At 37.4% G+C, this 115343-nt stretch carries 122 protein-coding genes and 2 riboswitches (1 of these 124 only partly in view); of the genes, 37 read left to right on the top strand and 85 right to left on the bottom strand.

Annotated features, from left to right (window positions below):
• Window positions 1-70: 70 nt before the first annotated feature.
• The 11 genes from M3175_RS12880 to M3175_RS24915 form a co-directional block, all read right to left on the bottom strand.
• On the bottom strand, window positions 71-1837 hold the full coding sequence (locus M3175_RS12880; protein ID WP_251519550.1) for a thiamine pyrophosphate-binding protein: 1767 nt from the start codon (window positions 1835-1837) through the stop codon (window positions 71-73).
• Window positions 1834-2814: a zinc-dependent alcohol dehydrogenase gene (locus tag M3175_RS12875; protein WP_251519549.1), complete on the bottom strand. Its 981-nt coding sequence runs from the start codon at window positions 2812-2814 to the stop codon at window positions 1834-1836. Before M3175_RS12875 ends, M3175_RS12880 begins: the two co-directional genes overlap by 4 nt.
• Before the next feature lie 148 nt (window positions 2815-2962).
• Entirely contained in the window at window positions 2963-3814 is an 852-nt protein-coding gene (locus M3175_RS12870; RefSeq protein ID WP_251519548.1) for a sugar phosphate isomerase/epimerase family protein, read from the bottom strand.
• A 41-nt stretch (window positions 3815-3855) separates the two neighbouring features.
• On the bottom strand, window positions 3856-4818 hold the full coding sequence (locus M3175_RS12865; RefSeq protein ID WP_251519546.1) for a hydroxymethylglutaryl-CoA lyase: 963 nt from the start codon (window positions 4816-4818) through the stop codon (window positions 3856-3858).
• Window positions 4819-5180: 362 nt separating this feature from the next.
• Window positions 5181-6188 (bottom strand): LacI family DNA-binding transcriptional regulator, encoded by a 1008-nt coding sequence (locus tag M3175_RS12860; protein WP_251519544.1) that lies wholly within the window; start codon window positions 6186-6188, stop codon window positions 5181-5183.
• Window positions 6189-6303: 115 nt separating this feature from the next.
• Window positions 6304-7581: a TRAP transporter large permease gene (locus tag M3175_RS12855; RefSeq protein WP_251519543.1), complete on the bottom strand. Its 1278-nt coding sequence runs from the start codon at window positions 7579-7581 to the stop codon at window positions 6304-6306.
• Window positions 7582-7631: 50 nt separating this feature from the next.
• A complete protein-coding gene (locus M3175_RS12850) occupies window positions 7632-8126 on the bottom strand; it encodes a TRAP transporter small permease (RefSeq protein ID WP_251519542.1) in 495 nt (164 codons plus the stop codon).
• Window positions 8127-8240: 114 nt separating this feature from the next.
• Entirely contained in the window at window positions 8241-9284 is a 1044-nt protein-coding gene (locus M3175_RS12845; RefSeq protein ID WP_251519541.1) for a TRAP transporter substrate-binding protein, read from the bottom strand.
• A gap of 499 nt (window positions 9285-9783) precedes the next feature.
• Window positions 9784-11127 (bottom strand): sensor domain-containing diguanylate cyclase, encoded by a 1344-nt coding sequence (locus M3175_RS12840; protein WP_251519536.1) that lies wholly within the window; start codon window positions 11125-11127, stop codon window positions 9784-9786.
• 166 nt (window positions 11128-11293) lie between these two features.
• Entirely contained in the window at window positions 11294-12130 is an 837-nt protein-coding gene (rhaD, locus tag M3175_RS12835) for a rhamnulose-1-phosphate aldolase (protein ID WP_251519529.1), read from the bottom strand.
• A 198-nt stretch (window positions 12131-12328) separates the two neighbouring features.
• Complete coding sequence (locus M3175_RS24915) at window positions 12329-12457, bottom strand: hypothetical protein (protein WP_276131112.1); 129 nt, start codon at window positions 12455-12457, stop codon at window positions 12329-12331.
• Window positions 12458-12654: 197 nt separating this feature from the next.
• Between M3175_RS24915 and M3175_RS12830 the strand changes: the two genes are divergently transcribed.
• The gene (locus M3175_RS12830; protein WP_251519528.1) at window positions 12655-12900 is read left to right on the top strand and encodes a YkuS family protein; all 246 of its coding nucleotides are present in this window, start codon (window positions 12655-12657) and stop codon (window positions 12898-12900) included.
• Between the two features lie 41 nt (window positions 12901-12941).
• Here M3175_RS12830 and M3175_RS12825 read toward each other — a convergent pair whose 3' ends face one another.
• On the bottom strand, window positions 12942-14201 hold the full coding sequence (locus tag M3175_RS12825) for an erythromycin esterase family protein (RefSeq protein ID WP_251519527.1): 1260 nt from the start codon (window positions 14199-14201) through the stop codon (window positions 12942-12944).
• A gap of 53 nt (window positions 14202-14254) precedes the next feature.
• On the opposite strand from M3175_RS12825, the gene M3175_RS12820 reads away from it, so the two are divergent.
• Window positions 14255-14515 carry a hypothetical protein gene (locus M3175_RS12820; RefSeq protein WP_371321687.1) on the top strand — a complete coding sequence of 87 codons (261 nt, stop codon included), beginning with the start codon at window positions 14255-14257 and terminating at the stop codon, window positions 14513-14515.
• A 31-nt stretch (window positions 14516-14546) separates the two neighbouring features.
• Here the strand turns inward: M3175_RS12820 and M3175_RS12815 are convergent, their stop codons facing one another.
• The gene (locus M3175_RS12815; protein WP_251519526.1) at window positions 14547-14732 is read right to left on the bottom strand and encodes a hypothetical protein; all 186 of its coding nucleotides are present in this window, start codon (window positions 14730-14732) and stop codon (window positions 14547-14549) included.
• Window positions 14733-14820: 88 nt separating this feature from the next.
• Between M3175_RS12815 and M3175_RS12810 the strand changes: the two genes are divergently transcribed.
• A complete protein-coding gene (locus M3175_RS12810) occupies window positions 14821-14991 on the top strand; it encodes an SE1832 family protein (protein ID WP_251519525.1) in 171 nt (56 codons plus the stop codon).
• Window positions 14992-15097: 106 nt separating this feature from the next.
• Here the strand turns inward: M3175_RS12810 and M3175_RS12805 are convergent, their stop codons facing one another.
• On the bottom strand, window positions 15098-15271 hold the full coding sequence (locus tag M3175_RS12805; RefSeq protein WP_251519524.1) for an asparagine synthase: 174 nt from the start codon (window positions 15269-15271) through the stop codon (window positions 15098-15100).
• Between the two features lie 85 nt (window positions 15272-15356).
• Window positions 15357-16355 carry a glycosyltransferase gene (locus tag M3175_RS12800; protein ID WP_251519523.1) on the bottom strand — a complete coding sequence of 333 codons (999 nt, stop codon included), beginning with the start codon at window positions 16353-16355 and terminating at the stop codon, window positions 15357-15359.
• 132 nt (window positions 16356-16487) lie between these two features.
• On the opposite strand from M3175_RS12800, the gene M3175_RS12795 reads away from it, so the two are divergent.
• Window positions 16488-17486, top strand: coding sequence for an LLM class flavin-dependent oxidoreductase (locus M3175_RS12795; protein ID WP_251519522.1), 999 nt, complete (start codon window positions 16488-16490; stop codon window positions 17484-17486).
• Between the two features lie 51 nt (window positions 17487-17537).
• On the opposite strand, the gene hutG is transcribed toward M3175_RS12795, so the two are convergent.
• The 4 genes from hutG to hutH form a co-directional block, all read right to left on the bottom strand.
• Window positions 17538-18485, bottom strand: a complete 948-nt coding sequence (hutG, locus tag M3175_RS12790; RefSeq protein ID WP_251519520.1) for a formimidoylglutamase — start codon at window positions 18483-18485, stop codon at window positions 17538-17540.
• A complete protein-coding gene (hutI, locus tag M3175_RS12785; protein ID WP_251519519.1) occupies window positions 18475-19728 on the bottom strand; it encodes an imidazolonepropionase in 1254 nt (417 codons plus the stop codon). The genes hutG and hutI overlap by 11 nt, the downstream gene beginning before the upstream one ends.
• 24 nt (window positions 19729-19752) lie before the next feature.
• Window positions 19753-21423: a urocanate hydratase gene (hutU, locus tag M3175_RS12780; RefSeq protein WP_251519518.1), complete on the bottom strand. Its 1671-nt coding sequence runs from the start codon at window positions 21421-21423 to the stop codon at window positions 19753-19755.
• An 84-nt stretch (window positions 21424-21507) separates the two neighbouring features.
• Window positions 21508-23001: a histidine ammonia-lyase gene (gene hutH, locus M3175_RS12775; RefSeq protein ID WP_251519517.1), complete on the bottom strand. Its 1494-nt coding sequence runs from the start codon at window positions 22999-23001 to the stop codon at window positions 21508-21510.
• A 337-nt stretch (window positions 23002-23338) separates the two neighbouring features.
• Here hutH and shc point away from each other — a divergent pair, with 337 nt between their 5' ends.
• Both shc and M3175_RS12765 read left to right on the top strand, forming a co-directional pair.
• Window positions 23339-25219: a squalene--hopene cyclase gene (gene shc / locus M3175_RS12770; RefSeq protein WP_251519516.1), complete on the top strand. Its 1881-nt coding sequence runs from the start codon at window positions 23339-23341 to the stop codon at window positions 25217-25219.
• Between the two features lie 86 nt (window positions 25220-25305).
• Window positions 25306-26865: a LysM peptidoglycan-binding domain-containing protein gene (locus M3175_RS12765; protein WP_251519515.1), complete on the top strand. Its 1560-nt coding sequence runs from the start codon at window positions 25306-25308 to the stop codon at window positions 26863-26865.
• Window positions 26866-26912: 47 nt separating this feature from the next.
• Here the strand turns inward: M3175_RS12765 and M3175_RS12760 are convergent, their stop codons facing one another.
• The 12 genes from M3175_RS12760 to M3175_RS12705 all read right to left on the bottom strand — a co-directional run bounded on the left by M3175_RS12760 (window position 26913) and on the right by M3175_RS12705 (window position 35530).
• Window positions 26913-27410, bottom strand: a complete 498-nt coding sequence (locus M3175_RS12760; RefSeq protein WP_251519514.1) for a spore coat protein — start codon at window positions 27408-27410, stop codon at window positions 26913-26915.
• 169 nt (window positions 27411-27579) lie between these two features.
• Complete coding sequence (locus tag M3175_RS12755; RefSeq protein WP_251519512.1) at window positions 27580-27774, bottom strand: hypothetical protein; 195 nt, start codon at window positions 27772-27774, stop codon at window positions 27580-27582.
• A gap of 142 nt (window positions 27775-27916) precedes the next feature.
• Entirely contained in the window at window positions 27917-28516 is a 600-nt protein-coding gene (locus M3175_RS12750) for a response regulator transcription factor (RefSeq protein WP_251519511.1), read from the bottom strand.
• Window positions 28513-29643, bottom strand: a complete 1131-nt coding sequence (locus tag M3175_RS12745) for a sensor histidine kinase (protein ID WP_251519510.1) — start codon at window positions 29641-29643, stop codon at window positions 28513-28515. Before M3175_RS12745 ends, M3175_RS12750 begins: the two co-directional genes overlap by 4 nt.
• A 105-nt stretch (window positions 29644-29748) precedes the next feature.
• On the bottom strand, window positions 29749-30258 hold the full coding sequence (locus M3175_RS12740; protein ID WP_251519509.1) for an LURP-one-related family protein: 510 nt from the start codon (window positions 30256-30258) through the stop codon (window positions 29749-29751).
• A gap of 95 nt (window positions 30259-30353) precedes the next feature.
• Window positions 30354-30878, bottom strand: a complete 525-nt coding sequence (locus M3175_RS12735; protein WP_251519508.1) for a type 1 glutamine amidotransferase domain-containing protein — start codon at window positions 30876-30878, stop codon at window positions 30354-30356.
• Between the two features lie 24 nt (window positions 30879-30902).
• Window positions 30903-31622: a DsbA family oxidoreductase gene (locus M3175_RS12730; protein ID WP_251519507.1), complete on the bottom strand. Its 720-nt coding sequence runs from the start codon at window positions 31620-31622 to the stop codon at window positions 30903-30905.
• Window positions 31623-31788: 166 nt separating this feature from the next.
• Window positions 31789-32703 carry a DUF1002 domain-containing protein gene (locus tag M3175_RS12725; protein ID WP_251519506.1) on the bottom strand — a complete coding sequence of 305 codons (915 nt, stop codon included), beginning with the start codon at window positions 32701-32703 and terminating at the stop codon, window positions 31789-31791.
• Window positions 32704-32774: 71 nt separating this feature from the next.
• On the bottom strand, window positions 32775-33347 hold the full coding sequence (locus M3175_RS12720; protein WP_251519505.1) for a branched-chain amino acid aminotransferase: 573 nt from the start codon (window positions 33345-33347) through the stop codon (window positions 32775-32777).
• A gap of 36 nt (window positions 33348-33383) precedes the next feature.
• Window positions 33384-34139: an exodeoxyribonuclease III gene (locus M3175_RS12715; protein ID WP_251519504.1), complete on the bottom strand. Its 756-nt coding sequence runs from the start codon at window positions 34137-34139 to the stop codon at window positions 33384-33386.
• 97 nt (window positions 34140-34236) lie between these two features.
• Window positions 34237-35151, bottom strand: a complete 915-nt coding sequence (locus M3175_RS12710; RefSeq protein WP_251519503.1) for a CBASS cGAMP-activated phospholipase — start codon at window positions 35149-35151, stop codon at window positions 34237-34239.
• 85 nt (window positions 35152-35236) lie between these two features.
• Complete coding sequence (locus tag M3175_RS12705; protein ID WP_251519502.1) at window positions 35237-35530, bottom strand: putative quinol monooxygenase; 294 nt, start codon at window positions 35528-35530, stop codon at window positions 35237-35239.
• Between the two features lie 78 nt (window positions 35531-35608).
• On the opposite strand from M3175_RS12705, the gene M3175_RS12700 reads away from it, so the two are divergent.
• Window positions 35609-36043 (top strand): hypothetical protein, encoded by a 435-nt coding sequence (locus M3175_RS12700; RefSeq protein WP_251519501.1) that lies wholly within the window; start codon window positions 35609-35611, stop codon window positions 36041-36043.
• Window positions 36044-36069: 26 nt separating this feature from the next.
• On the opposite strand, the gene dacB is transcribed toward M3175_RS12700, so the two are convergent.
• Both dacB and M3175_RS12690 read right to left on the bottom strand, forming a co-directional pair.
• On the bottom strand, window positions 36070-37611 hold the full coding sequence (gene dacB / locus M3175_RS12695; RefSeq protein ID WP_251519500.1) for a D-alanyl-D-alanine carboxypeptidase/D-alanyl-D-alanine endopeptidase: 1542 nt from the start codon (window positions 37609-37611) through the stop codon (window positions 36070-36072).
• Between the two features lie 10 nt (window positions 37612-37621).
• Entirely contained in the window at window positions 37622-38461 is an 840-nt protein-coding gene (locus tag M3175_RS12690; protein ID WP_251519499.1) for an oxidoreductase, read from the bottom strand.
• A gap of 252 nt (window positions 38462-38713) precedes the next feature.
• On the opposite strand from M3175_RS12690, the gene M3175_RS12685 reads away from it, so the two are divergent.
• On the top strand, window positions 38714-39196 hold the full coding sequence (locus tag M3175_RS12685; RefSeq protein WP_251519669.1) for a ribonuclease H-like YkuK family protein: 483 nt from the start codon (window positions 38714-38716) through the stop codon (window positions 39194-39196).
• 3 nt (window positions 39197-39199) lie between these two features.
• Here the strand turns inward: M3175_RS12685 and M3175_RS12680 are convergent, their stop codons facing one another.
• On the bottom strand, window positions 39200-41755 hold the full coding sequence (locus tag M3175_RS12680) for a DEAD/DEAH box helicase (protein ID WP_251519498.1): 2556 nt from the start codon (window positions 41753-41755) through the stop codon (window positions 39200-39202).
• Window positions 41756-41991: 236 nt separating this feature from the next.
• Here M3175_RS12680 and M3175_RS12675 point away from each other — a divergent pair, with 236 nt between their 5' ends.
• The 4 genes from M3175_RS12675 to M3175_RS12660 all read left to right on the top strand — a co-directional run bounded on the left by M3175_RS12675 (window position 41992) and on the right by M3175_RS12660 (window position 44773).
• Entirely contained in the window at window positions 41992-42252 is a 261-nt protein-coding gene (locus M3175_RS12675) for a DUF2533 family protein (protein WP_251519496.1), read from the top strand.
• A gap of 136 nt (window positions 42253-42388) precedes the next feature.
• The gene (locus M3175_RS12670; RefSeq protein ID WP_251519495.1) at window positions 42389-42919 is read left to right on the top strand and encodes a MerR family transcriptional regulator; all 531 of its coding nucleotides are present in this window, start codon (window positions 42389-42391) and stop codon (window positions 42917-42919) included.
• 223 nt (window positions 42920-43142) lie between these two features.
• Window positions 43143-43760 (top strand): DUF47 domain-containing protein, encoded by a 618-nt coding sequence (locus M3175_RS12665; protein WP_251519494.1) that lies wholly within the window; start codon window positions 43143-43145, stop codon window positions 43758-43760.
• Between the two features lie 14 nt (window positions 43761-43774).
• The gene (locus M3175_RS12660) at window positions 43775-44773 is read left to right on the top strand and encodes an inorganic phosphate transporter (RefSeq protein ID WP_251519493.1); all 999 of its coding nucleotides are present in this window, start codon (window positions 43775-43777) and stop codon (window positions 44771-44773) included.
• 39 nt (window positions 44774-44812) lie between these two features.
• On the opposite strand, the gene M3175_RS12655 is transcribed toward M3175_RS12660, so the two are convergent.
• From M3175_RS12655 to M3175_RS12620, 8 genes are all read right to left on the bottom strand, one after another.
• Window positions 44813-45007: a hypothetical protein gene (locus tag M3175_RS12655; RefSeq protein ID WP_251519668.1), complete on the bottom strand. Its 195-nt coding sequence runs from the start codon at window positions 45005-45007 to the stop codon at window positions 44813-44815.
• Between the two features lie 127 nt (window positions 45008-45134).
• Complete coding sequence (locus tag M3175_RS12650) at window positions 45135-46106, bottom strand: ring-cleaving dioxygenase (protein ID WP_251519492.1); 972 nt, start codon at window positions 46104-46106, stop codon at window positions 45135-45137.
• A gap of 253 nt (window positions 46107-46359) precedes the next feature.
• Entirely contained in the window at window positions 46360-48540 is a 2181-nt protein-coding gene (locus M3175_RS12645; RefSeq protein ID WP_251519491.1) for an AAA domain-containing protein, read from the bottom strand.
• A gap of 100 nt (window positions 48541-48640) precedes the next feature.
• On the bottom strand, window positions 48641-49684 hold the full coding sequence (locus M3175_RS12640; RefSeq protein WP_251519490.1) for a glycosyltransferase family 2 protein: 1044 nt from the start codon (window positions 49682-49684) through the stop codon (window positions 48641-48643).
• Window positions 49685-49705: 21 nt separating this feature from the next.
• Window positions 49706-51346, bottom strand: a complete 1641-nt coding sequence (locus M3175_RS12635) for a DUF6044 family protein (protein ID WP_251519667.1) — start codon at window positions 51344-51346, stop codon at window positions 49706-49708.
• Window positions 51347-51495: 149 nt separating this feature from the next.
• Window positions 51496-52188, bottom strand: a complete 693-nt coding sequence (locus M3175_RS12630; protein ID WP_306663955.1) for a CAP domain-containing protein — start codon at window positions 52186-52188, stop codon at window positions 51496-51498.
• 504 nt (window positions 52189-52692) lie between these two features.
• Window positions 52693-53727 carry a low-specificity L-threonine aldolase gene (gene ltaE, locus M3175_RS12625; protein ID WP_251519489.1) on the bottom strand — a complete coding sequence of 345 codons (1035 nt, stop codon included), beginning with the start codon at window positions 53725-53727 and terminating at the stop codon, window positions 52693-52695.
• 105 nt (window positions 53728-53832) lie between these two features.
• Entirely contained in the window at window positions 53833-54252 is a 420-nt protein-coding gene (locus M3175_RS12620) for a hypothetical protein (protein ID WP_251519488.1), read from the bottom strand.
• 136 nt (window positions 54253-54388) lie between these two features.
• On the opposite strand from M3175_RS12620, the gene M3175_RS12615 reads away from it, so the two are divergent.
• Complete coding sequence (locus tag M3175_RS12615; RefSeq protein ID WP_251519487.1) at window positions 54389-55111, top strand: hypothetical protein; 723 nt, start codon at window positions 54389-54391, stop codon at window positions 55109-55111.
• A gap of 38 nt (window positions 55112-55149) precedes the next feature.
• Here the strand turns inward: M3175_RS12615 and M3175_RS12610 are convergent, their stop codons facing one another.
• Window positions 55150-57312, bottom strand: a complete 2163-nt coding sequence (locus tag M3175_RS12610) for a PAS domain-containing protein (protein ID WP_251519485.1) — start codon at window positions 57310-57312, stop codon at window positions 55150-55152.
• Window positions 57313-57581: 269 nt separating this feature from the next.
• Between M3175_RS12610 and yhfH the strand changes: the two genes are divergently transcribed.
• From yhfH to M3175_RS12595, 3 genes are all read left to right on the top strand, one after another.
• On the top strand, window positions 57582-57719 hold the full coding sequence (yhfH, locus tag M3175_RS12605) for a protein YhfH (protein ID WP_251519483.1): 138 nt from the start codon (window positions 57582-57584) through the stop codon (window positions 57717-57719).
• A 146-nt stretch (window positions 57720-57865) separates the two neighbouring features.
• Window positions 57866-59680, top strand: a complete 1815-nt coding sequence (pepF, locus tag M3175_RS12600) for an oligoendopeptidase F (protein ID WP_251519481.1) — start codon at window positions 57866-57868, stop codon at window positions 59678-59680.
• Between the two features lie 837 nt (window positions 59681-60517).
• Window positions 60518-60769 (top strand): transcriptional regulator SplA domain-containing protein, encoded by a 252-nt coding sequence (locus M3175_RS12595; protein ID WP_251519479.1) that lies wholly within the window; start codon window positions 60518-60520, stop codon window positions 60767-60769.
• 30 nt (window positions 60770-60799) lie between these two features.
• Here the strand turns inward: M3175_RS12595 and M3175_RS12590 are convergent, their stop codons facing one another.
• From M3175_RS12590 to M3175_RS12575, 4 genes are all read right to left on the bottom strand, one after another.
• A complete protein-coding gene (locus tag M3175_RS12590) occupies window positions 60800-61081 on the bottom strand; it encodes a cold-inducible protein YdjO-related protein (protein WP_251519478.1) in 282 nt (93 codons plus the stop codon).
• A gap of 43 nt (window positions 61082-61124) precedes the next feature.
• Window positions 61125-61238 (bottom strand): YjcZ family sporulation protein, encoded by a 114-nt coding sequence (locus tag M3175_RS12585; protein ID WP_119708663.1) that lies wholly within the window; start codon window positions 61236-61238, stop codon window positions 61125-61127.
• 32 nt (window positions 61239-61270) lie between these two features.
• Complete coding sequence (locus M3175_RS12580; RefSeq protein WP_084361915.1) at window positions 61271-61378, bottom strand: YjcZ family sporulation protein; 108 nt, start codon at window positions 61376-61378, stop codon at window positions 61271-61273.
• A 142-nt stretch (window positions 61379-61520) separates the two neighbouring features.
• The gene (locus M3175_RS12575) at window positions 61521-62369 is read right to left on the bottom strand and encodes a formate/nitrite transporter family protein (RefSeq protein WP_251519476.1); all 849 of its coding nucleotides are present in this window, start codon (window positions 62367-62369) and stop codon (window positions 61521-61523) included.
• A gap of 355 nt (window positions 62370-62724) precedes the next feature.
• Here M3175_RS12575 and M3175_RS12570 point away from each other — a divergent pair, with 355 nt between their 5' ends.
• The gene (locus M3175_RS12570; protein WP_251519475.1) at window positions 62725-63426 is read left to right on the top strand and encodes a Crp/Fnr family transcriptional regulator; all 702 of its coding nucleotides are present in this window, start codon (window positions 62725-62727) and stop codon (window positions 63424-63426) included.
• Between the two features lie 175 nt (window positions 63427-63601).
• The gene (locus tag M3175_RS12565; protein ID WP_251519474.1) at window positions 63602-65020 is read left to right on the top strand and encodes an aldehyde dehydrogenase family protein; all 1419 of its coding nucleotides are present in this window, start codon (window positions 63602-63604) and stop codon (window positions 65018-65020) included.
• Between the two features lie 49 nt (window positions 65021-65069).
• Here M3175_RS12565 and M3175_RS12560 read toward each other — a convergent pair whose 3' ends face one another.
• Window positions 65070-65171, bottom strand: coding sequence for a YjcZ family sporulation protein (locus M3175_RS12560; RefSeq protein WP_251519473.1), 102 nt, complete (start codon window positions 65169-65171; stop codon window positions 65070-65072).
• A gap of 161 nt (window positions 65172-65332) precedes the next feature.
• Here M3175_RS12560 and M3175_RS12555 point away from each other — a divergent pair, with 161 nt between their 5' ends.
• Window positions 65333-65935, top strand: coding sequence for an SCO family protein (locus tag M3175_RS12555; RefSeq protein WP_251519472.1), 603 nt, complete (start codon window positions 65333-65335; stop codon window positions 65933-65935).
• Window positions 65936-65965: 30 nt separating this feature from the next.
• Here M3175_RS12555 and M3175_RS12550 read toward each other — a convergent pair whose 3' ends face one another.
• On the bottom strand, window positions 65966-66142 hold the full coding sequence (locus M3175_RS12550) for a hypothetical protein (protein WP_251519471.1): 177 nt from the start codon (window positions 66140-66142) through the stop codon (window positions 65966-65968).
• Between the two features lie 167 nt (window positions 66143-66309).
• Between M3175_RS12550 and M3175_RS12545 the strand changes: the two genes are divergently transcribed.
• On the top strand, window positions 66310-67929 hold the full coding sequence (locus M3175_RS12545) for an ABC-F family ATP-binding cassette domain-containing protein (protein WP_251519470.1): 1620 nt from the start codon (window positions 66310-66312) through the stop codon (window positions 67927-67929).
• Window positions 67930-67957: 28 nt separating this feature from the next.
• Here the strand turns inward: M3175_RS12545 and M3175_RS12540 are convergent, their stop codons facing one another.
• Together M3175_RS12540 and M3175_RS12535 are read right to left on the bottom strand one after the other, a co-directional pair.
• Window positions 67958-68089: a YuzL family protein gene (locus M3175_RS12540; protein ID WP_251519468.1), complete on the bottom strand. Its 132-nt coding sequence runs from the start codon at window positions 68087-68089 to the stop codon at window positions 67958-67960.
• A gap of 129 nt (window positions 68090-68218) precedes the next feature.
• On the bottom strand, window positions 68219-69382 hold the full coding sequence (locus M3175_RS12535) for a D-alanyl-D-alanine carboxypeptidase family protein (RefSeq protein ID WP_251519466.1): 1164 nt from the start codon (window positions 69380-69382) through the stop codon (window positions 68219-68221).
• 234 nt (window positions 69383-69616) lie between these two features.
• Between M3175_RS12535 and M3175_RS12530 the strand changes: the two genes are divergently transcribed.
• The 3 genes from M3175_RS12530 (at window position 69617) to pflA (ending at window position 73449) form a co-directional block, all read left to right on the top strand.
• Complete coding sequence (locus tag M3175_RS12530) at window positions 69617-70069, top strand: cupredoxin domain-containing protein (protein ID WP_251519464.1); 453 nt, start codon at window positions 69617-69619, stop codon at window positions 70067-70069.
• A gap of 349 nt (window positions 70070-70418) precedes the next feature.
• Window positions 70419-72644, top strand: coding sequence for a formate C-acetyltransferase (gene pflB / locus M3175_RS12525; RefSeq protein ID WP_251519462.1), 2226 nt, complete (start codon window positions 70419-70421; stop codon window positions 72642-72644).
• Window positions 72645-72708: 64 nt separating this feature from the next.
• Window positions 72709-73449: a pyruvate formate-lyase-activating protein gene (pflA, locus tag M3175_RS12520; RefSeq protein ID WP_251519460.1), complete on the top strand. Its 741-nt coding sequence runs from the start codon at window positions 72709-72711 to the stop codon at window positions 73447-73449.
• A gap of 34 nt (window positions 73450-73483) precedes the next feature.
• Here the strand turns inward: pflA and nadE are convergent, their stop codons facing one another.
• Both nadE and M3175_RS12510 read right to left on the bottom strand, forming a co-directional pair.
• On the bottom strand, window positions 73484-74308 hold the full coding sequence (nadE, locus tag M3175_RS12515; RefSeq protein WP_251519458.1) for an NAD(+) synthase: 825 nt from the start codon (window positions 74306-74308) through the stop codon (window positions 73484-73486).
• A 12-nt stretch (window positions 74309-74320) separates the two neighbouring features.
• A complete protein-coding gene (locus M3175_RS12510) occupies window positions 74321-75790 on the bottom strand; it encodes a nicotinate phosphoribosyltransferase (protein WP_251519456.1) in 1470 nt (489 codons plus the stop codon).
• Window positions 75791-75968: 178 nt separating this feature from the next.
• Here M3175_RS12510 and M3175_RS12505 point away from each other — a divergent pair, with 178 nt between their 5' ends.
• Window positions 75969-76259 carry a hypothetical protein gene (locus M3175_RS12505; RefSeq protein ID WP_251519454.1) on the top strand — a complete coding sequence of 97 codons (291 nt, stop codon included), beginning with the start codon at window positions 75969-75971 and terminating at the stop codon, window positions 76257-76259.
• A gap of 28 nt (window positions 76260-76287) precedes the next feature.
• On the top strand, window positions 76288-76986 hold the full coding sequence (yidC, locus tag M3175_RS12500) for a membrane protein insertase YidC (protein ID WP_251519452.1): 699 nt from the start codon (window positions 76288-76290) through the stop codon (window positions 76984-76986).
• 36 nt (window positions 76987-77022) lie between these two features.
• On the opposite strand, the gene crcB (M3175_RS12495) is transcribed toward yidC, so the two are convergent.
• From crcB (M3175_RS12495) to M3175_RS12475, 5 genes are all read right to left on the bottom strand, one after another.
• The gene (crcB, locus tag M3175_RS12495) at window positions 77023-77370 is read right to left on the bottom strand and encodes a fluoride efflux transporter CrcB (protein WP_251519450.1); all 348 of its coding nucleotides are present in this window, start codon (window positions 77368-77370) and stop codon (window positions 77023-77025) included.
• Entirely contained in the window at window positions 77367-77753 is a 387-nt protein-coding gene (gene crcB / locus M3175_RS12490; protein ID WP_251519448.1) for a fluoride efflux transporter CrcB, read from the bottom strand. The genes crcB (M3175_RS12495) and crcB (M3175_RS12490) overlap by 4 nt, the downstream gene beginning before the upstream one ends.
• An 81-nt stretch (window positions 77754-77834) precedes the next feature.
• Window positions 77835-78038, bottom strand: coding sequence for a DUF6501 family protein (locus tag M3175_RS12485; RefSeq protein WP_119708680.1), 204 nt, complete (start codon window positions 78036-78038; stop codon window positions 77835-77837).
• Between the two features lie 48 nt (window positions 78039-78086).
• Window positions 78087-78320 (bottom strand): hypothetical protein, encoded by a 234-nt coding sequence (locus M3175_RS12480; protein WP_251519446.1) that lies wholly within the window; start codon window positions 78318-78320, stop codon window positions 78087-78089.
• An 82-nt stretch (window positions 78321-78402) separates the two neighbouring features.
• The gene (locus M3175_RS12475) at window positions 78403-79266 is read right to left on the bottom strand and encodes a gamma-glutamylcyclotransferase family protein (RefSeq protein WP_251519444.1); all 864 of its coding nucleotides are present in this window, start codon (window positions 79264-79266) and stop codon (window positions 78403-78405) included.
• A 188-nt stretch (window positions 79267-79454) separates the two neighbouring features.
• Between M3175_RS12475 and sda the strand changes: the two genes are divergently transcribed.
• Entirely contained in the window at window positions 79455-79589 is a 135-nt protein-coding gene (gene sda, locus M3175_RS12470; RefSeq protein WP_251519434.1) for a sporulation histidine kinase inhibitor Sda, read from the top strand.
• Window positions 79590-79663: 74 nt separating this feature from the next.
• Here sda and M3175_RS12465 read toward each other — a convergent pair whose 3' ends face one another.
• Entirely contained in the window at window positions 79664-79900 is a 237-nt protein-coding gene (locus M3175_RS12465; RefSeq protein ID WP_251519432.1) for a hypothetical protein, read from the bottom strand.
• Window positions 79901-80066: 166 nt separating this feature from the next.
• Window positions 80067-80171, top strand: a riboswitch (SAM riboswitch).
• An 80-nt stretch (window positions 80172-80251) separates the two neighbouring features.
• Here M3175_RS12465 and M3175_RS12460 point away from each other — a divergent pair.
• The 7 genes from M3175_RS12460 to M3175_RS12430 all read left to right on the top strand — a co-directional run bounded on the left by M3175_RS12460 (window position 80252) and on the right by M3175_RS12430 (window position 90352).
• Window positions 80252-81358 (top strand): methionine biosynthesis PLP-dependent protein, encoded by a 1107-nt coding sequence (locus M3175_RS12460; protein WP_251519430.1) that lies wholly within the window; start codon window positions 80252-80254, stop codon window positions 81356-81358.
• Between the two features lie 2 nt (window positions 81359-81360).
• Window positions 81361-82548 carry a cystathionine beta-lyase gene (gene metC, locus M3175_RS12455; protein ID WP_251519428.1) on the top strand — a complete coding sequence of 396 codons (1188 nt, stop codon included), beginning with the start codon at window positions 81361-81363 and terminating at the stop codon, window positions 82546-82548.
• Window positions 82545-84410: a bifunctional homocysteine S-methyltransferase/methylenetetrahydrofolate reductase gene (locus M3175_RS12450; RefSeq protein ID WP_251519426.1), complete on the top strand. Its 1866-nt coding sequence runs from the start codon at window positions 82545-82547 to the stop codon at window positions 84408-84410. Before metC ends, M3175_RS12450 begins: the two co-directional genes overlap by 4 nt.
• A complete protein-coding gene (gene metH / locus M3175_RS12445) occupies window positions 84388-87840 on the top strand; it encodes a methionine synthase (protein ID WP_251519425.1) in 3453 nt (1150 codons plus the stop codon). The genes M3175_RS12450 and metH overlap by 23 nt, the downstream gene beginning before the upstream one ends.
• A 101-nt stretch (window positions 87841-87941) precedes the next feature.
• Window positions 87942-88655 carry a 5-oxoprolinase subunit PxpB gene (gene pxpB / locus M3175_RS12440; RefSeq protein ID WP_251519423.1) on the top strand — a complete coding sequence of 238 codons (714 nt, stop codon included), beginning with the start codon at window positions 87942-87944 and terminating at the stop codon, window positions 88653-88655.
• On the top strand, window positions 88636-89610 hold the full coding sequence (locus M3175_RS12435; protein ID WP_251519421.1) for a 5-oxoprolinase subunit C family protein: 975 nt from the start codon (window positions 88636-88638) through the stop codon (window positions 89608-89610). The genes pxpB and M3175_RS12435 overlap by 20 nt, the downstream gene beginning before the upstream one ends.
• The gene (locus M3175_RS12430; protein WP_251519419.1) at window positions 89600-90352 is read left to right on the top strand and encodes a LamB/YcsF family protein; all 753 of its coding nucleotides are present in this window, start codon (window positions 89600-89602) and stop codon (window positions 90350-90352) included. Before M3175_RS12435 ends, M3175_RS12430 begins: the two co-directional genes overlap by 11 nt.
• Window positions 90353-90390: 38 nt before the next feature.
• Here M3175_RS12430 and M3175_RS12425 read toward each other — a convergent pair whose 3' ends face one another.
• Window positions 90391-90741 (bottom strand): hypothetical protein, encoded by a 351-nt coding sequence (locus tag M3175_RS12425; protein WP_251519417.1) that lies wholly within the window; start codon window positions 90739-90741, stop codon window positions 90391-90393.
• Window positions 90742-90870: 129 nt separating this feature from the next.
• Window positions 90871-91122 carry a late competence development ComFB family protein gene (locus M3175_RS12420; protein WP_251519415.1) on the bottom strand — a complete coding sequence of 84 codons (252 nt, stop codon included), beginning with the start codon at window positions 91120-91122 and terminating at the stop codon, window positions 90871-90873.
• Window positions 91123-91229: 107 nt separating this feature from the next.
• Between M3175_RS12420 and corA the strand changes: the two genes are divergently transcribed.
• Window positions 91230-92177, top strand: a complete 948-nt coding sequence (corA, locus tag M3175_RS12415) for a magnesium/cobalt transporter CorA (protein WP_251519413.1) — start codon at window positions 91230-91232, stop codon at window positions 92175-92177.
• A gap of 38 nt (window positions 92178-92215) precedes the next feature.
• Here corA and M3175_RS12410 read toward each other — a convergent pair whose 3' ends face one another.
• The 18 genes from M3175_RS12410 to M3175_RS12325 form a co-directional block, all read right to left on the bottom strand.
• Window positions 92216-92506, bottom strand: a complete 291-nt coding sequence (locus tag M3175_RS12410; RefSeq protein ID WP_251519411.1) for a YkvA family protein — start codon at window positions 92504-92506, stop codon at window positions 92216-92218.
• Between the two features lie 24 nt (window positions 92507-92530).
• Window positions 92531-92917, bottom strand: coding sequence for a sporulation protein (locus M3175_RS12405; RefSeq protein WP_251519409.1), 387 nt, complete (start codon window positions 92915-92917; stop codon window positions 92531-92533).
• Between the two features lie 274 nt (window positions 92918-93191).
• Window positions 93192-94259 (bottom strand): PAS domain-containing sensor histidine kinase, encoded by a 1068-nt coding sequence (locus tag M3175_RS12400; protein WP_251519407.1) that lies wholly within the window; start codon window positions 94257-94259, stop codon window positions 93192-93194.
• Between the two features lie 27 nt (window positions 94260-94286).
• Window positions 94287-94709: a GAF domain-containing protein gene (locus tag M3175_RS12395; RefSeq protein WP_251519405.1), complete on the bottom strand. Its 423-nt coding sequence runs from the start codon at window positions 94707-94709 to the stop codon at window positions 94287-94289.
• 45 nt (window positions 94710-94754) lie between these two features.
• Complete coding sequence (locus tag M3175_RS12390) at window positions 94755-95408, bottom strand: response regulator (RefSeq protein WP_285852269.1); 654 nt, start codon at window positions 95406-95408, stop codon at window positions 94755-94757.
• Window positions 95409-95461: 53 nt separating this feature from the next.
• Window positions 95462-96109, bottom strand: a complete 648-nt coding sequence (locus M3175_RS12385; RefSeq protein WP_251519403.1) for a sensor histidine kinase — start codon at window positions 96107-96109, stop codon at window positions 95462-95464.
• A gap of 87 nt (window positions 96110-96196) precedes the next feature.
• Window positions 96197-97501 carry a NarK family nitrate/nitrite MFS transporter gene (locus M3175_RS12380; RefSeq protein WP_251519401.1) on the bottom strand — a complete coding sequence of 435 codons (1305 nt, stop codon included), beginning with the start codon at window positions 97499-97501 and terminating at the stop codon, window positions 96197-96199.
• Window positions 97502-97506: 5 nt separating this feature from the next.
• Window positions 97507-97782 carry a hypothetical protein gene (locus M3175_RS12375; protein ID WP_251519391.1) on the bottom strand — a complete coding sequence of 92 codons (276 nt, stop codon included), beginning with the start codon at window positions 97780-97782 and terminating at the stop codon, window positions 97507-97509.
• The gene (locus tag M3175_RS12370; RefSeq protein WP_251519389.1) at window positions 97769-98083 is read right to left on the bottom strand and encodes a hypothetical protein; all 315 of its coding nucleotides are present in this window, start codon (window positions 98081-98083) and stop codon (window positions 97769-97771) included. Before M3175_RS12370 ends, M3175_RS12375 begins: the two co-directional genes overlap by 14 nt.
• 6 nt (window positions 98084-98089) lie before the next feature.
• Complete coding sequence (locus tag M3175_RS12365) at window positions 98090-98275, bottom strand: hypothetical protein (protein WP_251519382.1); 186 nt, start codon at window positions 98273-98275, stop codon at window positions 98090-98092.
• Window positions 98265-98789 (bottom strand): QcrA and Rieske domain-containing protein, encoded by a 525-nt coding sequence (locus tag M3175_RS12360; RefSeq protein WP_251519380.1) that lies wholly within the window; start codon window positions 98787-98789, stop codon window positions 98265-98267. Before M3175_RS12360 ends, M3175_RS12365 begins: the two co-directional genes overlap by 11 nt.
• Before the next feature lie 11 nt (window positions 98790-98800).
• Window positions 98801-99361 carry a 4Fe-4S dicluster domain-containing protein gene (locus M3175_RS12355; protein ID WP_066048124.1) on the bottom strand — a complete coding sequence of 187 codons (561 nt, stop codon included), beginning with the start codon at window positions 99359-99361 and terminating at the stop codon, window positions 98801-98803.
• Window positions 99362-101530 carry a molybdopterin oxidoreductase family protein gene (locus tag M3175_RS12350; protein ID WP_251519378.1) on the bottom strand — a complete coding sequence of 723 codons (2169 nt, stop codon included), beginning with the start codon at window positions 101528-101530 and terminating at the stop codon, window positions 99362-99364.
• The gene (locus tag M3175_RS12345) at window positions 101517-102596 is read right to left on the bottom strand and encodes a hypothetical protein (protein WP_251519376.1); all 1080 of its coding nucleotides are present in this window, start codon (window positions 102594-102596) and stop codon (window positions 101517-101519) included. Before M3175_RS12345 ends, M3175_RS12350 begins: the two co-directional genes overlap by 14 nt.
• A gap of 257 nt (window positions 102597-102853) precedes the next feature.
• Complete coding sequence (locus M3175_RS12340; RefSeq protein WP_251519371.1) at window positions 102854-103372, bottom strand: HD domain-containing protein; 519 nt, start codon at window positions 103370-103372, stop codon at window positions 102854-102856.
• A gap of 17 nt (window positions 103373-103389) precedes the next feature.
• Entirely contained in the window at window positions 103390-103680 is a 291-nt protein-coding gene (locus M3175_RS12335) for a hypothetical protein (protein WP_251519370.1), read from the bottom strand.
• A gap of 214 nt (window positions 103681-103894) precedes the next feature.
• Complete coding sequence (locus tag M3175_RS12330) at window positions 103895-104254, bottom strand: aminoacyl-tRNA hydrolase (RefSeq protein WP_251519369.1); 360 nt, start codon at window positions 104252-104254, stop codon at window positions 103895-103897.
• A gap of 145 nt (window positions 104255-104399) precedes the next feature.
• Window positions 104400-105182, bottom strand: a complete 783-nt coding sequence (locus M3175_RS12325; protein WP_251519368.1) for an N-acetylmuramoyl-L-alanine amidase — start codon at window positions 105180-105182, stop codon at window positions 104400-104402.
• A 242-nt stretch (window positions 105183-105424) separates the two neighbouring features.
• Between M3175_RS12325 and M3175_RS12320 the strand changes: the two genes are divergently transcribed.
• From M3175_RS12320 to M3175_RS12310, 3 genes are all read left to right on the top strand, one after another.
• Window positions 105425-106750, top strand: a complete 1326-nt coding sequence (locus M3175_RS12320) for a hemolysin family protein (protein WP_251519367.1) — start codon at window positions 105425-105427, stop codon at window positions 106748-106750.
• 137 nt (window positions 106751-106887) lie between these two features.
• On the top strand, window positions 106888-108309 hold the full coding sequence (locus M3175_RS12315; RefSeq protein ID WP_251519366.1) for an alanine/glycine:cation symporter family protein: 1422 nt from the start codon (window positions 106888-106890) through the stop codon (window positions 108307-108309).
• A gap of 97 nt (window positions 108310-108406) precedes the next feature.
• The gene (locus tag M3175_RS12310) at window positions 108407-109297 is read left to right on the top strand and encodes a VanW family protein (RefSeq protein ID WP_251519365.1); all 891 of its coding nucleotides are present in this window, start codon (window positions 108407-108409) and stop codon (window positions 109295-109297) included.
• 45 nt (window positions 109298-109342) lie between these two features.
• On the opposite strand, the gene M3175_RS12305 is transcribed toward M3175_RS12310, so the two are convergent.
• The 6 genes from M3175_RS12305 to M3175_RS12280 all read right to left on the bottom strand — a co-directional run.
• The gene (locus M3175_RS12305) at window positions 109343-110119 is read right to left on the bottom strand and encodes a divergent polysaccharide deacetylase family protein (RefSeq protein ID WP_251519364.1); all 777 of its coding nucleotides are present in this window, start codon (window positions 110117-110119) and stop codon (window positions 109343-109345) included.
• Between the two features lie 96 nt (window positions 110120-110215).
• Window positions 110216-110812 carry an energy-coupled thiamine transporter ThiT gene (gene thiT, locus M3175_RS12300; protein ID WP_251519363.1) on the bottom strand — a complete coding sequence of 199 codons (597 nt, stop codon included), beginning with the start codon at window positions 110810-110812 and terminating at the stop codon, window positions 110216-110218.
• Between the two features lie 62 nt (window positions 110813-110874).
• A riboswitch (TPP riboswitch) is annotated at window positions 110875-110973 on the bottom strand.
• Between the two features lie 87 nt (window positions 110974-111060).
• Entirely contained in the window at window positions 111061-112752 is a 1692-nt protein-coding gene (locus M3175_RS12295; protein ID WP_251519362.1) for a methyl-accepting chemotaxis protein, read from the bottom strand.
• 100 nt (window positions 112753-112852) lie between these two features.
• Window positions 112853-113941: a nitric oxide synthase oxygenase gene (locus M3175_RS12290; protein WP_251519361.1), complete on the bottom strand. Its 1089-nt coding sequence runs from the start codon at window positions 113939-113941 to the stop codon at window positions 112853-112855.
• Window positions 113942-114007: 66 nt separating this feature from the next.
• Window positions 114008-115189 (bottom strand): alanyl-tRNA editing protein, encoded by a 1182-nt coding sequence (locus M3175_RS12285; protein ID WP_251519360.1) that lies wholly within the window; start codon window positions 115187-115189, stop codon window positions 114008-114010.
• A gap of 100 nt (window positions 115190-115289) precedes the next feature.
• Window positions 115290-115343: the final stretch of a DUF2705 family protein gene (locus tag M3175_RS12280; protein ID WP_251519359.1), read on the bottom strand. It continues 894 nt past the right edge of the window; only the last 54 of its 948 coding nucleotides appear in the window; the start codon falls outside the window, past its right edge; it ends in the stop codon at window positions 115290-115292.

Genomic DNA, 115343 nt, shown 5'->3' with positions numbered 1-115343 from the left:
CCTACAAATTTGATAGCTTAGTAGATCGATCTTATTTCAGCTTTGCAGAATCAAGAAATCCCCTTAATGATCAGACAGAAACGTGGTGTACACTTTTCCCAGGTGAATAGATGTCCATAATATTCCAATGTCCATCGGTAGGTACTGGGTTATTCAACATAGCTACATCAATAACGACTGGTTTATTCGCTTTAATGGCTCTTTCTAATGTAGGCTTGAATTCTCCTGCAGACTGAACCTTGATCCCTTCCACCCCGTAAGCTCTAGCAATTGCTGCATAATCAGGAGAGTAAGGTTCTCCATCCTTTTGGAAAACAGTCCCTAAAGTCGTACCAAAATGAGCTTTTTGCAGACCTGCGATTGTGCCGAATGCAAAATTATTCATTATGACCCATACAACTGGGATATTTTCCTCAGCTGCTGTTGCTAATACAGCTGGATTTTGACCAAAACCGCCGTCACCCACTAATGAGACAACAATTCGATTTGGTGCAGCAATCTTTGCACCGAGGGCTGCTGGTGCTCCAAAGCCCATCGTCGCGTATCCTCCAGGAGTAAGAATGGATCCTGCCTCATAGATAGGAAACTGCTGACCTACTCCATTTTTGTTCCATCCAACATCCGTTGTAATAAGAGCATCTTTAGGAAGGACTTGACGTACTTCGTCAACAATTCGTTGTGGCATCATTGGAAATGATTCATCTTCAATAAACTTCCGATTGCTTTCCTTGAACTCATTCCGATTTTTCACAATTTCTTCTTTTAATGTATCGAGGGAATCCCGTTGTACTCCATATGGGAACATTTCTTCGGCTACTCGATTTAACACGGTTAAGGCCTGTTTTAAATCGGCTACTACACCAATTTCTACCGGGTAGTTCCTTCCAATTTCGCTCGGATCAATATCTATTTGAATTAATTTCGTTGGAGGGAAGTTGAACGTGTATTCCGGTTCCCATGAACTACTATCTGCCTCGGCAAAGCGAGTGCCTAAACCTAAGACGAAATCTGCGGCCTTGCATTTGTCATTAATAAATTTTGTTCCCCAAAAACCTGTCATACCTAGAGTCAATGGATGATCGTCAGAAACTGCGCCTTTTCCCATTAAGGAATGGGCTACAGGCATATTCAATCGATCTACTAGTTCTCTAAGCTGATCTGCTGCATCAGCTAATAAGATCCCACCACCTACATAAAAGATCGGACTTTTTGCTTCAGCTAGCGTTTGGATGATTTTCATTGCTGTTTCATTGTCAATAGATGGCTTATGAAGATTCTTTGCATTCAGCTTCTGCTTTTCAAAGTAAGAGGTTTCTAGTTCTTTTGAAAAAATGTCCATTGGGACGGAGATTAAGACTGGACCTGGATTGCCGCTTTCAGCTAGTTGAAAGGCTTTTTCTAAAATCTCAGGAAAGAGATGTGCGCTATCGACCCTCCATGCTCTTTTGACAAAAGGACGATAAATTTCATATTGAGTGGCATCACCATGTAAATTTACTTCTTGATGTGGATGCTTTCCGTAGTAATGAGTTGGCACATCGCCCGCAATAACAACCATTGGTATTGAATCCAAAGCAGCATTCGCCACTCCCGTTGCCGCGTTTGTGAGTCCTGGACCTAAGTGACTTAAAAGAACGGCTGCTTTTTTCTTTACCCTCGCATAGCCGTCCGCCATATGCGCGGCAATTTGCTCATGTCTAACATTTACAAACTTAATTTTGCTATTCTCTAAAGCAGAAAGTACGGCAATATTTGTGTGACCACAAAGTCCAAAAATATGTTCAATGCCTCTTTCTTCAAGATAATTTACCAATTGATAAGATATTAACTGTTTCATATATGGCCTCCTTTGAAATCTAATAATATTTTGCCGCACTGACCTGAGATGGCGTAAATATATGCCTTTTTAAACTCTTTAAGAGGGAAAATATTAGAAATAATTGGCTTTACATCAAAATCATCATTAAGTAAATAATCTACACACTTGGAAAAATCTTCTGGAAAGTTATAAATGATGGACCCATGAATGGTAATTTCATTTCTTACAATCTGGACAATTGGCAGAGTTGCTTCTGGAGTTAGACCAATCAAAATGACCGATCCGCCTTGTTTAACCACTCGTACCGCTTGTTCTACAGCCTGTTTTACGCCAGCCGCTTCAATTACAACATCGAACTTTTCGTCCTTCACTTCATGAGCTAAAACGGTATTAACCCCAAAAGCAGCTTTTACTTTTTCAAGCTTTGATTGGTATATATCTATTGCAGTCACCTTCGCTCCAAGAAAATTGGCTAAAGCGATTGAAAGCATCCCCTCCGTGCCACAACCGATGACTCCGACCGTTGTACCTTTTGTAATAAAAGCTTTTTCAAAAGCATGAGTTATAACGGCAAATGGTTCAATTAACACTGCTTTTTCATCTTGTAATTCCTCAGGAATTGGAAGAACATACTTTGATGAAATAGAAATCTCTTCTGAAAAAATCCCATCCACATTGACTCCAAGCGACTCCTTATGAGAACAAATATTACGATAACCTCTTTGACAATTCTCACATTCGCCGCAAAACGTATTAGGTGTAACAACAACCTTTGTTCCTATGGTAAGATCGACCTTTTCACCGACCTCAATAACTCTCCCTACTAACTCGTGACCAGGTCGGACCGGGTACTTTGCGTGACCAATCTTTCCCTTATACACACCAATATCAGAACCACAGATACCGCCATAAATGAGTTTAATTCTAACTTCGTTTTCTCTAAGAGGGGATTCAACTGGAAATTCTTTTAGTTCTAGTTCCCCGGGGTTTTTCAAATGTAATCCCCACATAAATGACCACCACCCAAAAAAATAATTAGATCGATCTAAAATAAAGAAAGCGTTATCACAATAGTACCTTTTGTTCCAAATAATAGCAATCAAATATTTTCCGTATAACTGAAAATATAAACTAATCAGATAATTAAAGTCCGACTTTTTTACGTAACGATTTTTCTTCGGTTGCATGAATAGAAAGAAACTCTTTTGCCGTTTCCAAACAGCGTCGGGCGTACTCTTCAAAACCTAGCTCTTTTACTCGTTTAATATTTGGCATTTCAATCGAGCATGGTGTATTCACTGGTAAACTGTTTACGATACCAGCAATATCGATTCCCCCTTCGCCTACATAGAGACGTTCCTCCCTAAGAATCCGCTTCATTTCATCAACTGATGATGGTGCTTGAGAAGGAGCATCGCATAGGTGGAAGTAACGAAAGTAAGAACTAGGAATTTTTTGGAGGTCCTCTAGTTGATCTCCTGAACGGTGGAAATGGTGCGTATCAATCATAATTCCCGCGTTAGATCGATTTGCGGAATGAAGAATGTCTAGCGTATCAGCAAGAGTCCTAACACTTGCTATTGGGACAAATTCAAGTTCAACTGTTAGATCAAATTGCTTGGCAAGATCACACATTTCTCCAAATTTCTCAATTGCATAATTCCTGTTATCTGTCCAAATACTGCTTAGAACATGGCGTCCACCTAACTCTGCGGCAACTTCAAATGCTGGCAAGTAGTTAAATGGATCCATTCCATCAAAAATTCTAGCTAACTCAATATCCAGTAATCTCAAACCTGTGTCTGCAAGTGCTGCCTTTGTCTCTCCCATCATCTGTTTATTGCTTGCAAGGTCATAATTGGGCTCTCCCGGTAGACCCATATAAATCGGCCGAAGACTCACAAAATCATAACCCACTCTAGAAGCAATATGAATAATTTCAGCTGGAGTACAATTAAGTGCAGTAAGGTGCGCAATTGAAAATGGTCTTGTCATCATTTCCCTCCCCAACATACAAGCCTAATCTAGTTACCCAGTTATTTTTCTATTTTCCGTTGGGTCGTTACCTTTGTGTGTAAATGAGAAGAGGGACCTGCTTTCAACATATAGCTTTCACTGCTGCATCCTAGCATCTGGTTTACAGACTTTGCCGTTTGGATAACCCTATTAAGATCCACTCCCGTCTCAACCCCCATTTCATGAAATGCATAAACTAGATCTTCGGTCGCGACATTACCTGTTGCTCCAGGTAAATATGGGCAACCCCCAAGTCCCGCTATCGAACTATCAAAATGAACAATTCCCTGCTGCAACGCACTAACCGCATTTGCAATCGCAAGTCCTCTTGTATTATGAAGGTGCAAAGTAAATAAAATATCAGGAAAAGTATCACGTAAATGGCCGAGCATTTCATATACTTGCTTGGGATTTGCAGTACCAGTCGAATCCGCCAATGAAATTTCTTTAACACCCATAGATTCGTATCTATATACAATCTGATTTATTCTCTCTTGAGGAACTTTCCCCTCAAACGGGCATCCAAAGGCAACGGATATAGACCCTCCCACCTTTATCCCCTTCATCTGTGCTAATTCAACGATCGGATAAAAACCATTCTGTGCTTTTTCCGTTTCACAATTGGCATTAGAGATACTATGTGAGTCAGTGGCTGATAACATGAGCTTTATCTTTTTTATACCTGCCTCAATGGCTCTTTCTGCTCCTCTTACATTAGGTACTAATGCTCTGAATTTAATATTTTTTAAGTCATTACACGATTTGACAACCTCTGTTGCATCCTTTAATTGAGGGATAGCCTTTGGATGAACAAACGAGGTAATCTCAATTGTAGTTACTCCTGTTTCTGCTAACGATCGAATGATGGATATTTTTTCTTCTGTCGGAATCCATTGATCATTTATGGCTTGGAATCCGTCACGAGGAGCAACTTCGCAAATATAAGCCCTTGAAGGTAGCGTAAATACGGTTAAATTGTTCATAGGTTACTCCTTTGCTTAATAGTTCTTACCGTACATAAGTTATTATATCGATCTAATAAACTATTAAAAAAATATGTTAAGTTGAATCCCCACCTTTTAACTATGGTAACATCAATAAAGAAAGCGTTACCATAATAATACATGATTTCCGTTTGTTTGCAAACACATTTACTGAATTTTCTCAATAATTTAAAAAGGAATGGACGTTGATGAGTAGATTTAGTATGTTTTAGTGAGTGGTAGATCGTTCTAATAAAAAGGAGTTACCTAATCCTATGCGATTCTATGTATTTTTAATACCTTTTCAGCTTCATCATTTAATAAAGGGAGCCTCTAGGCTCCCTTTATGTTAATACAATGAATTATGAAGATTTTCTTACTACCAATTCAGGCTGCAAGATAATTCGCTGGGTATCACGGTCTTGATTGACAATTCTTTGGTGAAGCAGAATAGCCGCCTGCGAGCCTATAAGTCTAGCATATGAAGAAACGGTAGTTAATGGTGGGTTATACAATGGTGCCTCATTATTATTATCGAAGCCAACAACAGCTAGATCTTGCCCTGGTTTTAAACCCGCATCGTTTAATCCAAGCATAACACCATGTGCGACTAAATCATTAAAACAAAAGGCAGCTGTAGGTGGACTAGCCTGGAATAACACTTTTCGAATTGCAGCCATTCCACCCTCTCTAGTAACAGGACTTTCTACAATAAGTGTCTCATCGATGTCTAAACCCGCTTGTTTTAACGCACTACAATATCCATTACGCCTTTCCTTCCAGGCAGTTGAATGGGATGTTCCGCCAAGAAATGCAATTCTTCTATGACCTTTATGAATTAGGTGGTTTACAGCCATTTGAGCTCCCACTTCGTAATCAATTCCTACATAGTCACAGGTAACGTTTTCAATTTCCCTCACTGCTAAAACAAGTGGGATATCGATCGCCTTTACCCGTTCAATACTATTTTTTGAGCTTTCTGAAACAGGACATAAAATGATCCCACCAACCCGATGTTCGAGCATTCTAGATATAAGCTGTTCCTGTTTTATATCTGAGTCAAAAGTCGTACCAAGGAATACAGTATAACCTGCTTCCTCTAATGAATGATGAACACCTCTAAGTAGTTCTGCGTAAAATGGATTCGCGATGTCTGTAATTATTAATCCAACTGTTGAAGAAGACTGAGAACGCATATTGGCAGCAACTCTGTCATACACGTAGCCTAGTTCATGCATTGAATTCAATACCTTCTGCTTTGTCTTTTCTGCAATTTTAGAACTGCCACGAACAATTAATGATGCAGTCGCCCGGGAAACGCCAGCATGATTGGCTACATCTTGCAGAGTTACTCTTTTTTTATGCGTCATCTTTAATCACCAGCTCACCAAAATTAATTTAGTTTCTATTCTATCATTCCAATACTAAAGTTAATCAATTAATATACTATTACTATGTAGTATATAAGTATTAGTGTCAACTTTGTTATTCCATAAACTCAACTAAAAATAATGACACTTGTGGTATATAAGTTAAAATAAGAAGTGAAATAACCATTGCAATAAAGAAAGGCATAACCGCTTTTGCTAGTGCTTCTATTGAAATCCCCGAAACACCAGATCCCACAAATAAATTTACGCCCAGTGGAGGTGTAATAAAACCTATTGCTAAATTAACAACCATAATTAAACCAAAGTGAATAGGATCTACTCCAATATTCATGGCTACGGGCAGTAAGAGTGGAGTTAAAATAATAATTGCTGCAACCGTGTCCATAAAACATCCTACGATTAAAAGTAAGATATTGATTAGTAATAGGATAATAATCGGATTACTAGAAATAGAGAGTAATCCCTCGGTAATTTGACTCGGAATTTGTTCGACCGTAAGTATTCGACCAAATGCTGTTGCCGTCCCGACAATAAGCATAATCGTTGCTGTAGTAATACCACTATCAATTAGCATTCGGGGTAAATCTCTAATTTTAAGCTCTCGATATAAGAATATGCCAGCGATAAAGCCGTATACAACGGCAACTCCTGCTGCTTCAGTGGGAGTAAAAATCCCGCCATAAATTCCACCTAGGATAATGAGTGGGACTAAGAGTGCCCATTTTGCATCCCAAGTAGCTTTCAAGAATTCTATAAAAGTACTTTTTCCAATACCTTTGTATCCTTGTTTTCGGGAATAAATATAAGTCCAAATCATTAAGGCGACACCGACTAATATCCCTGGTAAGATTCCAGAGATAAACAACTTTCCGATTGATTGACTACCTACTACTCCGTACATAACCATCGGGATACTTGGAGGAATGATTACGCCAATAGAACCTGCTGCACAGACAACTGCTGTTGCAAATTTCTTATCATAGCCTTGTTTGATCATAGCCGGTATCATAATTCCTCCAACAGCAGCAACAGTTGCAGGTCCTGATCCAGAAATGGCTGCAAAAAACATACAAGTAATAATTGCTGCTATTGCAATACCACCTGTTTTGTCTCCAACAATCGTATTAGCAACTTTAAATAGTCTATCAGATAGTCCACCCTTTCCCATAATCTCCCCCGCTAGAATAAAAAAGGGAACTGCTAATAGAGGGAATGAGTCAATTGAAGTGATTAAACCCTGTGCTAAATATTCTAACGGCATAGAGCCCGTGTATAAAATGGTCACTAAAGTTGATAATCCTATTGAAATACCAATCGGCACCGTAAGTATTAAAAATAGAGCGAGACTGCCAAATAAGACAAGTGCTGTCATCGATTTCCCCTCCGTTTCATTACATGATCAAAATATCAACAGACCAGTTATTACTGTGGAACTTCTTTCCCAAGTAGAATTTTTACCTGCTGGACAATTAGTTGAATTAAGCGAATTGCTGTTAATCCCATACCAATTGGTCCAGCTAAGTAAACAAAACCAACTGGCAAACTAAGGGCAGGTGACAGTTGTCCCCATGTAAGGAGCTTCAATGTAATTTGGTATCCATAAATCAGTCCAAAAAGGGCAAATGCCAAAAATAATAAATTCCCAACTATCCTCAAGGCAGCTTGTGATTTCCCTTTTAAGGCTAAATAAAGTACATCCACACTCATATGTTTTTGCTTTTTCACTCCATAGCTGATTCCTAAGTACACTAGCCAAATAAAGCAGTACCTAGCTAATTCCTCTGACCAAGGTAAAGAATCCTGCAGAACATATCTCATAAATACCTGAACAGAAATAACAACTACCATCACAAAAGAAAATATACCAATAAATAACTCTTCAAAATGCTCGTCAAGCCAATGCAACAATTTCATCATCCATTCACCTCTTTCTGAAGGTAGAATACTCTTTAAATGGTTTCATTTATTTATGTATTTTGGGGAGATATGATGAAAGCTTAAGGGGATTTTCCCCCTTAAGCTCGGTGAAGCTTATTTTTTCAAGTTATTTATTTCTGCTAATAATTGGTCTACAAATTCCTCTCCAATACTAGCAGAATACTTTTCATAAACTGGTTTAACCTTTTCTAGGAACGCTTCCTTTTCTTCGTCTGAAATATCAGTAACCGTCATACCATTCTCAGTTAAGAATTTATATCCATCTTCATCTTCTTTTTGATTTAACTCTCTTTGATAATCTCTAGCTTCATCAGCTGCTTCTTGTACTGCCTTTTTTTCCTCATCGCTTAATGAATTCCAGAAATCTTTGCTAATTAAGAAAGGGCTTGCATTATATACATGGCCAGTCTTCGATAAGTATTTTTGTACTTCATAAAATTTATTTGCTGTAACATTTCCTACTGGATTTTCTTGACCATCAACTACTCCTTGCTGTAATCCTGCAAATAATTCTGTAAACGCCATTGGAGTTGGGTTTGCACCTAATTCAGACCAAATATCCATATGGAGATCATTTTCAAGAGTTCTAATCTTTAATCCTTTTACATCATCTGGTGTTTTTACTTCCTTTACACCATTTGTTAAATGTCTAAAACCATTTTCCCAATAGTTTAATCCAATTACATTCTGACTCTCCAACTCTGCTAATAAATCAGTTCCAATCTTTCCATCTAACACGCCATATGCTACTTCCGAATTCGGAAATAAGAACGGTAAGTCAAATACGTTAAACTTAGGAACAAACTGAGCGATTGGTCCTGTTGACATAGTAGTTCCTTGAATTGATCCAAATTGTAATGATTCAAAAACTTCTCGATCCCCACCTAGTTGGCCGTTTGGATATACCTCTACTTTTATCGATCCATTTGTTTTACTTTCTACTAATTCTCCAAACTTCACTAACCCTTTTGTAAGCGATCGATCTTCTGAAGTTACGACTGCTAATTTCATTAATTTCTCACTTGTCTTAACATCGGAATCCTTTGGTTCTTCATTTTCATTATTTGAAGATTGTTGTGAACACGCACCCAGAACCATTAAGCATAAGACGAATAATAATGATAAAACTCTTTTCATTTCTCATTCACTCCTTATTAAAATTTTTAGAAATTAAACTTTAACTCAAAAAGATAACGCTTTCAAAAATTTACAATAACTTCCCTTTAACCCCTCTTTGATCGTGTGAAAAATTATTAATATTTAGGTATTCAGAATACATTTTCATTTATGAGATCGATTTAATTTATCGTTAGCTAGATTTCCTCCTCTCTTACCCTCTTGATCTAACTTTTGGGATACAATCGGAACGAATTAAATCGATCTAATTTATATCCATAATTTCTCTGTGTTTATAGTATATAACAGATAAATTGAGTAAAACAACCATTTTTTAAAAGATTCTTAATTGTTTGTAAATTAAAGTAGTGCTAATTCCTATTAAAACAAAGCGTTGTTCCCCATTATTCTACAGTAATTAGGATTTATTTTTGCTCATTATTAACACTTGAATTAAATTTTTTATTATATCGATCTAATTTTTTAAATCAAACAAAAATAAAGGCTTACTACCAAGCCTTTATTTTTCCGTCTCTTTTTTATAAATCTCTACCCGGCTTTTTCCCTTCAATTTTGCCTTATAAAGGGCTTTATCCGCATTTGATAAAATGCTTTGTAAGTTATTTCCGTCCTTTGGGAAGACCGCTACTCCCAATGAAGAGGTCACTTCCACCGCCCTGCCATTAAGCCTCCAAGGTTTACTCAATGAATCGCATAACATATACGCGATAGGAACAATATAATGGTCACTTGGTAGGTTAGGAACTATGGCGATAAACTCATCTCCTCCATTTCGTATAATAGGATCCGTGAAGCGAAGATTTGATTGAACTCGTTTCACGAATTGAATAAGTAACTGATCCCCAATCTCATGCCCCATCGTATCATTAACATGTTTGAATGAATCAATATCAAAATAAATTAACCCCACCTTTGTTCCACTTATTTCAGAGTCCAATAGTATAGCAGGTAGTTTTTCTATTAGAAAACGTCTATTATAAACACCTGTAAGTGCGTCTTGGAAAGCAAGTTTTTCTAAATACGACTCATTGTTTTTTCGTTCAGTAATGTCTCGAGCTCCGATAATAATATGATCAAATTCTCCATTTTCCTTAAAAACACATGAACAAATGGATTCGTACCATACATAATCCCCATTGGCTCTTTGTAATCGACCTTCAAACTTATTCTTTAGGACACTACAATCTACCATATCTTCAATTAATTGATTCATTCTCCGCGCATCATCAGGATGGATAATGGAAAACAAAGGTTTACCAATAAAATCCTCAGCTGATAAACCAAGGATATGCTCAAAAGAGGGAGATAAGTATAAAACATTTCCTTGTTTATTGACCGTAATAATAATATCCTTCATATTTTCAGCAATTAAACGGTATGTCCGCTCACTTTCCTGAAGTCGAGCCTCTGCTTTTTTCCGCTCAGTAATGTTTCTACTCACAATGACCAAATGATGACGTTCTCCAGATTCAGCAAAGAAAGGAGTTTTGATAACCTCCCATACTTTACCCATAATCGTTTTCTCCATTTTTAAAGCGGAGCCTTTTATCCAAGCTTGCTCATCAGTACTTTTGTTATATTCAAAAGACTCTCTAAATTTTGGTTGTAATTCAGCTAACTCCAAGTCTGTTTTTCCTAAATAGTCGATTTCTTCTAGCTCATATGCTTTTAAAACTTGCAGGTTTGTTACTATCCATCGGCCATTTCCGTCCTTAACCACGATAAACTCTTGTATCATGTCAATTAAAAAACGCAGTTGTTTTTCATTTTCCGATAAAGTAAGTAGGTCCTCCGTTAGAACTGCCTTCGCATCAAATAACGAGAATGGATTGGTGTTACTCATTTCATTTCACCCTTCTCTTATAAACAATCATTTGTATTTTTTAGTGATATATCCATTTTAGTATAAAAGTCCTATAAAAAGTATAGGAAAAAATTTCTTTCTGGTGAGATAAAAAAAGAACCATTCGACAGGTTTAAACCTGACAAAGGGTTCTTTAATTTTTCAACTATTTGCTTACATTTGTTAGCTCCAATATCCCTTCTCTAGGAACTACATTAAATGCATCAGCTAAAGTTTGTAGTTGTTCATCAGATATTGTTTGTTTCTTACCGCCTTGTGAACAAACGATTGTATATACTTCAGCCGCTTTTTCAGCGGTTTCAATTAATCCGAATGTTTCGTCAATTGTCGTTCCTGCCCCAAATACTCCATGATGAGGCCAAAGTACAAGTCTTGCATTTTCCATTTTCACAGCTGTCTCCTTACCTATTGCATCTGTTCCAGGTACCATCCAAGGGATAATAGACACACCATCTGGAAAAACAACGATACATTCTGTACACATTTCCCAGAGAGTTTTTGTAAAGTCTTTTTCATTTAGACTGTGAGTAAAAGTCATAGCTAACAAATGAGTCGCATGGCAGTGCATGATTACACGGTGATTTGGGTCTACAGCTAAGCGTTTCATATGGTTCATCAAGTGTGTTGGTAATTCACTTGTTGCTATGCCTCCGTCTTCAAAGCCCCATAGAATATCATAATGTCGTCCATCCTCAGTGATTCGGATTAATCCAAGATTAACATCCGGATCATTCGTTACGTTTTTAAAATATTTCCCTGATCCAGTTACGATAAAATATCTCCCAGCCAAAGAAGAAGCATCAAAATTCATTGGTATAGTACGGAGCTTTTTATTTCCTTCTAGGTAAGGATATACTTCTTCCGTTGTTAACAAATAACTAATGTTCCCACCATTTCTTTCGTCCCAACCTAGACGGTATAAGTTAGCTGTCGCCTCTTTCATTTCCTTCACAAATTTAGATTGTAAAATATCTTTATTCAATATACTCACCTGATTCCCTTTTTTTGTTTTCGTTTGTTTATACCATTATAATAAACTCAAACAAAAATTAAATCAACAAAACAAAATAAATTATATTTGTTTATTTCTGTTTTGTTCATAACTCTGTCAAAAACCCATACAAAAACAATCAAGTAAGAATTTACACCGTGAAGGTTAGTAAGCTAACTCCCACTCCGTTTAGTATTTTTTTAATTCCTTAACAATCTCATTAATACGTTTTTCCACTTCATAGAGATTCTTCTGCATGCGTTCACGCCGACCCGTCAAGACCTGCAATTCCTGTTTCAATTCTTCTGTTTTGCTCATGATTTCCCCTCCAGATTATGAAATAACACATGACCGTTTTATTATGTGATTACCCAAGAATCTTATTAATTTGATTTGTATTCTGTCTGATAGGAATTTGCACCAACATGGACAGTTGACCATCAAAATTTATGACACAAAAGATGGAATTAAACAGGAATAAATCGGGAAACTTAGAGTTGGAGGAGGTGGTACATATGCCAAGAGTTGGAGTTGAAGAATCATTATCGAATATCACTAGTGCCCTTCGTGAAAAGGGTTACGATGTTGTTGAGCTTAAGCAAGAATCTGATGTTCAAGGCTGTGAATGTTGCGTTGTTACAGGTATAGACTCAAATGTTATGGGAATGTCTGATACTAGCATTCAAGGGCCAGTGATCGAAGCAAACGGTCTTTCTGCTGATGAGGTATGCCGTCAGGTTGAACAAAGAATGGGAAGATAAGCAGTAAATAATAGAAATCGGTTGGGATAACCCAACCGATTTTATATTTTAACAGATTGCTTTGTAAATAATGGGGATAAGGCATTTGTTTCATCTACATGAATAAAACAATCGTATCGGTCAGAAACTCTAGTTGGTACATAATTTCCTAGATGCTCTACTTCAGGGTTATATACTACACCGATTGCACGATGTCCAATGACATCATTAAACAACGCTCTGTTTTGGTCATCAAACAAAAAGTATTTATTATAAGATCCTGCTTCGTGGACAATGTACTCCCAGCTTCCCTTTCTAGCATTGGGTACCGGAAGCTCCTCAACCTTTCCACCCCATTCACGAGCCGCAATTACCGTTCCACGATGGGTACCGAACCCAACCGCATACACACTATTTCCGTACTTCTCTCGTAACAATTGGCCTACATTTACTACCCCTTCCTCCGCCATGTCAGTCGCACGAGCATCTCCTATATGGGTATTATGTTCCCACACCACACATTTCGCCTTTTTTTGATAAGATGCTATGATTTTTTCTATTGCAGTTACCATATGGCCATCACGTATATTCCAGTCATCTGGACCCCTTTTAGCCATGGCCCGATAATATCGCTCTGCATTTAACATCACCAAACTGTTTATGTCGATATTTAATCCTTGTTCGTTATTCCCATCATATTTGTGCTTATTTTGTTGAAGGGTTACTAATACATTTAATACTTCCTCTGTACAACCTTCCCCATAAAAAGCGGCAGACACCGCATAGTCTTCTACTTTACGGTTAAATGGTTCAAAACATTCGAAAGCTTTTTTCGCAGATTCAACCATAGAAGGTGACACTTTTTCAAGCTGGTAAATGATTTCATCCATCGACTCCCAAAGACTGTACACATCAATTCCATAAAAACCAACTTGCGAATGAGTCCTTTCGTTATATTGCTTTAACCAAGCGATAAAATCCAAGACTTCTTCATTTGCCCACATCCATGTTGGCCAGCGGTCAAAATGAGAAAATGCATCTTTTGCTACTCCACCTCGATAGCCCTTAGCATACTCATTGACCGTAAAACAAGATGGCCAATCTCCCTCAACAGCAACAAAGGAAAAGCCTTTTTCTACTATTAATTTCTTTGTGAGTTCAGCTCGAATTTTATAGAATTCACTTGTACCGTGGGTAGCTTCCCCTAATAAAACAAAATCGGCTTCCCCAGCTACCTCAACAATTTCAGATAAATCATCATAGGTGTCAAAACGAACAGAATGATTTTGTATATCTTTAATTCTCTTGTCATAAATACGCATATGTCCCCTCCTATCATGAGCTTTATTTTTTCCAAACAGAGGATGAACAAAGCATGGAAATTCCTGCAGAACACTATGGGCATAAACAAGTGAAATTTGTCAAAGCCTATGAAAAAGGAGATGATATGGTGAAAAAAAATAACGAATACTTAACCAATGCAGCCAAGCAAAATCAAGTAACCATCCAAAATGGCGGCGATTTTCCTAATTTAAAAAATATTCCTGGTGATTCGGTTGATGAGCACAAAAATCAAGAAGTAGCAAACCAAATCATTACTGGAGATGAAATTAAACAGCAAAATGAAAACTTATAAAAGCACCCCAAAGGGTGCTTTTACGAACAGATCAGCCCATACCTGGCTGGTGACTTTTTAATTGCTTGTTAATTAGATCGTCTCTCTCTCCCCCATCTGCTAGCTCTTCTGAAAATTCATCTGTGTTTGAACCCTTCTGCCTAACAAGGTTTGATGTACGAATGGTTTTAGGAGAAAGATTATTGTTTGGTGCGGCTTGTTCATTCCAGTCACTCATTTTTCATACCTCCTTACTTTTTTGTACATTTTAGCTTTCTGCGCTACACTAAAACTATGCATAAAAAAATTGAAAGTGGTGTGAAAGGATGACAAATCAAGAAATTGAACAAAAGATTACAGAGCTAAAAGTGGAATATGTACAAATTCAAAATGATATTGAAAAGCTTGAATCATTTAATCAATCTGTTGAAAAACTAGAAGGAAAGCTGCAGGAAATTGAGAAAGAATTGGCCTACTATCATTCAATAGAAAACTAAAAAACAAAGTGGCTCATTCTCTAAGCCACTTTGTTTTTTAGTTTACATAATATAATTACTGTTAACCTTCAAACGAAAAACGAGCAGCATTCGCTGCTCGTTTCTTTTAACGACGGTGTTGGACTAGGTCAATGACCCCTAAAACGACATGTGCTAAGCCGAATCCAAAAACCGTATTCGCAACCATTTTGTTGGTTCCACGTTTTTGTTTCAGTGCATATCCAGTGGCAGTCACAGCAGAACCTAATGCAGTTGGAATTAACCCTTCGCGTATATTCATCGCTTGAATCCCTCCACACATCGTTTTTGGGTGAACTAACACCCTCCTTATTGTGCTCCTAAGATTGGTTGTTATGCTAGCTTCTTTATTTGATCCAACCCTCGAAAAATTTCTCATATCCCTTTTTCATTACAGTACTTGAAAATGCACTAAACGCATAGTCACGATTGACGCTTGATGTTTGAATAGGAGAACTTAATGCCATATTTACTAGCTCAAACCAATTTTTCTCATTACCAGCAAAAGAATGTGGTGCACTAATATGGTTGTAACAAGGATGTTCAGGTTTGACAACAATCTTCCCCATCGCTAGTGCCTCTGTTAGCGGCATGGCAAATGTGTCAAACTTTGAGCTGCTCCAATAGACTTTGGAAGAATTCATTAAGGTAAAAACTTCATCTTGTGAAAGTGCAAATTGTAGTTTCACGTTCGAAGGGATGTCATATTTTTTCATACTTTCCCTATAACGCTCGCCTCCAAAAACCATGAACACCTCCGTTTGAGGATTTTGTTTCGCATATTCAATCACTAGATCTGGACGCCTGTTTTCTTCATCTCTTCCAATCCAAAGGAGACGATTGTTAACGACTTGGGAAGGGTCATAATACTTAGTTGCCATCTCCTCATTAAAACCAATCGGGATGACAGTCACATCGTGAACACCGTAATTTCTGGCCATTTCACCTTTTAAAAATTCAGTTTGAACAATAGCCTTGTCCACAATGGAGTAAAACGGCTTCATCATTTCATAACCTGTTAAAGCAGGATCTGGAAAGCTATGTGGAAATAAAACACTATTCTTTAAGAACATATTTAAAAAAGTAAAACCAGAGACCGTGTAAATCACATGGTCTATTTTTTGAGAATAGATTTGGTCTAAGACGATATCATAATTGACAAGGTCTCCTTTTTCATGTTCAAATCCTGGAAGCCAATCGTATCCACTTACATGTCTTTCAGGAGAGATAAATACAATTTCTACTCCAAGCTCACTTGAGATTGCTTTTAAACGCTCTGCAAATATTCGAGGGCCTTGTGCCTCGCTAAACTGTATCTTTCTCATAACTAATCCGACTTTTGTCATATATGTCAACCCCAATACATAATCAATAAAATGATTTTAACATATTTATGAAGCAAAATATTTTGATTACAAGCAATTACTTGCTAAAATACAACTGTTCATTATTTAGGAAAACGAAAGAAGATGATAGGTATGATTGAAAATAAAAATATTCCTCTTTCTGTATTGGATTTAGTTCCCATTGTACAAGGAGGATCTGCTTCACAAGCGTTGAGAAATTCTGCCGCTCTTGCTCAACACGTCGAATCTTTAGGTTATCACCGCTATTGGCTTGCAGAGCATCATAATATGCCGGGGATAGCAAGTGCAGCTACCTCTGTCGTTATCTCTCATGTGGCAGGCCATACGTCAACAATCCGTGTTGGTTCGGGTGGAATTATGCTTCCTAACCATGCTCCCCTTGTTATTGCAGAACAGTTTGGAACACTTGAAGCTTTGTTTCCAGGCCGAATTGATTTAGGACTTGGCCGTGCTCCTGGAACCGACCAAATAACGGCCCATGCATTAAGAAGAGACCGAAGAAGTGATGGAAACGATTTTCCGGAGCAACTAGATGAATTACAATCCTACTTCATACCTAGTGATGATAAAAGGGTACGTGCCTTTCCAGGTGAAGGTCAAACCGTTCCTATTTGGCTACTTGGTTCAAGCGGGTTTAGTGCCCAGCTTGCCGGACAACTAGGGCTGCCTTTTGCCTTTGCTAGCCATTTTTCACCTTTATACACTCTACCTGCTTTGCAATTGTACCGCCAACATTTCCGTCCATCTGACGTGTTAGACAAACCATACGCAATGGTTGCGGCAAATGTCGTTGCAGCAAATACGAATGAAGAAGCGAAAAAACTAGCAACGAGCATGCAACAACAATTTCTTAATCTCATTAGAGGTAACCCTGGTCAGCTTCCACCGCCTGTTGATAATATGGATGAGCTTTGGAGTCCATATGAAAAGGCAAATCTACTGCAACAGTTTGGTGAACCAATTGTCGGGGACCGAGACACGGTAAAAGCAAAGCTCGAGGACTTTTTACATGATACACAAGCAGACGAATTGATGATTCATACGCAAATTTTTGACCATGAAGCAAGATTGAAATCATACGAGATTGTCGCAGATGCTTTAAGAAAATAAATCAAAAGGAGCAGCTTTTCAAAAAGCTACTCCTTTCAACTATTAAATACCTTACCTAATCTTACCATACATAAACTTCAGCATCGTATAGGCAGCAAGTCTTGTTGTCATATCACGAATATCCTTAGATGGATCAACTTCAACTATATCCATAGCCTTTACCTTCTGATGAGCAGAAGCTATTTCAATAGAAGATAGTAACTCTCTACTCGTAAGACCCCCAGGACCGATGGCTGGGCAGCCAGGAGCAAAGGCTTGATCCACAACATCCATATCAACAGACAAATATAGATAATCTACTTCTTTCTCTAAACGTGTCAATTCAGTTATTAAAATAGAAGCCAATCCTATTTTTTCTATATCAGCCATCGTGTAGACATGTATCCCTTTTTCTCTTGTATATTCACGATAAACCTTTGCATTGGAAAAATCTCTGATTCCAAGTTGAACAAGGTGATCTCCCTTAAGATATCCACCTTCTATTAAGCTACGAAAGGGAGTACCATTTGTTTTCCCGCCATCATCAAAGTTTCGTACGTCATGATGAGCATCCCATTGAATGACACCTACTCGGCCAAGCTTTTCAGAAAAGGCACGAATCGAGGGAAAACTCACTCCATGGTCCCCCCCTAGGATCATATAACGTTCACACGCATTCACTTCAAGCATATCTGACACACTTTTATATAACCGCTCTGTCGACTCCATTAAATCAGTTGGATGTGTCAGACAATCACCAAAGTCTAGAATTTTCATATCATGAAAGTCCTTGTCTGCTTCAGCAGAATAGGTAGTAAAGCTTTTAAAATGAGAGCGAATTTTTTGCGGTGCCTCCGCTGCCTGCGAAAGAGAAATGGATGTTTTTGAGAGTGGGAGACCGATGATGCCAATTTCTCCTTTTTCACCTTTACTAAATGGCGATATGGTTTCGGAAACCTTTGTCACATGTCGATCTTGAAAGACCGCTTCCTGCCCAAACGTTAAATACTCAAAGCTCATGATTCAATCCTCCGAATCTTTTCCCTGCAACAAACACGGAGTTTGCATGATTCACACCAAAATGGTAAGGAAGATATTGATAATTAGGAATATCCCATATAACAAAATCAGCCTGTGCACCAATTCTAAGCGTCCCAGCCACATCCTCTTTTCCAATAGCAATGGCTGCATTTATCGTAACGGCATTCCAAATCTCCTCTGCGGACATGTTGAGCTTTAATGCCGCTAAAGACATAATCATTTGGAGATTCTCAGTTACACAGCTTCCTGGATTAAAGTCGGTTGCCAATGCCACAGCTGCACCACCGTCGATCATTTTCCTTGCCTTTGCATAATGCTCTTTTCCCAGATAAAACGTAGTGCCTGGTAATAGCACCGCTACCGTATTACTAGTGGAAAGCTGTTTTATTCCCTCTTCAGAAGCTGCCACTAAATGGTCAGCACTCGTTGCTCCTAATGTGACCGCTAACTCTGTGCCACCAAGCGGATCAATTTCATCTGCATGAATTTTCATTCCGAAACCAAGCTTCTTCCCTGCTTCTAAAAAACGCTTAGATTGCTCGACAGTGAAAACCCCTGTTTCACAAAAAATATCTACATACTCAGCAAGTGACTGCTCTTTAATCTCCTTTAACAAAGAAATCATCTCTTCTAAAAATTGATCACTTTCTCCCTTAAATGCTGGCGGGATTGCATGAGGACCAAGAAATGTAGACACCATTTGTATGGGATACTTTTCCTGTAGCTTTTTCATTACCCGTAGCTGCTTTAGCTCCGTTTCGCGATCGAGACCATAACCACTTTTTCCTTCCACTGTTGTTACTCCATATGAAATCATTCTCTCTAAATGAAAAGAAGACTTTGTTAGCAATTCGTCTTCTGAACTATTTTTTGTGGATTTGACGGTTGATAGAATTCCACCTCCAGAGGCTAGTATATCTAGATAAGGAACGCCCGCCTGTTTTAGTGCCAATTCATGTTCACGTGATCCTGCAAATACGAAATGCGTATGTGGATCTACTAAACCAGGAGATATCACTTTCCCCTGAACGTCAAGATAAGACAAAGCTTCTAGCCTCTCCCCTTTAACCGTTTGACCTATCCAAGCAACCCTTCCATCTTTTACCGCAAGCGCTGCTTTTTCAATAACATGGAGATGCTTCATTTCCTCACCCTTTAGTGGGTGAGATGAAGAAGCAGGCAGAAGCAGCTGACCAATATTAAATAAAAGCAAATCGTACATCAGAATCACCTTTCTCTCAAAATATCAATTTTTATTACGGAGCATCGGAATATCCACGCCTTTTTCTTTTGCCACTTCTAACGCTTTTTCATATCCAGCGTCAGCATGGCGGACAATCCCCATACCTGGATCCGTTGTTAATACGCGTTGTAATCTTTCCTGTGCAAGTTTTGTCCCGTCAGCTACAACTACCATTCCTGCATGCAGGGAATAGCCCATGCCAACACCACCTCCATGATGAACAGAAATCCAAGATCCACCTGCTGCCACATTGATTAATGCATTTAAAATAGCCCAATCACCAACTGTATCACTACCATCCTTCATTGCTTCTGTCTCCCTGTTTGGAGAAGCCACTGAGCCACAATCTAAATGATCACGTCCAATTACAATAGGCGCTTTTAACTCACCTTTTTTTACCAACTCATTAATCGCAAGACCCATTTTCACTCGTTCACCATATCCTAACCAGCAAATACGAGACGGAAGCCCTTGGAAGCTCACCTTTTCTTGAGCCATGGTGATCCATCTTTGCAATGGTTCATTTTCAGGAAAAAGCTCTCTGATTAACTGATCGGTACGGTAAATATCATTGGGATCCCCTGATAAAGCTACCCAGCGAAACGGACCTTTTCCTTCACAAAACAACGGTCGAATAAAAGCAGGAACAAAGCCTGGAAAATTAAATGCGTTTTTCTCTCCTTCATCAAACGCCACCTGCCGAATATTATTACCGTAATCAAACGTGATGGAACCACTTCGTTGAAACTCAAGCATCGCTTGAACATGAACCATCATGGAATTTTTGGACAAACTTATATATTTACTAGGATCTTGATTTCGAAGTATTTGAGCTTTTTCAAGTGAGAGACCACTTGGAATATAACCATTTAGAGGATCATGAGCGGATGTTTGATCTGTCACAATGTCTATAGGAATCTTTTTTTGTAACAGTTCGTGATGAATATCTGCAGCGTTACCAACGAGTGCAATGGAAAGTGGTAATCCATTTACCTTTGCCTCCTGCGCCCAGGCAATTGCCTCATCAACAGAGTGTGTGACTCGGTCACAATATTTTGTCTTGATTCTCTTTTGCACCCGCTCTACATCGACCTCAACCGCGATACAAACTCCTCGATTCATCGTGACCGCCAAAGGTTGCGCACCACCCATTCCACCCAAACCAGCAGTTAAAGTGATGGTTCCTTGTAAGGAACCACCGAAATGCTGTCTTGCTAACTCTGCAAATGTTTCATACGTCCCCTGTAAAATGCCTTGCGTTCCGATGTAAATCCAGCTGCCTGCTGTCATTTGTCCATACATCATGAGTCCCTTTTGATCCAACTCATGAAAATGTTCCCAGTTTGCCCACTTCGGAACAATGACCGAATTAGATAAAAGAACACGAGGTGCAGCAGCATGCGTTTTGAAAACGGCTACAGGTTTCCCTGATTGAATGAGCAACGTTTCATCATTTTCAAGCCTTTTTAACGTTTCAACGATTGCGTCAAATGCCTCCCAGTTTCGAGCAGCTTTCCCAATTCCACCGTAAACGACAAGATCCTCCGGTTTTTCCGCCACATCAGGATCTAAATTATTACAAAGCATGCGAAGTGCGGCTTCCTGTTCCCAGCCCTTACACTCCATTTGATTTCCTCGTTTGGCTATAACAACACGATTTTGGTTTGCATTCATTGAACATATCCTCCTTCTTTTGAATCAGTAGTTGTGGTCCTGTTAAGATAATGCAGCAATTCGCTTCGTACTAGGAAATCCCGTCTAATAACCAAACTCCTTTTCCTTCAACCAGGCAGCCATCTTTTCAATATCTTTCGAATATACTCGATCACTATCAATAGATGGTACGATTTTTCTTGCTTCTTTATAAAAAGCTAGAGTAGCTGGGGCCATTTTTTCAATCCCGCGGTATTGAACAGCTTGAAGGGCACATATGCATTCGATTGCTAGGACACGACGTACATTTTGGATGATCATATAAGCGTGCCTTGAGGCGATGGTTCCCATGCTTACGTGGTCTTCTTGGTTAGCTGATGATGGGATAGAGTCTACACTTGCTGGATGTGCTAGAGTCTTATTCTCAGAAACAAGAGAAGCCGCACAATACTGCATGATCATTGCTCCTGACTGTAATCCTGGTTGGGGACTTAAAAACGGTGGGAGGTCATTTAATCCCGGGTTGACGAGCCGTTCAATTCGACGTTCTGATATATTGGCGAGTTCAGCCATGGCAATTTTCATAAAATCCATAGCGAACGCTATCGGTTGACCGTGGAAGTTCCCACCTGAAATGACCATTTGGCCGTTATTAAATATAAGTGGATTATCGGTTGCTGCATTCATTTCAATTTCGAGCTTTTCCTTTACATAATCTAATGCTTGTAACGTCGCACCATGTACCTGAGGAATGCATCGTAAAGAATACGCGTCTTGAACTCTCTTTTCGCCTTGACTTGTTATAAGCTTACTTTCTTTAAGCAGCTCACACATTCTCCCAGCAACTTCTGTTTGTTGTACATATCCACGCGCTTCATGAATCGCAGGATGAAAGGCATCAATAATTCCTTCTAAACCTTCAATTGTCATCGCTGCAATGACTTCACTTTGGTAAAACAATCTCATTGATTCAATCCAATTAATGACGCCTTGCGCAGTCATTGCTTGTGTTCCATTAATTAGGGCCAATCCTTCCTTTGCCTTTAATGAAATAGGTTTAATTCCTCTTTCTTTAAGTACGACGCTCGCTTCAAATATTTCACCTTCAAAATGCACTTGTCCTTCACCTATAAGCACGAGTGCTAAATGTGATAAAGGAGCAAGGTCTCCAGATGCGCCTAACGAGCCCTGCTGAGGCACAACCGGATGTATCCGCTCATTTAACAGAGTTTGGAGCTGTTTGATTATCTCTACCCTTACTCCTGAGAACCCTTTAAGAAGAGCATTTAAACGCAGGAGCACCATTGCACGTGAGACAACTTCTGGAAATGGATCACCCACTCCACACGCGTGAGAGCGGATTAAATTTAACTGCAAATCATTCACATCTTTTTCCGCAATCATGACATCACTAAATTTCCCAAAGCCGGTAGTAATCCCATAGATCGTTTTCTTTTTTGATACAATTTCCTCAACAGAGTATCGAGATTCCTCAACTTTCCTCATACTTGCTTCTTCTATTTCTACCGTTGCAAACCGATAGCAAATATCCTTAACTTGCGAAAGGGTTAAGGATTGACCTGTTAACACAACCTTCATGATTCTCCCTCCAACTTCACCTCTTTAAGTGACTAACATTCAAATAATATATTCTGAAAGTTTTTGTAATTCTATTGTAAGTGTATGTTTTTAGATAGGTCAATGAAAAATTGGTAAATTTTAGTATATTAGAATGGTAGTTTACTGCTTTGGTAAAGGGACAGAGTAGGTTTAAATAAAAGGGAAAAACCAACTTATAAGTAATTTGCTCTTATTAAAAATTATTTTAAAATATCATTTGTTATTATGTAAAAAAGTTCTTTCCCTTCAAACCGTATGTTTTCTTATCAATGCTCATATTTTTAACTGACAATCTCGAATAAGAGGTGTGGTGCTAATGAGAAGTGAAAAGTTAAAGAAGGCGAAAGATCATTTAATTGAAAGCTTGAGAGATAAGCAGAGAAGAGATGGTTCGTGGAAGTTTTGTTTTGAAGGAAGTTTAATGACAAATGCATATATGATTATTTTGTTACGTTCATTGAACATCCAATCAGAGGAGATGCTCATTAAACGATTGGTGCATGAGATATGTAGAAAACAAGAAAACAATGGCTCATGGAAACTTTATTATGATGAAAGATTCGGAAACTTATCTAATACGATTGAATGTTATTTTGCACTCCTTTATTCAGGTTACTTACCAAAGGATTCGGAGGTTCTACAAAGGGCAAAGTCTTTTATTATCAAAAATGGGGGACTTCAAAAATCGGAGTGGTTAACAAAATCCATGTTAGCTATTACAGGGCAAATCCCCTGGCCAACCATTATTAAACTCATTCCTATAGAAATCATGCTTTTACCGAGTTGGTCACCCATTTCCATGTTTGAGATCGTTGGTTACGCTAGAGCTCACTGGGTTCCGATTATCATTTGTTCAAATAAAAACTTTAAGAATGTTCACCCTCAACGTCCTTCTTTAGAAGACTTGAATATTGTTAGAGAAGAAGATCATTCGCAAATTGATAACCGCTCAATAAAATTAATCTCAAAAATTAAATCAGAAGCTATAAAACTAGCAGAAATACCTGGACAAATGCGTGAAGAATCTTTTCATAAAGGTGAAGCTTACATGCTTGAAAGAATAGAATCAAATGGTACATTATATAGCTATTTTAGTTCTACTTTTTTTATGGTTTACTCCCTAATAGCACTCGGATACAAAAAAGAACATCCCCTGATTAAAAATGCCATTGAGGGGATGAAATCTTTTCTTTTTGAAGAAAAAGACCTCTATTATATTGAAAACTCACCATCCACCGTTTGGGATACTGCCCTAATAAGTAATGCCTTGCATATCGCAGGTGTAAAGGATTCGGATCCAATGATAGCAAGCTCCACACAATACTTAATAAACCACCAACACACTACCTTTGGTGATTGGAGGATAAATTGTCCAGACACTCCACCGGGTGGTTGGGGATTTTCTCCAATCAACACGATGGTTCCAGATATAGATGATACGACTGCTGTATTACGTGCACTTTCACCTTCCACCATTTCAAAAAAAATTCCTTCAACCGTTTGGGAAAAAGGAGTAAACTGGGTAACTTCTATGCAGAACAAGGACGGTGGTTGGGCTGCATTTGAAAAAAATATCACGAACAAGTGGCTCTCCTTTATTCCTTTCAGATACGAGGATCGTGTTCTATTTGACCCATCCACTGCTGATTTAACTGGTAGGACACTTCATTTTCTTGGAGAATACACGAACATCGAAAGAAATTCATCCACAATTAAAAAAGGAATTAATTGGCTTAAGAAGCATCAACTTGAGGATGGTTCATGGTACGGCCGATGGGGAATTTGCTATATTTACGGTACATGGGCTGCCGTTACCGGATTATTAGCTTGCGGGGTTAGCCGATCTGATCCAACAATTAAACGAGCGATAAATTGGCTGAATTCGATTCAAAACAATAATGGCGGCTGGGGTGAATCCTGCTCAAGTGACATGAAGATGAAATATACGCCCCTTTATGCTAGTACCCCATCACAAACCGCGTGGGCTCTAGATGCACTAATTTATTATTATGAAAAACCAACTAAAGAATTAGAGACTGGAATGGAATTCCTCTTATCCTCATTCGAAAAAACAAATTGGACGATCGAGTATCCAACAGGGGCCGGTTTGCCTGGTGGTTTTTATATTCATTATCATAGCTATAACTACATTTGGCCACTTGTCACCATTAGCAATTATCAACGAAAATATTTATAGAATTCAAGTGAAAATGACCATTTATGCATAACAAATTTTTTACTGTGGAAAATACCTCCTAGGTAGTCTAACTAGGAGGTATTTGAATGGACACTTTTATCAGGCATAAGTTACTCCAAAATCATAGCGGAGCATATGAACTCATTCTTTACTTAGACGATACTTTAACTGAGTTTTCACAGGAACTTGGCATAAAGTCATCCATCCGCTCTGATATTATGAAGCAAGCAACTCTTTTAATAAAAAATCGTTATCCTTCGATCAAGATTACAGTGGTCAAGGTTGTGTTAGGTGGATTTGTAATGAGCACCTTGCCAGTCGCAGCTGATCGCGCTTTTGCTAATACGGCTATTCAGCAAACAAATTCAAACGTCTTTTACTCCGTGTCCCCTGGTGATACATTGTGGGGATTAAGCAAAAAATTTGCGACCTCTGTGGATCTTATTAAATCAGCTAATAAACTATCCTCTGATACATTAACTATCGGACAAAAGCTTGTTATACCAAAAGCAATACATACAGTCCAAGCTGGAGATACGCTATATAGTTTATCGAAGAAATACAATACAACTGTTGATAGCATTAAAGAAGCCAATCAAATGTCATCCACTACATTATCTATAAATCAAAAACTGATTATTCCAGCTATTCTAGAAATACCCCAAACACCTGCTGTTGCGGAAACCACAGCTACTCCTACTAGTGTCACCCATACAGTTGTTGCTGGAGATACACTCTACAGTCTCGCCAAAAAATATAATACTACGGTGGATGCACTAAAAAAGCATAATCAACTGTCAAGTGACGTTTTGAGCTTAGGACAAATATTAACGATTCCTTCAACACAATCGGTAGCTACAACTCCAGGACCGACAACAACTACCCCATCGCTCCCTGACACTTATACAGTGGTTAGTGGGGATAGTCTATATTCAATCGCATTAAAGTTTGGTTTAACAGTTGATGAACTAAGATCTCGAAATCAATTAGTCAGTGATGTATTACGAATTGGTCAAGTGTTACAAATTAGTGATAAAGCTGTTTCCACTCCGATTAGCACAGTTAGCTTTACCACACATAAAGTGCAAGCTGGTGATTCGATTTGGAGCCTGAGTATAAAATATGGAATTCCACAGGCAGAACTTTTACAAGCAAATGGGTTAACCACCTCAAGTATGCTCTCGATCGGTCAAGAGTTACGAATACCCGTTCATAAAATACCTGTAAAAGAGACCGTCAGTCCGAATCATGGTGAATTATTAAATTGGTGGACGGAAGCCCAATATGTATTTACAATTGGGAAGGTAGCTAAGGTAACAGATCTTGCTACAGGAAAATCATTTACAATTAAACGGACGATTGGTGCAAATCATGCCGATTGTGAAACGCTAACTGTCAGCGATACAAATACCGCAAAAACCATATGGGGAGGCTATTCATGGACAGCACGTGCGGTTATTGTTGAAGTGGATGGCAGAAAATTAGCAGCTAGTATGAGCTTTTATCCCCATGAACGTGAATACATTATGGATAATGGAATAACTGGACATTTTGATGTGTATTTTTCTGACAGTACAAGGCATGTAGATGGCAAAACGGATCCTTCTCACCAAGCCCAAGTCGAAAAGGCTGCTGGAGTGAGATAAATAAAGAAACAAGGAGCTATTAATGAGCTCCTTGTTTTTTCTCATGATTATAGGATGTCTAATCTAGCAACTAGAGCTAATAGAACTTGTAGAAGCACTTGTACGTTAACAGCTAAATCTGTATCAGTAGTTGTTACTTTTACACCACGAGAGTTTTCGATATACGTTTGTTGACGATTAACCTGCTTATTAATTAGTTTTTGCGTTAATTCTTGAGTTAATACTTCAGCTTGGTCGCTACTAGCAATTGAGATACTAATGACTAGTTGAATAGCCGCTTGAAGAGCAACTTGTAGGTTGATGGCTGCTTGCGTGTCAGTAGTGATTACTTCAACATCACAAGAATCTTTGATTACGATAGACTCAAATGATGCTTGCACGCTTTTAGTTGTTTGATCCGCTTCTTGTGTTTCATCACCTGAGCAGAAGTCCCAAGGATGTGCACAATTAGGATCTAATGCATTAAATTTTTGAGGTGCGTATGCGTATCCGCCTCTGTTGTCAGCAAGTACTGGTGTTTCGCCTTTCCATACTCTTGAACTCATATATGATTTCCTCCTTATTGAATTTAGTTATTACACTATTGGTATATGTAAGTTTGACCCGGTCTGGCAGGGCAAAAGACTATATTTATAAAAAAATGGACTATAGACTAGTCATTTTTTTAGGTAAAAAACTAGAAAAAGTGGTTGCTTGTCACAACCACTTTTACGATTACTTTTTTGTAATATTAGTAAGAGACTCAACGTTTTGCTTAAGGCCTTCAATTAGACTTCTTAACTCTGCTCTATCTTCATCTGAAAGCTGTGGCTTTGTATTAAGGTTTATGCCGTGTCTTTTTAACGTAGCATTAATTAATAAATCCATACTTTGTTTTGAGATTTTTTCAAACTCTTCTTTATTACTCATTTAAATCCCTCCTACCTTTTTAATATAGGTTATGTCACGATACTTCTCGATGTGTTAAGGGTATATGACCCATTTTTATTGAAAAAATAAAAACCATAGAAATTTCTCCTATGGTAGGTCAGGTGGGCATGTATAAGTGTTCTTACTTAAACCAGCCTTTTTCTTTAGATTGTGTAATGGCTTCAATTCTGTTTGTAACTTCAAGTTTCTCCAGTATCGCTGATATGTAATTTCTAACCGTTCCAGTTTTGATATTTAACTGCTCAGCGATCTCCTTCGTATTCCTTCCGTCAGCAACTAGCTCAAGAACCTCACGTTCTCTTTCTGTTAAAGGATTTTCCTCTGTATAAAGATCGTCCATTAGTTCAGGTGCATAAATTCGCTTGCCAGCTACAATACTTCTTATTGAGCTTGCCAATTCTTCACTTGGACTATCCTTTAAGAGATACCCTCTTACACCCGCTTTTAAGGCACGCTGGAAATAGCCTGAACGCGCAAATGTCGTTAGAATAATTACTTTACAGTTTCCACCCTTTAGTTCTTCAGCCGCTTCAAGCCCTGTCTTTTCTGGCATTTCAATATCCATAATACATACATCCGGCTGGATTTGTTTCACAAGGGAAACAGCTTCGTTTCCATTATTCGCCTTCCCAATCACTTCCATATCGTCTTCTAGGCTCAGAAGAGAACCTAACGCTCCTAACAGCATTCGCTGGTCTTCTGCAATAACGATTTTGATCATATAGAATTTTCCTCCTTTGCGACCTGGACAAGAGGCACCTTCATAATTAGTTTGGTTCCACCATCACCGATAATTTTTAGACTTCCATTAACAAAATCAAGACGTTCTCTCATCCCAATTAACCCATGTCCTGATGTTTGGTTCTGCTTTTGCCAAAGACCTATTCCATCGTCTTGTACGATGATCGTTATGTCTTTTGAGGATTGTTTTATCGTCAGTTGAACTACATTTGCCTGACTGTGCTTAACGACATTTGTTATGGCTTCCTTAATACACATGCTTAAAATGTTTTCAAGAAATAATGAAACATGAGAAACTGGTTTTTCTTGACTATAGATTAACTCAATATCAGCCGCCTTTAATATTTGTCTAACGAGAACAATTTCTTCATCTAGCCGAATTCCTCTCATTTGTGATACTAATTGACGAACCTCATTTAACGCAGTTCTTGCTGTCTGCTGCACATCCCTTAACTCATGTTTGGCCTGTTCAGGATCCTTTATAATCAATCTTCGAGCTAAGTCACTTTTTAAACCGATGAGTGAAAGCTTTTGTCCCAAAGTATCATGTAAATCGCGAGCAATACGTTGTCTTTCCTCCTGTTTCACCAATTCGGCAATCCGTTTGTTTGCATCCTCTAACTTTTCTTCTAGTACCTCCTGCTTTTTACGATTATATATATTAAAAGGTAATAAAATAACACTTATCCAGATGATAATGACAAAAGGTAGCTGTTTTATAAACTGAGGATCTTGTAGAACCACATTGTAATTAATCGCAAATGTGGTTGCGACAAGATGGATTACGTATATAGTCATAAAGGCAACACGTTTTTTAATATTTCCGTTGTAATACGCTATGTAAAATGCAAAATATACAAACGAAAAGAGAATAGCCATTGTAATAGAAATACTAATTAAAATAATCGTCCATAAGTAGACTGGCCAACGTTTTGATAAGAACGCAAATCGTAAGGTAATAAAAAATATAACAGTTAGTATGATTCCTGCAACAATTTCAGGCGTGGATGATGATTGAAAGATAAAATAAAAAGGAAGTATACTGATAACGCTCCAAATATAGGGCGAAATACCCCAATTTCTTTTTGATATTGGTTTTTTAAACACGATTCAAACCTCATTTTCTTACCAGCTTTTTCTATATAGTATCACATCTTTTAAAAATGAAAAGAAGGTTGCCTATAATTAGCAACCTTTGTAATTGACTTTAGATTAGGTTGAAGCATTTGAAGAGTTATTACGCTTTTGTATCGCGTTTACCCCCATAATTACAGCTATTAATTCTGGTGATGTTAACGTATTAGAGTGATTGTCTAATTCGTAAGCTGCGGATGAAAAAATACCACTTACTTTCTTAAAAGTCGCAATTACCAATTCATCTGCCTCTCGCTTAATCACATATTCCTTTGAAAACAATTCCGAATCAATTAAAAAAAGGTCTCGATCATATGCTTCATAGGAATATTTTTTTGAGAAGAAAGCAAATTTCTCCTTTAATTTCCCTAACTCAGTACCTTCACTATCTAATACTCTCCAATGAATACCTAGCATTGGAAACTTAGCACTAACTAGAACTTCCTGTTTTCCATTCAATATATCTACAGATGATGAAAACATACTTTTAAGATCAATCTCTCCAATCTTTTCTTCCTCTTCCGTTAAAATATCCGTCTTTCCTGTAGAAAAAAAAGAATCGGAAAAGTACAGTTTCTTTTGGTTCACCGAAACTCCCCCTAACTTACTGTTAACTTATCTTATATACGGGGCAATGTTTAAAAAGATTCACAGCATTAAAAAACCACTCAAATGAGTGGTGACTACTTATTAGCTAAAACTGCTATAAATTCTCTCATATAGTCAGGTAAATCTGGTGGACGGCGACTTGAGATAATATGTCCATCGACGATAACTGGAACGTCTAACCACTCAGCTCCCGCATTGATCATATCATCTTTAATCCCTGGAGTACTTGTTACTTTTCTACCTGATAAGATTTTTGCAGAAATCAATACCCAACCGGCGTGACAGATTTGGCCTATCGGCTTTTCTGCCTGATCCATGGAACGAACCATGGAAAGAATACTTTCAAATCTTCTTAATAAGTCAGGTGACCATCCACCTGGTACAAGAATGGCATCGTAATCTTCTGAGTTAATATCTGTAAAGGCAAAATCAGATTTAATAGGAACTCCATATTTTCCTATATACGTTTCTCCTGCTTTTTCTCCTACAATATCAACGACTGCCCCTTCTTCACGAAGTCGCAGAACAGGGTACCATAATTCTAAATCCTCAAAGTCATGGCTAACTAGCTGGATGATTTTTTTTCCTACTAACTTCAAACCTTCTCACTCCTTTTGGATATCTTACTTCTCCGGGATCTCACAAGAATCATCTGTACATACTCCCGCATCATCGGAAGACAGATTTTGAAGTCGACTATTTGTGTTCTCCTCTTCCCAAACCTTTTCTAGCGCGTTTTTAAAGGTTTCCAAAGGCTGTGCTCCGGAAATTCCATATTTATTATTTACTACAAAGAATGGTACACCAGTTATTTTGTATTGCTGTGCGATTGTCTCATCGATTCGAACATCATTCGCATAAAGTGTGTTGTCGTCTAACACTGTCATTGCTTCCGCTCTATTAATACCCACACTTTCAGCAATTTCTACTAATAACTCTTTTTTAGATAACAGCTTGTTCTCTGTAAAATAAGCATACAAAAGCTTTTCGGTAAGTTCCTTTTCTTTTCCTACCGTTTTGGCGTACTTAGCTAAGCGGTGAGCATCAAAGGTATTACTAGGCATCATTTCGTCAAAACGAAATTGTAATCCGACAGTAGCCGCTTGTTTCGCCATATTTTCATTTGCTCGTTTTGCTTCCTCCACACTCATCCCGTATTTCTTTGCCAATGCCTCATGAATCTTCATTGTAGGCTCCATCGGCGAATTAGGATCCAATTCGAATGCTTTAAACTCTACCTCTATTTGGTCTTTATGTTCAAATTGATTAATTGCTTCCTCTAGTCTTCTTTTTCCAATATAACAAAATGGACAAACAAAATCTGACCATACTTCAATCTTCATAGAAACCCCACCTACAAAAATAATTTACTTGCATATGAACCATAGTGTGCAACAACAACAAGTTATTAAACGCATATATGATTTGTTAATTGTACCCCTCCTTATATTACGCTGTAAATCATTCTGCTCACATGAAAAAATCCCGCTATACAGCGGGATCCCTAATTTATGAAAACAAACTCTTCAAACTATCGATAAACGACTTAAAAAAATTGGCAATAGTGTCCAGAAATCCTTTGTTTTCACTAATTGCGTTCTCAATACGATTTTGGATATCCTTTGATAGATCTTCTAACTGTGATTGAACATTTTCAAAATTAATATTAAGATTACGCATTTTTTCAAAAAGGTCAATTAATAGCTGACGATCTTCTTCACTTAATTGAACATTTAAAGTTTGGAGCTTTTCGTCAATCAATTGCTCCAATTCTTCCTTTGTTGCTGGTTTTTGTTCAGCAATTTCTTTCTTTATTTCAGTTAGCAGCTCACTTACCTTATCTTCATCGAGCCCTTCCTTTTTGGCTAAATCTGTTGCTAGCGTTAATTCTTCATTCGCTACTTCTGTACGCTCTTGATTCAGCTCTGTCCCTTCACCCTCGTCGTATGCTTTATACATACCAACTAGAGCGGAGTGTCCACTTACCTTAACCGGAGATGCTACATCTACAACTGCATCCTCAATCCCTGCAGTTAATAAAGCATTGGCATACATTTCACTCGTTACTTCTGTAATGTTCTCTGGTGTAACTTGGTTAATAACCAGTCCTTCCCCTTTTTCCTTACGAGTGATTTTTGCGGAGGAGTACATATTTGAGTTTTTATCTCCGTCAATATAATAAACAAGGTCTTGACCTGTTACCGTAATTTCAGTTACTTTACTTGTATCCTTTACCCCGAGCAGGTCTCTTACCTCTGCTTTTTGACTGTCGGACAAGGCTGCACCATATACAACAATTGGAAGACCAAATTTTTCATTAATACTTTCTTCGTCATTTGAATTCGTTGAGGCATAAACCAATTGATTTGAACTGATCACTACAAAAGCTAGGGCAACCATACAAATCCATTTTAACAACTTCATTTTCTTTCCTCCTAATAGTGTTAAGCATGTACTCTCTATCCTATGTTCTTGAGTAATTAATATTTCATAAATTAAATTCTTTGAACAAATGAGAAGATAAATGAGTAAACCAGTTGGTAAGCCTCCGCAACGGTCATATCCTCACGAAAACCGGGAAGTGTATGTAGGGAAAAATTAATATTCCAAATACCTTCTTGCGCATCGAACATTAAGTCTACTGGCTCTTCAGAATCACTTGAGTGTTGTGAAAAGTAATCCCTAAGCTGAGAGGAATATTTCTTTTGAATTTTAAGACCGAGCATCACATCGTAGGTCTTAAATAAGTCATCAACTTCAAAGGAAATGGCATCGATGCCAATCAACGTAAACCATTTCGATTCCATATATAGAAACTCATTCATATGTTCCTTAAAATACGTAATCGGCTCATTTAAGAAGTTCGCATTTTCCTCTCCCAGAAATTCTTCCGTTTCCTTATTTGAGCGTTCCATATATGCATCAAGAAACCTAGATTCCCCGCCTATTTTGACAATTTCCGTATCAGCGTTGGTTAATCCACTGTTTATGACAAAATCGTATTCCTCTGGATATAATTCAACCTTGCTTTGATTTTTCATTAAATTCTGTATTGATTCTTTTAACATGAGAGAATCCTCCTAAGTAATTGCTATCTTCAGTTTTTACAAACTCACTTCAATGCATACTGGGCAGTGGTCACTTCCCATTACATCGCAATGAATCTGTGAGTCTATTAATTTCGGAGCAATACTATTTGATAAAATGAAATAATCAATACGCCATCCGATGTTCCTTTCTCGGACCTTGCTCATATATGACCACCAAGTGTACGTATCTTTTTGTTCTGGATATAAATAGCGGAAAGAGTCCACAAAGCCAGAACTTAGCAGGTTGGACATTTTACCTCTTTCTTCCGATGTAAAACCAGAGTTTCCGATATTGCTTTTTGGATTTTTTAAATCAATCTCTTCATGGGCCACATTTAAATCCCCACAATAGATGACTGGTTTTTTCTTATCTAGTTGAGTTAAGTATTCAGATAATTTATCCTCCCATTGCAAACGGAGAGGCAATCTAGCTAAATCACGTTGTGAATTTGGTGTATACACATTTACTAGGTAGAAATTTTCATATTCAAGGGTAATAATTCGCCCCTCTGATTGAGATTCATGTTCACCCACACCATATGAAACGGAGAGTGGTTTATGTTTTGTAAAGATGGCTGTCCCTGAATATCCCTTTTTCTCTGCGTAATTCCAAAATTGATAATAACCTTCTAACTGTAAATCAATTTGACCTTCTTGCAGCTTCGTTTCTTGTAACGAAAAAAAATCTGCATTCATTTCATGAAAATAGTCTAAAAAGCCTTTTTTTACACAAGCTCTTAAACCATTCACATTCCAAGATATAAACTTCATCTATATTTCTCCTCTATCTAAATCTGAGCCTCATTTTACTATAATTTATCATGTCTGTCCAAAATGAAAAAGGATGCACGTTTCCGCATCCTCATTATTACGTTTGTAAAAACTGCATAATTTCCTGCTTTTTCTCTTTATATACTTGTCTGCCTAACTCGATTAGCCATTCAATTGTCTCTACCTCATCAAAAGGAACTTCTTTGCCTAAATCCGTATTTAATCGTAAGTAGTTTTCTCCAAGTAAATGTCGACACTGATACGAGATCGATTCCGAGGATAAATGAAGGGCAAGGTCCAAGAGCTTTGGTGTAAAGGTCATCGTATGTAACCGAAGAGGCATCCAGTGCTTAATCCCCCATAAATGAGATTTTTTAGAATTAAAATTGATTTTTTGTTGACCAAGTCCAATCGATAATATTTTTATTTGTTCCATTTCTAATTCGTAATGGTTCATCGCTTCCGTAATACATACTAGCGACGGATTGTTTGCCCATAGACCCCCATCAATGGTAATGACTTCATTATTTATATTGTTAGGTGGAAAATAGATTGGAGCAGAGCATGAGGATAGTACAGCATCCCAGAGCTTTATGTGATCATTTTCGCCTTTCTCATGAATGGCATCATGCGATCGATGAACATATGGTTTCCCCTCGGTTACATTGACTGCAGGAATTAAAAGTGGAATACCTACCTCAGCAAGCGATTGCTCCTTAAATGCTTTTTGTATAAAGCGACGGAGATCACGATCACTATAAATACTGCGAAACAAGCCGATTCTTGCTTTTCGTTTAAAAATTTTTCTTCCATAGTGACGGTACCCCTCGAGGAGTTCACCCATTTCCCTTTTTACAGCAATGGAAGCAGCTATGATTGAGCCTGTACTTGTACCTGCAACAAGGTCAATGGAATCTCGAATGCTCATTCCTATATCCTTTTCTAATTCCTGTAGAATGGCAACTGCAAAAACCCCACGAATTCCTCCACCATCAATACATAACATCTTCATGTTTTCACCTTTCCTCCATTCTTCTTAACTTCCCCAAAGAGAAAAAAAACAACCATTTACATGATTGTTTTTTCGTTATGAATGATTAATTTTTTTTAGTTGCTTCAAAAACAGACACAACAGGTGGAGCCGCAAGATAGGTTGGGCTTACCTTACCCCAGTCTTTATAATGCGAAGTTTCATTATGAAACTTTATCGCGTCCATGTCCTTCCATTCCTCTAATACGACAAAAGTATTAATATCCGTGGTTAACTCATATAGTTCATAACGGATATTTCCCTCTTCCGCTTGTGAACCCTCTACTAACGGCTTAACCACTTCCAAAAATTCTTCACGTTTTTCTGGCTTTATTTTTAAATGTGCATGAATAATATTCATCATGAATGCCTCCTTTTCAACTGATTATATTTTAGCAAAATTTCGGTTAAATTGGGAATAATAGCTATGAGGTGATATATGATGAAAATAAAAACTCTAGTTATTTGTTTCGTATTTTTCCTTTTAGCCCCATATGCTAGTTTTGCCGAACAAAAGCCTGTTGAAATTTTTGATATCGAAGAAGGAAAAGTGGTTCAGGAGAGTCCTGCAACGTCTGATATTCAAAAGGAAACAGAAAAGATCATTAAAAGTATTTCAGGCGTGTACAAAAATCTAGATCCTCTTCCAAAAAAAGGTGTGATGGTAAAAATACCTCTAGATCCACCCATCACGTTAAAAAATGAATGGTTCAATGATTATGTCAATGAAGCTGTGGTTATTTTCTCATTTGAGGAGGAAGATCCATATATCCTCATTTGGGATGACGAAAACCACCCTCACTTTTACACGTTCAAAGCTCCAACAGAGAAGCTAATAAAGTTATTGAAGTATCAACTCAAAGAAAAGCAATAGAACCTAGGGTTACATCCCTAGGTTCTTTATTGATTCGCTAATATCGCTATCATTCGGTCTTCTACTTGTTTGGCTTTTTCTTCATCCATTACATTGTTTATTAGGATAGAAAATATTAAGTTGCCACTTGATCTCGTTTTTACATAACCGGAAATGGAACTTACTGTCGTTAACGTTCCGGTTTTTGCCACAACATTCCCTTCTAAAGGTTCTTGCTTCATCCGATATCGTAATGTTCCACCTACCAGTTTTTCCTTTGCTCCAGCTACTGGCAAGGCACGATAATAGCTTGGAAACCAGCTCTTTGATTGAATGGAGAACAACAGCTTGGTGAGTTCGTTCGGCTGTACTAAATTTACATGAGAGATCCCTGAACCATCTCTTATCACTTGGTTGACAAAGTTTATTCCAAATGGTGTTAGCTTCTCATTCATCACAGCTAATCCTGCTTCAAAACTACCCCTTCCTTTAATAACCTTCCCCATTTCCTTCATCAATAGCTCACCGTGGACATTATTGCTAAGCTTCATAAACGGAAGTAATAAATCTTTTAATAATATCGATTTGTGCTCGTTGATTAGACGCGCATTACTTGGTGTAACTCCTAGGCGGTATCCTTTATCCACTTTAATACCAATTTTTTTTAATTCCTCTTCAAAAAGATGTACAACAAACTTACTAGCATGGAAAACCGCTATCCACTCAGTTTCACTTGTAGCACCTTGAGGAATTTGACCAGAAATCGTAATCGTATTTGTAGAGTGATCCCTAGAAAACGTAAGGTCCTCCTTACTATCTTTTGCGCTAGTCACTGCTTCATTTACAACCTGAACATATGTATTTTCTGGCTTCATTGTAAAGCTTACTTTTTCTCCTACCTTTTTAGCTGGTGTTACTTCTATTGCTACTGTCCCCGCATCATAATCCTGATCAGGCGATAAAGTTAATGCAGATATTTCTGCGCCATAATAGGCTTCTTCATCGCTCCAAGGCATATCAATGGAATAACGAATATCATCATACCTTGTATCGTCTCCGAGGATTTGTAAGCCAATTCTTTTAATTCCGATCTTCTTGAGGCTTTGAGCAAAAGCTTGTAAATCAGCTTTTTGTAGGGTAGGGTCCCCACCCCCCTGTAAAATTACATCTCCCTTTAGCACTCCTTTTTCAATCGATCCATTTACAAACAGCTTAGTAGAGAAGGTATAGTTTTCTCCAAGCACTTCCAAGGCGCTAGCCGCCGTGAATAACTTTAAATTGGAAGCGGGACGAAGTCTTGTTGATCCGAGATGATCATAAACTAATTCACCAGTTTGTTGGTCTCTAATACTCACACCTACCATTGCTCCCGCAAAAAGTGGCTCTCCATTAATAAACGAATCTAATTGCTGACTAAGAACAGAGCCTTGAGTATTTGCTTTTACATGGGGAGCAGTAGCAGTGAGAGCAGGTAAAAACCATATACATAGTAGACTTAAGACGATGACTGTAATTTTATACCGGGCCAATATCTCTGCTCCTTTATTCAATCGTTTCAGTCCTACTAATATATGTTGTAGAGAATCCATCTATGTAAATCTACTCTATATTTTTCATTACCATGCGCTCCCATAACCTCCATGGAAGACAGCCCTTTACGAACATAGTAAATCTTACTCCCTTTCCAATTGGATATCTTAGCTTAGGCGAGGATTGTTCGCAGATTTCTGTAATAAGCTTAGCTACCTCTAATGGGTCGCCATATGAGGCTTCTCCCTTCTCTAAATGTAATGAAAGTTTTTTCATATAAGAAAAGTAGGGTGAATTTGACTGTAATGATTTATTTGTTATATGCTTTCCAGACGACCAAATACTCGTTTGAAAAGAACCGGGTTCCACTAACACCACATCAATACCAAAAGGCCCTACCTCCAATCTTAAGCTCTCGCTCCATCCCTCTAATGCATGTTTGGAAGCTACATAGGGTGATAGCCCCGGAAAACCAACTCTTCCACTAATACTGCTAACATTAATAATTTTCCCGTTCGTCTGTTCTCGCATGAAAGGAAGGCATAATTGAGTGACAGAAATCGCTCCGAATACATTTGTTTCAAACTGCTGCCGATACTCTTCAATCGGTATCTCTTCAGAAAAACCAGCACCAGCATAACCAGCGTTATTGACTAACACATCTACTCGACCAAGTTCTCTAATTTTCTCTTTAAATACATATAAAGAGTGGTTATTTGTTACATCCAAAGGAAAGACCTCTACAAAATTTGTAACCTTTGCTTCTTCTGCCCTCTCTAGTAAAGCTAACTTTTTATCTACCTTCCTCATTGTCGCAACAACATAATAATTCTGTTTAGCTAGTTCAATACTTGTTAGCATGCCAAAACCACTTGATGCACCTGTAACAACGGCTATTTTTTTACCCATCATATATATCCCCCACTAACTTTATATAACCTATTTTAACAAAAAAAGGCCAAGGACCCCCGCTTGGGAACCTTGACCATTTTATGGTAGAAAAAAGCAAATGACTAAATTCTGGTTATTTATAGAAAAAGAAAGATGACAACTTCCTCGAATATAAGCCATATACTTTTCTAAGAGCATGCGAAAGTAGGTGGCGGTTTGTCTCACAATCAAAAGGAAATACTTTTGTTTCAAAACCTTCAAGAAAATCACATGTCATTTGAAGATATATTCGAAAGAATTATTTCGTTTATGGAGCTGCACCCCAGTGGAAACTACCGACTGATGGTTGGAACAGACTCACAGGTTCATCATAATCGTACCCTTTTTATAAGTGGAGTTGTCATTCAAAACATCGGTAAAGGTGCCTGGGCCTGTATTCGAAAGGTTGTAGAACCTAGAGAAATGAAACAGCTTCATGAGCGGATTTCCTATGAAACAACTCTTACCGAAAGAATTGTCTCCTTATTTACCGAAGCACATAAAAATCGTCTAATTGATATTGTTCTTCCCCATATATACCACGGTGCCTCATTTACGATGGAAGGACATATTGATATTGGTTCAGGTCAGCGAAACAAAACCCGTGAATACGTGGAAGAAATGGTGACAAGAATTGAATCAATGGGTTTTGAACCTAAGATTAAGCCGGATTCCTTCGTAGCCTCCAGCTATGCGAATCGTTATACAAAATAATCTTTATGATCTTTTATAGCGAGCTGAATGGCATTGGTCACAAATAGGAAATTCATAATTCCATGGCAAATGACGTCCACAACTACGGCATCTTTTTGCAAAAGAACCAACATCTGTTTGAAGCTTTTCATGGACCTCGTCACTCAACTCATCCCTTACTCTTTCCCAATAAATTGCCTCTGTTCTCCGATCTAAGCGATATAAAAATAATAAATGTAATCCTAATTTCTTATACGATAACTCGAGGTCCTCCAATGTTCGCTTTTTTATATTTGGCTCTGGCAGGTCTTCGTTATTAATGATTGCAAAAATGGTTTCATACCACTGCTGTATTAAGGCTTGCTCCCTCGAGGCAAACGGAAGATGTAAAAATCCATATAAATCCTGTAAAGAAAGACGGGCTTCAATTTCAGTTCCCTTCACAATGTCGTAAAGCTCCCGCTCTTCGGCTAAGCTTGCCTTTTCCGTCCCCCTTGGATTTTTAAAACGATCCCATAATTCAAAAAAAGTACCCAGATCTCGATAATACGCTTGAAACCTTTCCAACACACCAGTTGTAGGTGCAATCGCAAAAGTATGAACAGGTTCATCTTCTTGTTCTAGTTTCCTTCTCATAAGCCGGATTTCCTTTGTAAATGCTACTTTTCCAATATCGTAAATCCCTTTCCTACCTGCCCTACCAGCAATTTGCTTGATCTCCTGTGAAGTTAAAAGCCTTCTTCTTGTACCATCAAATTTCTCATTTTCTAAAAATACAATTCGACGGATCGGTAAATTAAGACCCATCCCAATTGCATCGGTCGAAACGATGACCTTCGACTTTCCATCAATGAATTGTTGAATCTGTTTTTTTCTTGTCTCAGGGGGCATGCTACCATAAATTACACTGACCGAATGACGATCATTTTGAAGTCTTGAAGCCGTTTCTAACACTCTTCGACGAGAGAAGCAAATTAGTGCATCTCCCTTTCGCACATGTTTAATAGAAAATTCATTTCCTTCCACCTCAAGCGGAATGTCACGTTTATATTCATGAATTTCCGTTTTTGATTCTCCTAGTAATTGTAAAATCATATTTTTCGAATTTCTGCTGCCTATGATATGAACTTCCCGAGCTCTTGCCTTCGTTATTGCCTTAAACCACGAAAACCCTCTATCCTTATCAGTAATCATTTGAGCTTCATCTATGACTATACAATCGTATCGATCTTTTTCATGGAACATTTCAACGGTTGAGGCAATGTGGCTTGCTCCTGGAGTCAGTTTCTCTTCTTCACCTGTTTTTAAAGAACAAGGTATACCTTCCGCATTTAATTTATCATATACCTCAAGCGCAAGCAGTCTTAGTGGTCCAAGGTAGAGGCCGCTTGTTGCTTTTTTCATTCTTTCAAGAGCGTGGTGTGTTTTACCCGTATTTGTTTCTCCTACATGGATGACATATTCAACATTTGGATCATAGGTCACTCCATATTCCCTGCCAAATATATCGTCCATCATCTGCTCTTCTTCTTTGATTTTTCTTTGTCGTTCAGCCTCCTCTTCGGCTTTCCTTTGCTCTCTTTCTGCTCTCTGCTCTTCATATAATTTGCTATGAAAATCAAGATCATAAGGTGTATCCACTGCTTGTAACAAGTGGTCAATATATTCCTCTTCTAATTCAGAAAGCATTTTAGAGAATAGCGTTTCAAGTTCTTCTTCCACAAGCTCCTTCATTTTTGATTTCGAAAGAGCTTGCCCGGTTAATTGGATATAATCATTTTTCGTTTCATCATCAAGATTTGTCATCACTTTTGACGGAGCAAGAGATAAAAGATTCTTCCAAACGAAGGAACTATATAAGTCACCATAGGTTTCATATTCATAATAAAACCTGCCATCATAATTAGCCTTCTGAATATCACCTGTTAGCTCATCTAAAAAGAAAGAAAGGGACTTTTCATGAAGCACCTCAAAGCTACCTTCTATTTCAAGCTTCTCTTCAAGCGCATGTGTATCAAGGCTTTTATATCTAGGCTTAGATTGAAGATCTGCTTTCATCTGCAGGCCCACTAAATATCTAATATATAAATAAAGACTTTGATAGCCGCTTGAGAATACATCCGCAGCCTTTTCCTTTATCGCTTCTAGGACAGATTCCTTTTTTATTAATTTCTGCGTCGCTTCTTCTCTTTTTTGAACTTGTTCCATTGTATGGTCATATAAATCATTCCATTTTTCAAATTCCTGTGCGTAAGTTTCCTCGAGCCAGTCTGTTACTTTAAACGGTACATAGTCTCTGACTTCTGTTCTGAACAGGTGGTCAATCATTTTTCTAGCCATTCCCTCTGTTTCAATCCCATGCTCCTGTAGAAATTCTTTTTTATCTACTCGGGGAACCTGGTTAGACACTCTTGTAAGCCAAACATTTACCCAAATTTGATCCAAGTAATGACCCCTTGCCCGTAAATATTCCTCAAAGGTTGGCCTCTCTTCCTGTTGCTCGAAAAAAGACTCTATATCCTGATGGATTTTCATTTTTGTATGTACAATACTTTCATCATGGATTTTTTGTAATAACATTTTTCACCCTCCAAATAGACGATTAATCAATTAACCATACCATTATTTGATATTGTTTTAAATCATATGGCTTTTTATCCTATTATTGACCTTTGCGTCCTATCAAAAAAGATGCTATGATTATGTTGCTCCCTCCGAACATTCGCTTGTTGCGGGACACTTAACCATGTACGGACGGAGGGAGTTGGTGTCTGCTTTGCAGACACCATTTTTAATAACAAAAGGGGCGAATTTCTGTGAGTGTACATAAAGCATTATCTGATCATGCGAAAAAACTAAATGCCGTTTTAACTCAATACGCAAATCTTGACCGTGAACGTGAATTCTACATAGATGAAGCATTATCTCTTTATGAAAGAGGCCTTCCCTTCACTACCGATAACATTAATTCAATTACAATACAAATGAACAAACTGTCTAATAAAATTGAAAATCTTCCACCTCGAAAACTTGTAACCAAGGAAATGGTCGAAGAATATGCAAATAGACGAAAATAAGAGAAGCAGAAGGCCTTGACCTTCTGCTTTTTTGTTTAAAAAATTACACTTCTTTTGGCGAAATAAAAGAAGTTTTGTCGTCATGATAGGAAATTTAGTTTTTAAAAAAGAACATTACTATAAAGGAGTTGAGAATATGAATACGAGTTCGGTTGCTAAACAATTAGGAGTTTCGTCGAGTACTGTAAAACGTTGGGTAAAACAATTAAAACTAAACTTAGAGAAAAATGAAATGGGGCATTTCACTTACCGGCAAGAAGACGTTGACCTATTAATGACTTATAAGGAGCAGCAAAACGAAGCATTACTCGTTTACAATGAAATTGCGGCGGGTAAAGACTATTTACGAAAAGGGGCAGTCCATACATCCATCGTTGATGAAAATACGGTTCTGTTAAATCGGATTAAATGTCTAGAGTCTATTGTACAGTCAAAGGCTGATCAGGTCGTAGAATATCAGATACTCCAACATCGGAGAGAAATGGAAGAAATGCAAGCTACCCTTGAAAAACTTGAAGAAAAAATTCGGTTATTAGAAGAACAGCAAGAACATCCTTCATCCCTTATTACCCCTTCCGAACAATCCATAAATATAAAGCCTCGAAAAAAGAAAAAACTAAATATCCTACAAAGTGTTTTCCGTTCTTCCACCCAACACAGTTCTTAGCATCTAAGATGTGTTTTTTTTTGCATTTTTACAGAAACTAATTAGAAAGACATTTGATGGCAAGAAAATCAAGTTTTCAGTTAAGAAACCTTAATATAAAAGGAAAATATGAACGATTTGTGAAAAAACCTGTATTTTTTCGACAAAATTCTTTCCTATTTAATAGTTTTCGTATAAAATAAATCTCGTTTGGATGAAGTGATATATAACTGGAGGTTACATGATGGTTTTCAAGAAGAAAGACAAGTTTAATACTTTGTTAAGCAGCATTGCACTAAACCTTAAAGAAGGTGCAGATTATTTCGCTGATTACAAGTTAAAAAATGTGAGCGATCTAAAAATATTCTCCGAGACATTAAAGGACTATGAAACTAAAGGAGATACATATGTACACGAAGTAATAAAAGAGTTAAATAACGCTTTTATTACTCCTATTGAGCGTGAAGATATCCTTCTTCTAGCTATGAGTATGGATGATGTCATCGATGGAATTGAACATTGTGCTGCTATGTTTGAAATGTACAATATTACTCAAGCTGACGAATTTATGGTGAAGTTTGTAGAAGCTATCAGAAACTGTGCGATTGAAATTCAGCAAGCCGTTGAACTGCTTTCAACAAAAAAGCTTCCATCCATTCGTGAACACGCGATTAAGATTAAAGACTATGAGTCAAAATGCGATGGAATCCTTCGTCAGTCAATCAAGCATTTATTCTCAGTAGAGAAAGATCCAATTCGTGTTATTCAATACAAAGAAATTTACGAAGAACTTGAAGAGATTGCTGATAGCTGTCAAGGTGTGGCAAATACACTTGAAACCATCATCATGAAAAATGCATAAGGGGACGTACTAACATGGATGCATTATTTGTGATAACGATTTTAATTGTGATCGGTGCCCTTGCATTTGACTTTATTAATGGCTTTCATGATACAGCAAATGCAATTGCAACTGCTGTTTCTACAAAAGCGTTAAAACCAAGGCATGCGATTATCCTGGCTGCAGTCATGAACTTCTTGGGAGCAATGACATTCACTGGTGTTGCCAAAACAATAACAAAAGATATTGTCGATCCTTTCACTCTTCAAAACGGATCGCTTGTTATTTTAGCCGCCTTAATTGCAGCTATTTTCTGGAACTTACTAACTTGGTACTATGGGATTCCAAGTAGTTCGTCTCACGCTATCATCGGATCCATCGCTGGTGCAGCGATTGCTGCTGCCGGATTCACATCATTGAATTACACTGGATTCTTAAAAATCTTACAAGCTTTAATTTTTTCTCCGATCCTTGCGTTTGTCGCAGGGTATATCGTTTACAGTATTTTTAAAGTGATCTTTAAGAACAATAATTTAGCTAAAACTAACAGAAGTTTTCGTACTTTCCAAATATTCACAGCCGCTTTGCAAGCTTATACACATGGAACAAATGACGCCCAAAAAGCGATGGGGATCATTACGATGGCATTGATTGCCAATGGGTTTACAACTTCTACAGATATTCCTTTCTGGGTTCAATTTTCCTGTGCTTTAGCCATGGGATTAGGAACAAGTGTTGGTGGTTGGAAAATCATCAAAACAGTTGGTGGGAAAATTATGAAAATCAGACCTGTTAATGGAGTAGCGGCTGACTTAACTGGAGCAATGATCATTTTTGGTGCAACATATATTCACCTACCAGTTAGTACAACGCATGTTATTTCGTCTTCTATTTTAGGAGTGGGCGCTTCTCATCGTCTGAAGGGTGTCAAATGGGGAACAGCTCAAAGAATGTTAATTACTTGGGTTATTACCTTACCAATTTCAGCAACTATTGCAGCACTATGCTATTTTGTCCTTAATATGATTTTTTAAATTCAAATAAAAAACTTCGAGTTTATCACTCGAAGTTTTTTATATTTTTCTAATATTTTTCTTTTGCTTGTTCATTACTTCATAAGACTTATCAATAATATCAGTAAGCACATCACCTTTATAGACTCTGCCTATTTTTGTATGCTCCTGATAATACTCAACAATTTCATCGAGTTTTTCTAACGTTACTTTTGTCACTCGTACATTTAGTTGGACCCTTTTCTCTTCTCCCATACCCGCAACCATCCTCCTAGTTCATTTTTATCAATTTGCTAGCATCTGCTAACACAATTATATCAATATAAACAACAATGTCTATCAAAAAAGATGTCCCGTTTTCATGGACATCCATTTAACACTCTTATTCTTTTGTATCTAACGGCTTTAATTTAGCTTCTATGCTGCTTCTTTGCGCTTCAAAATATGGCGGAAGAGCGAGTTTTTCTCCAAGATTCTCAAACGATTCATCCCCCTCAAACCCTGGACCATCCGTCGCTAATTCGAATAATATTCCATTAGCCTCACGAAAATATAAAGACTTAAAATAATATCTTTCTACAAACCCTGAGCTAGGAATTCGTATCTCTTTTAAATACTGTACCCACTTTCGCAATTGTTCTTCATTTTCCACTCGAAAAGCAACGTGATGAACACTGCCACGACCTGGTCTTTCTACAGGAAGGTCTGACTCTTCAAGGACATGTACTTCTGCTCCGGATCCTCCTAACCCGGTTTCAAACACTGTCACTTTCTTTTCTTGTTGCATATAGGTTCCTACTTCCCTGAATCCTAAAACCCGAGATAAAATCATTGCCGTAGATTCAAGCTTTGCTACCGTCAACATCACAGGACCCAATCCTATAATCGCATGTTCAACAGGAACTGGACTTTTCTCCCAAGGTCTTCCCCCTTCCACGCCTTGATTATTCTCATCAGATACAAGCATCAATCTTTGTCCTTCAAAATCCTTAAATGCAAGCGATAATCTTTCGTATACCTTTTGTTCCTCGTATTCGACACCTAATGAATCAAATCTTTCCTTCCAATACTGAATCGCAGAATCTGATGGAACACGTAGTGAAGTGGTTGAAATACTGTTTGTACCATATCTTGTTTGACCTGCATGAGGTATTTCAAAAAACGTCAGATCGGTGCCTGGATTCCCTCGTTCATCTGCATAAAATAAATGATAGACAGACGTATCATCTTGGTTTACAGTTTTCTTCACAAGTCGTAAACCGAGAGTTTTTGTATAAAATTCATAATTTCCCTTTGCATTAGCAGTTATGGCGGATACATGATGTTGTCCTTTTAAAGGTAATAATTGCTCCATCAATCGCACTCCTTTATCCTTAATTAAAATATCTCAACTTAAAAATACTTATTTTATTGTGCACTATTTTGCATCCTATTGCAAATAAATAAATTTTTCTTGTACTAAATATAAAGACGTGTTATAGTTATGAAGCGATGAGCTGAATTGCATAAGTCGAGAGACGCTCCTTTAATGGAATACACGAATGTGGCGTGTAGTCTCGTCGCCGCAATACGCAGAAAAGACTCCTACGGGGGTCTTTTCTTTTTTTCTATAACAGTGATAAAAAATAGGTGCAAAGCCTCTCTGATTGGACTCGGACAGATATATATGGTGGCATTGTTCCATTGGCAGCCTCATAAGGGACTCCAATCCAGAATATTTTGTGATCAACCATGACAAAAGGAAACGGTGGTTGTTTTTCTTCTTGTCTAAAAATCAGCTTAACGGAAGAGCCATGTAGAAGCTGCTTCCACTCATTTAGTAATTCTTTTCCTTCTGGGAGAGAAACGAGAATTTCAGATTTGGCTGACTTTACATCGCTCATCAATCTTTCAAGCTTTTTCGCATGCATCCAAGTTACGTCTTCATGTTGATTTTTTATCCAGGTACCTATTTGCCCAGGAGTGATAAGCTGATTCGTACTTTCCTGAAATTCTACTAACTTTCGAATCGTTTTATCTCGGTATACTTTCTGTTTTATGTAATTTCGGTTTGCAAGATGAATAAATTTACCTTTAGTCCTTGTTACTGCCACATTAATTAACCTCTCACTCTCTTTCCCGGTCAATAACATACTCGGTCTACTCTCAGGAAACGAATCAACCGTATCAAAAACCATTACCTCCCTTTCACTTCCTTGAAATTTATGTACCGTTGCAGATAGAATCTCCCCACTCTGAAGCTGTTCCTTGTATATATCTTGTAACAATGTATCCATCAGCTCTGCTTGGGCACGATAAGGCGTCGTATACCCTATATTTTTAGAGCCGCCTTCATATAATTCATGAATCACCTGAAATGAGAGCAAAAGCTGTAACAAATTAAATCGGGAACCTGAACTGGAACGCATACAATATTCCCCCATATGGCTCGTATCTAATAAGATCGATGCCATCTTTGAAAAAGGGGCTCTATTTGCTATAGATTCTCTTACGGTGTACATACTTTCATAATCTTTTACCATGCCAAAATAAACAAATTGGTTTGTGAATGCGGAGATGTCAGGATGCATTCTCCTTTGTTCTGATAGCAAAAATAAATGAGGATGCAACGCCCCCTCTTTCAACCCATCTACAACTCCAGACTTATGAAACACATCCTCTTTTAACCATTCATTTACAAGAGGGTGATTGGCATGTGCAATGGGCGGAAGCTGTTTAAAATCACCACATACAATGCTCTTTTTTCCTAGTGAAACCGCGAATGCAACTTGCGGGATATATGCCATGCTTACCTCGTCTATAATAACGAGATCATATTCCTTTTCATAAATAGTGGGATCTGAGGCAGCTTTAGCGAGTGTAGTACCAATTACCTCTGCATCTTTTACAAACGTCATTTCTTTTGCACGAATTTTATCTAGTACCTGAGCTAACTTTCTTTCTACTTCTAAAAGTGTTTCCGAGTCTCTAGAGGAGAAAGAACCTACTAAATCTTTTTTTAGAAGATGTCTCTCCGTTCTTATTTCTTCTCTTTGCTCTGAAAGTTCAGGGTGATTTTTTTTTAATAAGTAATCAATAGTTAATGGAGTGTCCTGTAATATTTCACTTACTTGCGATCCATATCGAAGAAGTTCTCCAACCTTGAGCTTTTTTTGTTTGTCAACAAATCGCAATATCTCTAACATTAACACATCCACAGCTTGGTTACTTTGAGATAAAACAAGAACCTTTTTGCCCTTTAAATATTTATTTGCAACGACCCTAGCAAGAGTATATGTTTTTCCCGTTCCAGGTGGGCCCCAAACAAAGGTAATCGGATTGTATTTTGACCTGAGCACAAGCTCATGTACATTCGTTTTTATTTTTTCAATTGGGTGGAGCGCCACCATGCTTGGCTGCATCATTTTTTGAATCCTTGCCCTTTTCTTCTTGCTCGTACGGATGTCTTGAAGTCGATTAATTAATTCGTCTAAAAGTTCCCATGGGTCATATTGGAGCATGATTTCACTTAAGACAGCTCCTAAATATGTTTCGAGTTCTACCATCATACTTTTTCCTTCTGATGATAACACTCGACCTGCTATTTTTCGCTCTCCCCACCATAATGTAACTTTAGATCCGATTGGAATACTCGTCGTTGTTGATGCCTTATTAAAATAATAGATATAAGGTGCCCTCTCGTTAATCGCGTAGCCATGAGTAAGGCGATACCTTGTGCTACCGTATTTCTTCAAATATCCAATCTCTATTTGTAGTGCCCTTTGCCAAAGTTGTAAATAAGTTGCCATCATTGTCTTCCCTTTTATTAATAGTAAAAAACTCAGAGCGTGCACACTGAGTTTTGTCTCGAGCTCATATTATAGCTTTTATTGATGTAAAAAAATAGGTTTAATTGTTATATTCAGATAGGCTTTGTATTCCCATATGGTCATCCTTGAATAACTCTTGATCCTCTTCAAGCGCAAGGTTTCGTCCGAGTGGAAGCTTGAACATATCAATATCAACGATGTATTTTGGGCGGCGTTTGGACTCTTTATATATTTTTCCGATATATTCCCCGATTAAGCCAATTGCGATTAATTGAAGACCCCCAATCAGCCAGATCGATGTGATAAGAGAAGTCCAGCCGAGCTCTGTATTGCCAAACAACTTTAAACTTAGAAAATAAAGCGCAAAGAAGAGACTGATAAAAAAAGATACTAAACCTCCAACGAGGACTAACCGAATCGGAGTAACCGAAAAGGAAGTAACCCCATTAAATGCAAATGATAGCATTTTACGTAAAGGATATTTACTCTCACCTGCTGTTCGTTCTTTTCTTTCATAGAAAACCTTTGTAGATCGAAAACCAAGAAGAGGAATAATTCCTCTTAAAAACATATTCACTTCTTCAAATCCTTGTAAGTACTCTGCTGCACGCCTACTCAATAAACGATAGTCCGCATGATTATAAATAAGCTCTACTCCCATTTTGTTCATCAACTTATAGAATGATTCAGCCGTAAATCTTTTAAAGAATGTATCTGAGTCACGTTTCTCCCTTACACCATAGATCACTTCATATCCCATCTGATATTTCACAATAAACTCCCGCATAACATAAATATCATCCTGTAAATCTGCATCAATGGTAATAATAGCGTCCGATGACTCTGTTGCTATGTGTATTCCTGCTAATATGGCATTTTGATGCCCCACATTTCTAGATAGCTTCACTCCCTTAATCATTCCGTTTTTTAACGTTTCTTTATAAATTAGTTTCCATGTTTGGTCTAGACTACCATCATCTACAAACAGGATCTTACTTTTAGGAGAAACGAGCCCATCATCTACCATACTGGTCAACAAATTGGATAATTCATAAAAGGTTTTATGTAATATTTCTTCTTCATTGTAACAAGGTACAACAATCGTTACGTTTGTCGGTTTCAAAGTATTACTCCTCCTAGCTGTTTAGTATAATTTGTATAAGTAAATGGTCCAAGCAGAGCTTTCCGATTGAAATATTTTTTCAAGCTGCAATTTGTTTTCATCCGCATTCTTAATTGGCATTGATGAAAATACATACTCCCCACCTAATTCCTTTAATTTAGATGGCTGCAGTTGTAAATTTTTTAGAGTTTTAGAAGAATTCTTTTTGACCATATAATGCTTTCCAATTTGGGCGGTAAAAATATAGCATCTTCCCCCCCATTCATCGAAATATCTTTTGATTTTTTTATTCTTACTTAATTCTTTTTCAATGATGGCACGAAATTGATGCTTATAAGTTAAAGGATAGAAGTTGTTATACGTATCAAGGGTGTAAAATCCGTTATACTGTGCGATTGCTGGGTGAATACCTATACTTACCACTCGATAGTGATTTACTGGTTTTCCGATAAACTCTTTTATGTTGGCAAATTGTTCTGTTGCGTAAAATTGTTTTACGGTTGGCTTTCGATAATTTATGATCTCTTCATTAAAGGCAAATAACAGCATAATCTGCGCTACAAGGATATATCGAATATATCCGTTTCTTTGAATGTATGACTTGATAATGAACAAGGCTTGAGCGAAATTGATATAAATAATTAGCGGTCTAAGAAAGTGAAACCTAGCAAAATTAAACGTATTCAAAAAATGAAATCTTTCTACGATTGGGGCCCACCCTTCATAAAACCAAAATGCATACCAAAGGGATAAGAGAAAGTTTAATGCGAATAAGGTAAGATATACTTTATGAACTTTCCAACTCTTGTTTTTTATAACTAAAAATAAGGCTATTAAAAGGATCGGAAGGATGATCAAACCATGAACGGTCATCACATGTGTATGTCCTAGGATAAAATTCTTAAAGATTAAGCGTATCACGCGCCATAATGGTAACGTGGCATGAATATATTCATCTCTGCTATTTGGTTCACCAGCAACAAGAAAAGAGCTAACTAGACGATATTCTACGAGTAAAAAAACCACTGTCATATACACGATAGAAAGAAAAAATCGAATTTGAAGCTTTTTTCTCATTAATAGCTCGTAGAACCAAAAGATACCCATCGCGACCAAAAAGAAGAAAAAACCTAGTACAAAACTAGAATAGAAAGGTAAAAAAGTAAAAATGATTACGTTATGCCAAGTGTTCTTTCCACTACGAACATTAAGAAATGCCCATAAGGCCATAGGCATACCAAGTGTACTTAACATCCCTGATGGCCAAAAGGGAGTTAACGCAAACGCTAATGCGACACCTGTACGAATGAACGTATCCGAACTATTTGGCACATAGTAATCTCGAAGCAATAAGTACATACCAAGAAAAGCAAAAAAACGAGTAATTGACTGGCTTATGGCATACGCCGTCATTGTTGGAAGGAAATGATGAAGCCAGACGATTCCACTAAATTCAGTTCCAAATGCATTTCTAGGCAGGCCATTTATGACTTGTGGGATAACAGCATTAATCCCTCCAAATAGTTCTCCACTACGTGAAAGAACTTTATACCATGCAAGATTGGAATCTAGATTATCATGTACTCGTATATGCGCATTTTCTCCTAATACAAATAAAGGCAGTAAGTACACAGCTATAACTACTAATGCGAATATGAACATTCTTCGCTCAAAAACAGTTGAAGATTTAAACAAACTAGCCACCTCATTCAAAAAAGCTCCATTTCTAACTTTTGCATTATTACCGTAATTATTCCATTTTGTTTTTTTGCCTAAAAAAGCCCCCATAATGGGAGCTTTCTTCTTTCTTACTATTTCTTTATAAACATTTGGGTCCAGTGGTTTCCGGCTTCCACATAACCAACACCAATATGTGAATAGTTACCACTTAATATGTTTTTACGGTGTCCTTCACTATTCATCCAGGCTTGGACAACTTCCTCAGGAGTTCTCTGTCCCTTTGCAATGTTCTCTCCAGCACTTTGATACGTAATTCCGAAATCACGCATCATATCAAATGGAGAGCCGTAGGTTGGACTGGTATGTGAGAAGTATCCTTTTTGTTGCATATCGCGTGATTTCTCTCGAGCTACATTACTTAGCTTCGTATCTGCTTGAAGAGCGGGTAAACCAGCTTTCTTACGTTCCGCATTTGTCAACTCAATTACTCGCGATTCAATAGAGCTAATGGACCCAGCAGCAGGTGTTGTTTTTGGTGCTGGAGCTGGGGCAGCAGGAGCTGCTTGGTTTTGATTTTGTGATGGTGCTTGTTGTGGCTGTGTTACATTTGGCTGTTGTTGTGTTGGTTGTTGCTGTCCAGTTTGACCAGTAACAATCTTCCATTGACCTTGCTTAATAATCTGGCTATGTGGATATTTACCACTTGGTGTACCTGTACTATATGCATTTGGATCAATTGTGATAACACCCGTTTTGATTCTTAATATGTCACCATTATGAGATAGCGCTTTGGATTTCCCTTGTTCGTTTGATGACCCGTTCATTCCCGCTGCGCCGAAGCCTCGATTTTCTCCTCGACCCTTTTTCACATACCGATAGTCATCGGTTGGGGACGGATTAGTTCCCACATCTGTACGGCCAATCTCTCTTCCACCTCGGTAATCGGAGTCCATATGATATTGATGATCTCCCCGGCCTAAACGAACCAAAGGATTCATATCAGTATTATTCACTCGTTGTGTTCTGTTTGTTGTATATCTTGATGATTGATCACTTGTAAATCCTACATCCGAAGTGCCGGTTGTGCGGTTATTATTCTCTTCGGCTGCATTGTTGTTACAAGCCGTAAGCAACATTAAAGAAAAACCTACAGAAAGTAGACGCTTGTTCAATGTAAACCCCTCCTTTTAGTAAATAAGTGTTACATATGTATTGTTTCTTCTTTCGACATAAAACATAGATGGGAAAAATCGAGAATAAAAATGGCATAAACAAGGAAAAATGACATAAAAAAAGATAACCTTGTACAAGGTTATCTCAGGAGACTTTTATTTTGATGGTACAGCTGATATCTTTGCAACAAAATCAATGGTACGTTCAATATCCCCTTTGTTCACTTGATGATGAGTGGTAAACCTAACAGAGGTTGGTCCAAAGGTGACGGCTAGTACTCCCTGTTTTTCTAATTCATTTACAAATGCTTGAGAACCCATTTGTAAATTTGCTACATCAACAACCACAATATTTGTTTCTACTTCATTTACCACTTGTATTCCGTTTATATTCTTAAGGGCATCAGCAAAGTACCTAGCTAAATGGTGGTCCTCAAATAACCGTTCTCTCATGGTTGTTAAAGCTACATACGCAGGTGCTGCAATCAACCCGGCCTGACGTAATCCTCCACCTAATCTTTTTCTCCACTTTCTTGCTTTGACAATAAATTCTTTATCTCCAGCCAAGAGGGAACCAACAGGTGCGCCAAGCCCTTTTGATAAACATACTTGTACAGTATCACAGTACTGTGTAAAATCTGTAACTGAAACATCTAAAGCTGCGGCTGCATTAAACAATCTAGCTCCATCCACGTGAACAGGTATATGATTTTCTGCTCCTATTTCATAAATCTGTTTCATGTTTTCGATAGGAACGACTGCACCACCTGCACGATTATGTGTATTTTCCAAGCAAATTAAGCCCGTATCTGGAAAATGAATATCCTCAGGACGAATAGCTGAACGGACGAATTGTGGATCCATCGCTCCTCTAGAGCCTTGTATCGTTCTCGTTTGCACTCCAGCTAACGCGGACACCGCACCTGACTCATAATAAAAAATATGTGATTCCGCTTCAAGTAAAAGCTCTTGTCCTGGACGGCAATGGGTTAGAACAGCAATTTGGTTACCTTGTGTCCCACTTGTTACGAATAGAGCCGCTTCTTTACCAAGGACGGCAGCAGCTTCCTCTTCTAATTTATTTACAGCAGGGTCCTCTCCATATACATCATCACCAACCTCTGCATTAAAAGCAGCCTCTCTCATTTCTTTTGTCGGTTTTGTCACTGTGTCACTTCGTAAATCAATCACTATGTTTACACATCCTTTTATTTCGTATTTCTAAATTATAAGACTTGTCCCACTATTTTTGTATAAAAAAAACCAGATCTTAAGAAGTTCTGGTAATGATAAAGTTTAATGACGTGTATTTGGGTCACAGTCTTGAAATAAAGTGGCGAAGGTGGATTTATAATTCTTAGTTATCGTTAATAATTCATCCTCTCCATAAACCTGACAATACTGAATAAAATCCTCTAGTTCATAAAAGATTTTTTCAACTATCTCTATTGGAAGGGGGATTGTAGTCAAATACTTTCCTCCTTCAGCTTCTGGAACATACATTAAAAATTTATGGTATAAAAAATCAAAGAACTGTAACTCATGTTGAAGATGCTCCCTTTCTACATCATCAATATCCTCGTTTTTTTCCATCTCACAACCACGCCAATGCAAGTGAAAAGAAGCAAAATGAATCCAAAACATTAGAATTTCCGAACTAACCGTTAACTTAATATCATTCGTTTCAACAGAAGAATCTAAAGTAAATAACTCCATAAAAAATGCCCCCTCATTTTAAAGACATTTTAACTTCACAGTTTTGCAGAACGCCTATAAACAATAATCGCTACTTATCATAACATAAAGCAAGGATTCCACCTATTTACTTTTAATTCCATAAAGGAGAGATTTGATGCCGTTAAATAATCAAAGTCCGTTAATACTGTCCAATCAAGGAAAACCAAACTCCAATCAGACTATATTCCGGTATTCCTACTTTCAAGAGGTACTACAAAATCAAAAAATAACTAACACTACTTTATCACAATCCATTGAGTCATTTCATAGTACACTTAGTGAAACTACCTCCTCTCAGCAGATAAAATTCAACGAGTTACTACAAGAAATCAGCCGCTCCGAACAATCTTTACGTGAGATTGCATCAATAATAATTGAACAAAGTAAAACCAATCAAAAAATTCTTGAAAGACTGGATAAGCTTGAAAAAGAAAATGAACTTGTCCTTAATGAGATTACAAAAGAAGGGCTTATGCATGAAGCAATGGTGGATCAACTTTCTTTACAAGATCAGCGTTTACTCGAGCTTAGATCAACACTGTCTTCTCACGAACAGCAAACAGTTGAGTTAACGAAACAACTACATGTACATGAAAATATGTACGAAGAGATTTCAGAGAAAATGGGTTTACAAGAGGTATTTCATCAAACAGTGATGGAAAGGCTAGACCATCAAGAGGCCATTTCAGAAAAAATTCAAAGACAACTCGATTATTTAAAGACTGCTATTTATGAGAGAGCATCACACTTGGCAGAAAAAATAGAGACGAACTTTAGCAAAGTTGCTAAACCCGTTCATCGATTTTTTGTACAAAAAGAAAAAAACGAGCAAAAATAGTAAAGAAAAACCCCAGTTCAACTGACTGGGGTTTAAACTTAAGCAATTTTTGCAGGTAAGATGATATTAAAAGTGGTGCCTTTATTTATTTCACTTTCAATATATACTTTCCCTTGGTGGCTTTCAATGATTTTAAAGCTTACCATTAGCCCTAGACCGTTTCCTTCCTTTTTGGTTGTATAGAACGGTTCACCAATCTTTTTGAGCTTATCCTCTGGTATCCCAACTCCGGTATCTTGGATTGAGATTTGAACTTGACTATCCTCGACACATACTTTAACGGTTAATTCTCCACCATTCGGCATAGCCTCAATACCGTTCTTTACAAAGTTTAGAAACACCTGTTTTAGTCGATCTTCATCACATTCGATTTGAATGATTTCCTCATTTGCTTCAAAGCTCATTTTCACATGCTTTTTTCTTGCTTCGAAATCTAGGAGTGAAAGTACATTTTTTATTATCGTTACGATATTTTTTTCTTCAAGCTCTACAGCCTTAGGCTTGGCAAGAACCATAAAATCTTCAACAATCGTATTTACACGACCAATCTCATCAAGAATAATCTCAATAAACTCTCTTCTTTGTGGATCGGTTTCATCCTCTAAAAGAAACTCACCATACCCCTTCATAGAAGTAAGAGGGTTTCTTATTTCATGGGCCACCCCAGCAGCTAACTGACCAACAGCAGCAAGCTTATCTTGACGATGAAGTGTTTCTTCTGTTTTCTTTTTTTCAGTAATATCATTTCTTATAGCAAGATATTGATACGGTTTTCCTTTTTCAGTCATAAACGGGATGATGGTTGTATCGACCCAATAGTAGGTACCGTCCTTTGCTTTGTTTCTTATTTCACCTTTCCAAACATGTCCGTTCCCTATTGTACTCCACAGCTCCTTAAAGAAAGCTTGGGAATGGAACCCCGAGTTTAAAATTCTGTGATCTTCCCCAATAAGCTCTTCACGTGAGTATTGAGAAATCTCACAAAACTTATCATTCACTTTTGCAATTTTTCCCTTTTCATCTGTAAAAGCGACAATGGAAGATTGATCTAGAGCAAAATTTATGTCGTTGACTTCTTTTAACGAATCTTTTAGTTTCTCTTCTGCTAATTTTCTATTGGTTATATCATGACGAATGGCAACATATTGATACGGTTTTCCATTTTTTCCTAGAAACGGAACAATGGTCGTATCGACCCAATAGAAGCTCCCATCCTTCGCTTGATTTCGAATTTCCCCTTTCCATACTCTTCCTGAGCTAATCTCTTTCCACAGTTGTTGGAAATAACTACGTGGATGATACCCCGAATTTAAGATCCGGTGATCCATACCGAGAAGCTCTTCTCTTTGATACTTGGAGATTTCAACAAATTTGTCATTAACAAAGGTAATTTTCCCTTTTGGATCTGTAATAGCAACAATCGAAGATTCGTCTAATGCAGCTGTGATATCTTTAAGATTGGTGTCAGTAATAGCCAATTTTCTGCTGATAAACGCTGAAGACGAAATTAACCCTATTAAGATAAATATCGATAAAAAAAGAACAAAATAAATAAATAAGCGTTCATCGTACATATTCCCTAATTGATTCGTATTATTAAACCTAATAATTGCAGCTGATTTTACAAGTAAAAAGTGCCCTTCCACAATAGCTATTGTTAATACTAATGCGGCTAATGGCTTCATCCAAATACGATGACTAACTGAAAAGTTTTTAGCAAAAAACAACATCCAAAATACGAACCAAAAAGAGGCACACATCAAAACAAGAGCTACGATAAGGATAAGCGGATCGTAAGAAAACACGATTTCTAGTCCTAGCATTCCAACCATATGAACAAACAACACTGCACTAGTCATAAAAATACTTCCTAATAACAGACTAGTTTTATGGAAGTGGTGTATTGTAACAGTATAAAATGCAAGCCCTACAAAGCTAATACCGATAATCAGTGATAACAATATGAGTGGAATACGATAATGAAAGGAAGCCGCCCCATCTATAGTTAGCATTCCGATAAAATTCATTAACCAAATACCAACACCCATCGATAAGGTACCAGCTATTAATAAAAACCTCTTATTTCTTTCAGAGGAATGAAGCATTGCAACAAGGTTCATTGAAGTATAGGAAGCCATTATCGTTAAAATAAATGCAGAAAAAATTAAAATAGGATTGTACGATCCAATAATTTCTTGCATAAAAAGAGATGCCTCCTTTTCAAAAACAGTTTATATCTACTTGATTTTAATGGATAGATACCGTTTATAAAAGAAAAAGTTTTGTTTTTTGTCACAATTATTTTCTTTTGTTTTCCCACCGAAAATGATATCTTAGTACATTTCGCATATTTAAAAAATATTTTGAATTTTTTTATGAAAAGGGTCTACACATTTTAAACATCCTCGTGTATACTGTACTATAACAAAAGGTATTAAAATAATCTGTATTATATAAGGAGGAGTAAAAAATGTTAATGAGTCCAGTTGAATTTTTCCGTACATTACCTAAAAAGGTTTGTCCAGAGTGTGGTCAACATGTACATGAACAGGCTGAATCGTACATCCAGGAATGTGACAGATGTCTTTCAAAGAAAATGGAAGAGTAACACAAAATATACACGGTGAGGGTAGATAATCTCACCGTGTATTTTTGTATTTATTTGTTAAAATATTTAGAAAAATCCTTCTAAATCATGTATACTAACACTGTATATACTTAGGAATACGAAATACATAGTTAGGGGGAAAGAAAATGGAGAAAACATCTGAAAAAAGGTATTTACGTGAAGAGGTGCCCGAGCATTTAACATGGGACTTAAGTGATTTGTTTAATTCTGAAGAGACTTGGCACGACAATATCAAATTAGTGGAAAATGATCTTAGCCTATTTGATGCTTTTAAAGGAAAAGTAACCGACAACTCCGCTATTTTACTCGAATGTTTAGAACAACGTGAAAAATTAACCCATAAGTTAATAAAAATTTCTACTTTTGCTTCTTTAAAGCTATCAGAAGATGGAACAAATCCAATCAATCAGGCGAATGTTGGAAAGCTTTCATCACTACTATCAAAAATAAATTCATTATTATCGTTTATTGATTCAGAATTATTAAAACTTGACAAAGCGACACTTTCACAATTCGTAAAAGAACAACCAAACCTCCTTCCTTTTCAGAATATGCTTGCTGATTTATTAGAGACAAAAAAATACCGTTTATCACCTGAAACTGAACAAGTACTTGCTGCACTAGGAGAAGTTCATGGAGCAACTTACCAAATTTATCAAACAAGTAAATCTGCTGATATGAATTTTTCTTCGTTTTTAGACTCAGAAGGAAATGAGTTACCAAATAGCTTTGCTTTATTCGAAGACCGATATGAATTTTCATCAGATCCAATAGTGAGAAGAAATGCCTATGAATCATTTGTATCTACATTAAGAACGTACAAAAATACGTACGCTGCTGTATATGCAACCGAAGTAAAAAAACAAGTTACTTTGTCTAAATTAAGAGGCTATGACTCTGTAACAGATATGCTTTTACATCCACAAAAAGTTGAGAAAATTACCTATGAGAATCAATTGAATGTTATCCAAAGGGAGCTTGCTTCGCATATGAGAAGGTTTGCTCAGTTAAAAAAACGTGTTCTTAGTCTTGAAACGATGAGATTTTGTGATTTAAAGGCACCTTTAGATCCATCTTTTAATCCATCTACAACCTATGAGGAAGCAAGCCGAGTCATTTTAGAGGCATTAAAAGTCATGGGACCTGAATACAGCAGCATCATGAAAAAAGGATTAACGGAAAGATGGGTTGACTTAGCTGATAATGTTGGGAAATCAACCGGTGCTTTCTGTTCTAGCCCATACGGCTCCCACCCGTATATTCTAATCACATGGACAGACACCATGAGAGGTGCTTTTGTACTTGCCCATGAGCTTGGACACGCAGGACATTTTTATTTAGCAAACAAAAATCAACGAATCATGAATACTCGCCCATCCATGTATTTTATCGAAGCCCCCTCAACAATGAATGAAATGCTTTTGGGTGACTACTTGCTCTCTCAAACGAATGATGTTCAAATGAAGCGCTGGGTTGTATTACAATTGTTAGGAACGTATTATCATAACTTTGTTACACATCTTTTAGAGGGAGAATTTCAGAGAAGAGTTTATCGTTTAGCTGAGGAAGGTGTGCCATTAACAGCTAAAACACTTTGCGAGCAAAAAGCAAATGTACTAACTGACTTCTGGGGAGATACAGTAGAAATTGATGAAGGTGCAAGTCTTACATGGATGAGACAGCCTCATTACTATATGGGTCTATACCCATATACTTATTCCGCTGGCTTAACTGCTTCAACTGCTATGGCTCAATTAATAAAGGAAGAAGGTCAACCAGCTGTTGACCGTTGGCTAGAGGTGTTAAAAGCTGGCGGGACTCTGCGTCCATTAGAACTTCTAAAACATGCCGGAATTGACATGTCATCTCCAGCCCCTATTGAGAAAGCCGTAAGCTACGTCGGGACATTAATTGATGTACTAGAAGCAAGCTATGAATAATAAAAAGGCACAGATTACTTTAAGTAGTCTGTGCTTTTTAGAGCAAATAAAAACTCTCTAGCTATACTAGAGAGTAAGTCAACATCTTAGGGGACCCAACCATTTTTCACCAGCTTTGCTTCCGGTTTAGTTATTTTCTTACTTCAAATAACAAGGTTAAGCTATTTTAAAACTTTGCTGATGTGTGTTTGTTCCGTTTTAGGATTACGTTGGATGGTCTCACTTTCGTCGAAAAGTGAGAAGGTATTCCTTCCGAATAACAAACAGCCTTATTTAGTTTTAATTTTTTAACTCTCCTACACATAAAGGAAGCTTTATTCCAATTCTATAAAGGAAGTTGTAATTTCCATAACCAAATTTTCCGTTTTTGGTCTACTTTTTAACCCAAGGCGTTGGCTTCTTTTCCCTTTATTATTTTCTTGTAACCATTTTTTAACACTATATAGCTACAATACTTAAAATGAGAACTTCAGCTTCAGGTCTTTTGCTACTTACTTAGTAGCTTTTTACTGAATAAGTAGTGACTAAAAAGTAGGGATTTTACATTTTACCTTTCTTTTGACCGCTTCACAAAAATGTGTGAACATTATAGTTTACTCGTTCTCGATACAATTACTTACGGAACGAACACTATATGGTTGAGTCTCCTAAAATGTTAACTCCTTTCTTTTTTTAATTTGTTTTTCTTTACACTCTTATTATATCACCTGAAAAAAGGAATACTCCCCATAACTGTGATAGTTATGTGAACGTTTCCATTCCATTTGAAAGAATAACACTTGAATTTGATGAGAACGATATATATATGCTCATCAACTAAAAGGAGGTAATCATGAAATGGAAATGATCAATCCAAAAGAGGTCAAAATAGGTGATGAGGTGTTTGTGATTTATAATAACCCACATACTCCGACTGTATCTAATATTAGGGCTGCCGAAATCGTACAACATCCTCATAATCCCGATGCAGTTGCCTTATTTTTAAATGAGACCTTCCATGTAATTGAAGATGACGATGCCCTTTTTGCTTCTGAATCTGCAGCTGAACAAGCTTTTAATGACCATTACTTTAATTCGGATACACACTAAAGAAGCAAGGCTACGCCTTGCTTCTAATCCCTAATTGATTTTGGGCAATTCTCTAACTTCCATTGTTGTGTCATGTCCACACAATGGACATTTTAAATCCGAGCTCGCAAACTCTTTTCTCATCCAACCAATACAATCGTTATCAGCACATGTATACACTTCAATATCCATTAAAATATCTTCTGGTTTTTCTTCTTGAGCTTTTCTGTTAAAGAACATAGCAATTGCCCCCATTCTAGAGATTCTTTCGTTCTTTTTATTTAGTATGTACAATTTATTATATTTTAAAAGTATTTTTTCCTTTGTATCCAAAAACAAACAACCTGCCCATAAAAAGCAGGTTGTTTATTTCTTCTTATAACCAAGAAGCGCCAACAATGATTAATAAGATAAATAATACGACGATTAACACGAATCCTCCGTATCCGTAGCCGCATCCACCATAACCATATCCGTAGTTATAGCCCATACCTTTCAACCCCTTTTAAAATTAATAACAAATTAATAGCCCCATCCTACGTATGCTGCTCCCACAATAATCAATAGGATGAATAAAACGACGATCAAAGCAAATCCACCGCCGTAGCCGAATCCAGCTTCTGCGCTCATTACTTCCACCTCCCATGACATCTATCGGCAGTATATGTGTGGCAAAGTTGTCCTGTATGGGCGTTTTCACTAATTTAAAACCTATAAATCATCAAAAAACTCCTTGAACGACTCCAAGGAGTTTTTGCATTTCAATAATTTCTTACATTTTCGCTACTCTCTTCTCTGCAACGGAAAAAGAAACTTCATTTTCCAATACTTTCTTTTCTTTAGCAACAGGCTTTTTATTTAAATACACATAGAAAGCTCCGACAAAAATACTTCCGCCAATTAAATTTCCAAATGTTACAGGGATGAGGTTATGGATAGCTGACCAAATTGTAATCGTATCTGGATGTGGAACCATTAACGCAATACCAAATAGCGCCATATTTGCAATGCTGTGTTCATAGCCAGAGATAACAAAACCAAATACAAGTAATAAGGTTAGAAGGAGTTTTGCTACGTCACCTTTTACATGCATTGGTAACCAAATGGCTAAACAAACAAGCCAATTACAAAGAATCGCACGAAAAAAGATTTCCAATGTATGTCCGTGCATCTTATAACTTGCAACGTCCATCAATAGTTGCGATTTGTCTGGAGATAAAAATAAGCCAGATAGCATGATTAGAAGAGAAAAAAACAATGCACCAGCTAAATTACCAAAGTAACACGCCACCCAGACTTGGAACGTCTCATACCAAGTAGTTTCCTTTTTTAATGTTCCGATGGTCATTGTCATTGTGTTACTAGTAAACAACTCCGCCCCACCGTAAATAATCATTACAAGTGCAGTTCCAAAGAAAATAGCTACCAACATCATGGCAGATGGAGACCCGGCATCAAAGAAAAATTCCCCCGTTTTATAAGCTACCATGATTCCGAAACCAATATAGACCCCAGCAAGCATCGCTTTAATAAAATAATGTAATTTAGAAGACATCCAAGTATCTCTCTTTTTCTTAGCGTTTAATGCCGATTCCTCAATGGGTGTGAGCTCATTATACATGTTCAGGATCCTTTCTCTTTTCAAAATGTGAAAAACGTCACAATATTTATTGTCATTTTACCCCTCATTGATGCTTTTGTTAATAGAAAAACTATTGAACGGTTCGTGACTCTTTATGAAGCGGTTACATTATCCTTATTTCATCATTCTTGTATTGAAAACTAAGGTTTTCAATACAAGAATGATAAAAACTCTCCTTTCTTCCCTGTTACAAATATCACTTTAATAAAGAAATTTTTGAATTTAACGTGATTTCTGTCACAAAACGTTACCTGTTTATTAAGTAAACTATATTGACCAACTACATGACATTCTTTTAAATAAATATATGGCCAGCGCTTAAAGGAGGATACCGATGGTGAATCAAAAATATAAGGAAGAATTGTCCTACGAACTTGGTGAATTATTAAAATCGGCTGAAAGAATTGTACCTATTAAAAAAGGAAGCTATCTGTTTAAAGAAGGCCAAGTGGCAAAAGAAATGTATATTATCTTATCTGGTAAGGTTCAAATTTCAAAAATAAACGCCGAAGGAAATGAACTGAGTTTAAGACTTTGTAAACATAATGATATTGTAGGAGAACTAACCTTATTTACTGTCGATCCAAGGTATATATTCAATGCCAAAGTAATAGAAAATGGTGAAGCAGCAGCCATAAATATTGTTGATCTTGAACAAGCCTTTTTTAAAAATAGTCAGTTGGCTTTTGAATTTCTGCGATGGATGAATGATCATATAAGAAAAACCATTACTAAGTTTCGTGATTTAGTGTTAAATGGAAAAAAAGGTGCACTCTATTCTACTATTATTAGGTTATGTAATAGTTATGGAGTATTAAGAGAAAATGGAATTGAAATCTCGGTTCCATTAACAAATCAAGATCTAGCGAATTTCTGTGGTACAGCAAGAGAAAGCGTTAGTAGAATGCTGACTGAATTAAGAAAGAACCATATCATTTCTATTAGTAAAAAAATAATCACTGTCCATGATCTAGAATATTTAAAAAAAGAAATAGATTGTGAGAACTGTCCTATTGAATATTGTAATATTGATTAATCGTAATCGCCTATATTAGGCGATTATTTATTTATGTCGAAAAATCGTGTCAAACATTATCGGAATATTCACTATACTTATGATTGAAAAGTAGTTTTATAAAATGATAGTATTAACAATGTAAGCGTTGTCATAGTTTGGAAATTATTTAACCATTAATAGCGGGAGGGAAACAATGAGTCAATTAACTGTTCAATTGCATGAAAAAGTAGAAAAGTTCCTATCAGGTAAAAAGAAGCTCTTTATTAATGGAGAATTCGTCGAGAGTCAAACTCAAAAAACATTCGAAACTTTTAACCCTGCTACTGGTGAAGTGCTTGCAACTGTTTTTGAAGCCAATGAAGTAGATGTAGACCTTGCTGTAAAGGCAGCTAGAAAAGCTTTCGATGAAGGTCCTTGGTCGAAAATGGGTAGCGCTCAAAGAAGTAGATTAATGTATAAGCTTGCTGACCTAATGGAAGAAAATGCAGCCGAACTAGCTCAACTTGAAACATTGGACAACGGTAAACCAATTAGAGAAACAACGAATGCTGATATTCCTTTAGCTGTTGAACATATGCGATATTATGCTGGCTGGGCAACAAAAATTGTTGGACAGATTATTCCTTGGAACTTCCCTCTTCTAATGGCCATGTGGAAGCTAGGTGCTGCTCTGGCAACAGGATGTACAGTCGTCCTAAAACCAGCAGAGCAAACCCCTCTTTCTGCCCTATATTTAGCTGAGCTAATTCAAGAAGCAGGCTTCCCTCCAGGTGTAGTCAATATCATTCCTGGATTTGGTGAAACGGCAGGTCAACCGCTTGTTGACCATCCACAAGTTGACAAAATTGCTTTCACAGGATCAACTGAAATAGGAAAAATGATTATGGAGAGAGCAGCAAAAACCTTAAAGAGAGTAACCCTAGAACTTGGTGGTAAATCACCAAACATACTGCTTCCGGATGCCGATCTTTCAAAAGCAATTCCTGGAGCACTAAATGGGGTTATGTTTAACCAAGGTCAAGTGTGCTGTGCGGGTTCTCGTGTCTTCATTCAGAAAAAGCAATTCGATAATGTTGTTGCTGATATGGTGAGTCATGCGAAGAACATAAAGCAAGGTGCAGGTCTACATTCTGACACAGAGATTGGACCTCTTGTTTCAAGCACACAACAAAAACGCGTTCTTGGGTATATTGAAAAAGGAATTGACGAAGGAGCCGAGCTATTAGTTGGTGGAAATAGTCCATATGAGCAAGGATATTTTGTTTCACCAACGATTTTCGCCAATGTAAGTGACCAAATGACGATCGCAAAAGAAGAAATATTTGGCCCTGTTATTTCTGCGCTTCCATATGAAGACTTAGATGAGCTTATTGCTCGTGCGAATCAAAGTGAATATGGCTTGGCTGCTGGTTTGTGGACACGTGATGTAGCTCAAGCACACTACGTAGCCAACAATTTAAGAGCTGGAACGGTTTGGGTGAATTGCTACAACGCATTTGATGCGGCTTCGCCGTTCGGTGGGTATAAGCAATCTGGTCTTGGTCGTGAAATGGGCTCTTATGCGCTCAACAACTATACTGAAGTTAAGAGTGTATGGATCGGTATGAATTAATAACCCCAAGAAAGCGAGAGGGTCATCCCTCTCGCTTTCTTTTATAATATTAGTAGCCATAACCTCTACCGAAGAAACCTGCTCCAACAACGATTAACAAGATAAACAGGACAACGATTAAAGCGAAGCCGCCTCCATAATTTCCACTCATGATATCTAACCCTCCCTATAGCCCTTTTCACTCCTAGTCTATTCAGACAGCATGTCAACGGTATAGATGAATGTCCCATATGTGGTCAATAAAATATGTTCACAATATGTCCATAGGATTTTCCTTCAAGATTCATTATCTTAATTAGAGGGGGTATGTTCATGAAGAAAATCTATATGATTTGTTCAATTATTGTCATTGTTGGTATAACTGCTGGTATATCCTTTTTTTTAATTCGTGATGCCAATGCAACCATTCCTGACGATATCGTTTTAACTACAATGAATAATGAAAGCTTTGATTTTAGTAAAACAGAGGAAAAAGTAAAACTTGTTGAATTCATGTATACGCATTGTCCTGATATTTGTCCAACCACAACATTGAAAATGAATCAATTAAAAAAAGATCTTGAAGTGGAAGGCGTATTCGGAGATAAGATTCAATTTCTAACCGTTAGTATTGATCCCTATCGAGACACACCGGAAGTGATGAAAAGTCATATGTCTCATTTTGAAATTCAAGACGATGGAAACTGGATATTTTTAACTGGTAATCCTAGTAATATTAAGGAAGATCAAAAGGATATTGAACGTTTAGCCAATACCTTTCAGTTTCAATACAGAGATCCGGGGGATGGATTCTATGTCCACTCTACTTTCGTTTTTCTAGTAGATGAAAACAATAAATTTATAAAGAAATTCCCTATGGGTGATGATTTTAATCGAGAAGATGTCTTTAATAAAATTATGAAAGAAATACAATAAAACGAGCGGCGTCAATAGCCGCTCGTTTTATTAATTTGTTGTAGAAGATAATTTCGCCTGTTGCTGTAGGAGAAGAATTGATTTTGGGCGAGGTTTTGAAAAGCTTACCTTAATACCTGACCCCTTTAACCGATTAACTAAGTCTATTAATTGTTTTTTAGCCATATTAAAGACTCCTTTTCCGATCTGATTAGCTTTATTGTACATGATAAATATGAAAAAAATATGAAATTTCATCATTTTTTTCTATGAAAACAAAACTTTTATTTAAGGTTGATTTTTTTGGCAATGATGATGATATAGAAATTCATGCGAACATCCAGTAAAAAGTGTTATAATGAAAATTATTGTTTATTTTGTTTGGAGGAAAAGAAATGATTACAGTAACAGACGTAAGCCTACGATATGGTGACCGTAAACTATTTGAAGACGTAAATATTAAATTTACTCCTGGTAATTGCTACGGATTAATTGGCGCAAATGGTGCAGGAAAATCCACATTTTTAAAAATCCTTTCTGGTGAAATAGAGTCACAAACCGGTCAAGTTTCGCTTGGACCTGGAGAAAGATTGGCAGTTTTAAAGCAAAACCACTATGAATTCGAAGAAGAAGAAGTAATGAAAGTCGTTATCATGGGACATAAGCGTCTATATGAAGTGATGCAGGAGAAAGATGCAATCTATATGAAAGCTGACTTCACTGACGAAGATGGTATGAGGGCTGCTGAGCTTGAAGGTGAATTTGCGGAGCTAAATGGTTGGGAAGCCGAATCAGAAGCTGCCATTTTATTAAAAGGGCTTGGAATCACAGAAGACCTACACACGAAAAAGATGGCAGATATTTCAGGTTCTGATAAAGTAAAGGTACTTCTTGCGCAAGCTCTATTTGGAAAGCCAGATGTTCTTCTACTCGATGAGCCGACGAACCACTTAGACATAAAAGCAATCCAATGGTTAGAAGAATTTCTAATTAACTTTGAAAATACCGTTATTGTTGTATCCCATGATAGACATTTCCTTAATAAGGTATGTACGCATATTGCGGACTTAGACTTTTCGAAAATCCAAATCTACGTTGGAAACTACGATTTCTGGTATGAGTCAAGCCAGCTAGCACAGAGAATGGCTCAAGACCAAAATAAGAAAAAAGAAGAGAAAATCAAAGAACTTCAAGCATTTATTGCGAGATTTAGTGCGAACGCATCTAAATCCAAGCAAGCAACATCAAGAAAAAAATTGCTTGATAAAATTTCTTTGGATGACATTCGTCCATCCTCTAGAAAATATCCGTATGTTGGTTTTACTCCTGAAAGAGAAATTGGAAACGACCTGTTACGTGTCGAAGGAATAACAAAAACAATCGACGGAGAAAAAGTTTTAAACAATGTTAGCTTTGTAATGAATAAGGAAGATAAAATTGCACTTGTAGGAGCAAATGAACTTGCTAAAACAACCTTATTCAAGATTTTGACAGGTGAAATGGAAGCTGACAGTGGTACGTATAAATGGGGTGTAACTACCTCTCAGGCATATTTCCCAAAAGACAACACTTCTTACTTTGAAGGAAGTGAGCTTAACCTAGTTGATTGGTTACGACAGTTCTCCCCTGCCGATCAAAGTGAAAGCTTCCTTCGTGGCTTCTTAGGAAGAATGCTGTTCTCTGGTGAAGAAGTATTAAAGAAAGCTAGCGTACTCTCCGGAGGAGAAAAAGTCCGCTGTATGTTATCTAAAATGATGCTTAGTGGCGCAAATGTCCTTCTATTAGATGAGCCAACAAACCACTTAGACTTAGAATCAATTACTGCTGTAAATAATGGGTTAATTAATTTTAAAGGCTCACTAATGTTTGCATCACATGACCATCAGTTCATTCAAACGATCGCAAACAGAATTATAGAGATTACTCCAAATGGTATCGTTGATAAGCAGATGACTTACGATGAGTATCTAGAAAATAGTGAGATTCAAAAACAAGTAGAAGAAATGTATAAATAAATCTAAAAGAGAGCCAATTGGCTCTCTTTTAATGTCTTTTTGTTTTTTTTCTTGCACTATCTTTTTTTGTCCCAGTCATTTCACTTTCTGTCGTGCCTTGCCCTTCAACTTGCGGGGAACTTAATCCAACGGTAGAAGGATCCTTTTTTCTATTTGACATAATGAAAACACCTCCTCTGTTATTGTTAAAGACTTTAATGGTTTTTATCCGACCCATAGGATATTTTTTTTAAATGTCACTTCTATCAAGCCATAAAAAATTGCCATGAGCATTACTCATGGCAATTTTTTATCCATTCAATATTCGTTTTTTCCACATACCTATAAATGCTCCAAGTAACGCAAATCCTAATCCAATTGATATGGCTTTCATCATAATAGGTGTGGATTCATCACTCGATGTGGTTTCTCCTATGATAGATGCCTTATCCGGAGCTGTTTTAAGTTTATATTTAGCTAAAGAGATCGTTTGGAGTTCTTTATTCGAGGAATCAAATACAGCTAATTCTCCCTCTTTGGTAACATCCAATATAGCAGAACCAGTAATAGGTTCTGTTATATATAAAGGATCCGTCACAACATACTTATCCTTTATGTTTTCAAATGTTGTATTTACAGGAATAGTTGAAGTCTTATAGTTTGAAAATCCAAAGCTTAGTAAATTAATGGTGTCATTATAAATATCACGTTTATATGTTGCTCCTAAACCAATGACTGTTAACCCAATTTGGCCATTAGAAGCAGTTGTTGCTAAAGTCTGCCTTGATTCATTGACAAAACCAGTCTTTCCACCTGTGATACCTTCGAATGGGATTTCTCCCTTCAATAGTAAATGATGTGTAAACAAAGTCGTATCCCATGATTGACCATCCCAAGCCAAATCTTTTGTTCCGAAAATTTCTTTAAATATTTCATTTTTTAGTGCGTAATTCGTAATTAAACCTAAATCATACGCTGTTGTATAGTGGTTTTCATCAAAGAGTCCATGCGGATTCGTGAAATGAGTATCCTTAACTCCAACCTTATTTTGTAGAAATTCATTGATATTTTTTTCGTAATTCTCTATGCTCCCGTCAATATAAAGGGCGATGGCAGCAGCTGCATCATTTCCTGAATTAATAAGCATGCCCTGAATTAATTTTTCTAGAGTAACTTCTTCTCCCTCATTTAAATATACTTTAGTTCCCTCAACTTCTATTGCTTCACTACTGACTTTTACCACTTCATTTATTTTTGCAGTTTGAATTGCGTAAATGGCAGTTGCTATTTTTGTTAAACTAGCAGGATACATACGTTCATGCTCATTTTTTGAGTAGAGAACCGCATTGGATTGTGAATCCATTAATATTACCGAATCACTTATTATGGACAGCTCGTCCATTTGCTCAGCAAAAACTTGATTTGCACTTAATGCAAGGATAGATAGAAAAATAAAAGTTAGTTTTTTTATCACTGTATGCACACACCTTGTTTGAATTCAGTCTTTTTCGATTGTACCAAAAAAATAACATGTAAACGTATAAATTATATATTTGTTATGAAATTGAAAAACTAGGTAATATTTCGTACTTTATAACGAAAAACCGATACTAAGGTCGTAAATTTACATTCATAGAAAAAGTATAGACAAGTTTCCATTACCTTGATGCATATAAATTAGTAGAAATAAATTTTTTGGAGGGGTACGATGCAATTTCTAGTAGTTAAAAAACGATCTATTATATTTTCACTTCTTCTGTTAGGTTTGGTTTTCTCCGCCTCCCTTTGGATTTATTTAAACATGGGTAGCGAGGCAGTCGTCCAAACATCGGTTAATGATGCTACAAGAGAAATTCATTTAGTCACTGGTGAGTTTGAAGCGACTACTAAAGATGGAAAAGAAATCGAAGCGTATCGCTTTGACCCTGGCACCATCTTTCTTCAAAAGGGTGAGAAGGTAAAATTGAAGATTATGGGAATAAACGGTGCTAATCATCCGTTTATAATTGAGGGTACAAACATAAGTGGTAAAATTCTTCAAGGAGAAGAAACCGAACTAGATCTCCAGTTTCAAAAGAAGGGTGTCTATCGATTGGTTTGCTTAACCCACCATAATTCAGATACAAATGGACCAATGACAGCCTATATTGTTGTTAATTAATTCTTGTAGACGATTGTGTGTAAAATGCACAATCGTTTTTTTATGTTCAATCAAACTGTCAAAATATCTACATAACCTAATTGACCACGAAGAGATATCTCACGTTACAATAGTGTTATTAATAATAACTTTTTGTATAACAGGTTTTGATTTTTATCTATTCATTATAGTACAGTTTTATTTCTTCACCTTTCCGTCACATAACGAACCACTGACAAACCTAATGTTCATAACATTGTCAAAATGTCACCTTGATTATGTGATGTATTTCACTAATTATCTGTTATACTTCAAGTATGATGTATTTGTATCATCTGTTATATAAACATTTACTAAGAGGTGGACTCAAATGGAACAGTGGAAAGGCTTTTCAGAAGGTACTTGGAGAAAAGAAGTAAACGTTAGAGACTTTATTCTAAGAAACTTTAAAACGTACGAAGGAAATGATTCCTTCCTTTCAGGCCCTACTGAGGCAACAACGAAATTATGGGATCAAGTAATGGAGTTAACAAAACAAGAAAGAGAAAACGGTGGCGTACTTGATATGGACACTGAAATCGTTTCTTCTATTGTTTCTCATGGTGCAGGGTACTTAAATCAAGATTTAGAAAAAGTAGTGGGTGTTCAAACCGACAAACCGTTCAAACGTTCCCTACAGCCTTATGGCGGAATTCGCATGGCACAACAATCTTGTGAATCTTACGGTTTTGAATTAAATAAAGAAGTTGAAAAAATCTTTACTGACTACCGTAAAACACATAATCAAGGTGTATTCGATGCTTATACTGATGAAATGAAAATGGCACGTAAGGTTGGTATCATTACTGGTTTACCAGATGCATACGGACGTGGACGTATAATCGGTGACTACCGTCGTGTAGCTCTTTACGGAGTAGATTTCTTGATTTCAGAAAAGAAAAAAGATCTAGCTGGCACTACTTCAGTCATGAAGGAATCTGTAATTCAGCTTCGTGAAGAATTGTCAGAGCAGGTTCGTGCCCTTAACGAATTAAAGAAATTAGCTGCTAGCTACGGGTTTGATATTTCTAAGCCAGCTACTACAGCTACTGAAGCTTTCCAATGGTTATACTTCGGATACTTGGCTGCAATTAAAGAACAAAACGGAGCTGCGATGAGCCTTGGACGCGTTTCAACTTTCTTAGATATTTATATTGAAAGAGATTTAGAAAATGGAGTGCTTACTGAGCAAGAAGCACAAGAATTGGTTGACCACTTCGTTATGAAGTTACGTCTGGTAAAATTTGCTCGTACTCCTGATTATAACGAACTATTTAGCGGAGACCCAACTTGGGTAACGGAGTCAATCGGTGGTGTAGCAAATGATGGACGTGCACTAGTAACGAAAAACTCTTTCCGTTTCTTGCATACTCTTACAAACCTTGGACCGGCACCAGAACCAAACCTAACAGTACTTTGGTCAACTCGCCTTCCTGAAGGCTTCAAAAAGTTCTGTGCGAAAATGTCAATCGAAACAAGTTCAATTCAATATGAAAACGACGATATTATGCGCCCAGAATGGGGAGACGATTATGGCATTGCATGCTGTGTGTCAGCAATGGAAATTGGTAAGCAAATGCAGTTCTTCGGTGCTCGTGCAAACCTTGCAAAAGCACTTCTTTATGCGATCAATGGTGGTAAAGACGAAAAACATAAACTTCAAGTAGCACCAGAGTTCTCCCCTATCACTTCTGAAGTTCTAGACTATGAAGAAGTAATGGCGAAATTTGATTCTACTATGGATTGGTTAGCTGGTCTTTACATTAATACCCTAAACATCATCCACTACATGCACGATAAGTACAGCTATGAAAGAATTGAGATGGCTCTTCACGACACAAGTATTCTTCGTACAATGGCAACAGGTATTGCTGGACTAAGTGTTGTTGCTGATTCATTAAGTGCGATTAAATATGCTCAAGTTCGACCAATTCGTGATGAAAACGGTATTGCAGTTGACTTCGAAATTGAAGGCGACTTCCCTAAATACGGAAACAATGATGATCGTGTGGACAGCATTGCTGTTGATTTAGTTGAGCGTTTCATGAAAAAGCTTAAAAAGCACGAAACGTATAGAAACTCTATGACTACTATGTCTATTCTAACAATCACTTCTAACGTGGTGTACGGTAAGAAAACAGGTAACACACCTGATGGCCGTCGTGCTGGTGAGCCATTTGCTCCAGGTGCAAACCCAATGCACGGTCGTGATACAAAAGGTACTCTAGCTTCTCTTGCATCTGTTGCTAAGCTTCCTTATGCTTACTCATTAGACGGTATTTCTAATACTTTCTCCATTGTCCCTAAAGCATTAGGGAAAGATGAAGACAGCCGTGAAAATAACCTAGTAAGTATTCTTGATGGTTATTCAATTAAGCAAGGACATCACTTAAACGTAAACGTATTTAATCGTGAAACATTGCTTGATGCTATGGAGCACCCAGAAGAATACCCACAGTTAACGATTCGTGTATCAGGTTACGCAGTTAACTTTATTAAATTAACAAGAGAACAACAAACGGATGTTATTAACAGAACATTCCATGGATCACTATAAAAAAAACTGATGTAGGGAGATTTCTACCCTCTCCCTACCTGATAATTGAGAGGAGTTTTTCATCATGAACGGAAACATTCATTCAATCGAAACATTTGGAACAGTAGACGGACCTGGAATTCGCTATGTCGTATTTACACAAGGCTGCTTGCTTCGTTGCCAATTTTGTCATAATGCGGATACTTGGGAAATCGGAACTGGAAAACAAATGTCTGTTTCCGAAATCATCGATGATTTAAAAACCTACCTACCTTTCATCGAGTCATCAGGTGGCGGAATTACTGTAAGTGGCGGCGAACCGCTATTACAAATTCCATTTTTAATTAAACTCTTTAAAGAATGCAAAAAGCTTGGGATTCACACAACCATTGATTCTTCCGGCGGGTGTTTCTCCCACGCGGAACACTTTCAAGCAAATCTTAAAGAGTTACTTCAATACACGGACCTAATCCTGCTTGATATCAAACATATTGACCGAAAGAAGCATATCTCCTTAACCGGAATGGCAAATGAACATATACTTGAGTTTGCTCAATTCTTATCTGCTCATCAAGTTCCAGTATGGATACGACATGTTCTTGTACCAACTATTTCAAATGATCGTAATGATCTTCAAAAACTTGGTGAATTCATTGGTACACTAACGAATGTTAAAAAGGTCGAAGTTCTACCGTATCATAAGCTTGGAGTGTATAAATGGGAAGCTCTTGGAATGGAGTATCCATTAAAGGATATTGAACCACCTAGCGACGAAGAAGCTCAAGAAGCACTTGAACTATTAACAGCTTCAGTAAGATATGCATAATGAAAATGGGGAGCAAAGTTTGCTCCCCATTTGTTTATTTCCACCAGTCATCAAACATTGTTGTTGGAGGTCGCCTTTTATGTTCCGTTACAAGGTAACGTTGTTCAATTTTCTCTGCTACCTCATTCGTCACTTCTTTGCCTTCAAGAAAATCATCTAGTTCCTCGTACGTAATTCCTAGTTCCGTCTCATCGGCTTGCCCAGGCTTTTGATCTAATAAATCTGCTGTTGGGACTTTTAAATATAGACGTTCACTTGCACCTAGTTCTTTTAACAGCTCGCGCCCTTGTCTCTTTGACAGTCCAGATAGAGGCAGCAAGTCTGCTCCCCCATCACCATATTTTGTAAAGAAACCCGTAACAGCTTCTGCAGCATGATCAGTTCCAACAACCAGTAAGCCTTCCTGTCCTCCGATGGCATATTGTGCAATCATCCGCATTCTCGCTTTTACGTTTCCCTTATGGTAATCACGTAACGGTTCTCCTGCTGTTTTTTGATCATATTCAAACTTTACTGCATCTACTGCTTCCTTAATATTAAAAACAAATTCCTCATCTGGCTTTATGAATTTTAGGGAGCTTTGAGCATCTTCTTCATCTTGCTGGATACCGTATGGTAAACGTACAGCAATAAATTTACATTCATAGCCTTCTTGTCTTAGATCTTCCACTGCTAATTGGGATAGCCTACCCGCTAGTGTACTGTCTTGTCCCCCGCTGATTCCTAATACTAACCCTTTAGCATTTGTTTTCTTCACGTATGCCTTTAAAAAAGCAATGCGTTCGTTCACCTCTTGGCGAGCGTCAATAGAAGGCTTCACATGCAACTCATTAATAATAAGACTTTGAATGTTTCTCAACTTTTCTCCTCCTTATCTTATATTCTGAGATTTAATATTTGCCTTAACTTCTTCTATATTTCTCATTTTGTTATCCCAACATTTTTGACTCAAATCCACTGGGTATTCCTCCGGGTTTAGTGCTCTTGTATACTCCTCCCACAGTAGTTTGAGATTATCTTTTGCATAATTTTGCATTTGAGCCAAACTTGGAGTCTCATATACAAGTTTGCCGTTAATAAAAATATCCTCATGAAGGTCTTTTGCTGTGAAATTCGTAATGAATTTACTAATATAGGTGTGTACGGGATGGAACATTTTAATTCTAGACTCTGCTTCAGGATGTTCCTCATCCATCGTAATATAATCGCCTTCAGATTTATGATTTTCATTATTAATAATCCGGTATACCCTCTTTAGACCGGGAGTAGATACCTTTTCTGGATTACCACTAATCTTAATTGTATCAACAAGCTCTCCATTATCACCCTCAATGGCCACGAGCTTATAAACAGCACCTAAAGCAGCTTGGTCATATGCCGTGATTAGCTTTGTACCAACTCCCCACGTATCAATCATAGCTCCTTGGGCTTTTAAGTTAATGATTGTGTACTCATCAAGATCGTTTGAAGCAATAATTTTCGTTTCCTTGAATCCACTTTCGTCAAGCATTTCACGAGCTTTTTTTGACAGGTAAGCAAGGTCTCCACTATCAAGACGAATACCAAGAAAATTAATTTTATCACCAAGTTCCTTAGCAACCTTTATCGCATTCGGAACACCTGATCGTAGTGTGTCGTATGTATCTACTAAAAACACACAGTCTTTATGTCTTCGAGCATATTTATGAAATGCAATATACTCATCCTTATATGCTTGGACCAAAGAGTGAGCATGGGTGCCAGCAACAGGTATACCAAACATTTTTCCTGCACGAACATTTGAGGTAGCCTGGAAACCTCCAATAAAAGCTGCTCGTGTACCCCAAATAGCTGCATCCATTTCTTGAGCTCTTCTAGTACCAAACTCCATTCCCACTCCATCACCGATCACTTGTTTAATCCTCGATGCCTTCGTTGCAATTAACGTTTGATAATTAATAATATTAAGCAATGCTGTTTCAATTAGCTGAGCCTCTGCTAATGGAGCTTCCACTCTTAATAACGGCTCGTTTCCAAAAGCAATTTCCCCTTCAACCATTGAACGGATATTCCCTGTAAAGGTTACCGTTTTTAAATAATCAAGAAAGTCTTCCTTATAAAGAGCGACATCTCTTAAATATTTTATATCACTATCTGTAAACCGAAATCCTCTTATGTATTCAATGACTCTTTCTAAGCCTGCAAAAATAGCGTAGCCATTTCCAAAAGGCAAATTCCTAAAATATAAGTCAAATACTGCTTTCTTGTTGTGTATCCCATCCTCCCAATAAGTTTCTGCCATATTGATTTGGTATAAATCCGTATGTAAGGTCAAGCTATCGTCTGGATAGTCACGTTTCATTACTAAAATCTCCTTAACTTCAAAAATGCATTTTAACCTATCATAGCGAAACTACCTTTAAATGTCACGATTTTAGGTAAATTGTCAAAATAAATCCTTATTATCTTCAGATTTGCGCAGGAGTTTATGATTTACTATACTTATAAGGAGAACATTCAAAAGAAGTGAGGTGATTTCGATGGATGAGATTCTCTTTGACTTAACAAATTTTTCAACCCTGTATACCATTTATGCATCTGTCGTGATCAGCTTAATCCTTCGATTGATTTGGATCTGGAATATTGAGTATCACTTTCTTGACACTGTCTGTTCCTCGACAGATCTTAGCTCTGAGAAGAATCAAATCTTCTTTGATCGGGCGAACGTTCACCAATTACATCCTGCTCTCGTCTGGATATACCGGTACATTAGACGAAAAGTGGCAGGTAGTGATGATACAGATAGCATCTTTCCTCCTTCATCAAGATAAAACAAAAAATGATACGGAGGAAAAATAAATGAGTGATTTTTTTCAAACAGTATTTGTAAACACATTCTCAAACGCTATACATGCCATTGCGATGATTTTTAACGGAAGCTTCGGATTATCAATTATATTTCTTACTTTAATCGTTCGCCTTCTTCTTATGCCACTAATGCTTAAGCAGTATAAAAGTCAGCAGCAGATGAAAGAGAAAATGGAGGCACTCAAGCCGGAATTAGATGTGATCCAAGAAAAAATTAAGAAAACAAAAGATAGCAAAGAACAACAAAAACTGCAGCAAGAAATGATGGGGTTATATCAGAAACACGGAGTAAACCCATTAGCGATGGGTTGTCTACCCATGCTCATTCAGATGCCTATTTTAATGGGCTTTTACTACGCGATTCGTGGATCTCACGAAATTGCAACTCACTCATTTTTATGGTTCAACTTAGGTGAGTCGGATATATGGATTACTGCTATTGCCGGTATTGTATATTATTTACAATTCAAAGTGTCCATGTCCAACATAAGTGGTCAACAGCAGCAGCAAATGAAGTTCATGGGTCTCCTTTCTCCGATTATGATTGTCATGTTCTCATTTAATGCACCTGCCGCTTTACCTCTTTATTGGGCAGTTGGGGGAACTTTCCTCATTATCCAAACATTAATAGGAAAAAAATTATACCAAACACCTGCACCATCACTTGCAGCTAATACAGAAAAAGCATAGCTAAAAGGTCTGCTCAATTAAAAGAGCAGACCTTTTTTATGCCAGCAGAAATCCAATCGAAGCTAGGACAATTCCAATACCGTAGCTCAATAATAAATATAGGACGAATGCTTTATATTCTTTTGACTCCCAAAGCTGTATCAGTTCAAGCTTGAATGTAGAGAATGTAGTAAAAGCACCCATAAATCCAACTCCTAAAAAGGAGTATACGTCCCCTCTTATCCCTTTGCCAACCAACAAACCTAAGAGTAACGAACCTATTGCATTAATAATGAGAGTACCGAGAGGAATGGAAAAGTTTAAATACTTTTTCGCAAGCTGACCAATAATATATCTAGCATTTGCTCCAATAAACCCACCTACAGCAATTAGAATGAAAATCATTGAACGACCACCCTTCTCTGCCCTATTCGGAAGCCTCCGAATGCGCAGACCAGGCCACCTACCATACTTAAACAAACATAACAAATGGCTAGAAGATATTGTCCCTCCTGTAATAAAGAGCTAAGCTCCACACTTAAGGTAGAGAAAGTTGTAAAAGAACCAATTAACCCCGTCCCAATAGCTGCTGCTAAATCATCAGGGAGCTTCTTTGAAAGGAGCATTCTTGAAGTAAACCAACCAAGTGCAAATGCTCCTAACAAATTGGCAAGTAGAGTTCCTAAAAATGGTAACCAGTCTCCATTAATGGCTAACATATTGTAGTAAATACTATATCTCAACACACTTCCAATGGACCCACCGATCCCCACAAATATTAACCTCATAACATCCACCCTATTAATAAAAATAACAGATTAAAAGAAAATACTGTTAGCTACCATGCTAACAGTATTATGTAGTCGATGTTAAGCTTCTTTGAAATAATCCTTGTAGTAGCCGCCAACTTTTCCACTATTATCTATAATAAAGTAAAATTCTTCTGTTTCATTTTTTACTTCGTACACATTTCCTGGTGTTAATTTATTATCGACAATATATTTTTCAGCTTTAGTGTGAACACAAGTTACCTTTTTTATTGTTTCTGACTCTGACCATTTTAGATGAATCACTACAGTCACTCCTTTTACATTATCTATCTTATTATAGAAAGGAAGTAACTACTTAGCAACTTTTTCTAAAAAATGCTTCTTAAAAGGTTTAATTCTAAAATTTCTTTTTGTTACTTTACGCACTTTGTTCTCTTCAAAGGTGAAAAATTCTCCTGTTAAGATATTTTTTAAAGTTATATAACTAATTTCACATATTGTATCTAATCTAATAAACTCTAGATAGTTATATTGTCTATTATTATACACCAGCTCATAATAGCCATTTTCTCGATTTCCACTCATATTCTGACCCACTTTCTTAAGTTGGTGATATGAAGTGTTTACCACAATGGATACCTGTATTAAACCGATATACAATAAAAAATTAACTATTGCTCAACTTTTTTAGACGATCAAGTTCTGTTAGTAAATATTGAAAATATCGCTCGCTCAATCTTCCTTTTGCACCTCTAAGAATTTCGGTCGAGTAATGGTCGGGAGGTGCCACTTCAGGCATTTTGTTATACACATGAAATGTCAAAACATCCTTAAACGTTTCCCCATCGATGGCCACATCTACAAATGTAGGGCGATACCAGCCTCCATAAAATCCCTCTCTAGCAAATAAATACTCGACCCCTTCATATGGGGTTAAGTATACCAACCCTTCGGTTTCGCCACCCTCTTCCACAATATCGGCCCTTCCACCATCACTTACTCTGAAAAGGTATTTCATGGAATACCCCTTTAGTACAGCAGCACCGACGAGGTTTTTAAAACAGTGGTCCACCCCCGCTTTTCGGAATCGTTCATCATCCATACACGAACCATATGCAAAGTAGTATACTTGTTCAGGACGATTTTTCATGAATCTATGTAACTTCCAATCTCCGTGAGTAATTTTTTCGACCTTGCTTGATTCATCCGCATTCACATACACGAACGCTACATAAGTACCTTTATCGGTATGAACGGTTACATTTGTTCTGTCAAACAAATTAGACTCTTTCCCCTCTTCATAATCCTCCAAAGCGTCGAGCTTAGGTAAAAGGTTTTTACTAACCTCATATATCTCTCCATGCACCTTACCAGATTCATTAAGTTCGAGGGTAGGATAACCGTTACCTGTATCAAAAAGCTCACCGTTTACCCATGCCTGTTCAGCTATGCAAGTAGCTTCCCTGATTAATCCGTGATTTTCTTCATGTCTTCTTAATGTACCATAAACAAAAAGTGTAATCGTTTCCATCCTTCTCCCCCATCATACAAACTATTTACCATATTTTATCATGAAAAAAAATATTACGTGGAAATCCTGTAACAGAATATTAATAATTTTATGGCAATAAATATGGATTTTTGGGTTTTCAAATGGATTAAAACCCGATACAATGATAAAAAGCTAGAAAATTCAGTCCATTTTAAGGAGGCTTACAAATGAAGATAATGAGTAATGAAATTTTGGTTGTCTCGTATCGGAATGCATTGAAGTCAGGTGAAGATAAAGAATGGGCGAAGTTTTTAAAGAAGGAAATTGAGAAAAGAAATTTAAAACCGGCAATTAAATCGTAAGACACAACCACCGGCTCCCTTATGCCGGTGGTTTTATGTACCGTACTAAAAATAAACAAGACGGGTTTCCCCGTCTATAATTGATTGATCATATTTAAGTAAAGTTGTTGCAGGGGGTGACTAGAGAGTCGTTTCTCCTTTTGAACAGATTCATTCATTTCTCTCATTTCAAGAGGAAAATCCACGTGACCACCTACAGGGTAATCTTGAAGACTCTCACCTAGAATAAACAATTCAATTCCATCTTCGGTAACAAAAAAGGCGTCTTCACTCAACATATACCGATGATGACATCTGCTTTTCGTTTGCATGAATTTCCCTCCACTTTTTGTTCTCAAACTCATTATATATTAAATGTTCTGAATATTCATATAGTAAATTTTAGGAAATTGTGAACAAAATTGTCGTTAATTTGTAAAAAAGATTGACACTTAGCGATTTACTGTAGTAAAGTTAGAAAAAATTAAATGTTTTGATTTCTTATCAAGAGAGGTCGAGGGTCTGGCCCTATGAAGCCTCAGCAACCATCAATTTTTTGAAAAGGTGCTAATTCCAGCAAGTATTTTACTTGGAAGATAAGAAGAATGGCTCATGTTGATAACAAAGTCTTCTTCTTAGAGAGAAGACTTTTTTTTATTATTTGGATGTTGGGAGAGACTAAAATGTACAAAAACGAAACCAAGGTAGCGCAGATTGGAAACAGAAGTGAAACTCAAACGGGGACAGTAAACCCTCCTGTTTACTTTTCCACCGCTTATCGACATGAAGGAATTGGCCAATCAACTGGCTTTGATTATATTCGCACAGGCAATCCAACAAGAAAGCTTGTAGAGGCGGCAATTGCTGATTTAGAAGGCGGTGATCAAGGATTTGCCTGTAGTTCTGGAATGGCTGCAATCACTACCATTCTTGCACTCTTTGAATCTGGCGACGAATGGATTGTATCAAGAGATTTATACGGTGGAACCTATCGAGTTCTAGAGCAAGGATTTAAAAAATGGGGACTTTCGAGTACGTATGTACAAACACATGATGTAAGTATTATCGAACAGTCTATTACGGAAAAAACGAAAGCTATATTTATAGAAACACCTACCAATCCTCTTATGGAAGAAACAGATATTCAAGCCGTTGCTGAACTAGCGAAAAAATATAATATTTTATTAATTGTCGACAATACCTTTTACACTCCATTACTTCAAAGACCGATTGAGCTTGGAGCTGATATTGTCATTCATAGTGCTACCAAATACTTAGGTGGACATAATGATGTGCTAGCTGGCTTGATCGTTGGGAAAGGAAAAGAGGTTTGTGAACAACTTGGATTCCATCACAACTCGATTGGAGCTGTTTTAAGTCCGTTTGACTCTTGGCTACTTATTCGCGGAATGAAGACTTTAGCGCTTAGAATGAAACAGCATGAAAAAAATGCAAGAGAACTTGCAAGCTTCTTGAAGAATCATGAAAATGTGATAGATGTTCTTTACCCAGGTCGTGGTGGCATGCTTTCCTTCCGAATTAAAAAAGAAGAGTGGGTTAATTCATTCTTACAAAATCTTAACCTTATTACGTTTGCAGAAAGTCTTGGGGGTGTAGAAAGCTTCATTACATACCCAGCTACACAGACACATGCGGATATTCCGGAAGAAATTCGTTTTTCAATTGGCGTTTGTAATCGCCTGCTTCGTTTCTCTGTTGGTATTGAAGACGTGGAAGATTTAATTAAAGATATTGACCAAGCTCTTACTCGTTTAAGTTCGGAGGCATGAAAATGACAAAAGAACACAACTTTTCATTTGAAACAAAACTACTTCATAATGAACATAAATTTGATCCTACTAACGGTGCTGTTTCCGTTCCTATTCAACACGCTTCCACCTTTCATCAGCATAGCGTAGATGAGTTTGGAAAATATGACTATGGTCGAAGCGCGAATCCCACTCGCGAAGCTTTTGAAACAGTTATTGCAAACCTTGAGGAAGGCACAAACGGATTTGCCTTTTCATCAGGTATGGCAGCCATTTCGACTGCGTTTCTCCTACTCTCTCAAGGAGACCATGTGGTGATCACGGAGGACGTATATGGTGGTACGTACAGAATGGTGACAGAAGTACTTTCTCGTTTTGGAATCGAGCACACATTTGTTGATATGACGGACCTTACAGCTGTAAAACAAGCGATTCGTCCAAATACGAAGGTTTTTTATGTAGAAACTCCCTCCAATCCGCTTTTAAAGGTAACGGATATTCGAGCGATCAGTGAGATTGCGAAAAGTGTTGGAGCGTTAACCTTTGTTGACAATACATTTTTAACACCAGCTCTACAAAAGCCATTACTTCTTGGTGCGGATGTGATTCTTCATAGTGCCACAAAGTTTCTATCTGGTCATAGTGATGTAGTTGCTGGAGCGATCGTTGTAAACGATCCTGACCTTGCTAAACAGATTGGATTCTTACAAAATTCTTTTGGCGCTGTGTTAGGCGTTCAAGATGCTTGGTTAGTGTTACGAGGAATGAAGACCTTATCGGTTAGGATGGATTTCTCAATGAAATCTACCCTAAAAATAGCACACTTCTTGCAGAACCATCCTTCTGTGAAAAAAGTGTACTACCCTGGACTTTCTGACCATCCACAGTACGAAATACAAAAAGAACAATCAGAAGGTGCCGGAGCCGTTCTTTCATTTGAACTTGAAAGTGAAGAAGCCGTAAAACAATTCGTTGAATTAACAGAGATCCCAGTATTTGCTGTAAGTTTAGGAGCTGTTGAATCCATCCTCTCTTACCCAGCTAAAATGTCACATGCGGCAATGCCAATTAAACAACGCTTAAAAAGAGGGATCAGCCAAAGTCTCCTTCGCCTTTCTGTTGGACTAGAACATCCAGATGATATCATTAAAGACTTCACGGCTGCTTTTGAAACGATAGCCGCGAAGAGCCAAGGAGAGACAGTAAGATGAGCCTTTTAGATAAACTGAAAAAAGACATTGTCATCGGTGATGGTGCAATGGGTACCCTTCTCTACTCTTATGGTACAGATAGTTGTTTTGAAGAGTTAAACTTGTCACATCCGGATGATATTTTAAACATCCATAAGGCCTATTTACGAGCAGGAGCGGATGTGATTCAAACAAACACGTATGCTGCCAACTCCTTAAAGCTACAAAGATACGGGCTTGAAGATTCTGTAGAAAAAATTAATCGTGCTGCCGTTAAAATTGCGAAACAAGCTTTGACCAATGAAAGCTTTGTTGTAGGAACCATTGGTGGTAACCGCGGGATCCGCCCCAACTCATTTTCTTTAGAGGAAATTGTCCACAGCTTTTCACAGCAGCTACATTATTTATTGTTGGAAGATGTTGATGGGCTGTTACTTGAAACTTACTACGATTTAGATGAAATTGAGGCAGTCCTATCCGTTGCGAGAAAGGAAACCAATTTACCTATTATTGCGCAAGTTTCCATGCAGGTCCCTGGTATTATGCAAAACCGAACACCCATTAATGAAGCTCTTTTACGATTAGAAAGTCTTGGTGCTGATGTGGTGGGTGTGAACTGTCGACTTGGTCCCCATCATATGCTTGAAAGCTTGGAACAAGTTGAATTACCTAAAACAGCACTTTTATCCGCTTACCCAAATGCTAGTCTTCCTACGTATACGGATGGAAAATTCCATTATGAAGGAGATGCAGATTATTTCCGAAAAAGTGCTCAGGAATTTAGAGCTCAAGGTGTTCGTCTTTTAGGAGGATGCTGTGGTACGACTCCAGCCCATATTGCGGCCTTTGCTTCAGAGCTAAAAGGGACTTCACCGGTGACGGAAAAACAAGTGGAAGTAAAAAAAGAAGTGGTTCAAGTGAAACCTGAACAACCCAAGCGTACAGAGCGTCCTCTACAGGATATAGTTAAAGAAAGATCATCCGTCATTGTAGAATTGGACCCACCTCGTAAGCTGAACACAAAGAAATTTTTTGAAGGAGCACAAGCACTTAAGGAAGCAGGTGTTGATGCTATTACATTAGCTGATAATTCCCTAGCCTCTCCAAGAATATGTAATACTAGCTTGGCTCAATTGACAAAAACCAATATCGGCTTACGACCACTTGTTCACATTACTTGTCGTGATCGAAATATTATTGGTCTTCAATCTCATCTTATGGGCCTTCATACCCTAGGATTACATGATATATTAGCTATAACAGGCGACCCTGCCCGTGTCGGTGATTTTCCTGGTGCGTCATCTGTATATGATGTATCTTCATTTGAACTCATTAGCATGATTAAGCAGTTTAATGAAGGTCTGTCCCCTACTGGCAAGGATTTAGGGGAAAAAGGTGTATTTTCAGTTGCTGCCGCATTTAATCCAAATGTAAAATATATTGATAAAGCTGTTTTACGACTGGAAAAGAAAGCAAAGTACGGAGCAGATTACTTCATCACTCAACCAGTGTATTCAGAGGAAAAACTGATAGAGATTTACAATGCAACTAGGCATATTTCTCAACCTATATACATTGGGTTAATGCCACTAACATCGAGTAAAAATGCGGAGTTTCTTCATAACGAGGTACCTGGAATAAAAATTTCTGATTCTATTAGAGAGCAAATGGCTTCTTTAAAAGATGATCCTGTTCAGTCAGCTAAGGAAGGAATTTCAATTACAAAGTCATTGATTGACGCGGCTTCTGAATTGTTTAATGGAATTTATTTAATTACTCCTTTTATGCGCTATGAAATGACCGCACAGCTCGCTACCTATACAAATACGATAAACAGCCAAGTGTTAAGGAGGAAGCTGAATGCAAACAGCATCGTTAAATGAACAACTAAATAAACGAATTCTCATCATGGATGGTGCGATGGGTACGATGCTCCAACAAGAAGCATTAACAGCTAAGGATTTTGGTGGAGAGGAGTATGAGGGTTGTAATGAAATTTTGAACCTCACCGCTCCAAATGTGATTGAAAAAATTCACCTAGAGTACCTACGTGCAGGAGCCGATATTATTGAAACCAATACTTTCGGTGCAACGAGTCTAGTATTGGATGAATACGATTTAGGTTCTAAAGCGTATGAAATAAATGTGGTCGCTGCCAAGCTAGCCAAAAAAGCAAAGGATCAAATTTCTACACCTGAGTGGCCACGCTTTGTCGCAGGTTCCCTTGGTCCTACAACCAAAACATTAAGTGTAACAGGCGGAACAACCTTTTCTGCTTTAGTTGAAACATATGAGGAGCAGGTACTCGGTCTTCTTGATGGGGATGTTGATTTACTGCTTCTAGAAACTAGTCAGGATTTGTTAAATGTAAAAGCTGGATTTTTAGGAATACAGAGAGCCTTTGACCTTCGGAACAAAAAACTCCCTATTATGATTTCTGGGACGATAGAACCGATGGGAACAACGCTTGCTGGTCAATCCATTGAAGCCTTTTATATTTCCATTCAACATATGAACCCTATAGCAGTTGGACTAAATTGTGCAACAGGACCAGAGTTCATGCAGGATCATATTCGTTCCCTTTCCTCCCTATCAAACTCTGCAATCAGTTGTTATCCTAACGCTGGTTTACCTGATGAAGAAGGTCATTATCATGAAACACCTGATTTGTTAGCAAAAAAGCTTGGTAACTTTGCTGCTGAAGGATGGATTAATATTGTTGGTGGTTGCTGTGGAACAACACCTGAACATATTAAAGCTATTTCTGATGAGATGAAGAAATACAAGCCTCGCCAACGAATTGAAAACCATGCCCACATGGTTTCAGGCATTGAGCCATTTGTATACGATGATCCAACTTTACGACCAATCATGGTTGGGGAACGAACAAATGTTATCGGGTCAAGAAAGTTTAAACGATTGATTAGCGAAGGAAAGATTGAGGAAGCTTCAGAAATTGCACGTGCTCAAGTGAAAAACGGTGCTCATGTTATCGATATCTGCTTGGCAGATCCCGACCGAGACGAAATCGTTGATATGGAGAACTTTATTCAGGAAGTTGTTAAAAAGGTAAAGGTTCCTTTAGTTATCGATTCAACGGATGATAACGTTCTAGAGAAGGCACTTAGTTATTCTCAAGGAAAGGCCATTATCAACTCCATTAACCTTGAAGATGGAGAAGAAAAATTCGAATCGGTTTCTAAGCTCATTCACAAATATGGTGCCGCAATTGTTGTCGGGACCATTGACGAAAAAGGTATGGGGGTCACTGCCGAGAAAAAACTAGAGGTAGCGAAACGATCTTATGATCTTCTAGTTAATAAATATGGTGTTCCTCCTCAGGATATTATTTTTGATCCCCTTGTCTTCCCTGTTGGAACTGGAGATGAACAATATATTGGTTCTGCTAAAGCAACCGTTGACGGAATTCGATTGATTAAGGAGACAATGCCTGAAACTCAAACAATATTGGGAATCAGTAATGTATCCTTCGGTCTTCCACCTGTCGGACGTGAAGTGTTGAACTCTGTATTCCTGTATCACTGTACGGTTGCTGGATTGGATTACGCGATCGTAAACACAGAAAAACTCGAACGTTTTGCAAGTATTCCACCTGAGGAAGTAAAATTGGCAGAAGATCTTCTTTTCCATACTACCGATGAAACATTAGCTGTTTTCACAGATTTTTACCGAGAAAAGAAAAAAGAAGCCAAGAGCACACTACCTGATATGACATTAGAGGAGCGACTCGCTTACTATATCGTTGAGGGAACAAAAGAAGGGTTAATCCCTGACTTAGAACTTGCTTTATCCACCTACCCTACCCCACTTGACATCATTAACGGTCCATTAATGGATGGTATGAAAGAAGTAGGTCGCCTATTCAATGACAATCAATTGATCGTAGCAGAGGTACTCCAAAGTGCAGAAGTAATGAAAGCCTCCGTTTCCTTCTTAGAACCACATATGGAAGCAGGAGATACCTCTTCATCAAAAGGAAAAGTAATTCTAGCTACTGTAAAAGGCGATGTTCATGATATCGGTAAAAACTTGGTGGATATTATTTTAAGCAATAATGGGTATGATGTGGTTGATTTAGGTATAAAGGTCACCCCAACTACATTAATTGAAACCATTAAAAAGGAAAATCCCGACATTGTTGGATTATCAGGGTTATTAGTAAAGTCTGCTCAGCAAATGGTTCTGACTGCTCAAGACATGAAGCAAGCAGGAATTAATATTCCGATTTTAGTTGGTGGTGCGGCTTTATCTAGAAAATTTACGGACACGAAAATTTCTAAAGAGTACGATGGTTTAGTATTGTACGCTAAGGATGCAATGAATGGGTTAAGTCTAGCTAACCAACTCCAAGATGAAGAAGAGTTGAAAAAGCTTGAGGTTGAGCATGCAGAAAAACAAGAGCGTATAGCTAGTACAAGCAACGACTCAAGTTCTTCAACAGCTACGGCGACAGCCATTAAGGTTCGCTCAAAAACTAAACAAGACCATATCGTTCAAGTTCCAAAGGACGTAAAAAGACATATTTTACGACAATACTCCCTTGCCCATATTGAGCCATACATTAATGAACAAATGCTTATTGGTCATCATTTAGGAGTAAAAGGAACGATCGAAAAGCTATTAGCAGCTCAAGATGAAAAAGCGTGGAAAGTAAAAAATGTAGTTGATGAGCTCAAAGCAGATGCAAAACAAAAGGGTTGGATTAAACCGCAAGCAGTTTATCAGTTTTACCCTGCGCAATCAAAAGATGAGAGTATCTATATCTATAACCCTGAAAATCATTCAGAAATTATTGAAACCTTTACGTTCCCTCGTCAGGAAACAGAACCATTTTTGTGCTTAGCAGATTATGTTAAATCTGTTGACTCTGGTGAAATGGATTATGTTGGTTTCTTTGCAGTAACTGCAGGCACAGGGATTCGACAGGCTGCCGAAGAATTAAAAAAGGCTGGTAGGTTCTTAGAAAATCATGCTCTCCAAGCTTTGGCGTTAGAGACTGCTGAAGGATTTGCAGAATTTATTCATCGCCTTATGCGTGACCAGTGGGGATTCCCGGATCCGGTTAGCATGACGATGAAGGATCGATTCTCCGCTAAATATACTGGCCAACGCTTCTCCTTTGGATACCCGGCTTGTCCAGATCTTGAAGATCAAACAAGACTATTTTCTCTTCTGAAGCCTGAGGAAATTGGCATTCAATTAACAGAAGGTTTTATGATGGAGCCTGAGGCTTCTGTTACAGCGATGGTATTTTCACATCCGGAAGCCCGTTACTTCAATGTTTTAAGATAATTGCGAGAGAGTGTTTAGCCTAACAAGCTAAACACTTTTTTGTGTTTTTTTTCTATTTTTCTATTACAATAAAATTAATGACGAAAGAAATAGGTGATTCAATGGATTTTTCAATTACTCCTCTTGGTGATGCGGCACTAATGATTGAATTCCAAGCAACAATGTTAAGTGATAAAGCCTCTGAATTCGTTCACTCTGCATATCATTTACTCTCAAAGCACCCAGTACCAGGAATGATCGCTTTAGTTCCTGCTTATACAACCTTAACGCTTCATTATGAGCCTTCTTTCATAAAATCAGATTATCCATATCAGCACATGAAAATTATCGTTCAAGAATTACTGAGAAAAGGGATAAATACGGACACTAGACATGGAAATTGTTTTCTTATCCCAGTTTGCTATGAACTTCCTTTTTCATTAGATTTAACAGAGGTTGCGCAAGCTCATCACCTAACCGAAGAAGAAGTTATACATGTTCATACAAAGCAAATCTATCACGTTAGCTTTCTAGGCTTTTCACCAGGATTCCCTTTTTTAAGTGGTCTATCTCAATCAATCGCTACCCCAAGAAAAGAAAATCCAAGAACACTTGTGAAAGCTGGCTCTGTTGGTATTGCTGGTGAACAAACGGGAATTTACCCGACCGATAGTCCTGGTGGCTGGCAAATAATCGGTCAAACACCGATTCGTATTTATTTTCCTGAAAAGAAGGAGCCCACACTTTTTGCACCTGGCGATACGATTCGTTTTTACGCGATAACAGCAAAACAGTATTACCAACTGGAGGAATCTCATGAGTATAACTGTTCTTAAGCCTGGTCTCCTCACAACCATTCAAGACCTAGGTCGTACCGATTATCAAGCTATGGGAATTGGCACTTCTGGTGCCCTAGATCTTTACTCTCATCGGCTTGCAAATTGGCTTGTGGGAAATGAAGATAATGAAGCAACGATTGAAATCACTCTTATTGGCCCTACCCTACTATTCCAATGTTCAGCAGTCATTTCGATCTGTGGAGCAGATCTTTCTCCAACATTAAATGGGATAAAAATAGACAACGGAAGAACGCTCCAGGTTTTAAATGGAGATATTCTCTCATTTTCTTCCATTCGCAACGGTAGTCGGGCGTATCTGGCTGTAAGTGGAGGTATCCAAACTCCTTACAAATTCGGGAGTAGAAGTACTGATATTAGGTCACAAATTGGAGGCCACTATGGGAGGCCCTTACAAGCTAAAGATCGATTATTGATTCCATCAAGTTATCTATTACATCGTATCCAATGGAAGCTCTCACCTGAAATACATAACCATGTAACGGAAAATAGAAAAGTAAGATTTACCAAAGGAAAGCAATACGATCTCTTTACAAAAAGCAGCCATCAAGCATTTATCTCGTCAGAGTTTCAAATCAATAAAGATTCAAATCGAATGGGAATCCGACTACATGGCCCTCCCCTTCAATTGCAAACAAAACAGGAGCTTATTACTGAAGGAGTGACACATGGATCTATTCAAGTTCCTCCAAATGGACAACCCATCATCCTTCTATCAGATAGACAAACTACTGGAGGGTACCCGAAAATAGCACAAATCGCATCCGTAGACCTCCCCTATCTAGCACAAAAAAAACCAGGAGAAATGGTTTTTTTTGAAGAAGTCACCTTACAAGAATCTCAAAAATTATATGGTAAAATGAATCAACTTATGCGGGTGCAAAAGGCAATCATCAAAGAAGGATTAAAAGGAGTGATTCAATATGGAGGTTGATCTGAATTGTGATTTAGGCGAAAGCTTTGGTGTTTATAAGCTTGGAAATGACCAAGAAATGATGAAATATATCACTTCGGCTAACATCGCTTGCGGTTTTCATGCAGGCGACCCGATTACCATGAGAGATGCTGTTTTGATGGCCTTATCCAACGGAGTATCTATAGGAGCGCATCCTGGTTTAGCTGATTTGAGAGGGTTTGGCAGGAGAAATATACACATCTCTCCTAAGGAAGCCTATCACGATGTTATATATCAAATTGGTGCATTAGAAGCATTTGTCAAATCTGAGGGTGGATTATTACGACACGTAAAACCTCATGGAGCTTTATATAATTTATGTGCTGAAGATGAGGTACTCTCTGAGGCTGTTGCAGAAGCTGTTTACCGAGTAAATCCTAATTTATATTTATATGGGTTAAGCGGAAGTAAGTTAATTGAAGCAGGAAGGAAACTGGGTCTTAAAACCGTAAATGAGGTGTTTGCGGATCGAGCTTATATGGAAAACGGAACACTTGCTCCAAGACATATCGACGGTGCCGTCCTTAGCGACGAAAATACTTCTATCCACCAAGCACTTCAGTTAGTTCTTGAGAAGAGGGTAACAACCATTTCGGGTAGAGAAATTCCCTTACAGGCAGACTCTATTTGCTTACATGGCGATGGAAAAAACGCCGTTGAGATGGCAAAATTAATTTCTTCTACACTTAAGAACAAAGGAGTAATTTTAAAACCCTCCTAAAAACAAAGAAAGAAGCGCAATTTATCTCTGCGCTTCTTTTAATTTGATACTGATTCCTTCAGAGAAAGCATTTCTTCCTCCGTTTTTGCTATCATCAATAATTGTGTATCCAATCTTTTTGATATATTATCAAAGTTTTTTTGATAACTAGCCTGCAGTTTCAATAAAGTTTCCTCGATTGCTACGGTTACTTTTTCAAAGGGATGTTCCTCAATCTTCTGTAATAATTCCTTAATATCCCCTATATCAATTTGATTGACAGCTACACGATGCTCAATGCTATTCACTTTTTCAAGCGTTGCAAGTCTTGATTCAATAGAATCTAATTTTGAGTTTACATTTATATTGATCTCATTTAAGAGCCGCACTAATTGCGTCATCTCACTCATGTTCAAAACCCCTCAATGTTTTTTCTAATTGTATCATTTACAACATCAGAAAGGTGTTACAGAACTTCGTTTATTTCGTGTCAAAAAAACAAACATTTAAATATTTTTGATTGACTACAAACACCTATTTTAATGTTTTGGATATTTTCCAACAACGTGAATGGCTGAGATAATTTTTTTATTAATCCATTTTCGATTTTCAATTGTATTAAGTGTTTCATAAACCATTTTTCTACCTTCATCTGTTGTTACATAGTGGCTAGGAAGGCTGTTTAAACTAAGTGCGATGATATCATTTCGACATTTGTCACATTTACAAAATATTTGGTAATCAGGTCCAACCATACACATGGTGACTAAGGCGATTACTATTTCTTCCATAACATTAACGTAACTATTCATTCTTCCACTCCGCCTTATTAGATAAGAATTGCCAAATTTAATTTATTTCGATACTCTATAGATACTTATTGTAACAGGAGATTCCTATGATTCGTATGATTGGCATTACAAAAGATTTTACCATAAAAGAGATTAGTTTCCGTCAGTTTAATCCCAATGACTTAATTTGGTATTGGATTGATTTCGATCAACCAAGTGAGGAAGAAACGATTTATTTACAGGATCCTTTGCAATTTCACCCCCTCGCTATAGAAGATTGCATTAATAAACTTCAACGTCCTAAGCTAGACTATTATGATCAGCACACCTTTTACGTTACCCATCGATTAGGTGAAGGAAGTCTTGAAAAGGAAGAAATTAATTTTTTTGTTGAAAAGCAATTTATTGTCACCTACCACCATTTACAGTCACCAGAGATTGATCAAGTTTGGGAGCGTTTAATACATTCTCGTAAGATTAAAGACTGGAATCCATATTTAGTGTTCTACTACGTGCTTGATAAGATTGTTGACAATTATTTCCCGTTTTTATACGAAATTGAAGATACTTTAAATGACATAGAAGACAATTCGAACCATTTATCAATGGAAAAGCTGCTTGATCAATTGTTTGAAACGAGACATCATTTATTGAGCCTGCGACATACGATTATTCCCATGAGAGACCTTCTTTACCGTATGTTAAACTCTCACCGTCTTGAAACCATTCAAGGGAAAAAAGAGTATTTTGCAGATATATATGATCATTTGTTGAAACTATCTGAAATGATTGATGCAAACCGTGAAATAACTGCTGATATACGCGATAGTTATATTTCGTATAACTCCCACCAAACCAATCGAGTGATGAAGGTACTTACAGTGATTACAACCATTTTCATGCCACTTACCTTTATCGCAGGTATTTACGGAATGAATTTTGAACATATGCCAGAACTTCGGTGGGAGTATGGATACTTTCTTATCCTTCTCATTATGCTTATCATTGGGGGGGGTATGTATATTTGGTTTAAAAAGAAGGGTTGGTTTCGATAAAAATGAAGTAAAATCCCCAGCTGTGCTGGGGATTCATTTTAGATGATTCTTTTATCATTTAAATCGTATTTTTCTTTTAACCATAGGGGAGCTGTTTTGACTATTCTTTGTAGGATAAACGTTGTAAATAATAAATCATCTGTAAACCCAAAAATGGCAAAGATATCTGGTATCACATCTATTGGCAATAAGAGATAACCAATAATCAGAGCTACTGGCCATGTCTTATGTTTTAGTGATACGTCGCGTGCAAAATAAAACTCTTTTATGAAAGGTAAGAATCTCCAAAATTTAACGACAAATGTTACTCTTTTCCAAGCTTTTTTCATGCTCGATTCCCCTTCCTAAACCTTTTACTGGATATGGATTAGATCTTGATCCTCACTCTTAACCCCAGCATCAAATATCATCTTGGTTTTAAATCGATACTTGATAGTCGATGAGGATTTTTCAAGATTATCTGGCAAGGTGAATCGAAAATTCAACTGATTTTGTTCTTGTGATTCTATCATTTGTGTAGTGTAGATTGTTGAACTTTCAATGATCACTTCTTGATTTTCTTCTTCGTTTTTCATTACTAAATCACATTCAATTCTTTTTAACTGTTGCTCAATTGTTCCTCCTTGAATATGAAAATGTCCTGTGACACACTCCCCTGGCTGAAATTTTGTATGATCTAGCTTTAAATCAATCGTAGCTGATCCAATTCCTAATAATGACATATATTTTCTCAAAATCATGGTTTTCCAATCCCCTCAATATTTTTTAGTTACCCTTATCCTTATCCTATTATCAATAAAATAAAAATGGTCCTTACCTTGGAGGTAAAGACCATAAATAAAGACCTTTACCATATGGTAAAGGTCTTGCTAACAACAAGTAATGTGTGTTGCCAACAAAGCCGAGAGTTTCCTCTGAAGTGACGACTTTGCTGTAAAAGCTACTCCCCTTTAGGAGATAATATAAAATTTATATACTAATTTTATGTTAGTTACCTTAAATTTGTCAATCTTTTTATAATGGAATTTCTAAAACAATTTTTGTCCCTTTACCAGGAGAGGAATGAATATGAACTTCCCCTTTTACTGCTCGAGCACGTTCCTCCATACTAAATAGCCCTACTCCCCTGGTAACGTTTTTTGGATCAAATCCTTGACCATTATCCTCAATGATCACACGAACCTCTTGCTCGCTTTCTCGAATAATAATGGAAACTTGCTCAGCATTTGCATATTTTTGAATGTTAATTAACGCTTCCTGTAGAATACGATAAATCGTAATTTCCTTGTTTGAAGAAAGCCGCTGTTGTAAAAAGCAATCAAAATGAACATCAATCTGGTAATTCTCTGAAAAACGGGTTAAATATGAACGGATTGCAGGTAAAAGTCCAAGATCATCGAGAACAGACGGCCTTAATTCCTGGGATATTTTTCTAACTTCCTCTATTAGTTCAGTAGCTTCTTTTTGGAGCATATCGAGTAAGGGATGCTTTAGTTGGGATTGTAAAATATTAATTGAAATTAAATGACTATACAGATTTTGCCCGATACCATCATGAAGATTCCTTGAAAGCCTTTTTCTTTCGTCTTCTTGTATTTCAATAATTTTTGTCATCATACTTTGAAGCTCTTCTTCCACTTTTTTTCTTTCAGTAACCTCATGACGAATTGCCAAAAACTGATAAGGCTTTCCATTTGAATCCAAAAACGGAACAATAGTTGTATCTACCCAATAATATGTACCATCTTTTGCACGGTTTTTTATTTCACCATTCCATACTTGTCCAGATGATATCGTCATCCATAGGTCTTTGAAGAATGTCTTAGGATGGAAGCTCGAATTAATAATTCGATGATCCGATCCAATCAGTTCTTCTCTTGAGTACTTAGAGATCTGAGAGAACTTATCATTTACATACGTAATTCGACCTTTAGCATCTGTAATTGCTACAATAGACGAGGCATCTAGGGCAAATTTAAAATCCTTTAATTCTTGAACAGATTTTTGTAACTCTTCGGATAGTTCGTTAAGAGGATTAGGTGAGTGATGATTTACGTTGATGATCTTCGATTGATCCTTCAACTCTATAGCCTCCCTCTAGAATTTCTTTTACATTTTTTCTAATGATAAAAATTTTTTTATATCCGCTGCAGCTTTCTCAACAAACTTTTTTTCATCGTCACTGATGCTCGTTTCCGACCTAAACCCGACAAGCAACACGCCTTTAGGTATGCCATTAATGAGTATTGGTACAGCATACGCATAAAGAAGTTTTTCTGCTAACATAATGGGATACTCCAATGCTTTTCCTAGGATATTCTGAGGAAAATACTTAATCTCCATTGGTCTACCGGTAGATAAAACTCTACCCGCAATTCCTTTTCCATACCGTAGGGTGATTCTTTCATATTTATCATTGCTATTACCAGAAGCATATTTCCAGCCAATATTAGGTCCTTTGCTCTCTTGGAAGGCTAGACCGACAAAGTCACATTCAATCGTTCCTTGAAGCTGTTCGCAAGCCTGTTTCATGTATGTCTGATTGTACAAGTTATCCATAACCATTGAATACATCCTTTACATGCCATAGCCGAGCAAGCCTTTTTTAAGTGCAAATGCAACTAGCTCAGGTCTAGTTTTCATTTGAAGCTTTTCCATAAGATTTCCCTTATGTGTTTCTACTGTTTTAACAGAGATGACCAGCTTTTCAGCAATTTCTTTATTGGCATAACCCTTTGCAATTAAAGTTAAGACTTCTCTTTCTCTATCAGATAGAAGACTAAAAGTATCTTGATTTCCTTGTTTTACACTGTCAATATACTCTTCCATCAACCTTTTTGTGGCAGATGGGTGAAGGTAAGCATCACCTTTTGCAACCATTTTTATGGCGCCTAACAATTCATCATGTGGTGCACTTTTCAAAATACATCCTGAAGCACCCGCTTGAATCGCCCGAAATAAATACTCTTCATCATCATGCATCGTTAAAATAAGGATTTGTACATTTGGCATCAACTTTTTCAGCTCTGATGTAGCTGATAACCCATCCTTGCCGTGTGGCATGCTTAAGTCCATTACGACGACATTTGGTTTTAATTCCTGGGCTAACTGAATACCTTCGTTCCCTTCTGACGCCTCTCCAACTACTTCCATCTCTGGATGGTTACTTAATAACATTTTTAATCCCATTCTAACGACAGCATGATCATCACATAAAATAATTTTAATCAAGGTAAGCCCCCCCCATGACTTCTAAAAAGGAACATCATCCTTATATCCTTTTATTATAGCGGTAAAAGAACATCAATTGTAGTCCCTTTCCCTATTTCAGAAGTGATCAAGCATTGACCCCCAATTAAATTCATACGCTCTTTCATAGCAGCCAACCCACTAGATCGTTGCATTTCATTCTCTACGGTAAATCCTTTACCATTGTCATTAATTGTCATGGTTAAGTTGTTATCAACAAATAAAAAATCTAGCTGTATAAAATGAGTGTCTGCATATTTAGCTACATTCCCTAACGCCTCTTGACACACTCGAAAAAGGGTTATTTTTTGCGTTTCTGTTAAATTCGGTTCCTGTCCCTCAATATCGAGATCGACTAATATACCGTATGTCGATGTAAACATCCGTAAATAGCTTTTCATAGCTGGTACTAATCCAAGTGTTGTTAACGTAGGAGGATGAAGTTCTACTGACAAAAGCCGAATTTCCTGAATCGTCTTTTCAAGTAATTGACTCATTTCATTCACATATGATTTCATATTTGAACTGTTTATCGTCTGTTCAATAAATTGGAGTCCACTATACAGACTATAGAGCGTTTGCCCAACACCTTCATGAAGCTCAAGTGCGATACGTTTAATTTCTTCTTCTTGTGATTGAATAATGTATGAGCTAATTTGATTTTTAGTCGGTGAATTTTTCATAAGGAACCTCCTCCTAACCTATAAATATAGATAGACACATACCCCATCATTCTTTAAAAACAAATGATGGGGTATATGCCTTGGTTTTTATGCTACATTTTTTGAAGGTGATGTGCTTACAGTAGAACGTTGATAGTAGAACCAGTTTAATACGATGGAAATAACATAAAACGCGATAAAGAAATAAAAGGCATTTACTGGTGTTCCAAATTGATTAACTGACCAACCGAAAAGCTTTGGTATAAAGAATGAACCGTATGCTGCAAATGCAGCAGTGAATCCAAGAACTGGAGCTGCTTCTTTTACAGGGAAGATATCTGGAATCATCTGGAATGTGGAACCAGAACCTAAACCTGCAGCGATAAAAAGAACTAAGAACGATGCAAGGAATCCTGTAAACATTTTGTCATTTGTAAAGTAGATAACTCCTGAAGCACCAATTGCCATTACTACAAGAACCCAAGCAGTGACAAGAGCACCACCTAATTTATCGGAAATCCAGCCACCAACAGGTCTTGCTGCAGCTGCTAAAAATGCTCCTAAAAAGGCTAAACCAACATGTTCTGGAAATTGAGATTTTAGTAGCAAAGGAAATGCTGCTGAATACCCAATAAAGGATCCGAAAGTAGCAACATATAAAACAGTCATAATCCAAGTATGTTTACGCTTAACGATAATAAATTGATCCTTCACCGATTGAGTTGCTGTAGGAATATTATCCATCCCAAACCAAGCAGCAATCGTTAATATTGCAATCGGAATGACCCAAATGAAAGCTGCATTTTGAATCCAAACACTTTCACCTGTTGGTAATGTCTGACTTCCACCAACTAAAGCAAATGTACCAGATGCAATAATGAGAGGTGTCACGAATTGAACAACCGATACACCCATATTTCCTAGTCCACCATTTATACCAAGTGCTGTTCCTTTTTCTTTTTTCGGAAAATAGAAACTCATATTAGCTGAAGAAGAGGAGAAGTTACCTCCACCAAGTCCACATAAAGCAGCAAGGATAAGCATTGTGGTATATGGTGTATCAGGATTTTGGACAGCAAATCCAATCCCAACTGCAGGAATAGCTAAGATAGCGGTTGAAAATACGGTCCAATTTCTTCCTCCAAACTTACCAACTGCGAATGTGTACACAAATCTAAGAGTTGCACCAACAAGTCCTGGCATTGCAGCAAGAGTAAACAGCTGTTCAGGGGTAAAATTAAATCCTACATCGTTTAAGCGCACTGCTACAACCGACCAGATTTGCCATACAACGAATGCCATCATTAAAGATGGAACGGAGATTAATAAGTTTCTTTTGGCGTGTCTTTTCCCTTCTTTTTTCCAAAATTGTTCATCTTCCGGATTCCAATGAGTGATTCTTCCTTTACTCATGTTTATCAAACCTTTCTTATCACATAATATAGTTTACTAGCTTCATCAAACGCTACCCATTCCTTTTCACTTTCAGTTACTTGAGAAGACCTAGGAATAGCAAAGAAATTTCTGTCGTCAAAATAGATTCTCACATGTGTTTCCTCAGGACATAATCCCACTTTTACTAATGATTTTTTTATAAACGGTGCTGCCTGTTCATCTCCAGAATAGTCCTGAATAGAAAGCTCAACCGTTTGATTAACATAGATTTTTAGATCCTTAAGATTAATGCCCTGCACAGCTGCTCCCACATCCTTTCCCATTAGGATAAACAAACATCTTATACCCTTGTAGATAAGACCAGAAATCATCTTGTGCGTGTGTCTCAATATGCTCAATAACTTCTTCTTCTGACTGAAACCGAGTCATTCCTTTAATCTCTGCAACAACTACATCTGCACCTTCAGTCACTTTTTCATCCAGATACCAATTCACACGCATTCCTTTAAACAAATCCGATAACAACTGATCAATGAGATTAGAGAAATCTCCAACATGCTCTCTTACAAAACAGAAGTCTAAGTAGGTTTCAGAATTCATGGTCAATCACGCCTTCTTTTGATCTTGTTTGTAAATTAGAATTGCTACAGGGAATAGGACTAGATTTAAGACACAATAAATCATTGCCGTTACATAGTTTTCAAAATAATACTGGTGCACCATTTTCTGTGTAAATACGATATTTAACATAAGAATGACTAACAGGGCAGCAAAATTGAAATTACACTTCATAACGTTTCACCTTCACTGCATATACTGCGTCTTTCTCTACTATTACTTCAATTTCAGGTAATGGCCTACGAGGAGGTCCGGCTGTTGGTGCGCCTGTTTCAACATCAAATTTTCCATGATGGCAAGGACAAAGCATCTCCCCTTTTTCCTTCTCCCAAAATACTGGACAGCGTAGATGCGTACAAGCATTTTGATAAGCAACATATTTTGTTTCGGTTAAGCGGATTAAAATGGCATCGTCATGTTCACCAGGGAACTTAAAATCAACGGAGTGGCCCACAGGGATACTTTTTATATCAACAATCTTTTTATGGGGATACTCCTTGTTTCCTAGTCCCATTAATTCCTTGGCTGCAACTCCACCCCAAGGGAGAGATGAGACGGCGAATACACCTGCTGCCCCTACCAATGTCTTCATAAATCCTCTGCGGTCTAGCTTTCTCTCATTGTTCCGATTGATATTGTGCGTGTAATTATCTTCATTAAAGGGGATCTTATTATTTTTATGTGTCATGATAATCCCTCCTAAAATAACTTTGTTACTCCCTGTAAAATACCAGGGAGATTCACTCGTACATTTGTTTCACCTTCAAGATATGGCATGCTTGTTACCCATTTACCATTATCTAAATTGAACTGCTTTTGCTTTGCTTCAATCTCATCATCTGTTAACCACTGCAATGTATTTGATGGACAAACACTTGCACACATAGGAGGTATTCCATCCTTTGTCCGGTCAATACACAAATCACATTTATACATAAGATTTTGTTCTGTATCAAATTTAGGAATTCCATACGGACAAGCAATTGTACAGTTTTGACAACCAATACATTTTTCTACCAATGCAGACAATACCGCTCCTGTTTCATGAATTTGGATCGCCTGAGCAGGACAGCTTCTTGCACATGCCGGATTTACACAGTGAAGGCACATGAGAGGCATCGTCTGACGGTTTACAAGAGGATTCACATCATATACATAATTTCTGTTTTTCTCTTCATGTCCCCCGCACTGCGTACACGCAGCCAGACAAGAGCGGCAGCCGATACAGTTTTCTAATTCTAGATAGAGCCTCTTCTTCATTTATTGCACCTTCTTTATTTCTAGTTTTTCAATTTGCGCGGCACATGCCTTGAATTCTGGCATTCTTGACATCGGGTCAAGTGCTGCAATAGTTAGAAGATTGATAGATTGATCGTGACCAAAGTGATATGGTACGAACACTGTATCTTTTCGAATCGCTTCGGTTATTTTTACTTTATAATCAGCTGTTCCACGACGAGTAAATAGTCGGACCACTTCTTCATGCTGAATGTCATATTTTGTGGCCGTGTCCGGATGCACCTCAACATAAGGTTCTGGACACATATCACGTAAAAATTGAATTCGTCTCGTTTGATTACCTGATAGGTAATGGTACACTACACGCCCAGTTGTTAAACGTAATGGATATTCTTCACATGGCTCTTCTGCTGGTGGTCGGTATGGAAGTGCACAAATCTTGGCTTTTCCATCTGGATGATAAAACTTTTTGTCTAAGAACATATGTGGTGTTCCCTTATCATCCTCATCTTTACAAGGCCAAAACACACCATCTTGTTTCTCGATCTTATCCCATGTGGCTCCATAATAATCTGCGTAACCACCTTTAGAGGCTAAGCGGAATTCGTCTCCAATATCCTTTGCTGTTTTCAAATGGCTAAAATATTGGCCTCTTCCAAGTCTTTCAGCAAGCTCCACTTGAATTTCCCAGTCTGGTTTAGATTCGCCAACAGGTTCTTGGGCTTTATTAATTTTAATAATACGACCTTCAAGATTGGTGACAGTTCCCTCATCCTCAGACCAAGTGGTTGTTGGAAGAATAACATCGGCAAATTCTGCTGATTCAGAAAGATAAAAATCGGCAACAACCATAAAATCGAGATTTTTTAAGGCGTTTCGTACATAATTAAGATTAGGGGCACTAACTGCAGGGTTTGAACAAAGTAGATAAAGACCTCTAATCGTTTTATCTGTCATCAATTCAAACATCTCGTAAGCAGACACCCCTGCTTGCGGCATCTCTTCCGGCTTAATTCCCCATACTTTACTTACTTCTCGAACATGTTCTGGATTTGCAATTTTACGATAACCAGGAAGCGCATCAGCCTTTTGCCCGTGCTCACGTCCTCCTTGCCCATTTCCTTGACCAGTAAAAGTAGCTACACCTGATTTTGGACGACCAATCTTTCCCGTTACGAGAGCTAAATTGGTATATGCGGAAACATTGTCAACACCCTTATGCTGTTGCTCAATTCCACGAGCAAACATCACTACAGCATTTGGAGCTTTTCCATATATCTCAGCTGCTCTAATAATCTTTTCTGGAGCAACACCTGTAAGTTCACTTGTATATTCTGGAGTAAACTGTTTCACTAATTCCTTCGTCTCTTCAAATCCATTTGTGTGATTGTTCACAAATTGTTCATCAATATGACCCATTTCGATTAATTGATGAAGAATTCCATTTGCAAGGGCCAGGTCAGTACCTGGACGAAGATCCAAATGAAGATCCGCTCTTCTTGCAATTGGTGTTTCACGCGGGTCAACCACAATGATGTATCCTCCTCTTTCTTGGACATTCCAGATACGGAACATGGAGGTTGGATGGCATTCAGCTGTATTACTTCCAGCTATAAGCAAGCAATCTGTTTCATGTATATCTGTCCAAGGAATCGTTGATCCTCTATCGACCCCAAGAGATCTCATAAATCCACCAGCTGCACTTGCCATACAGAAGCGGCCATTATAGTCAATATATCTTGTGCCTAATGCAACACGAGCAAACTTTCCAGTTAAATAGCATTTTTCGTTTGTCATTGAAACGCCACTGAAAACGGAAAGACTATCTTTTCCATAATCATTCTGTAACGCCTGAAATTTCTTAACGATGAGATCATAAGCTTCTTCCCAGCTTGCCTCACGAAACCCTTCTTTAGTTCCTTTTAACGCTTGATTATCACGGATCAGTGGGCGTAAAATACGATCATCATGATTTGTTTGCTGGTAAGCTGTTACACCTTTCGGGCACATTTTCCCTACAGTTACAGGCCATTCATAACGAGGCTCTACGCCAATAATTTTGTTTGTTTTTGTATCTACACGTAGATTCATTCCACATTGCATCCCACAATAACTACAGTGAGTTTTCACTAGTTTCTCGTTCGGATGATGTAAGTTCTTGACTTCTTTAAAAAATTTATCCCTTTGCATTCTGGTTTGCCTCCTTAACTTTCACTTCATGTGTAGGGAAGCCAGAGAACTGAGCAATACGGTACTTTCTCCGACATGGAAGACATAATTCTGCAAGATGAAAGTCTTCCTTTTTAAATTCCATATGGTTCACACCTAGTACATGGACGACATCATTTGATTGTTCTGTTGATACAAACCCCTCACCACAAACCTTACAATGTTTCATCGACTGCTCAGCATAATGCTCGCGGTAGTTTCTAGCAAAAATACTTACTGGGCGGAAAGGAATATGTGCTAATTTTCCAAATGGTAAATATATTAAAGTAACAATAACGGAATATTGATGAATTAATGACATGACCGAATGTCCCCATCCGTGTAAAAACATATTGATTAACGTCAATGCAATTCCTGTGATACTAACAAATAGTAGTAAATATAAAGGCAAGAAGTCATAAACAACTGTTTGTTCTGCACGTGCTTGCATGTTTTTCAAGCGTCTGTAAATAATCATGCAAACACCTGTGATTACCATAACGGCAGATATATTTAAAGCGTTATAGAAAAGATATCCTAAAGCTCCGTCTGCTTTAATTGTCATGATGTCAATTCCCATTCCAACGACCGTATAATATCCATTCTCTTCCATCGTAAAGTACATCCACCCAAACACTAATGGGAAGGTTACGAATGCAGCGATTACACAACCCCAACCCATTAAAATGTGTTGAGTCCAACGATAGATCCCACGATTCCATATAAAACGATAGGTGACTAGGTGCTCCGTAGTTGTCTTAGGGGTTGACTTTCGAAACAAAAGTTTTAATCCTTTTTTTATGAAAATTTTTGTTGGTGGTCGTTCTCCCCAAGCAATAAATCGGTAAAAGAATCCTCCTAAAAAAACAATTGTTCCAACCATGTATCCATATAAATTTAAGTCGATATGAGTAAACATTCTCGTTCCGATAAATGATAATATGGCTAGTCCGCATACACTTAAAAACATTGATTTGGCAAACTTAGAAGCAAACGCACGATCGATTGAATGTGTTGCTTTTTTATTTGCTGAAAGTTCTCCTTGCATTTTTTAGCTCCTCCTTGAAAAATCACCATTTAAGTTACTCTTATTTTATGTCTTGATCTCATTTCAACGTATCGGGGGATTTCCTTACCCACCTCGGAAAATTCCCTTAGAGGGCTATTTTTCGGTATTCACAGGGAATTCCGAGCTTTACAAACGTTGATATATCAACGTTTTTTGATTTGTGGCGATTTTGTAACAGTTGATGTCATTATCCTTTTCGACAAAAAAAAACCACTTTTCTGAAGTAGAAAAGTGGTTTATCCCCTATTTAACTCGATATCAATCATGAGATCTAATCTTTCTAAACTCTTTCTTGCCCTTTCATTAGAAATGGTTCGATAATGATGCAATCCCCCTTCTTCCTCATCCATTTCGTCCGCCTTTTTTACGATTTCTTGTAATGGAGTTCTAACGATCGTATTGGTTGGTAGAAAGGAATCGGTATGAAATAAAATGGCATGAGAAATGACTTTTGCTGACGCGGGGTTTTCACCGAGTCTAATTAATAATTTGTGAGCTCGTTCAGCTCCTTTTATAGGATGAATATCATATTTTTTATACATTTCATAATCCCACTTCCCATTTTTATACCAGGTGAAGTGTCCAATATCATGCAGCAACCCAGCTTTCGCTGCTAAATCTACAGGTACTGAGTGTTTCTTTGCTAAGTGAAAGGAATGATAAGCGACAGCAATCGCATGGGAAATGCCTGATCTAGTCAAATATTTTTGTGCAATGTGATGGTCAAAAATTGCTTTTAATTCAACGTCACGCAATTGTTGCCCCCTCCTTTTTACTCAGGTAAATTGCCAACATAAATGATATAGGCCAAAAAAACGATAATAAATGCAGCAAGGCCTACGGTAACAACACTTCTTATCGCCCCTTTCCAATTCGTAACTCCTGAAAAACCAATGATGCCAACGAAAAATACGATCATTGTGAAATAATAAATCATTTTTAACGGATGAATTCCAACCCACTCGATTACGTAAGAAGTAAGTATATTAGTAGAGAGAATAAATACGAGTCCACAAGAAAGTAATACCATGAAAAATGACCACGTATTCAGTATCTTTCCCATATTTTTCTCCTCCTTATTCTTTTCTTACTATCAAATATATACAGGAAGAGAAGGAGTTATTTCATATTGTCTTAATATTCCGTATATTATTCAACAAACTTTGCTGTAATCCTTCTTATTCAGAAATATCTTTTCACAATTTGCTCATAAAAGTAAAAAAAACTGCCAACTTAAGTATCAAGCAAGCAGTTTTTGAGAAATCCGTTCATTTATATCAATACCTTTTAAACTGGCTTACGAATCTTTTACTTAACAGCCTAGGCATTGGTGGTAATGCAACGACCGATACCTTTCCATTAGGCACTTCCGTGACTCCTTTTTCATGAACCGCATAAAAACCGCTTTCCACCAACGTTTCTAGCTCGTTTTCACTGCCTCTTAATATCATTTTTTTCATGCCTGATTGGTACCATTCTACATAGTATTCAAAGTAATCAGGAAACCTAGCTTGCTTGGAGCTGACCATATTTATGGTGGATATAGTAGCAGCATGGGCAATTTGTGAGGCTAGTTTCCCAGGAGACAGCTTTAATTCCTCGTTTACAACGTAAAATTGCACGACCTCATTATTCACCGATTCCCCTCCCTTACAGCAACAAATTCAACTTTTTCTTCTATGTATACTCATAAAAATTCATTCTATGCGAAAACCGTTGCTAACTCTACCACCAAACTTGTCCATTATAAGAAAAGCACTCCTTTTTAGAAGTGCTGCAGGTTCATCCTTGATGAACAAATGCATCAAATCCTTCTCTTTCTACCCTACTTGCTAACTCTTCAGCTCTACGTCTATCTGCAAATGCTCCTATTTGTACTTTGAATAATCCATCCTCTTGGTACACATAGGTCTCGAATCCTTTCGCAACTACTCTTTCTGCTAGCCCTTCAGCATTTACTCTTGTTCGGAATGCTCCTATTTGGACATGATAAACTCCTTGTCCAGGCGATGGAGCAGGCATCGATTTTCTTCTTAAATTAAACGCCCTAGCCACCCCGTTCGTATACCCTCTTGCCAAGCTAGTAATAAAAGCTGGACTTCTTAACTTCTCGGAGTCTGCAGTGTTATCAATAAATCCGTTTTCTGTAAGGACCGCATCCATATTGGTTTCCCTTAGGTCATGAAAATCGGCTTGTTTTTGTCCTCTATTAGAGAAGTTTACCGCTTTAAGCACTTCCTCGTGAATGGCTTGACGATAGGTTGTTGTAGGGGCTCCTACATTAGGGTAAACGTAACTCTCAAATCCAGTTCCCCCACCTGCATTTACGTGAATTGAGAGGTAGAAGTCAGCTCCCCAGTTATTTGCAGCATTTGTTCGAGAAGTTAAACTCACGGTTTGGTCCCCTGTTCGACTCATTTGAACTTCCACTTTTTCGTATTCATTGATTAGAAAATTACGAATGGAAGAAGCTAAACTGAGCGTTATATTTTTTTCTTGAAGACCATTACCAATTGCACCTGGATCTGTTCCACCATGACCAGGATCCAAAAATATTTTCACCATAATATTTTTCACCTCCTTACTACTTATATATGAAAGAACTGCAAAATTAGACATTTTTTTTACCCAATCATTGTCGTAATTTCGATTACCGAATAAATCTGATATTTATTTATAATTAAAAGTATTTTCCTTTACAGTTATTTTTTCATTTCATATATTAGAATAGAGCAGTATTTTATACATGCGAAAGAAGAATACTTTATACATAGAAGTAGAAAATATCTTAAAAGGATGATCTTGTTTTGACCATTGAGCTTATAATATTGATCGTATTAATTTTATTAAATGCCTTTTTTGCAGCTTCAGAAATTGCACTCATTTCCTTAAATGATAATAAAATTAAAGTCATGGCTGATGATGGTCATAAGAAGGCTAAGATGCTTCACCAGCTATTAAGTGAACCCAGTCGTTTTTTAGCAACGATACAAATTGGCATCACATTAGCTGGGTTTTTAGCGAGTGCGTTTGCTGCTGAGAACTTTGCTAGCGACTTCACACAACTGCTACTTGCTTTAGGGGTACCATTATCTGAAAGAATGCTTGGTACCGTCTCGGTTTTTGTAATTACGATCATTTTGTCCTACTTTACTCTCGTATTTGGAGAATTAGTTCCAAAACGTTTGGCAATGAAAAAAGCAGAAGCCATCTCGATGATAGCAGTCATTCCGCTTACCACCTTGTCAAAGATTTCTGCACCTTTTGTTAAATTGCTCACTGGATCCACAAATATTGTTGTTCGTCTTTTTGGCGTAGACCCACATGCGGAGGATGAGGATGCCACAGAAGAAGAAATCAAACTAATGCTCGATATCGGTAAGGAAAGAGGAACCATTCAAGAGGCGGAAAGCGTAATGATAAACAATATTTTTGCCTTTGATAATACGTATGTTACTGATATAATGACTCACCGTACGAATATTGCTGGTATTCCAGCTGATGCAACCATAAAAGATGTAGTACACATTGTAAATGAAGAAAAGTATACTAGGTTCCCTGTATACGAAGAAGATATGGATACAATTATTGGCATCTTCCATGTAAAAGACCTAATTGAATTTATGGAACATGAAGATAACCGTCCTTTTGAAATGAAAAAAATTATTCGCCCTCCATTTTACGTGATTGGTTCGATGCGGACGGATGATGTATTTAAAGAGCTACAAAAGAATAAAACCCATATGGCCATTGTACTAGATGAGTATGGGGGAACTGACGGAATTGTCACCATTGAGGACCTACTTGAGGAAATTGTGGGTAATATTTTTGATGAATATGATGAGCATGAAGAAGAAGAAATTGAAATCGTTAAAGTAAATGATGAGGAATATACCATCTTAGGAACGACTAGTTTAGATGATGTGGAAGAAGTATTAAAACTGGATTTACCTTTAGATCAATATGAAACATTGAGTGGTTTTTTCATTGGCGAATTAGGAAGATTTCCTGAGCAAAATGAGCAACCCTCTATTGCATTTAATGGTGTACAGTTTACTGCAACTCAGTTGGATGAACTTAGAGTATCTAAAATTCAAGTGAAAATTCTAAAGGAAGTAGAAAATGCCAAGTAGAGACGTTCATGTAACGTCTTTTTTTATTTGTTTTCACATCCTTAGACAAAAATATCAATTGACAACTAGGCTGAATTTCTAGGATAATGCAACTAATGTGCATAAAAACGCAAATTTCGACATCAGGAGGATAATCAATGGAATGGATTCAAACAATTGTCGGACAAGCAAATAATATCTTATGGTCATATATTTTAATTGGCTTGTTATTAGGCTTGGGCATTTATTTCACCATAAGAATGCGCTTTGTCCAGATCGTAAAAATCGGGGAAATGTTTCGCGTATTAAAAGATAAAAATACAAATGTATCGGGTGGAAAAGGGGTTACCTCCCTTCAAGCATTTTTTATAGGTGCTGCTACAAGAATTGGGACAGGAAATATTGCTGGGGTGGCAATGGCTATAGCTGTGGGCGGTCCCGGTGCTGTTTTTTGGATGTGGATGGTTGCCATCTTAGGTGGCGCAAGCGCATTTGTTGAAAGTACTTTAGCACAAATCTATAAAGTAAAAGATGGAGACGGATTTAAAGGCGGACCAGCTTATTATATGAGAAAACAACTTGGTTCAGTTGGACTTAGTAAAGTGTTTGCCTTTGGGATCATATTTTCTTTTGGATTAACATTTATTGCTGTCCAAAGTAATGTTATTGCTGCATCATTTAACAGTTCATTTGGTTTTAACGGATCCCTTGTAGGCATCGTATTAGCCATTTTAACGGCTGTAATTATATTTGGTGGTGTACAACGAGTCGCAAAGTTTTCTTCTGTTATCGTACCAATTATGGCATTCTTTTATATTATTTTAGCCGTATATATTATCATTACGAATATTCAGGAGTTACCAGGCGTTTTAGCACTTATTATTAAAAATGCATTTGGCATTGACCAAGCAATTGGTGGTGGTATGGGTGCTGCGATTATGATGGGTGTAAAAAGAGGGTTATTCTCAAATGAAGCGGGTATGGGTAGTGCGCCAAATGCTGCTGCAACTGCAGTTGTGTCTCACCCTGCAAAGCAAGGGTTTGTTCAAGCATTAGGTGTGTTCTTTGATACGCTTGTAGTTTGTACGGCTACAGCATTTATTATTTTACTGTCTGATTCCTATACCACAGGTCTTCAAGGTATTGAACTGACACAAGCTTCTTTAGGTGAGCATTTTGGAAGCTGGGCAAGTCTCTTCTTAACCTTTGCCATTTTTATGTTTGCATTTTCTTCAATTATTGGGAACTACTACTATGGTGAAGCAAATATAGAATTTGTTCATAAAAGTAAAGCGAGCTTAATTATCTTCCGAATTTTAGCAGTTGGAATGGTCATTTTCGGTGCTGTTGCAAGCTTACAAATTGTTTGGGATTTGGCTGACCTAGCAATGGCTATTATGTCCTTTACAAACCTTATTGCCATCGGTTTACTTGGTAATATTGCATTTAAAGCACTTGATAATTACCTTGAACAACGTAAGCAAGGTCTTGACCCAGTGTTTTTTGAAGATAGTATCCCTGGGTTAAAAGGGGTAGAGAGCTGGCCTAAACAAAAGCAAGAAACAACTGAAAAAGCTTAATCGAAAGGACTGGGAATTCCCAGTCCTTTTCATTTCTTAATCCTCGCATAAGGAAATCATGAACTTGGAATAATACTCATGGTACCTAAGTGGAAGGATGATACGATTGAAATTAACTGGACTTTTAACTATTCTCATGCTTATACAACAACCAGCCAATCACGATGTACTTACATTGATTGATAATGATCAACCCATTATGACTGTAGATCGCGAGGAACTAGTTTTTCCTCTTCCCAATACTCCTCTTATGGACTTGCATCATCTTGACATCTTAACTGCTGAACTTTCTCAACAAGTGTACAGAGAGCCCCAAAATGCTTTTCTTGATGAACATGGAAATTTACAGCCCGAGCAACTGGGATATCAACTCGATAAGAGAGCATTTCATACCCTATATCACTCCTATTTTTATAGTAAAGGGGCTAAAACGCTTAAAGTACCTAAAAAACCGATTTTTCCAGAGGTAGATAGTGAGTTATTGTCAAGAATTCGACAACAAGCAATTGGTTATTATGTCACTTATTTCAATAGCTACAATACCTCAAGAACAAACAATATACGAAAATCGTCCGAAGCCATAAATAACTACGTGCTATTTCCAGGTCAAACCTTTTCATTCAATGAGGTGGTTGGTCAACGGACAAAAGAACGTGGATATATGCCAGCTCCCATTATTGTCCGAGGTGAACTTTCTGAGGGAGTTGGGGGTGGTATTTGCCAAGTGTCTTCTACACTCTTTAATGCGGTGGATCGCGCAGGTTTAAAAATCGTGAAACGATATTCTCACTCCAAGCGTGTTCCTTATGTTCCTCCAGGCCGCGACGCAACAGTAAGCTGGTATGGACCTGACTTTGTTTTTGTGAATAACTATAATCACCCTATCTTAATACGTTCAAAAGTCAGAGGAGGTTCCGTGTCCATTTTATTGTTTACTTCAGACGATGTGAATGTGGAACATAATCAAGTTCCAAGCATGTATCAATAAAAAAGAGGCTGTCCAGTGGGAGAATCCCACACCGGGCAGTCTCTTTTAATATAGATGAAAATACTTCGACCGAATGGAATCCGACAACAGCTCAGATACAGGGACGACCTTAATATGCTTTTGCTTGAGTTCAGGCATGGACTCAGTAACACCTAACGAGCATACCTTACCGGATGTTCCCACATGTCCAATCGCAACAGCGGTACCCCTGCTCTCCGCAATTCTTGCAAGAATAAGCATTTGTTTTTTCACCTGATTCACAGAACAGATATCATCTAAAAACACATCTCGCTTAATAAAAGGTACATTTAATTCCTCAGTGATTTCCTCAAATTTTGATTTTGGACTTGTTGCACTATCTACTATATATAGCTGCTTTTCCTTTGCCACTTCAACAATTACTCTGACAATTTCCTCATTTTCAACGACTAGAGAGCCCATATGATTATTTAATCCCATTGCATGAGGAACACTATCGATAGCATCAATAACTCTTTTTCTTACTTCTTCCCTTGATAAGTCATTCGTTATTGGCTTCGGTCCTAACCAAGAAGCCTTTCCCTTTTTAGGCTGCATAGGCAAATGTACCATAATCTCTAAGCCATTTTCATATGCCCATTCTGCATGCTTTTTAGAAAGTTCACTAAAAGGCATAATAGCCGCCGTTATTTGCACATCACCTTCTAGAAAATCTTTTACCCCTCCCACACCACCGCCAAAATCGTCAATAATAATAGCTGCCTTTTTCATTTCTTGGCCATGCCCATGCTGAGGGAATAGTGTAAAAATGACCAAAAAAATGATAAATGAAGTTTTTTTCATAAAATCCTCCATTTGAAAATTTGTTATTGGAATAGTTTCTCTCATTGAGGAAAAACCATACTAAAAAACTCGCCCATACATTGGGCGAGTTTGCGATTACGATATTTTTTTCATGGTTTCTGAAGAGGATACCCTTTTGTGGAGAAGGAATCTTGGTGAGCTAGATACTAACAGGAATAAAATAACCGAACAATAAATGGCTGCCCCAATCATTGTCCCACCGTTCACGCCTAGTGAAAACAAGAATGGAGACATCCCTTCCGGTGCATATTCTCCCCAGAATAAAAATCCCGCGATAAAATGCCAAAAATAACGAGCCGCACTTCCAACGAATGTGGCAACTATGATCCATTGAAGGGCTTTCTTCTTATTTTCAGTTAGTGCGGCCTGAATTTTTTTCATAAAGAAACCTGCAAATCCAATAAACGCAAAGGCAAGAAAATACTCAATGAATCCCTGTAACGGAGTTAGAATATAAGCATCACCCATAGCAATTTGTAATAGTCCCCATAAAAAGCCAGAAGCGGTAGCAGCAATGAATCCCCATCTAAAAGCAATAATTAAAATCGGTACCATCGCAAACGAAATAGAAATATTAGGCGATAGCTTGATCGAGGGTAGAAGGTCAAGAATTAGTGCAAAAGCTGCAAAAAAAGACGCTTCGATCATCATAATTAGTCGTTTGTTTCCCATAAAAAAATCTCCCCTTTTTTTGAAACCTCAAGGAGAGCGTAGATAGACATCATTGCACGAATAATTCAGTCAGTCCACATCCCTGCGCTAGAATTATCTAACAGGTTCAAAGGGTCAGAACAAACGTTCACTCTCAGCATAACGCTCCCCTTGTGGTTTCTTCGTATGTAGTTTATAATATCGAACTCATTATATCATATAAAATAAAATAGAACAGCACCTAGTTGAGACTAGGATGCTGTTCTATTTTATATCTTAAATCGGCGCACTAGCTGTTGTAAGGTTTCTGCCATTCCTGATAGGTCTTGAGCACTTGCGGTTACTTCTTGGAGAGTAGCAACGTTTTCTTCGGTTCCGGCTGCTACTTCTCTAGTTGTTACAACGCTTTCCTCTGCGATTCCTTTGACCTCGTCAATTGCTCGCACGACATTAGTACTATGCATACTTAGTAGCTCGATGGCACATGAAACGTCTGAAACCTTTTCAATTACATCTCCCATTGACTCTCCAATAAGAGCAAACGCTTTCTTTGCATCTTGACTATATTCGAATCCTTCTGATACTTTGTGAGATTGTTCTTCCATTGCAGAAACAGCTAGGTCCGTTTCAGATTGAATATAAGAAATCATCTTTGTAATTTGATCAGCTGATTTTTTTGATTCCTCTGCGAGCTTTCTTACTTCGTCTGCAACTACAGCAAATCCCTTGCCATGTTCGCCTGCTCTCGCTGCTTCGATTGCTGCATTTAACGCTAGTAAATTCGTCTGATCTGCTACGGTGGTAATCATATTTAAAATAGAAGTAATTTCATTGGAGCGTCTTCCTAACTGACGAATAATTTCTGAAGCATTCAAAACTCCATCATTAATAAGATTCATTTGGTTAACTACTTTTTCAATAGATAATGCTCCTTGATCAGTAACTTGAAACGTATTATCTGCTGTAACGAGCATTTTCTCACTACTTTTTGTAATTAAACTGATATTACTAGACATCTCTTCAATTAATGCGTGAATTTGGGTTAAATGTTGCAGTTGCAGATCCATACCTTCAGAGTTTTGTTCAACAATATGAGAAATTTGTTCACTTGCTTGAGTACTGCCCTGTGCACTTGTACTTAGCTGTTCACTACTAGCTGCAACTTGTGCTGATGAATCTCTTACTTGAACAACTACTTCTCTTAATCCAGAAACCATTAAGTTGACAGATTGTATCATTGCCCCTATTTCATCTTTATTCTTCACTTGTATTTCTTCGATAGAAAGGTCTCCGCTCGCAACCTTCTCAATAGCCTTAGATGCATGAACAATTGGTTTTGCAATCTGTAGACTAATAATCGTCGCTAATGCTAATGCGACAAGAATCGCGGCTACACTAATAACAATCATTATTGTAACAATTCTATCTATCTTATTAGTGGTCAAGCTACTTGCATGGTCTAAATGTTTTTCTTGAATAGATAGAAGTTCACTAACTTTTGCATTAAATTGCATACCTAACGTTTGTGCAGTTGATTTTGCAAGAATTAAATAACCTAATTCATCATTGTCTTTTTTCATTTGTATTTGGTCTTGAGCAAACTTCGAATCATTTTTTGACATTTCCTCAAGAGCCATTAACGTATTTAATAACTCCTTATCAGTGATTGTTGTTTTTAATTTCTTCATAGAGTTATCAAAGTTCTTTACTGCCTCATCGTATTCTGTAAGATAATCAGCTTCTCCGGTGAGTAGGAAGCTCCGAACGGCTGCTGATTTTCTAATCATTTGCTCTTGTAAGTTCTTCACTTCTAGCTTTTGACCCACTTCATCTTTTAAGAAGGATTGATACGTATTGTTTACTGAATAAAGTTGAATAATCCCAGCACTTGCTACAACTACTAACATAACTAAAACAATAACAAAACTACCTATAATTTTTTTTCGAACAGTAATATTCATGATTGCTCCCCCATTTATAGGTTGTACTTTATACCTATATTAACAATAGTTCTTTTGATATGGAAGCGTTTTATTTTAAATGAAAAGAAATAGACAAATTCTATTTCTTTTCGTAAGGAACGACTTGATAAAAATAATTAGGCAATTGAGTGCTATTATCATATTGCTGGTGAAAAATATGCGTTAATGCGGGAGAGACAGGGGGAATTAACCAAGTCCAATTTCCAGTTAATTTCCGGTTTTTCCCTTTCTCTCTTTCTTCAAACAACTTAAACTGAGCCGCTGCGGTGTGATGATCAACAATACTTACTCCAGCCTTTTTATAGGAAAATAGAACTGCTCGATTCACCTCAAGTAGCGCTTGATCCTTCCAAAGACTACTGTTTCTTGCCATATCTAATTTCATGTTATCTGCAACTAAAGGCAACACATTGTATCGGTCTTCATCGGCTAAATTTCTAGCTCCTATTTCTGTTCCCATATACCAGCCATTAAATGGGGCAGCCGTGTATTGGATTCCTCCAATTTCAAGACGCATATCAGCAATCATCGGTACACCATACCACTTTAATTCTAGCTCTTCAAACCACTCATATTCCGGATGTGAAAGATTGACCTCAAGTACAAGACTCGGAGGGATATTTCTCCAATTTGGTTTTTCCTGATTGACTTGAACGACTAGGGGTAAAAGGTCATAATTGGTATGGTTCCCCTCCCACCCAAGTTCTTCACACACTTTTGTAAATGGAATAGAATGAGGATCTCCAATTAGCCCGTTCTGCGTATCATATCCGGCATATCGAACAAGCTGGTGGTTCCAAATGCGTATAGAGTGTTCCTTTGTTTCTTGTTTGAAAATAGAAATAGTCGGTCTAATATGACCATTGTTTGTTGCAAATTTGATATGTTCGAAAAGTGCATGGATGATCTCGTCGGTATGATTTAAATGACGATAATCTTTAACAATCAATGACTCCCAAAATAATCGTCCAATACATTTATTACTATTTCTCCATGCCATCTTTGCTCCATGGGAAAGTTCTTCATATGTATGTTCATATGTTCCCGTCTTAAGAATCGAACTTTTTACTTCCTCCACTCTGTCTAACAGAGTAACATGATCTTTTTCTAGTTCTAAATAGCAAAGATTGATAAACTCTTCTGCTTTTTGGAATAAATCTACATTCAATGATAATCCCTCGCGTTTTAGTTAACATAATAATATTATTGTAACCTTAGATCTTACTTGGTATATTTACTTTAATTGATGTAACAGCATTGTAAGGAGTGCTTCGGAAGTTATTGTTTTAGACTCTCCACCTCCTTGTGCCTGTTTTTCATTTCCTCCTCCCCTTCCATTGATTACTGGTAAGATCGATTGAGCCAGATTCTTCATATTAATAATTGACTTTTCTCTTTGGCACAAAAATTGAAGTTTCCCATTTATCTCTGAAACGAAAAGCACATTGACTTCGGAATCAAAAGCCAAAACATTTCGAGCAATAGTTTGAAGCTCTTGAAGGCTCTTATCTGCAAAACTAGCTTGAACGACTCTATGATCCGCAACTTTTATTGCATCTTTTAATAAGTCCTGAGCTTCAAACTGTAATATATTATCTTTCAATATCTTTATTTCTTTTTCAAGTGTCTTATTTCTATCAATGAGTCGGAGGGCAGCAGTTTCAAGTTCATTTTGAGGTGCATGTAAGAGACTTGTTAACTTTGATACAACATTAGTCTTATTATGAATCTGCTTTCGAACCCGTTGACCACATACAAACTCAACCCTTGTTTTTTTCTTTTGTCGTTCAGTACCCAAGATAGTAATTGCTTGCACCTCACCTGTATTTTGTGGATGCGTACCTCCACACCCGTTATAATCAAATTCTGGAATGATTACTAAGCGGATATTTTCTTCAACTGAAAGAATTTTCCGCAACGGATATTGGTTTACTTCCTCTTTCGAAACCCATTTAGTCTCTATTTTTCTTTGTTCCAGAATAATCTGATTTGCTAATTGCTCAACTTTCTCCAATTCAGTAGATGAGATATTTTCTACATTAAGATCGATTGTTATTTTTTCTGACCCAAGATGAAAACTGATGGTTTCATAACCATATAGCTCTTCAAATGCGGCAGTAAGGATATGCTGTCCAGCATGTTGCTGCATATGATCAAACCTTTTTTCCCAATCAATAATTCCCTCTACTTTAGAACCAACAGAAATGTAGTCATTCATATAATGACGAATTTCTCCATCCACTTCTTCCACATTCGAAACTAATATTCCATTAATCGTTCCCGTATCACATGGTTGCCCTCCACCAGTAGGATAAAACGCGGTCTCACTTAGAACAATATAATCGTCTTCACTTTTCGTAACAGTTGCTACAAATATGGACTGATACACATTTTCATAATATAGTTTGTTTGTCATTTTCCTATAACACTCTCTTTCGTTAAGAAATGCTACACCTACTTTATCACAAAAAGAAAAGAGGTAGCTATTATCTACCTCTCTCCTTGTTTTATAGGAATTAAATACTCACATCACGTTTTTGAAAATAAACAAACGTCGAGATCATAAACAC

The sequence above is a fragment of the Robertmurraya korlensis genome, from assembly GCF_023715225.1.
Lineage (GTDB): Bacteria > Bacillota > Bacilli > Bacillales > Cytobacillaceae > Robertmurraya_A.
Note: the sequence above shows the minus strand (reverse complement) of the source record. Positions and strands in the feature narration are given on the sequence as shown.

Bases quoted from the DNA above. Each gene is read 5' to 3' on its own strand.
- M3175_RS12880 (WP_251519550.1), bottom strand. From the start codon at position 1,837: ATGAAACAGTTAATATCTTATCAATTGGTAAATTATCTTGAAGAAAGA.
- M3175_RS12870 (WP_251519548.1), bottom strand. From the start codon at position 3,814: ATGACAAGACCATTTTCAATTGCGCACCTTACTGCACTTAATTGTACT.
- M3175_RS12865 (WP_251519546.1), bottom strand. From the start codon at position 4,818: ATGAACAATTTAACCGTATTTACGCTACCTTCAAGGGCTTATATTTGC.
- M3175_RS12860 (WP_251519544.1), bottom strand. From the start codon at position 6,188: ATGACGCATAAAAAAAGAGTAACTCTGCAAGATGTAGCCAATCATGCT.
- M3175_RS12855 (WP_251519543.1), bottom strand. From the start codon at position 7,581: ATGACAGCACTTGTCTTATTTGGCAGTCTCGCTCTATTTTTAATACTT.
- M3175_RS12850 (WP_251519542.1), bottom strand. From the start codon at position 8,126: ATGATGAAATTGTTGCATTGGCTTGACGAGCATTTTGAAGAGTTATTT.
- M3175_RS12845 (WP_251519541.1), bottom strand. From the start codon at position 9,284: ATGAAAAGAGTTTTATCATTATTATTCGTCTTATGCTTAATGGTTCTG.
- M3175_RS12840 (WP_251519536.1), bottom strand. From the start codon at position 11,127: ATGAGTAACACCAATCCATTCTCGTTATTTGATGCGAAGGCAGTTCTA.
- M3175_RS24915 (WP_276131112.1), bottom strand. From the start codon at position 12,457: ATGAGCAAAACAGAAGAATTGAAACAGGAATTGCAGGTCTTGACGGGT.
- M3175_RS12830 (WP_251519528.1), top strand. From the start codon at position 12,655: ATGCCAAGAGTTGGAGTTGAAGAATCATTATCGAATATCACTAGTGCC.
- M3175_RS12825 (WP_251519527.1), bottom strand. From the start codon at position 14,201: ATGCGTATTTATGACAAGAGAATTAAAGATATACAAAATCATTCTGTT.
- M3175_RS12820 (WP_371321687.1), top strand. From the start codon at position 14,255: ATGGAAATTCCTGCAGAACACTATGGGCATAAACAAGTGAAATTTGTC.
- M3175_RS12815 (WP_251519526.1), bottom strand. From the start codon at position 14,732: ATGAGTGACTGGAATGAACAAGCCGCACCAAACAATAATCTTTCTCCT.
- M3175_RS12810 (WP_251519525.1), top strand. From the start codon at position 14,821: ATGACAAATCAAGAAATTGAACAAAAGATTACAGAGCTAAAAGTGGAA.
- M3175_RS12805 (WP_251519524.1), bottom strand. From the start codon at position 15,271: ATGAATATACGCGAAGGGTTAATTCCAACTGCATTAGGTTCTGCTGTG.
- M3175_RS12800 (WP_251519523.1), bottom strand. From the start codon at position 16,355: ATGACAAAAGTCGGATTAGTTATGAGAAAGATACAGTTTAGCGAGGCA.
- M3175_RS12795 (WP_251519522.1), top strand. From the start codon at position 16,488: ATGATTGAAAATAAAAATATTCCTCTTTCTGTATTGGATTTAGTTCCC.
- hutG (WP_251519520.1), bottom strand. From the start codon at position 18,485: ATGAGCTTTGAGTATTTAACGTTTGGGCAGGAAGCGGTCTTTCAAGAT.
- hutI (WP_251519519.1), bottom strand. From the start codon at position 19,728: ATGTACGATTTGCTTTTATTTAATATTGGTCAGCTGCTTCTGCCTGCT.
- hutU (WP_251519518.1), bottom strand. From the start codon at position 21,423: ATGAATGCAAACCAAAATCGTGTTGTTATAGCCAAACGAGGAAATCAA.
- hutH (WP_251519517.1), bottom strand. From the start codon at position 23,001: ATGAAGGTTGTGTTAACAGGTCAATCCTTAACCCTTTCGCAAGTTAAG.
- shc (WP_251519516.1), top strand. From the start codon at position 23,339: ATGAGAAGTGAAAAGTTAAAGAAGGCGAAAGATCATTTAATTGAAAGC.
- M3175_RS12765 (WP_251519515.1), top strand. From the start codon at position 25,306: ATGGACACTTTTATCAGGCATAAGTTACTCCAAAATCATAGCGGAGCA.
- M3175_RS12760 (WP_251519514.1), bottom strand. From the start codon at position 27,410: ATGAGTTCAAGAGTATGGAAAGGCGAAACACCAGTACTTGCTGACAAC.
- M3175_RS12755 (WP_251519512.1), bottom strand. From the start codon at position 27,774: ATGAGTAATAAAGAAGAGTTTGAAAAAATCTCAAAACAAAGTATGGAT.
- M3175_RS12750 (WP_251519511.1), bottom strand. From the start codon at position 28,516: ATGATCAAAATCGTTATTGCAGAAGACCAGCGAATGCTGTTAGGAGCG.
- M3175_RS12730 (WP_251519507.1), bottom strand. From the start codon at position 31,622: ATGAAGATTGAAGTATGGTCAGATTTTGTTTGTCCATTTTGTTATATT.
- M3175_RS12725 (WP_251519506.1), bottom strand. From the start codon at position 32,703: ATGAAGTTGTTAAAATGGATTTGTATGGTTGCCCTAGCTTTTGTAGTG.
- M3175_RS12720 (WP_251519505.1), bottom strand. From the start codon at position 33,347: ATGTTAAAAGAATCAATACAGAATTTAATGAAAAATCAAAGCAAGGTT.
- M3175_RS12715 (WP_251519504.1), bottom strand. From the start codon at position 34,139: ATGAAGTTTATATCTTGGAATGTGAATGGTTTAAGAGCTTGTGTAAAA.
- M3175_RS12710 (WP_251519503.1), bottom strand. From the start codon at position 35,151: ATGAAGATGTTATGTATTGATGGTGGAGGAATTCGTGGGGTTTTTGCA.
- M3175_RS12705 (WP_251519502.1), bottom strand. From the start codon at position 35,530: ATGAATATTATTCATGCACATTTAAAAATAAAGCCAGAAAAACGTGAA.
- M3175_RS12700 (WP_251519501.1), top strand. From the start codon at position 35,609: ATGATGAAAATAAAAACTCTAGTTATTTGTTTCGTATTTTTCCTTTTA.
- dacB (WP_251519500.1), bottom strand. From the start codon at position 37,611: ATGGATTCTCTACAACATATATTAGTAGGACTGAAACGATTGAATAAA.
- M3175_RS12690 (WP_251519499.1), bottom strand. From the start codon at position 38,461: ATGGGTAAAAAAATAGCCGTTGTTACAGGTGCATCAAGTGGTTTTGGC.
- M3175_RS12685 (WP_251519669.1), top strand. From the start codon at position 38,714: ATGTCATTTGAAGATATATTCGAAAGAATTATTTCGTTTATGGAGCTG.
- M3175_RS12680 (WP_251519498.1), bottom strand. From the start codon at position 41,755: ATGTTATTACAAAAAATCCATGATGAAAGTATTGTACATACAAAAATG.
- M3175_RS12670 (WP_251519495.1), top strand. From the start codon at position 42,389: ATGAATACGAGTTCGGTTGCTAAACAATTAGGAGTTTCGTCGAGTACT.
- M3175_RS12665 (WP_251519494.1), top strand. From the start codon at position 43,143: ATGGTTTTCAAGAAGAAAGACAAGTTTAATACTTTGTTAAGCAGCATT.
- M3175_RS12660 (WP_251519493.1), top strand. From the start codon at position 43,775: ATGGATGCATTATTTGTGATAACGATTTTAATTGTGATCGGTGCCCTT.
- M3175_RS12655 (WP_251519668.1), bottom strand. From the start codon at position 45,007: ATGGGAGAAGAGAAAAGGGTCCAACTAAATGTACGAGTGACAAAAGTA.
- M3175_RS12650 (WP_251519492.1), bottom strand. From the start codon at position 46,106: ATGGAGCAATTATTACCTTTAAAAGGACAACATCATGTATCCGCCATA.
- M3175_RS12645 (WP_251519491.1), bottom strand. From the start codon at position 48,540: ATGGCAACTTATTTACAACTTTGGCAAAGGGCACTACAAATAGAGATT.
- M3175_RS12635 (WP_251519667.1), bottom strand. From the start codon at position 51,346: ATGTTCATATTCGCATTAGTAGTTATAGCTGTGTACTTACTGCCTTTA.
- M3175_RS12630 (WP_306663955.1), bottom strand. From the start codon at position 52,188: ATGAACGGGTCATCAAACGAACAAGGGAAATCCAAAGCGCTATCTCAT.
- M3175_RS12620 (WP_251519488.1), bottom strand. From the start codon at position 54,252: ATGGAGTTATTTACTTTAGATTCTTCTGTTGAAACGAATGATATTAAG.
- M3175_RS12615 (WP_251519487.1), top strand. From the start codon at position 54,389: ATGCCGTTAAATAATCAAAGTCCGTTAATACTGTCCAATCAAGGAAAA.
- M3175_RS12610 (WP_251519485.1), bottom strand. From the start codon at position 57,312: ATGCAAGAAATTATTGGATCGTACAATCCTATTTTAATTTTTTCTGCA.
- yhfH (WP_251519483.1), top strand. From the start codon at position 57,582: ATGTTAATGAGTCCAGTTGAATTTTTCCGTACATTACCTAAAAAGGTT.
- pepF (WP_251519481.1), top strand. From the start codon at position 57,866: ATGGAGAAAACATCTGAAAAAAGGTATTTACGTGAAGAGGTGCCCGAG.
- M3175_RS12595 (WP_251519479.1), top strand. From the start codon at position 60,518: ATGGAAATGATCAATCCAAAAGAGGTCAAAATAGGTGATGAGGTGTTT.
- M3175_RS12585 (WP_119708663.1), bottom strand. From the start codon at position 61,238: ATGGGCTATAACTACGGATATGGTTATGGTGGATGCGGCTACGGATAC.
- M3175_RS12580 (WP_084361915.1), bottom strand. From the start codon at position 61,378: ATGAGCGCAGAAGCTGGATTCGGCTACGGCGGTGGATTTGCTTTGATC.
- M3175_RS12575 (WP_251519476.1), bottom strand. From the start codon at position 62,369: ATGTATAATGAGCTCACACCCATTGAGGAATCGGCATTAAACGCTAAG.
- M3175_RS12570 (WP_251519475.1), top strand. From the start codon at position 62,725: ATGGTGAATCAAAAATATAAGGAAGAATTGTCCTACGAACTTGGTGAA.
- M3175_RS12565 (WP_251519474.1), top strand. From the start codon at position 63,602: ATGAGTCAATTAACTGTTCAATTGCATGAAAAAGTAGAAAAGTTCCTA.
- M3175_RS12560 (WP_251519473.1), bottom strand. From the start codon at position 65,171: ATGAGTGGAAATTATGGAGGCGGCTTCGCTTTAATCGTTGTCCTGTTT.
- M3175_RS12555 (WP_251519472.1), top strand. From the start codon at position 65,333: ATGAAGAAAATCTATATGATTTGTTCAATTATTGTCATTGTTGGTATA.
- M3175_RS12550 (WP_251519471.1), bottom strand. From the start codon at position 66,142: ATGTACAATAAAGCTAATCAGATCGGAAAAGGAGTCTTTAATATGGCT.
- M3175_RS12545 (WP_251519470.1), top strand. From the start codon at position 66,310: ATGATTACAGTAACAGACGTAAGCCTACGATATGGTGACCGTAAACTA.
- M3175_RS12540 (WP_251519468.1), bottom strand. From the start codon at position 68,089: ATGTCAAATAGAAAAAAGGATCCTTCTACCGTTGGATTAAGTTCCCCG.
- M3175_RS12530 (WP_251519464.1), top strand. From the start codon at position 69,617: ATGCAATTTCTAGTAGTTAAAAAACGATCTATTATATTTTCACTTCTT.
- pflB (WP_251519462.1), top strand. From the start codon at position 70,419: ATGGAACAGTGGAAAGGCTTTTCAGAAGGTACTTGGAGAAAAGAAGTA.
- pflA (WP_251519460.1), top strand. From the start codon at position 72,709: ATGAACGGAAACATTCATTCAATCGAAACATTTGGAACAGTAGACGGA.
- M3175_RS12510 (WP_251519456.1), bottom strand. From the start codon at position 75,790: ATGAAACGTGACTATCCAGACGATAGCTTGACCTTACATACGGATTTA.
- M3175_RS12505 (WP_251519454.1), top strand. From the start codon at position 75,969: ATGGATGAGATTCTCTTTGACTTAACAAATTTTTCAACCCTGTATACC.
- yidC (WP_251519452.1), top strand. From the start codon at position 76,288: ATGAGTGATTTTTTTCAAACAGTATTTGTAAACACATTCTCAAACGCT.
- crcB (WP_251519450.1), bottom strand. From the start codon at position 77,370: ATGATTTTCATTCTAATTGCTGTAGGTGGGTTTATTGGAGCAAATGCT.
- crcB (WP_251519448.1), bottom strand. From the start codon at position 77,753: ATGAGGTTAATATTTGTGGGGATCGGTGGGTCCATTGGAAGTGTGTTG.
- M3175_RS12480 (WP_251519446.1), bottom strand. From the start codon at position 78,320: ATGAGTGGAAATCGAGAAAATGGCTATTATGAGCTGGTGTATAATAAT.
- M3175_RS12475 (WP_251519444.1), bottom strand. From the start codon at position 79,266: ATGGAAACGATTACACTTTTTGTTTATGGTACATTAAGAAGACATGAA.
- sda (WP_251519434.1), top strand. From the start codon at position 79,455: ATGAAGATAATGAGTAATGAAATTTTGGTTGTCTCGTATCGGAATGCA.
- M3175_RS12465 (WP_251519432.1), bottom strand. From the start codon at position 79,900: ATGCAAACGAAAAGCAGATGTCATCATCGGTATATGTTGAGTGAAGAC.
- M3175_RS12460 (WP_251519430.1), top strand. From the start codon at position 80,252: ATGTACAAAAACGAAACCAAGGTAGCGCAGATTGGAAACAGAAGTGAA.
- metC (WP_251519428.1), top strand. From the start codon at position 81,361: ATGACAAAAGAACACAACTTTTCATTTGAAACAAAACTACTTCATAAT.
- M3175_RS12450 (WP_251519426.1), top strand. From the start codon at position 82,545: ATGAGCCTTTTAGATAAACTGAAAAAAGACATTGTCATCGGTGATGGT.
- metH (WP_251519425.1), top strand. From the start codon at position 84,388: ATGCAAACAGCATCGTTAAATGAACAACTAAATAAACGAATTCTCATC.
- pxpB (WP_251519423.1), top strand. From the start codon at position 87,942: ATGGATTTTTCAATTACTCCTCTTGGTGATGCGGCACTAATGATTGAA.
- M3175_RS12435 (WP_251519421.1), top strand. From the start codon at position 88,636: ATGAGTATAACTGTTCTTAAGCCTGGTCTCCTCACAACCATTCAAGAC.
- M3175_RS12430 (WP_251519419.1), top strand. From the start codon at position 89,600: ATGGAGGTTGATCTGAATTGTGATTTAGGCGAAAGCTTTGGTGTTTAT.
- M3175_RS12425 (WP_251519417.1), bottom strand. From the start codon at position 90,741: ATGAGTGAGATGACGCAATTAGTGCGGCTCTTAAATGAGATCAATATA.
- M3175_RS12420 (WP_251519415.1), bottom strand. From the start codon at position 91,122: ATGGAAGAAATAGTAATCGCCTTAGTCACCATGTGTATGGTTGGACCT.
- corA (WP_251519413.1), top strand. From the start codon at position 91,230: ATGATTCGTATGATTGGCATTACAAAAGATTTTACCATAAAAGAGATT.
- M3175_RS12410 (WP_251519411.1), bottom strand. From the start codon at position 92,506: ATGAAAAAAGCTTGGAAAAGAGTAACATTTGTCGTTAAATTTTGGAGA.
- M3175_RS12405 (WP_251519409.1), bottom strand. From the start codon at position 92,917: ATGATTTTGAGAAAATATATGTCATTATTAGGAATTGGATCAGCTACG.
- M3175_RS12395 (WP_251519405.1), bottom strand. From the start codon at position 94,709: ATGAAACAGGCTTGCGAACAGCTTCAAGGAACGATTGAATGTGACTTT.
- M3175_RS12385 (WP_251519403.1), bottom strand. From the start codon at position 96,109: ATGAAAAATTCACCGACTAAAAATCAAATTAGCTCATACATTATTCAA.
- M3175_RS12380 (WP_251519401.1), bottom strand. From the start codon at position 97,501: ATGAGTAAAGGAAGAATCACTCATTGGAATCCGGAAGATGAACAATTT.
- M3175_RS12370 (WP_251519389.1), bottom strand. From the start codon at position 98,083: ATGAATTCTGAAACCTACTTAGACTTCTGTTTTGTAAGAGAGCATGTT.
- M3175_RS12365 (WP_251519382.1), bottom strand. From the start codon at position 98,275: ATGAAGTGTAATTTCAATTTTGCTGCCCTGTTAGTCATTCTTATGTTA.
- M3175_RS12360 (WP_251519380.1), bottom strand. From the start codon at position 98,789: ATGACACATAAAAATAATAAGATCCCCTTTAATGAAGATAATTACACG.
- M3175_RS12355 (WP_066048124.1), bottom strand. From the start codon at position 99,361: ATGAAGAAGAGGCTCTATCTAGAATTAGAAAACTGTATCGGCTGCCGC.
- M3175_RS12350 (WP_251519378.1), bottom strand. From the start codon at position 101,530: ATGCAAAGGGATAAATTTTTTAAAGAAGTCAAGAACTTACATCATCCG.
- M3175_RS12345 (WP_251519376.1), bottom strand. From the start codon at position 102,596: ATGCAAGGAGAACTTTCAGCAAATAAAAAAGCAACACATTCAATCGAT.
- M3175_RS12335 (WP_251519370.1), bottom strand. From the start codon at position 103,680: ATGGGAAAGATACTGAATACGTGGTCATTTTTCATGGTATTACTTTCT.
- M3175_RS12325 (WP_251519368.1), bottom strand. From the start codon at position 105,182: ATGGTGAAAATATTTTTGGATCCTGGTCATGGTGGAACAGATCCAGGT.
- M3175_RS12315 (WP_251519366.1), top strand. From the start codon at position 106,888: ATGGAATGGATTCAAACAATTGTCGGACAAGCAAATAATATCTTATGG.
- M3175_RS12310 (WP_251519365.1), top strand. From the start codon at position 108,407: ATGATACGATTGAAATTAACTGGACTTTTAACTATTCTCATGCTTATA.
- M3175_RS12305 (WP_251519364.1), bottom strand. From the start codon at position 110,119: ATGAAAAAAACTTCATTTATCATTTTTTTGGTCATTTTTACACTATTC.
- thiT (WP_251519363.1), bottom strand. From the start codon at position 110,812: ATGGGAAACAAACGACTAATTATGATGATCGAAGCGTCTTTTTTTGCA.
- M3175_RS12295 (WP_251519362.1), bottom strand. From the start codon at position 112,752: ATGAATATTACTGTTCGAAAAAAAATTATAGGTAGTTTTGTTATTGTT.
- M3175_RS12285 (WP_251519360.1), bottom strand. From the start codon at position 115,189: ATGACAAACAAACTATATTATGAAAATGTGTATCAGTCCATATTTGTA.